A 92,359-nucleotide genomic window follows, 5' to 3' on the forward strand; every position below is an offset into this window, starting at 1 on the left:
GCTGATAGTCAAAGTGAAAGTTACAGTAATTCACTGAGTCAGAGCAACTCAGCAGCTGTTAGTCAAAGCAACAGTATTTCTAAGAGTTTGCAGGATTCATTTGCCTCAGCAATTAATGCTTCAGGAAACTCAAATGCTTCTGAAAGTATGAGCAATAGTCGTTCATTGAGCGACAGTAACTCGAAGATTAGCAGCGCCAGTCAAAGCTTCAGTACTTCGATCAGCGATAGTAACAGTACAGCTAGTCAAAGCACTTCCAAGAGCCAAAAGGACAGTAAGTCGATAGCTGATAGTCAAAGTGAAAGTTACAGTAATTCATTGAGTCAGAGCAACTCAGCAGCTGTTAGCCAAAGCAACAGTATTTCGAAGAGTTTGCAGGATTCATTTACCTCAGCAATTAACGCTTCGGGTAACTCGAATGCCTCTGAAAGTATGAGCAATAGTCGTTCATTAAGCGACAGTAACTCGAAGATTAGTAGCGCTAGTCAGAGCTTTAGTACTTCAATCAGCGACAGTAACAGTGTTGCTAGTCAAAGTAAATCTAAGGCTGATAGTGCTAGTGAAAGTTACAGCACCTCAATTAGTGATAGTAATTCATTAGCGTCCAGTCAAAGCAAGAGTTATAGTACCTCGTTAAGCAATAGTGATTCGACAGCAGCAAGTGCTAGTGCAAGCTATAGTGCCTCAGTTAGTGCCAGTGACTACATTGCAAGTATTAGTCGCTCAACAAGTGAAAGTCAAAGTAAATCTAAAGCAGAAAGTATTAGTAATAGTTATAGTATGTCAATTAGTACCAGTGATTACGTAGCAAGTATTAGTCGTTCAACAAGTGAAAGTCAAAGTAAATCTAAGGCTGATAGTGCTAGTGAAAGTTTTAGTACTTCAATTAGCGACAGTAACAGTGTTGCCAGTCAAAGTACTTCAACTAATCAAAAAGATAGTGAAAGTTACAGTAAATCCTTAAGTAACAGTAACTCAACCGTAACTAGCGAAAGTGACAGCACTTCAAAGAGTATGCAAAGTTCGTTTGCTTCAGCAAGCTTGAGTGCTAGCGTAAATAGCTCACAAGCTGCAAGTTTGAGTGAAAGTTTCAGTAATTCAATTAGTGTAAGTGATTATGTAGCAAGTATAAGTAGGTCAACAAGTGAGAGTCAGAGTAAGTCAAAGGCAGACAGTATGAGTGAAAGTTATAGTAACTCTGTCAATATGGCAAGTATTAGCGCTTCAGCAAGTATGAGAGATAGCCAATCGGCCGCTATTAGTGCCAGTGAAAGTTACAGTATTTCGTTAAGTAATAGTAATGGTTCAGGTAACTTGAGTAATAGTATTAGTAATTCACGAACCGCAAGTTTAAGTGAAAGCTTTAGTGCTTCAGTAAGCAATAGTGATTACCTCGCAAGTGCTAGTCGTTCAGCAAGTGAAAGTCAAAGCAAATCTAAAGCAGATAGTATGAGTGAAAGTTATAGTAACTCTGTCAACAATAGCTCATATATGGCAAGCATGAGTGCTTCAGCAAGTGTAAGAGATAGTCAGTCAGTTGCTATTAGTACAAGTGAAAGCTTTAGTATTTCATTAAGCAATAGCAATGCTTCAGCAAGTTTGAGTAATAGTGTAAGTAACTCACAAGTAGCTAGCCAAAGTGATAGTTTCAGTAGTTCTACTAATACTAGTGATTATCTTGCAAGTATGAGTAGATCAACAAGCGAGAGTCAAAGCAAATCTAAGGCAGACAGTGTAAGTGAAAGCTTCAGTATCTCAATTAGTACTAGTGATTATCTTGCAAGTATGAGCAGATCAACAAGCGAGAGTCAAAGTAAGTCACAAGCAGACAGTACAAGTGAAAGCTTCAGCGTCTCAATTAGTACTAGTGATTATCTTGCAAGTATGAGTAGATCAACAAGCGAGAGTCAAAGTAAATCTAAGATAGACAGTGCTAGCGAGAGTTACAGTAATTCTGTTAATAATAGTTCGTATGAAGCAAGTATGAGTACGTCGATTAGTCAAAGAGACAGTCAATCATTAATCGACAGTAGAAGTGAAAGTTACAGTAGATCAATTAGTGCTAGTGATTCAATTGTAAGTAGTGCAAGTGAAAGCTTTAGTATTTCAATTAGTCAAAGTGACAGCTTAACTAAAGAAAGTTTGTCGACTAGTCGAAGTAAGAGTGCATCACTATCTGCAAGCAGCAGCTCGGCTAGTGTAAGCATGTCAACTAGTCAAAGTGAAAGTGCATCACTATCTGCAAGCACATCTATTAGTACTAGTGATTCGATTGCTGCAAGCAGCAGTTCAGCTAGTGTAAGTATGTCAACTAGTCAAAGCGAGAGCGATTCACTAGTAACAAGTACATCGATTAGCGCTAGTGCTTCACTAAGTCAAAGTAGCAGTAAGTCGGTATCAGATAGTGCTAGTCAAAGCTTAAGTGTTTCAGTCAGTCAGAGTAATTCACTTAATAGTGAGTGGGCAGGCAATGGTGGAAATTATGTTCCAGCAATGTCGTCATCTACTGCAACTTCAGCTGCAACTGATAATGCTGTAATCAGAGAACTTCATCATAATGCATATATTTATGATAAATCAGGTCAACGTGTCGGTAACTTGATTTTGGCTAGAAAGTCACAGGTTAAGACTTACGGCGAGCAACAACTGATTAATGGTCGGTATTTCTACTATATTGGCGATGGTCATTATGTTTCTGCTCAAAACTTCGTTGGTTTTGAAAGTAAGCTTCGTCACAATGCCTATATTTATAACCAAAAAGGTAAGCGAGTTGGCAAGACAGTCTTAAAGAAGGGTAAAGAACTTAAGGCATACGATGCAATCCATGCCCAGGGTCGAAAATTCTACAATGTTTTGCAAGGTAAGTTTATTGCTGCTGGTAACTTTAAGGGTAAAGAACTGCACTTGAAGCACAATGCCTATGTTTATAATGATAAGGGTCATCGTGTAGGTAATGAGAAGATAAGAAAAGGCAAAAAGATGAAGATCTATGGTACCAAAGTAATCAATGGTCGCAAGTATTACCATTGTCGGTACGGTAAGTACATCTTAGTTGCTAATTTCAAAAAATAGTAAGTTAAACAGAGGTTGAAAAGCCTCAATTTTAAAAAGACTAATGCAGATTTTATAATCTGGGTTAGTCTTTTTTGTATAAAAATCTTAGTAAGTTAGGTGGTTTGACCTAAGGCGTATATATTAAGCTGTAAATGATTTTAATTGCGGCTAGCTACAATTGACTTTTAATAGTATTAAAGCAGCTCACGTAATGATTTAAAGGCTGTAGAGAATTAAAAGTAAGATATTAAATAAAAAAGGAACGTTAGAATAAAAGCTAACGTTCCTTTTTAAATTAAATATTTTGTTACTTATGATTTTGCTTACCTTTATTGCGGTTACGCAAATTTTCGTGCATTTCTTTGACCTGTTTGTTAACTGCTGGTGCAGCAGAATTTTGGTCTAACAATTCAGCAATTTTAGCTGGTGTAACAATTTCTTTGAATGGTTCACGTTTGAGTTCTTCATCAACATTCTTCTTAACGCGCGGCATAATGATGAAGGTTACGATTACCTGTTGAATAATGGTAAAGAAGTTACCTGCAGCCCAGTATAATGCGACTGAACCGGAAACAGACATTGAAATAAACAGGGTCATGATTGGGTTCAGCAGCATCATTGACTGCATTTGCTTCTTCTGTTCTTTAGGAATACCAATTAACGAAATGTAACCCTGGATCAGGGCAAATACTGTACCAATAATTGCCATCAGCATTGATTTCTCACTAAGTGAAATCGTAAAGAAAGTTGAATTGGCTAAGGTTTTGGAATACATTACAGCTTGGTAAATCCCAATCATGATTGGGAACTGGATAATGAGTGGCAGACAGCCCATGCCGCCGGTTAACGATAGGTTATTTTGCGAATATAATTGCCGCTGCCAGTTGGCCAAGGTCATCTGCTGGTCTTGAGTTAAATCCTTCTTTTTCATTGCGTCTTGGATTAACTTCATTTGCGGCTGCAACCGAGCCATTTTCTCCTGCTGAGTCGTTGATTTCTTTTGCTGGTTTAGCATTAATGGCAACAAAATCATCCGAACCACTAGCGTCATTAAGATAATGGCCCAGCCAGCACCATTTGCCCCGCCAATCAGGGTGTAGCAGCGCAACATGATATTCTGCAGAGGTCTACCGATAAAGCTGTAAATCCAGCCGTAAATGCCGCTTGACGGCGGCGTATTGAGTGCGGTGCCGCGCTGGGCACAACCCGTTACAATTAACATGACCACCAAGGTTAAGGCAGCTAAACCAAGATATTTACGATATTTTTTCATTCAATTCACCACATTATTATTTTAGTCAATATCTAATATAATACATGAAAACCATGCATTTTGCTTACATTTATTCGTTTTTCTTTTCTTATTTTAGTTATTTTGGCAAACTGCGAAATGTTGTGGGGTAATTCTTGGCAAAATTGGTTAATTTGATTGAGGTCAGCTTGTAACATAATGGTTACAGTTCGGTCTGAGTTGTTATGAACAGAACCCGTGAGTTGCATTTTATCAGCCAAAACTTGGACGCTCCAGCGGAAACCAACGCCCTGGACAATACCAGAAACAGTGATTTCCCAGGTTTCCGTAGTTGAATTAGCGGAAGTTTGTCGATGAGAGTGGTTATTTCGATTAAAAAAGCCCATAATTAATCCTTTCTATAAGTTACATACTTGATTTTACCATTTTTAAATTTAATAGTTTACATTAGAATAGAAGTAAGAGGAAGAGGTTTTAACAATGGAACAAATTAGTTCGGTAAACAATAAGTTAATTAAGGATTTAGCCAAATTAAAGCAGAAAAAATACCGTGAGGAAACGGGATTATATTTAATTGAAGGTTTTCATCTAGTTGAAGAAGCAATTAAAGCAAACCGCAAGTACGTTTACTTATTAGGGACGCAGGAAGCACTAGATACTATTGCCGCAGAAAACGAAGTCGATATCTCTAGTCGAAAGGTTATTTTAATTAATTCCGCAATTGTCCGTCATTTATCGAGTACTAAAAATTCTCAAAATGTTTTTATGGTTTTGAAAATTGCCCAGCCTAAGGATTACCCCTTCAATTATGGCAAGTGGGTTCTGCTTGACCAATTAGCTGATCCGGGTAATGTCGGTACAATTATTAGAACAGCTGATGCTGCAGGCTTTGATGGGGTTGTCTTGTCGCCAAATAGTGTTGACTTATACAATCCTAAGACGCAACGAGCAATGCAGGGCAGTCAATTCCATATTAATTTAATTGTGGCAGAATTGCCGACGACAATTGCTTCTTTAAGGGGCAGCGGCATTCCAGTTTATGCTAGTATGCTGGATCGGGCAGCAAAACAACTGCCCGACTTTGCCCCAGTAGCACAGTTGGGCTTAGTTATTGGTAATGAGGCTCATGGCGTTAGTTTGCCAGTAGCACAAGCCAGCGATGAAAAGTTGTATATTCCAATTAAAGGTCAAGCTGAATCATTAAACGCGGCAGTGGCGGCAGGAATTATGATTTATCATTTTGCTTAGTGTTGAAGAATTGAATACTTGTTTTTAGTAAGTAAATTAATTATAATAGTTGTCAGAATTAGATATCAATAACGGAGGAACTGCCATGAGTCAAAAAGGAAAATATCAACAAACTAATGGGTGTCGGGCTTTAACTTATGAAACCTGCCCTCACTTTGTTAACGCCTTCCAAATCATCGGCAAGAAGTGGAATGGCTTGATTATTAGTTCCTTGTGCGAGACCAATTATATGCGTTTCAAAGACTTAGCTAATTGTGTTTCTGCTTGTTCTGATCGGGTTTTAGTTGAACGTTTAAAAGAATTAGAAAAAGAAAAAATTGTTAAACGTTCAGTTGATGCTAAAACTAAAATTATTTCTTATGGCTTAACTAAAAAAGGTGCCGAATTGCAGCCGGTTTTTGACCAAATTCATGAATGGGCCGATAATTGGGTTTAAAAGCAAAATTTCACTTGCAACTTGTGGGCAAAAGAATTATTCTAGTAATTAATTACTAATGAGCAAGACTAGTAACAGCAATTGTTTAATCAGAGAGACTTTTTTATTGAGCTGAAAGAAAGGTCTAAATGGAACTGCGAATTTCATCTTGCCAGTAGAATCTAATCAATTCCGGTATTCACCGTTATCGAAGACTTGAGTGTGGACTTTTGATGGAGTCCAAACTAGGGTGGTACCGCGTAGCTTCGTCCCTGTTAGGGATGGAGCTTTTTTTATTTGAAAGGAAAAATTATGGACTTATTTGATCGACTGAAAGAACTTCGTGATAAAGGCCTTGCTGAAATTGATAAGGCAGAAAACGAAGAAAAGTTAAATGATGTTCGGGTAAAATTGGTTGGCCGTAAGGGTGAATTGACTGAAATTTTACACTCGATGAAGGATGTTGCTCCTGAACATAGACGTGAAATTGGTCAGCGGGTGAACAAGCTGCGTGATTTGTTCAATGACAAATTGGATGATGCTAAGACAGAGATTGTTAAGGCACTTGTTGAAGAGCGTCTTGAAAAAGAAAAGATTGATGTGACTTTGCCAGGTCGGGAAAACCACATTGGTTCTGAGCACCCAATTAATATTATTTTGGATGATCTTGAAAAATACTTTATTGGGATGGGTTACCAAGTAGTGCAGGGACCAGAAATTGAAACTGACCACTATTGTTTTGAAATGATGAACCTGCCTAAGGACCACCCAGCTCGTGATATGCAGGCTACTTTCTATGTTGATCCTGAAGACTTGCTGCGTTCACAGACTTCCGGTGACCAGGCTCGGGTTTTAGAAAAGCATGACTTTTCTCAAGGACCATTAAAGATGGTCGGGCCTGGTAAAGTTTACCGCCGTGATGATGATGATGCGACGCACTCCCACCAATTCATGCAAATGGAAGGGTTAGTTATCGATAAGAATGTCACGATGGGTGACTTAAAAGGTACTCTGGAATTGCTCACTAAGCACATCTTCGGTGAAGACCGTGAAACCCGTCTGCGCCCAAGTTACTTCCCGTTTACGGAACCCTCAGTTGAAATGGATGTTTCTTGCTTTAATTGTAATGGTAAGGGTTGTGCAATTTGTAAATATACTGGCTGGATTGAAGTCTTAGGTGCCGGAATGGTTCACCCTAATGTTTTAGAAAATGCCGGCGTTGACGCAAATGTCTATGGTGGTTTTGCCTTTGGTGTCGGCTTAGATCGGTTCGCGATTTTGAAATATGGTATTGATGATATTCGCGATTTTTATACAAACGATGTCCGTTTCTTAGAGCAATTCCGTAAGGAGGAAAGATAATGCTAGTTTCATACAATTGGCTACAAGATTTTCTAAAATTAAATCAAGATCCCAAACAATTAGGCGAAAAAATCACCCGGACAGGTGTTGAAGTTGCTGAAGTTAAGCACCCACAAGAAGGTTTGAAAAAATTAGTAATCGGTCATATTATTGACTGCACGCCAATTGAGGGAACCCACCTTAACATAACTCACGTTGATGTTGGCGAGGATGAACCTCACCAAATCGTTTGCGGCGCGCCAAATGTTGCTGCTGGTGAGAACGTTGTTGTTGCTCTGCCAGGTGCAAGAATTGCTGATAACGTTAAGATTAAAAAGGGCAAGCTGCGCGGCTATGAATCTAACGGTATGATCTGTGGTTTACAGGAAATCGGCTTTGCCGACAATTTAGTTCCTGAAAAATACACTGATGGCATTTATGTTTTCCCCGAAGATGCAGAGATTAAACCAGGTCAAGATGCTTATGAACCATTGGGAATGGACGATTATATCTTTGATTTTGATATTACGCCCAACCGTGCTGATACCTTGTCAATGGAAGGTTCCGCATACGAAGTCGGTGCTATTGTTGATGAACCTGTTAAGGTTGAAGATGTAACTTTGAAGGCTGATGGTCCCGATTGGACAAATGATTTTGATGTCCAAGTTGATCCCAAGTTAGCTCCTAAATTTTACCTGCGTAAAGTAACTGGCGTTAAAATTGCTGATAGTCCTTTGTGGATGCAAAAACGCTTGTGGAATGCCGGAATTCGTCCAATTAACAACGTCGTTGATGTAACTAACTATATTATGCTGTTGACAGGACAACCAATGCACACTTATGATGCACGCGCCTTTAAGAGTGGTAAATTGGTCGTACGTCAAGCCAATAAGGGTGAAAAATTAGTTTTATTGAACAACAAAGACGTTGATCTTGATCCTAATGACATTGTAATTACCGATGGCAACCGTGTTGTCATGATGGCTGGAGTAATGGGTGGTCTTAATTCTGAGATTGAAGATGATACCACTGACGTTATCTTGGAATCTGCTATCTTTGACCCAACTTTAATTAGAAAAGCTGCCTTGCGTCATGCGAACAGAACTGAAGCTTCAAGTCGCTACGAAAAGGGTGTTAATTGGGATGCTACCATGCGCGCGCTTGACATGGCAGCATTACTGCTTAGAAATAACGCTCAGGGTACAGTTGCTGAAGGCGTAATTAAGGCTACTGATGAACCTCGTAAGCCAGTTACAATTAAAACTACGGCTTCATATATTAATAAAGTCTTAGGTACGACCATTTCTGGTGCTGAAATGCTGCATATTTTTGACCGGTTGAATTTTAAGGCTGAACTTGATGGTGATGACTTAACGGTTAATGTACCAGCAAGACGCTGGGATATCGCTATTCCTGCTGATTTAGTTGAAGAAGTCGGTCGGTTATATGGCTATGATAATATTGAATCAACTCAACCTGTTTTAGCAGAAACTCACGGTGGCTATTCTAAGGAAGAAACAGTTTTAAGAAGAATTAAAAAGGTTGTTCAAGGTCAAGGTCTACTGGAAGCAATCTCTTATTCATTAACTTCACCAGATAAGGCATTGGCTTTTACCAAGGATCCTAAAGAAGTTGTTGCAGTTCAAATGCCGCTTAACTCGAGTCGTTCAACTTTAAGACAAAATCTGTTAACGGGATTAGTTGATGCTGCCAGCTACAATATGGCACGTAAGCAAAATCAATTAGCTCTTTACGAACAAGGTCGCGTTTATGACCATGAAGGTGGTACTTATAACGAGCATGAACATTTAGCTGCACTTTACTCTGGCAATACCTACTTTGCTAATTGGCAACATGAAGATGAAAAGATCGATTTCTACTATGTTAAGGGACAATTGACTAACTTATTATTAGCAATTGGAATTGACCTAAATGAGGTTGAATATAAGGCAGAAATGGTTGCCGGGTTGCACCCAACTAGAACTGCTGGAATTTACATCAAGGGCAAGTATGTTGGCTTAATTGGCATGATTGCCCATACTGTTACGATGGCTGAAAAATCCCTTAATGGTGCGGAAATTTATGGTTATGAATTAAATCTCGATGAAATTATTCCAATGATTATTGCACCAAAGACTGTTTCAACTCCAGCACCAAAATTCCCTGCAATTGAACGTGATTTGTCAATTTTGGTTAAAGAAGACGTTACTAACCAAGAAATTGAAGATGTCATTAAAGCCAATGGCGGCAAGTACCTGCGTAATTTACGCGTAATTGACGTTTACCAAGGGACACATATTGATGATGACAAGAAGAGTTTGGCTTACAACCTGACCTTCTTGAATGAAAAAGATACTTTGACTGATGAAGTTGTCACTAAGGCAATGAATGCCATTATGGCAGATTTGGAAGATAAACTTAGCGCTAAAATTCGTTAGAGGTTGACTTTGTGCTGGGAAATTAATATCATAGACCATTGCAAAGAAAATTTAACTTTAAGGAGTATATTTTATGCCTGAAAAATCATATCCAATGACTGCTGAAGGAAAAGAAAAACTTGAAGCAGAACTTAAAAATTTAAAAGTTGTTAAGCGTCCAGAAGTAATTGAACGAATTAAGGTTGCCCGCTCATACGGTGACCTGTCCGAAAACTCCGAGTATGATGCTGCTAAGGATGAGCAGAGTCACCTTGAAGATCGGATTAGTGTCGTTGAAGAAATGCTGAAGTATGCGCACGTTGTTGATGCTGACGCCAGCAATCCTGACGAAGTAGCTGTTGGTAAGACAGTTACTTATACTGAAGTCGGTGAGGATGATCCGGAAACCTACACAATTGTTGGTAGTGACGAATCTGATCCATTAAGTGGCAAGATTTCTAACGATTCACCAATTGCCCAAGCCATTTTAGGTAAAAAGAAGGGTGAAACGGTAACTATTTCGACCCCCGGTGGCAAGTTTGAAGTTGTCATCAACAAGGTAGAGGAATAATTCAAATTAAAAAAGCAGTTCTAATGAACTGCTTTTTTATTATCGCTTGGTTAACTTGTAAAGTGGCGGTAGTCCTTGCTCTTATCAAAGACAACCCCACGGGCATTTTCACCGTTAGAGATTGAGAATTCTGCTTGCGGATACTTAGCATGAACTTTAGCTTCTAAAAAGCCCCGCAGCATTGAGTTATTGGCGAGAACCGAACCAGTCAATGCCACCTTCATTGGCTTAGGGTTGTCATAACGATCCATACCAATAATAATATCACGGGCAAGTAATTCGGCCTGCTCCTTAATAATCGCTGTCGCGTCCATATCACCTTGGTCGGCAAGTTTAGCGACTTCGATTGCCATTGAAGCAACTTCTGGATTAGTCATTTGATAAAACTTGGCGGTGCCGTCAACAAGATTATCAACTGCAAAAATCTGGTTAAACATTGCGATTAAGGCGTTATCCTCGCGTTTATCCCAACTGAGTAAGGCGGCTTTTAAGGCAGATAGAGCAATTGCGTAACCAGACCCTTCATCACCTAGTAAGGAACCATAACCACCAGTAGTAATGATATGACCATTTTGCAGACCGTTGAAAACCGAACCAGTCCCTGCAATTACTAAACCGCCGTCAGCACCTTCAAGGCCATTATATAGCGCAAGGAGTGAGTCGGTAATTGCCCGCGTTGGCAAGTTGCCAACTTTACTAGAAATTGCCGCAGCAACCTGCGGGGCATTACCGATAACGGATAATCCCGCGATGCCACACAAAATACGCTGGCAGTCGCCGTCAATTTGATTAAGCAATTGGTTAATTGCACCGCTGATATTAATAATTGCATGGTCGTAGTCAGTATTAACCTGTCCAGCACCAGCTTCAGCACGTTCAAGCTCTTGTCCGTGCATGTCGTATGCAATTGCTGTGGTATGGGTTCCGCCAGCATCAACGCCAATTTGATAGATAAGTGTCATAATATCTCTCCTTTTTTAGATTAGTTGATAATCTTAATTTTATTACAAACGCTAATAAGACAGAAGTGAATTATGAAATTATGTTAGCGGTAACTAAATTGTTGTAAATGGCTAAGAAACAATTTTTGACGTAATCTTTTAAAATTTTGCCAAAGCTGTGGTCAAGTGATAGAATTGGCGTCTGCTTTTTGTTAAAATAACTCTAGTTTAGAGAGGTTTGAATTAAGTGAAATATTCTAAAAAACATCGCGGAGCTGCTAATGCAAAAAGTCAATCGTCGACACCGCTCAGAATGAAAATTATTTTAGGAATTATCTTCGTTCTGTTTGCGACGCTGATTGGTCAACTAGCATATTTGCAGCTAGGTTATGGCTCACGCTTTAAGGCTGAAGTGCAGAAGTCTAATTCTGCCGTGGTATCAAGTCAGGTGCCGCGCGGCGTTATGTATGATAATAAAGGTCGCGTTTTGGTGGGTAATAAGGCGCAGAATGCCATTACTTATACCAAAAGTGCTTCAACTACATCTGACCAAGTATATTCGATTGCTAATGCTTTAAGTTATTACATTAGGCTTAATGATGAAAAACCAACCGAGCAGCAGGTAATTGATTATTATCTTGGCAATAAGGCTAATAGCACTAAGGAAACAGCTAAAGTACCTAAGTCGGTGCGCAATACCGAGGATGAAGAACTCATTAATAATGCAATCGATAATCAAGTGCGCAAGGAGCACATTAAGCTGACGCCCCGTGAAAAGACAGCGGCTTTAATTTATAACAAAATATCAGGTGCATATACCCTATCAACGATTTATATTAAAAATCAGGGCTTAACTGATAAGGAAATTGCTGAAGTGGGTGAACACTTGTCTAGCTTGCCAGGAGTCGGTATCGGGACTGATTGGCAGCGTTCATATCCTAATGGTTCGTCTATCAAGAGTATTATTGGTTCGGTTTCAACTGAAAAAGCTGGTTTGCCAAGCGATAATTTACAATATTACTTGACCAATGGTTATTCACGTAATGACCGCGTTGGTACATCGTACTTAGAAGAAGAATATGAGCCGCTTTTAAAGGGAACAAAGTCAACTAGCAAGGTCTGGACTAAGTCCGATGGCAATATTGAACAGACCAAGTCGGTTTATTCTGGTCAGGCTGGGGCTAGTTTGGTTCTAACTCTTGATGCGAAGTATCAAAAAGAGGTTCAGAATGCACTCAAGCAGACTTATGCTTCAGCTATTGCTTCAGGAGCAGCTCATTATTCTAATGGGGCTTATGCCGTGGCAATGAACCCGCAGACCGGTGCTTTATTGGCCGTTGCTGGGATTAACCGCGACCCGAACAAGAATAAGACAGTTGATAATGCCTTAGGTGTCATTAACCAAACTTACGTTATGGGGTCAGTTGTTAAAGGGGCAATGGTCGGCGGCGGTCTAATTAATAAGGTGATTACCCCAACTAACAATACTTTGCCTGATACCCCAATCTACTTGCCAGGCTCGCCAATTAAGAAGTCTGTTTATCCCGTTGGGACTTTTGGGGCTTTGGACGCGCCAACAGCTCTTGAAGTTTCAAGTAACATTTATATGATGCACTTAGCAATGAATTGGATTCATGCTAAATATGTGCCTAAGCAATTTATCAGTATGCCTGATACTGCTTTTGACACACTACGGCGTAATTTTAATATGTTTGGCTTGGGACAAAAGACAGGCGTTGACTTGCCGGGTGAATCCGCTGGTATTCAGGGTAAATCATTTAATGCCCAAGGACAAATTCTGTCTGGGTCGGTTCTTGACCTGGCTTATGGTAACTATGACGCCTATACGCCAATTCAATTAGCGCAATATGTGTCCACGATTGCTAATGGCGGATATCGTTTGCAGCCATACGTTGTGCAGTCAGTTGGTCACACGGCTACTAATGGTAAGAAAGTTTACATTGACTATAACAAAAAGCCTAATGTGCAATTACGGATTCCGTGGACTAGCGATGAGCTAGATGTTATCCATCAAGGATTCTGGCGCGTTGTTCATGGGACTAATTCATGGGGAACGGCTCATAAGTTAAAGGATGTTAAGCCGTCAATTTCGGGTAAATCTGGAACGGCCCAAACATTCTACTATGATCCTGATCATCCAAACCAGAAGAATCCGCCAGAGTTGATTAATGCGACCTTCGTTGGTTATGCGCCATCGAATAATCCTAAGTTAGCAGTGGCGGTTGTTTTCCCAGGGTTAGATCCTGATTTGGAAGGTTCATATACCTTGCAAATGGCTAAGGCAATGGTCCAAGATTACTTTAAATTGCATAAAAATTAGAAATTTGAGGATAACTCTGGTAAAACTTTCTAAAAAATGCTATCATAATTCAGTCAGAATAATAAATTGTAGGTGGTGAAAGAAATGGCAGATAACATCATTTTGGAATGCACCGAATGTGGCGACAGAAGTTACTTATCTAAGAAAAACAAGCGTAAGCATCCGGAACGTTTAAGTTTGAAGAAGTATTGCCCTGTTGAAAGACACGCAACTCTTCATCGTGAAACTAAGTAATAAACCAATATGGCAGGGGCATTTTGTTCCTGCTATTTTTTGTAGTGAAAGAAATCGATGAATAAAAAAGATTTACGGCAAAAACAAATTAGTCGATTACAAGATTTTGCAAAAACTGAACAAAAAGAGCTCGAGGATCAGCAACTGTTAGACAAAATATTGTCTTGGGATGAACTCAAAAATAGTCAAACAGTTGGCGTAACTTCTTCGCTTGCTTATGAGGTTGATACTTCACGGTTAATTGCTTTATTATGGGATCAAGGCAAGGATGTTTATTTAGCTAAGGCCTATAACAATTCAGAACATTCACAAGATTTTCTGTATTATAGTTATATGACTAAGTTGACGACTTCTAAGTTTGGTGTTGTAGAAGTTGATGATCCAGATGCGAAAGTTAATAATGACTTGGACTTAATTATTGTACCGGGACTTGCTTTTGCAAAAGATACACACCAGCGGCTTGGCTTTGGCGGCGGTTACTATGATCGCTTTTTAGTTAAACATCAGCAGACTAAGACGGTTGCTCTAGTAAATTCACAGATGATTTTTAATAAGACTGCATGGGACGTTGAACAAACAGATGTACCAATGCAAACGATTATTACGCCCGATGCAGTTTTGTAAGTTAGCGAGGCTATAATGCAAAAACAAAGTTTTAAAGATAGTTACATGACATGGACCATTTTAATTGTTTTGTTTGTGGTCTTTTTAATGGAAACCGCTCTGGGTGGTTCACAAAATTCCGCAACTCTTGTTATGATGGGCGGTATGGTAAAGAGCCTAGTTCTTGTTTACGGACAATGGTGGCGGTTATTTACAGCACAATTTTTACATATTGGTATTATGCATTTAATTACTAATGCAGTAATGGTTTATTATTTGGGAATTTATTTAGAACAAATTTTAGGACACTGGCGTTTTTTAGCAATATATTTGGCATCAGGAGTTGGTGGCAGTTTGCTTAGTTTGGCTTGGAGCAACTATTCAGTTAGTGTTGGAGCCTCGACAGCCCTGTTCGGTTTAATGGGAGCAATGGCAGCGGTTAGTGTCCGAAATCGTGATAATTCCGCAATTGTCTACTTAGGCAAGCAGGCATTTTGGTTAGCAGTAATCAATATTATATTTGATATGTTTTCAAATTCTAATGTACTGTTTGGTATTGGCAATGGTTCAAAAATTGATATTGCCGGACATCTAGGCGGCTTAATTACGGGTTTATTGTTAGCTATTATTTTAGGTAATAAGCAATTTCGTGAATATTCAAATAAAATCCGTGTTATTGCAGTCTGTTGCCTGGTGATTTATTTCGTTTATGCGGTTCATACCAGCATAGGATTAATTGGCGTAGGTTTCTAATGAAGAACTTATATGATGTTCAGCAGCTCCTTGAAAAATATGGTGTCCTCGTGCACGTTGGCAAACGCATCTGGGACATTGAGCTGATGGCGCTTGAACTTGACAATATTAATCACTCACGCTTAATCGACAAGCATGATTACCTAATTGCGAAGATGATTTTGCGGCGTGAGCATGAGCACGAGGAACGCAAAGAGAAAGAAAAGCATAGAAGCTAGGATAATTTAGTAGTAAAATTATTCTTATAAGTTTATTTAGAAAAGAGTTTAATCAATGTCAACTTTTTTAATTATTTTGGATGTTGTCTTAGTAGTTGTCATTCTGGCTTTTGTTGCAGTTTGGCTATGGAATAAGTTCCAGACTAAGCGTCTTGGCAGAGGCGACTTAACCAATGAGGAATTTAATAAGGGAATGAGAAAGGCGCAAATCGTTGATTTACGTGAAAAGGCTCCATTTAAGAGAAAGCATATTGATGGTGCACGCAACTTGCCTTATACAACACTTAAATACCAATATAGCGAACTTAGAGCCGATTTGCCGGTTTATTTATACTCTGATTCATTAACCGTAACTTTACGGGCTGCCAGATTTTTGCAAAAGAAGAAATTTTCTTCAATTAAATGGTTGAAAAATGGTTTTGATGAGTGGAACGGTCGCACAAAAACATCTAAATATTAATTAGAAGAACATGTTTCGGGCACTCGCGCAAACATGTTTTTTGCTTTTATTAGGAAAAAGGATATTCGAGATGCAAAAAGTACTAGCAATTGTAGGGCCGACAGCGATTGGCAAGACCAGTTTGGCTATCAAATTAGCGCAGCAGCTGAATGGTGAAATTGTTTCTGGCGATTCAATGCAGGTGTATCAGGAAGTAGCAATTGGTACGGCGAAGGCAACACCTGAAGAACAAGCTCAGGTTAAGCATTATTTGGTTGACAGCCAATCAGTATTTGAACCATATTCGGTTAAGGATTTTACTGAGCAGGCTCAATCGGCAATTAAGACAATTGCGACTGCTGGTAAATTGCCAATATTAGTCGGCGGTACTGGCTTTTATGTTAATGCCCTGCTTAATCAAATGCAGCTGGGGGAAAAGGATGAACACGAAACGGCAATTGCTGCTAAGTGGCAAGAATTTTTAGATGAGCAGGGACCAGAAGCTTTGTGGCAAGAATTAAATAAGCGTGATCCTGCTGCCGCCAGCAAAATCCCCGTGGCTAACTCTCGGCGCAGTTTACGGGCATTGACCGTAATTGAGCGAACAGGGCAGAAATTTTCGCAGCAGCAAACAGAAATTAAGCCGCGCTATGATTATTTAATTATTGGCTTAAATTCTGAACGGCAGGAAATTTACCGGCGGATTAATTTGCGAGTTGACCAAATGATGACTCAAGGAATGCTGCAGGAAGCTGAATTTATTTACCAAAATCGCGACCGGGAATACCAAATCTTGCAGGCAATTGGCTATAAAGAATTTTTCCCGTATTTAAAAAAGGAAAAAAGCCTAGCAGATTGTGTAGATCAGCTAAAGACCAGTTCAAGGCGATATGCTAAACGGCAATTGACATATTTCAGGCACCAACTGCCTTGTCACTGGTTTGACCCGTTAAAAGATCAAAATTGTATTACAAAAATAGAAGAGAAAGTTGAGGAATGGCTCCATGAATAATTGGCCAGAAGAATTACAACAAATCGTTAAGGAAGTTGATGCACAAATCGCACCACAGCTTGCTAAGATTGACGACAATATTTTGTATAATCAGAACAAAGTTTTGCAGGCTTTTAAGGATAAAGCAGTTGCAGAAGCTGATTTGCAGGGAACCACTGGTTATGGTTCAGATGATACTGGACGTGATAAGTTAGACCGGATTTATGCGCAGATTTTTCATACCGAGGATGCTCTTGTCCGCTCACAATTTGTATCGGGTACGCATACGATTGCCACGGCAATGGCTGGGAATTTGCTGCCGGGAGATGAATTAACTTACTTAACAGGGATGCCGTATGACACGCTGCAGCAAGTAATTGGCGTTGCTGGTGATGGTCGCGGCAGTTTGCAAGCATACGGCGTCAAATTCTCGCATGTTGAGTTGAAAGATGGTGAAGTTGATTATGATGCTGCGCGCAAATTGCTAGGTGAGCATCAACCGAAGATGGTTGTTATTCAACGTTCACGAGGTTATAATACCCGCCAGAGTTTTACTGTCGCCAAAATTAAGCCGATGATTGCAATGATTCGTGAAGTTAGCCCTAAGAGTATCATTATGATTGACAATTGCTACGGTGAATTTTCCGAAAAGCATGAACCAACTGAGTATGGCGCTGACTTAATGGCTGGCTCATTAATTAAAAATGCCGGCGGCGGCTTAGCCAAAATTGGTGGTTACGTTGTCGGCAAGCACGAACTGATTGAAAATACCGCGGCACGTTTGACTGCTGGCGGCATTGGTCGTGAGGAAGGTGCCAGTTTAAATAACAATCTCGATTACTTCCAAGGTTTGTTCATTGCCCCGAATACAACCGGTAATGCAATTAAGGGTGCTATTTATTCGGCCGCAATTTTGGAACGAATGGGTGAAGAAGTAACACCTAAGTGGAATGAAGATCGGACTGACTTGATTCAAACGGTGATTTTCCATGATCAGGACAAAATGGTTCGGTTTGCTAAAGTTTTGCAAGAGAACTCACCGGTTAATTCCTTTGTCGATCCAATTCCAAGTAATGACACAGGTTATGAGGATAAGGTTATCATGGCTGACGGCTCCTTTGTCGAAGGTGCAAGTATTGAATTTTCTGGTGATGGTCCAATTCGCCCGCCGTACGCAATTTACATGCAAGGTGGATTAACTTATGCGCATGTGAAGATTGCCATCACGAATGCAGTAAATGAATTATTTTTTGCAAGTAATTCTTGAATTAATTAAAAAACGGTAAAGGTTGGAAAAACATACTAGACCACTTTGACTTTTGGACTAGGGTTTGTTATTGTATTAAACAGGTTTTATGCAGAACAAGGAAGTTTTGATAGGACCAGACCAATTACTGTATGATTTTTTATTAGGTGAAAAAAATGGCAAAGACAATTACAGCAGATGATATTAGACAGAGCGTTGCTGATAATGACGTGCGCTTTTTACGATTGGCATTTACGGACATCAACGGTACTTCAAAGGCCGTTGAGGTGCCAAATAGCCAACTTGAAAAAGTTTTAAGTAATGACATTCGTTTTGACGGTTCTTCAATCGACGGTTTTGTTCGTTTGGAAGAAAGCGACATGGTTTTGTATCCAGATTTCTCAACTTGGGCAGTATTGCCATGGACTGATAGTCAAGGTGGCAAGATTGGTCGACTGATTTGTTCAGTTCATACAACTGACGGTAAGCCGTTTGATGGCGACCCACGTAACAACTTGAAGCGAGTTGTTGAACAAATGAAGACAATGGGTTTTTCTGCTTTCGATATTGGTTTTGAAGCAGAATTCCACTTGTTGAAGTTAGATGAAAATGATAATTGGACTACTCAAGTGCCGGATCACGCTTCATACTTTGACATGACCTCAAATGATGAAAGTGCAAGTTGTCGTCGGGAAATTGTTGAAACACTTGAGAGCATTGGCTTTGAAGTTGAGGCTGCTCACCATGAAGTTGGTGACGGTCAACAAGAAATTGACTTTAAATTCGATGATGCATTAACAACTGCTGACCGTGTGCAAACCTTTAAGATGGTTGTTCGCGAAGTTGCCAGAAAGCATAACTTGTTTGCGACATTTATGGCTAAGCCGCTTCAAGGTCAAGCTGGTAATGGGATGCACACTAACATGTCCTTGTTCAAAGATGGTAAGAATGTTTTTTATGACAAGAATAATGAATACCACCTATCAAATACCGCACTTTACTTCCTAAACGGAATTTTGACCCATGCGCGGGCAATTACAGCAATTGGTAACCCAACTGTTAACTCATACAAGCGGTTGATTCCCGGCTTTGAAGCACCAGTTTATATTTCTTGGGCTTCAAAGAACCGTTCACCAATGATCCGGATTCCATCAGCTGAAGAGATTAATACTCGCTTGGAGATGCGTTCTGCTGACCCAACTGCTAACCCATACTTGCTACTTGCTGCATGTTTAACTGCTGGACTTGACGGTATTAAGAGAGCGGAAATGCCAATGGATCCAATTACTTCTAACTTATTTGAAATGAGTGAAGAAAAACGTGAAGAATTGGGAATCAAACCATTGCCAGCAACTTTGCACAGTGCCTTAAAAGCATTCAAGGCTGATAAGTTAATCCAAGATGCTTTGGGTAAACACCTATCGTCCAGTTTTATTTCTTCTAAGGAATTAGAATGGTCACAATATACCCAAACTGTTTCTGACTGGGAAAGAAATAAGTACATGGGTTATTAATTAATAAATTGATTTATTCAAAAGAACTGCTTGATTATTTTCGGGCAGTTCTTTTTTGTTAATTATAAAATAAACAATAGAACCATTAATTAAACTTTTATTAAGTGGTAGAATTATCATGTTAATGAATTTTGTGAGGATAAAAAGTGGCACAGCATAAATCGATTTATACTAAAGATGTAATATTAGTAATGGCGGCATCGTTTTTCTTTATGTTTAGTACGATGTTTGTTAATCCATTGATTAATGGTTACGCCAAGAGTCTTGGTGCCAGCAGTGCATTTGCGGGGATTATCGTGGGAATTATGAGTATTGCCGCGATGTTTTTGCGACCAATTGCCGGTAACTTAACGGATAAGTTTTCTAAGTATCGCTTATCACTAATTGGTGGCATTTTAATTTTTATTGGTGTAACTGGCTATGTCTTTGCTCCTAAAAGTGGTTGGCTGCTGTTGTTTAGGCTGATTAATGGTGCTGGGTATGTCTTAGACACGGTTTGTATGACAACTTGGCTGGCATTCTTGGTACCACGTGAGCATGTTGGTGAAGCGATGGGCTTTTACGGTTTAATGAATGCTTTAGCAATGGCTGTGGCACCAGCACTGGCAATTAATGTTTATCAAAAAACAGGTTATCGCATAGCGATTATTGCTTCTGCGGTATCTTCTTTTTTGATGATTATTACAATTAATTTTGTTGGTAACCATGCTAAGCCCCAGAAAAAGGCAGTGGGGGGTAATGCACCTAAGCACTTCAAGATTATTGAAGTCAAAGACTTGCCGATTGCCTTACTCACGACCTTGTTTGCCTTTCCGTATTTTGCGACTCAAGCAGACCTTGTAACTTATGCGCAAGAGCGTCACTTGAATGTTGCGGTGGGGTCATACTTTCTAATTTATGCAGTTGTGTTATTAATAATTAGAATAGGACTTAAGAATTTATTTGATACAGTTCGTTTTGGTGTGTGGTTCTGGCTTAGTACCATCGCTACGGCTATTTATTTGGTATTATTAGCCGTCATGAAAAGTAACTGGGAAATGGGACTTGCTGCTTGCGGGATGGCAATTGGCTATGGCGTTATTTATTCGGTTTTGCAGTCGACGGCGCTCTTACTTGCGCCAATCAATGAGCAGGGCTTAGCTAGCAGCACCTTTTATTTAGGACTAGACATTGGGATGTCCTTTGGACCGATCATTATGGGGTTTGTGAATGATCTGCTGCCGATTAGGTACTTCTATCTAGTTCAGTTGTTACTAATCCCATTAATGATTATTGTTTATCTGTGTTATCGCAAACGATTAAATAGCGCGATTAGTAACCATTAATTTACAAAGATAGGGCTGATCTGCTCTGCCTTTTTTCTGTATCCACTTTATTAAAATTAAATTACATAAAGATAAGAGCTTTTGAATAAATGCTGAAAAAGGTTCATAATAGTAAGGTCTATTTTAAAAAGGAGCTACTATTTATGGATAAAAAACAGCCGAACAAAATTACCCTCGGCACGTTAATTTTAATGATCTTCTCGTCCATCTTTGGATTCAGTAATTCACTGACCGCGTATTATCAAATGGGTTATGCAAGTATCATTTGGTATGTGATCGCGGCAATTCTGTTCTTTTTGCCATCTGCATTAATCTTTGCGGAGTATGGCGCATCTTTTAAGGGCGTCAAGGGTGGTATTTTTTCTTGGCTTGAAGAATCAGCTAATGAAAAGGTGGCATTTGTAGGGACCTTTATTTGGTTGGCTGCTTGGGTCGTGTGGCTGGTTTCTTCCACGCAATTTTTCCTTGTTGCGCTATCGACCTTAATTTCGGGTAAAGACATGACGCAAACCTGGCATTTGGGCTTTTTGTCATCAACTCAACTATTAGGTGTTCTTGAAGTTGCCTTCATGGTGATTGTCACGTTCTTTGCTGCTAAAGGAATTGACAAGATTACAGCTGTTGATAAAGTCGGCGGGGCTTTTGCAATTATTATTGCACTAGGCTTCATGTTGGCATCACTGGTCGTATTTGCCTTTAGTCATGGGCATTTCGCTGAACCAGTTACGGCAATGAACTTTACCAAGTCACCTAATCCAGCCTTTCAGACACCGGTAGCAGTATTATCATTTATTGTTTATGCACTATTTGCTTATGGTGGTCTTGAAACTTCGGCTGGGGTCATTGATTCAGTTGACAAACCTGAGAAGACTTTCCCTAAGGCCATGATGGCAGCAATGGCTTTGATGACTGGACTTTATGTAATTAATATTTTGATGTGTGGTATTTCAACTAATTGGACTGCGATTCTGGGTGCAAAGAATGTTAACATTGCCAATATGGAATATGTCTTAGTCAACAATTTGGGAATTGTGATGGGGCACAGCATGGGCTTATCGCAATCTGCTACACTGGCATTAGGAACGATTTTTTCCCGGCTTGCCGGCTTAGCTGATGTTTTGTCCGGAATTTCCGCAGCCTTCTTAATGGTTTATTCACCAATCAAATCCTTTATTGAAGGTTGTGATGCGCGGCTGTTACCTAAAAAATTAGTGAAATTAAATAAGCACAATATGCCTGAACGGGCAATGTGGGTCCAGGCAGCACTAATTAGTGTCATTATCTTGTTTATATCCTTTGGTGGTAATGCTGCGGGACAATTTTACACGATTTTAATGGATATGATGAACGTTTCTTCAAGCGTGCCGTACCTGTTCTTGATTGGGGTATTTCCATTCTTTAAGATGAAAAAGGATATTGATCGCCCATTTGTCTTTATCAAAGGTAAGGGCAAGGTCTGGGCAGTAACGATTCTTGTCTGGCTGGTTGTTGCCATGGGAATTATCTTTACGTGTGTTGAACCAATGTTATCTGGAGACTATATGACGTCGTTCTGGACGGCAATTGGACCAGTTGCCTTTGGTGTCATTGCTTATGTTTATTACACTTATCGTGAGCACCATGATGCAAAATTTTAAATTATAAAAAAATCACCTGTTACTATGAAGTGCAACAGGTGATTTTTTAGTTTTTAGCTATTATTCTTGGTTAAACTTTTTGCCCCATTGCCAAGGGTCTTCATGCCAAGTTTTAAGTGTATAATATTCAGCTTCCGTGATGTAATTCAATTCTTTTTCTTTTGCCAGCAGTTCTGGATAAGAAAGCAGAGGATTGAAGGCAATATTGGCTGCCGCAAAATTTTGCTTGGCGTCTGGCAAATAATAAGTGAAAATCGAACTAACACCAATGACGTTGCCGCCTTCGTTTTGGGTCGCCTTAACTGCATTTAAGACAGAACCGCCGGTGGTAATTAAATCGTCAATCAAAACAATTTTGTCTTGGTCAGTAAAGCGACCTTCAATTTGCCGGCCTTTGCCGTGATCTTTAGGCTTTGGTCGGACATAAATCATTGGCAATCCCAGCTTGGCTGCGACCAATGCAGCGTGGGGAATACCAGCAGTTGCAACACCGCCAATAATCGTGACATCAGGAAATTTAGTCTTAATTAAGGCGGCTAAATCACTGGCAATCCAATCGCGCAAGTCGGGATAAGAAACTGTCAGCCGTAAATCAGTATAGATGGGTGAGAGCATACCGCTGGCGTAAGTGAATGGCTTGTTAGGTGATACCGTAATGATTTTTTCGGCGATTAATTTGGCAATGATTTGTTCTTGATGCATGTTAGTTAAACTCCTTCTTAATTGCTTGATAGGCTATTTGGGGATTAGCAGCTTGCGTAATCGGTCGACCAACAACAATTGCGCTGGCACCGTATTCTTTTGCCTGTTTTGGCGTAGCGACACGTTTTTGATCGCCATTGCTAGTTTGAGCAGGTCTAATTCCCGGTGTAATATAGAGAAAGTCAGGACCAATTTGTGACCGGAGATTTTCAACTTCTAGCGGCGAGCAAATAACGCCATCGGCACCGGCTTTTTGTGCTGTTTGGGCAAGACTAACGACCTGTTCAGTCATTGGCAGTTGACAATTTTGCTCATCTTGCAAAATTGCATCAGAAATTGATGTTAATTCCGTCACTGCTAAGAGTTTAGGTACACTTTGACCAGCTGGCGTACCAGCAATTAAGCCGTCTTTAGCAGCTTTAATCATCTCACTGCCGCCTAATGCGTGGATAGTAATGCAAAAGACGTTTAGCGCGGCTAGTTGCTTGGCAGCATGATAGACAGTGTTAGGAATATCATGCAATTTTAAGTCTAAGAAAATATGGTATCCCTGTTTGCTTAATTTTTTAACTAGGGTACTTCCAGAATGATAAAAAAGCTCCATACCAATTTTTAAGTAAGTTTCTTGCGCTGCACCAAGCTTTGGCAAAAGTCGTGCAACTTCCTGCTCATTAGCATAATCTAGGGCGACGAAAACTGCTTTTTCCATTGCAAACCTCCAAAAAAAGTCTATTCTGGCACAGAGCGCGTCAAAATAGACTTTTTGAGTAATTTAGTCATGTTTAACTTGCGGTCTCTCTGTACCGTTTAAAGTTCATTGTTAGTAAGTCTAGCATCATCTTACCCAAAAGACAACTAATTCTTGCTAGTAATTTTGATAAATGTTAATGCTGATAGTTTATTTTGGTATAATTATCATAAATTTAGGTGGATTTTTTATTAAGAAAAGGAATAAAAAATGAGTAAGAAGCGAAAGAAACATATTATTACTTGGTCAATTATTATTTTAGTTTTGCTGGTTGCCGGCTGGTTTAGCTTCGGTCCAGGAATTTCTAATAATACACCAAAGCAGCGGGTAGTGACGATCGGCGTTGTCGGCGAAAGTAATTCTGAACATGTAATTTGGCAGCATGTTGCCCAAAAGGCCAAGCGTGATTATGGCATTATCGTCAAGACCAAGGTCTTTACGGATTACAATCAGCCGAATAAGGCCTTGCGTGATGGCGAAATCGATCTAAATGCAATTCAAACAACAACCTTTATGCATACTTGGTCCAAGGCTAACCATGCCAATATTGTTTCAATTGGTAAAACTTATATTGCGCCCATTCGGCTATATTCCAAAAAGTATCACAAGTTAAGTCAGTTGCCGCAAGGTGCCACGATTGCGATCCCTAATGATGCCGCAACCGAATCGCGGGCACTTCATGTTTTAAAAAATGCTAAGTTAATCCGGCTGACTGCGGGTAAAAAGTTGAAGACGATCGCGGATATTACAAGCAATCCGCGGCATATCAAGATTAAAGAAGTCAGTGATGAGCAGTGCGCGCGGATTATTAATTCCGTTGATGCCGTAATTGTTAATAATGATTTTGCCGTACCAGCAGGTCTTGGCCCTAAAGAAACGATTTACGTTGAGCCAATCAATAAGGAGTCGGCAGGTGCAATTAATAATATCTGTACTACGGCAGCTAAGAAGAACGATCCCGACTATCAACATGTTGTAAAATGTTATCAAACTGCAGAAACCAAGAAGCTTTATCGTAAATTTTATGGTTCAATGCAGCAGGCTGTATGGGACGTCGAGTTGAAATAAAAATTAAATCTTGGCAAATAATTAAAAACGTGTAAAATAAACTGCGAAAATAATTGTAATGTCTGTGAGCATACATTTTTGGAGGTAAAGATGACTAATCTTAGTGTAAAATTACCCGGTCTATACTTGAAAAACCCGGTGATGCCAGCAAGTGGCACCTTTGGCTTCGGCGATGTTCCCGCTGCTAACAAGTTTGACTTAAATGAGTTAGGAGCGTTGGTACTGAAAACAACAACGCCGCAAGCGCGACTTGGTAACCCGCAGCCGCAAATTGCGGTTTTAGAATCTGGAGTGTTAAATTCGGTAGGATTAACTAATCCCGGAGTTAGCAAGGTTGTCAGTGAAAAAATCCCAGCTGTGCGTCAAAAATATCCCAACTTACCAATTATTGCTAGTGTTGGCGGCAGCAGTAAATCTGACTATGTGCAGGTAGCAAAAGAATTGTCTGAATCTGGTTTGGTAGATGCACTAGAACTTAATTTTTCCTGTCCTAATGTGGCTCGCGGTGGCATGACCTTTGGCGTTCATCCGGAATTGGTCGAACAGCTGACAACTGCCATTAAACAAGTAGTTATGGTGCCAATTTATGTCAAGTTAACGCCCAACGTCACCTCAATTACTGAGATTGCTCGTGCTGCAGAGGGTGGCGGCGCCGATGGTCTGTCGCTAATTAATACAGTGATGGGTTTGCGGATAAATCTTGAAACGCGTAAACCATTTTTGGGTAATAATGTTGGTGGTCTTTCAGGCAGTGGTATTAAGCCGCTTGCTCTATATCAAGTTCATCAGGTCTATCAGGCAACTAAGCTGCCAATTATTGGCATGGGCGGCATTGCAAGTGCTGAAGACGTAGTTGAATTTATGTTGGCAGGAGCTAGTGCTGTGGCAATTGGCAGTGCGCATTTTTACGATGATTTAGCCTGTCCGCATATTATTCAAAAATTGCCGGCATTGTTAAATAAGTTAGGTGTTAGCGATGTCAATGATCTTGTCGGACAAGCTCAATTTAATTAAAAATTTAATTTGACAATTATTATAATTGTCCGTATATTTAACTTAATATTCCTTTAATTAGTCCAGAGAGGCTAGCAAGGCAAGCGAGTTAGCGCCTGGTCTCATCGACTAGGTGCTTTTGTTTTAGGGATATGAGAGGAGAAATAAGATGGCAAAAGAAATTTGGGATGCGCTCGCAATGAAGCGGGCACTAACAAGAATTACTTATGAAATTATTGAACGTAATAAGGGCACCGAGAATTTGGTGCTTGTTGGCATTAAGACGCGTGGTGTGTATTTGGCTAAACGGATTCATGATCGGATTCAAAAGTTGGAAGGTGTCGATGTTCCCCTAGGGCAGCTGGACATTACCCTCTACCGTGATGATCGTCATGATGCAACTCTTAAACAGGATCCAGTTGTTAATTCCAATAGAGTTGGTGTTGCGATTGCCGATCAACATGTTGTCTTAGTTGATGATGTTATTTATACAGGGCGAACAATTCGGGCGGCAATGGACGCCCTGATGGACATTGGTCGACCAAGTTCAATTGCTGTTGCGGTTCTAGTTGACCGCGGTCACCGTGAATTGCCGATTCGAGCAGATTTTGTTGGAAAAAATATCCCGACATCTTCACAAGAACAAGTTGCTGTTAATGTTGAAGAAGTTGATGGGCAGGACAGTGTAGAATTAAAACCATTACCGGAAGAATAACATAATATAATTAATTTAATCATTCAACCATTTAATTGACTCCAGAGAGGGTCAGAAGGGTTTGAGTTCTTTTGGAGTATCTTAAAATAGGTCCAAAATCCCTTTTGATTAACCTGGAGCAATCTAAATGCTTCAGGTTTTTTGTATCTTAAAGAAAGGGTTTTGACCATGAAAAATTATAATCTTGTTAGTTTACCGCATTTTGTGAGTGTCGCCGGCTTACAGGCAGCTGAAGTACGCGCCTTGATTGACCGTGCAGAGTATTTTAAGCGTGGTGGGGCTAGACTCAAATTATCTAGACCAGTTTATGTGACCAACATGTTTTTTGAAAATTCAAGTCGAACCCATACCAGCTTTGAAATTGCGGAGCGTAAATTGGGCTTGACAGTTATTCCCTTTGATCCGGCTCATAGTTCAGTTAAAAAGGGTGAGACCCTATATGATACCTCGCTAACTATGGCGGCCTTGGGGGTCGACCTTGAAGTTATTCGCCATCCGCAAAATGAATATTACAATGAGTTAATTTCCCTAGAACCCGGGCAGCACTTAAATATTGGGGTCATTAATGCCGGTGATGGCAGTGGTCAGCACCCATCGCAATGTCTGCTTGACATGATGACAATTCACGAGCACTTTGGTCATTTTGAGAATTTGAAAGTAGCAATCGTTGGTGACATTACTAATTCTCGAGTAGCTAAAAGTAATATGGAATTATTAACTCAGCTTGGTGCGCAAGTTTACTTTTCTGGACCGGAATATTGGTATGACAAGCAGTTTGACCAATATGGGCAGTTTGCCCCGCTTGACGATCTGATTGGTCAAGTTGATGTGCTGATGTTACTGCGCGTTCAGCATGAGCGTCATGCAGGTGACCTGAATGAAAGTAAGTTTGATCCAGTGCAATATCACGAGCAATTTGGGGTTAATGAACGCCGCTATCATGCACTAAAGAAGGATGCAATTATCATGCATCCAGGTCCGATTAATCGTGATGTTGAACTGGCTGGTAAACTGGTCGAAGCACCCAAGAGCATGTTCACTTGCCAGATGCAAAATGGGGTCTTTATGCGGATGGCAATGATTGAGGCTGTAATGCGCGGTCGCCAGTTGGGAGGACTAGAATAATGGCTACAGTCATTAAAAATGGTCAAGTCTATTTGGATAACCGACTTACCCAGTGCGATATTTTAATTGAAAATGGCTGCATCAGTGCTATTGGTCAAGATTTGGCTGCTGAACAAGTCATTGACGCGCAAGATAAGCTGGTCAGTCCAGGGTTAATCGACATGCATGTTCATTATCGTGATCCTGGTCAAACGGCAAAGGAAAATGTTCATTCGGGGACGCTGGCTGCAGCTCATGGCGGTTTTACAACTACCGCGGCAATGCCAAATGTAGTGCCGGTTCCCAATACTGCTGAATTACTGCAAAAGATGATAACTAATAATGAACAGAATGGCGTCGTGCATGTTTTACAATACGGGCCAATTACAGTTGATGAAGTTGGCGATACTCTGCCTGACTATGCTGGTTTAAAAAAAGCTGGCGCCATTGCTCTAAGTAATGACGGCAAAGGCGTACAGAGTGCACAGACAATGTACAAGGCAATGCAGCAGGCAAAAGACAATCATTTAATTATTGCCGAACATGCTCAGGATGATGCTCTTTTTAATCTTGGGGTAATTAATAGTGGTTCAAAAGCAAAAAAATTTAATTTGCGACCAATTACGGAACTAGCGGAAACTACGCAAATCGCGCGTGATCTTTTACTAGCGGCTAAGACTGGTGTGCATTATCATGTTTGTCATGTTTCAACTAAAATCAGCGTTGACTTAATTAGAATTGCTAAAAAGCGTGGCGTACCTGTCACTTGTGAAGTAGCACCACATCATTTGTTATTAACAGAAAATGATATTGCGCAAAACGATAGTAACTTTAAAATGAATCCGCCGTTAAGGTCAAAGCAGGACCAGCAAGCGTTAATTAGAGGACTGCTTGATGGGACGATTGACATGATTGCCACCGATCATGCCCCACATACCCAGCAAGATAAGGCTGGGAGCTTTAATGAAGCAGCTTTTGGCATTACCGGCAGTGAAACTGCTTTTAGTGAGCTTTATACGCAGCTGGTCAAGAAGGGGCATTGCAGCCTAACGCAATTACTAGCTTGGTTAACAATTAAGCCGGCTAAAGTTTTCAACTTACAACATGCAGGTAGGATTGCAATTGGCGAACCAGCCGATATTGCCATTTTTGACTTACAGACTAAGAAAAAATTACATCAGCAGGACTACTTTTCAAAAAGTTGTAACACCCCGTTTACCGGTGACACTGTCTACGGTTCAACAATGATGACAATGGTTGCTGGGCGTGTAGTTTATCAAGCAAAGGAGCAATAATGAAGTATCTGATTTTGGAAGACGGCAGTATCTATCAGGGCGAAGGCTTTGGTGCTGCAGGTGAAGCAAAAGGAGAAGTTGTCTTCACAACAGGGATGACGGGTTATCAGGAAGCTATTACGGATCAATCTTATGCTGATCAGATTTTAGTGTTTACTAACCCCTTGATTGGTAATTATGGCATTACACTAGCAGATTATGAATCGCTTGAACCGGGGATTAAGGGCGTGATCTGTCATCAGGTGGCGCATTATCCTGATAATTGGCGCATGCAGACAACTTTGCCAGACTTTCTTAAAAAATTAAATATTCCCGGTATTCAAGGAATTGATACGCGTGCTTTAGTTAAAAAATTGCGACTGCACGGCACCATACGCGGTCAGATTGCTAATTCTGCTCGTAATGCAGCCCAAATTGCTCAAACTTTGCAAAAAGAAAATTTAACTAGGGGCGCAGTTAGCCGAGTTTCAACAACCCGCTCGTATCCGGTACCTGGCTTTAAACGCAATATTGTAGTCGTTGACTTTGGCATCAAAAATAGTATCTTGCGTGAACTGGCACAACGTGATTGTAACTGTATTGTCGTGCCGTATAATATCACAGCCGAGCGCATTCTAAGTTTGCATCCAGACGGTGTATTACTTTCTAATGGTCCCGGTAATCCTGCGGAAATGTCGCGTGCTGCGGCGATGGTACGAGAAGTTGAGCAGCAGTTGCCGTTAATGGGGATCTGTATGGGGCATCAAGTTTTTGCTTTGGCGAATGGTGCTGAGACATTCAAAATGAAATTTGGTCACCGAGGACTTAATCATCCAGTTCGCGAAATCGCGACAGGTAATATTGGTTTTAGTTCACAAAATCATGGGTACGCGGTTAAGGCAGAATCAATTGCGGCAACTGACTTAATGGTAACTCACGTTGAAGTTAATGACGGTACGATTGAAGGTCTGCGCCATAAGAATTATCCGGCATTTTCGGTGCAGTTTCATCCGGATGCAACTCCTGGACCACACGATCAGCAAGGAATTTTTGATTATTTTATGCAGATGATTGATCAACGAAAGGAAGCTAATTAACATGCCTAAAAGAACAGATATTCATAAAATTATGGTTATTGGCTCCGGACCGATAATTATTGGGCAAGCAGCAGAATTTGACTATTCGGGAACGCAGGCATGTTTGGCTTTGCGTGAAGAAGGCTACGAAGTCGTGCTGGTTAATTCTAATCCAGCAACGATTATGACGGATACTGAAATTGCTGACAAGGTTTATCTTGAACCGTTGACAGTTGATGCAATTTCGCGAATTATTCGTCAAGAATATCCCGATGCAATTCTGCCGACACTAGGCGGTCAAGTTGGCTTGAACATGGCTTTGTCTTTAGCCAAAAGCGGCATCTTACAGGAATTAGGGATTGAACTTTTAGGAACAAAACTGGCATCAATTGAGCAGGCAGAAGATCGTGAAGAATTTAAGCAATTATGCCAGCAACTGGGCGAGCCGGTCCCACCATCCAAAAGTGTTAAAACAGTCGCTGAGGCATTGGCATTTGGAGATGAAATTGGCTATCCAATAATTGTTCGTCCGGCCTTTACTATGGGTGGTACAGGCGGCGGAATTTGCAACGACCATGATGAACTTGCACGTATTGCCAAGAACGGTCTGGAATTATCGCCAGTTACTGAATGTTTAGTAGAAAAGTCAATTGCTGGCTATAAGGAAATTGAATTTGAGGTCATGCGCGATCATGCCGATAATACAATGATTGTTTGCTGCATGGAAAATTTTGATCCTGTTGGTATTCATACTGGTGATTCGATTGTCTTTTCACCATCACAGACACTGTCAGACAAGGAATATCAATTATTGCGCGATTGTTCATTGCGCTTGATCCGGGCATTGAAGATTGAGGGTGGCTGTAATGTGCAGCTAGCGCTTGACCCAAAGAGCTTTAATTATGACGTGATTGAGGTTAATCCAAGAGTATCGCGATCATCTGCTCTAGCTTCAAAGGCAACAGGTTATCCGATTGCCAAGATGGCTGCGAAAATCGCGATTGGTTTGACTTTGGATGAAATCAAAAATCCGGTAACGGGGACAACTTTTGCGGAGTTTGAGCCGTCACTTGATTATGTTGTTTGCAAAATTCCCCGCTGGCCGTTCGATAAATTTCCTAAGGCTAACCGTGAGCTCAGTACCCAGATGAAGGCAACAGGTGAGGTGATGGCGATTGGGCGTACAGCTGAGGAAGCCTTTCAAAAAGCTGTCCGGTCGCTGGAAATTGATCAAAAAGACTGCTATTCAGTTGAGGCTCATAGGGCAAGTGATGAATATTTGGAGCAAAAGCTAGTCAAAGCACAAGACGATCGCCTCTTTTATCTTGCCGAAGCCTTTCGCCGGGGCTATGCGATGACGGATATTCATGAATTGACTAAAATTAATTTTTATTTTTTGGATATCGTGCGCCACATCGTTGATATGGAGAAGACCATTGGAGCACATCCAGATGATATTACTGTACTTAAGACAGCTAAGAAATATGGCTTTAGCGACCAGACAATTGGTAAGTTATGGCATCAAACACCTGAACGAGTAAGGCAGATGCGTAAACAGCATGGCATTGTTCCTGTTTATAAAATGGTTGATACCTGTGCGGCAGAATTTGCTTCGCAAACGCCATACTTTTATTCAACTTATGATTTAGAAAATGAAAGTCAACGTGACCGTAAAAAATCAGTCTTGGTTATTGGCTCTGGTCCAATTAGAATTGGTCAAGGGGTTGAGTTCGATTATGCAACCGTACATTGTGTTAAGGCGCTGCAAAAGATGGGCTATGAAGCAATTGTTATTAATTCTAATCCAGAAACAGTTTCGACTGACTTTTCAATTTCCGATAAATTGTATTTTGAGCCTTTGACACTGGAGGATGTACTTAATGTTTGTGATTTGGAACGACCAGAAGGTGTTATTATTCAGTTTGGCGGGCAGACATCGATTAACCTGGCTGCGGGATTAGAGCAACATGGCATTAAAATATTAGGAACAAGTGTTGAAGATTTAAATCGCGCTGAAGACCGTGAATTATTCGATCAGGCAGTTAAAGAATTGCATTTAAAGCAGCCGCAGGGAATCACGGCGACAACCCACGATGGCGTTATTCGGGCAGCGACAAAACTGGGTTATCCAGTTTTGGTGCGACCAAGTTATGTCCTTGGTGGTAAAGCAATGGCAATTGTATACAGTCAAGGTGAATTAGAAGATTATTTACAGGACCATGTTGACATTGCTAGCAGTCACCCGATTTTAGTAGATGATTATTTAGATGGTCGAGAGTGCGACGTTGATGCCATTTGTGATGGCGAGCAGGTGCTGATTCCCGGAATTATGGAACATATCGAGCACGCCGGCGTGCATTCAGGAGATTCAATGGCTGTTTATCCGGCGCAAACTTTTTCGAGTGAAATTAAGCAAAAAATTGCCAAACTTACGAAGGAGTTAGCATTAAAGTTAAATTGCCGCGGAATTATGAACTTGCAGCTAATTGAGCGTAATAATGAAATTTACATCATTGAAGTTAATCCCCGAGCTAGTCGAACAGTGCCGTTTTTAAGTAAAATTACTGGTATTGAGATGGCCCAGGTTGCAACGCGAGTGATTATGGGGCAAAGTCTACGCAGTCAAGGTTATGCCGCTGGTTTGGCACCAGAACCAAAATTGGTTAGTGTAAAAGCACCTGTTTTTTCATTCAGTAAATTAGCTGATGTTGATAGTTATTTGGGACCAGAAATGAAGTCAACTGGTGAAGTAATGGGAAGTGATGTGAGTTTTCCTAAGGCTCTTTATAAGGCTTTTGCTGGTGCGGGGATGCAGATTCCTGATAGTGGCAATGTATTGTTAACCATTGAGGATCGTGATAAGGAGGCGATTTTGTCTTTAGTGCAAAAGTTCGCCCAGATTGGCTATCGGATATTTGCAACCAGTGGAACGGCGGTATTTTTGCAAAAGCATAATTTACAAGTAACCTTGCTTAGCAAAATTCATCAGCAGGAAGGTAATAATTTATTAACAGAATTGCGCAGCGGTGAGATTGATCTGGTAATTAATACAATGGGTCATGACTTAACGAAGAATTCTGATGGGTTTATTATTAGACAGACGGCAATTCAACAGAATGTACCGCTAATTACGAGCTTAGATACAGCACGCGCATTATTAACGGCACTTACAAATCGGACATGTTTAACAACTAGTTTGAAGTAAAATAGTTTAAAAATCAAAAATACAGATGTATTGGTTTACATCTGTATTTTTGTATTATTTTTGACTAAATTTAATTGCAGTTTTTGCTAAATCAACTGTATAAGTTACTTCTTCAAGTGGACGCTTAGTCATGCCTTGGTCAGTCGAATAGATGATCAGGCAAAGCCGCCCGCCAACGGGGATGCGATAATATGTCGGCTGCAATTTAAAGGTTAGGTCATAAAATTGCCCCGATTCAATCGCGGTTGGCTTCTTCATGTCGACGTAATTTTGCAGGTTCATGTGTGCCTTAGTAATTAATTTGGCATGAGTCAGCTTGTCCGGCATAAATTCTTGCAAAGTATCGGTACCAAAATGATAGCCAAGTTCTTGACCACTAGGCATAATGAATTTAGGTGTAGCAGTTAGGCGCTGACGGTCACCTAATTCAACTAAAGCGACTGAGAGTTGACCTTTGTTCATACTAGAAGAAACATGAACTGTAACTTCAGGACGACCGACAATCGTTACGGGATGAATAAATTCATCTGTTGTGAAGCGTAAGCTTGATGAAGCCCACGGCTCTTGACCACAGATAAATTGGTTTTGCCATTCACTTTCAGAAATATGGGCTTGCTTAAATTTTTGTCCGCCCACATCAACAAATGATAATTGTTTTTTACCATTGCCATCTTTTTGCAATTCACCATCATCAGTTGGGTAATAGATCACTTCTTGACCTAGATCATCGCTCCAGTCAGCTTCTTGATGCCAAATGTCAGCTTCTAGGTTGTCTTGAATCATGACAGTTGACCACTGCCTGTCAGCACCATTGTCAACTTCGAGCAATTCATGAACAAACCAAAGGTTCATAAGGTCAGTAAAGTCAATTGAAACCAAATTATTCATGTTGTAATGTGGTCCTTGATGCAGAAATAGGTGCGGCTTAATTGGCAGCGGCAGCTGTTTTACTTTTTGCCAAATTTTGTAGACATTCTTAGGTTTAACATTCCAGTCGTTCAACCCGTGAACGCTGATCCATGAGCACTTAATATTATCTGTATGATGGCGATAGTTGCGTGCTTCCCAAAAGTCTGAATATTGTCCGGTTTTGCGGTCTTCTTTAGTTAAAAGCTGCTCTTGCATGGCATCATATTTAGGCTTGATCTTCAAATAGGAACCTGCGTCCCATAAGTTAGACTGACAAGTCTCGGCAAGCAAGTCCATGTCTTCACCTTGGCAGTCTTCGGGGGCAATGACCAGACCATGCTCGCGGTAATAATCATACCAAGAGGAGATTGCGGCTTCAGATACCACAGTCTTCAGGCCCTTAACGCCAGTTGTGGCAACAGCGATTTGCAAAGTTCCGAGGTAAGAGCGACCAGTCATACCGATATTACCATTACACCATGAAGCCTTAACTTGATAAGTGCGGTTGCGGTCAGTATAGGCAACTCGATCGCCGTGCAGCCACTCGATAATTTCTTTGGCACTTTCTGTTTCTTCAGGAGAACCAGTAATTCGTAAGCCATCAGAACCGCGCGTGCCAATGCCGCCAGCAAAGACACTGGCGAAGCCGCGTGCGAGCATGTATTCGTTTAGTGGGTAAGAGGATTTGCCGACAGCTTCTTCGGTTGCCGCATGATTTTCAGAACTAGGCTGCTTAGCTTTCACGCGTGCAGCAGGTTCATATTGCGGATTAGTCCAGTCAGTGGCATCACTCAAGTTCTCATCGACATTGTGATTACGTTTAACATTATCAATAATACCGCCAAAATATGGACTAGCAGTATAGAGTGCTGGTACCTGCATCATTTCGCTTTCCACTGGGCGAAAAATGGTCGTTTGCAATAAGTCAGATTGACCATCGCCATCAGTATCAAGGTCACTTTCCACATAGACAACCTCGCGAATTACGTTGCTGGTATCAAATATGGGTAAGCTTTTGCCGTTAAATAAGATGAATTTACTATCAGGGATACCAAGAAGTTTCTCGTGAAAGTAACCTTTGCCAGCCATGACGTCAATTAAGAGCTGACCATTTTTAGTCCGGGTATTTAACAAGCGGTAAAAGGCATGAATTAATTCATCCTGATTATTAAGGCTAGAAACAGCTGGCAGGGCTTGCTTAGTCATGAAGCCCAGTGGGTCAGACAGTTGATAGTCATAGTGAACATGATAACCCAAAAGCTGTAGGGCAATATTGTAAAATTGGTCTGGTGTAATGGCTTTTGGATTAGTCGCTAAAAAGTCTGCTAGGGTTTGGGTATCAGAAACGGCAAATTCGGCTAGCTTGGCTTGTCTAGCAAAATCCGCGGTAGGATTAACTTCTGCAAGTGTGTTCTCAACTAATTCAGCGAGCAACTCGCTAAAAGTCAGCTCTTGGTAATTTTCTGGTAAAAATTTGATAGTAAGTAATTCTTGTACCTGCGTTTGAAAATCAGTTTCAACATAGGCATATTGATTGTATTTCATACTGTGCTCCTTTTTTATTTCCTATTATAAAGGTTATTGCAGGCATAGAAAATAGACAAAATAAAAACGAGCATTAAGCTCGCCCTTATAGCCAAGTATCTTTGTAAACATCTTCATTAAAGCCACAAGTTAATTTGTCGCCATCAACAACTAATGGACGTTTGATTAACTTGCCGTTCTTGGACATCATCTCAGCTGCTTCATCAATGGTCATACTTGGTAATTGATCCTTTAAATGCAATTTGCGGTAGTCCATGCCGTGGGTGTTGAAGAAGTAGCGCAAACCGCGGTCTTGGTGGTCAGTCATCCACTTAACTAGGTCTTCTTTTTTAGGTGGCTGTTCTACCAAGTCTTGAAAGTCGACGTCAACATCATGTTCGTGGAGCCACTTTTCAGCACTGCGCGAGGTTGAGCAACGTTTATAACCATAAAATTTAATCATTTTTGTACCTTCTTTTTATAGTAATTATTATCAATTATAACAATTAATTAGATTAAAGGAGAATTTTTAAAATTGAAGGATTCAAGTTTTGTCATTCTTTTTACTAAAATCTTATTAATTAATTGTATAATACATATATACTTAAGAAAAATACTACTTTTAAAGTTAAAACAAGGGAATTTTATGACATTTGAGCATAGCGAATTAAAATTTGAAGATGAACTAATTGATTATTTAACTAAAATTGGCGGTGATAAGCAATGGACTTATATGTCAGAAATAAAAGCTACTGACCAATTATGGGCGAATTTTAAGCAAATTTTAGAGCAAAATAATCAGGATAAATTAGATCAACCATTAACAAATAATGAATTTAACCAAGTTAAGGTACAAATCAAGAATTTATCTACACCTTATGAAGCAGGGCAATTTTTATACGGAATTAATGGAATTTCCCAGGTTGAAGTAGATTTGGATAATGGCAATCATGTTTTCCTTACTGTTTTTGATCAAAGTCACATTGGTGCAGGTAATACTGTTTATCAAGTTGCTAATCAAATTTGGCGTGAACCTGTAATAGTAGGCCGCAAAAAACGAAGATTTGATACAACCCTATTAATTAATGGTTTGCCGATTATTCAAATTGAAGAAAAAGCTGATGCTCACGATGCCAAAGAAGCACTTAACCAGATGCAACAATATATTTCGGAAAATCAGTACAGTGATATTTTTTCAACAGTACAGATTTTAGTTGCATTAACGCCGCATGATGCACGTTATATGGCTAATACTACTTTGGATAAGTTTAATACAGACTTTGCTTTTCGTTGGCAAAGAGAAAAAGACAACCATCCAGTATATGAATGGCGTGAGTTTGCTAGACAAATGCTCTCAATTCCGATGGCCCATGAAATGGCGACTAACTTTATGATTTTAGACGGTACAAAAAATCATGAAAATGTTAAAGTAATGCGTCCTTATCAGGTATATGCAACTAAACGAATTTTAGAAAAATTACGGCATCATTCTTTTGGCTTTGACCCTAAAGAGGTTGGCTATATTTGGCATACAACAGGTTCTGGTAAAACCATTAGTTCATTTAAAGCTGCTTGGTTAGCTGCCAGATTACCTAATGTTGATAAAGTTGTTTTTGCGGTTGATCGAAAAGCATTAACTAAACAAACTTTTGAACAGTATTTAGCCTATGATCCAACAGCAGATACTGCTGCTGGTGGGTCAATTTCTAAAACCAAAAATCATTATGATTTGGGCCGGCAATTACGGTCTAAGAGCAATAATATTATCGTGACTTCAATTCAAAAATTATCTAGTCTTGCAAGTCATAAGGAGGTTTATGGTTCTGATAAAAATATTGTCTTTATCATGGATGAAGCACATCGTTCTACTGCTGGTGACATGATGCAAAAGATTAAAGCAGCATTTCCAAAATCAGCATTTGTTGGTTATACAGGAACGCCAAATTTTGATGCTAAAAAAGGTCCAACTACGCAAGAAATATTCGGCGACCCGCTGCATATCTACACCATCAAGGACGCAATTTCTGATAAAAATGTTTTAGGCTTTAAAGTTGATTTTGAAACGACTTTATCAGAAGAAGTGATGAAGAACCAATATTTACCAAGATACTTTAAATGTAGATACCCTAAATTCTCCTCAGCCCAAATTGAAGAACGAATTACTAATTTAACACCCGATGATATGGACGAGATGGTGGAGCCAAGTGTTTATGACCGAAATTCTAGGCATGTTGAAAAAGTAGTTGCGGATATTTTGGAAAAGTGGGATAAGCGTTCCAATAAGGGGCAATATAATGCATTACTGACTACACATGTTGGACAAGGTTCTTCATCAGAAATGGCAATGATGTATCTTGATGAATTTAATAAGCAGATGGCAACTATGGCTAAACCATTAAAGGTTGCTGTAACTTTTAGTCAAAGTACAAGTAATGATGATACTCAATTAGTTAATAATACTAGTTTAAGAAGAGCAATGGATAATTATAATTCACTGTTCAATACCAACTTTACAGATGATCAAGTAGATGATTATGAACAAGACCTAATGTCTAGGCTCAATCGCAGTGCAGATGATCGAAACTACCTAGATTTAGTAATCGTAGTTGATCAATTATTGACGGGTTTTGATGCTCCTGAATTAAATACTCTTTATGTTGACCGAACGCTGAAAGGATCAGCGTTGATTCAAGCTTATTCAAGAACAAATAGGGTTCATGATATGCAGAAAAAGCCGTTTGGTCGCATTGTTAATTATCGCTGGCCTAAGAATGCTGAAAAACTAATGAAGCAAGCTTTAGCAACCTATGCTGATAGGCAATCTGCTTTTGTACAAGAAGAATTACCTGAAGTTGCAGCAACATCAATTTTAGCCAAGTCATACGATGAAGAAATTGAGTCATTAAAGAAGACAGTAGATGAATTAGCTACATTAACTAATAACTTTGATGATATTCCTCATAGTGAAGTTAAACAAAAGCAAATGTATAACACTCTGAACAATTACAGTCACTCAATGGCTAGAATTAAGCAGGACGAAAAGTATGATGAGGAGCATCCAGAAAAATTATTGCAAGAATTAGGAATGTCTGAAGATGATGAGGCAAAACTAACGGGCGCCTTCACTAGTCAAATAAAGGAATGTGTAGCTAAAAGCCGACATTTAGACGTTAGTGATTTAACCTTAGAAATGGAACACATCAAAGATATTGATGTTGACTATGACTACCTCGATGAGTTAATTGCACAATTGGCAAATCAAGTTAATGATGAACAAATGACTGAAGCAGCCAAAACCAAACTACAAATTGAAAACTTGAGTGCACAGTTAGATGATGAAAAATATGCTAAAGATGTTCAAATTGTAGCTAATGATCTGATGGCTCATAAAGTGGATATTCAAAAGTATCCGGTTTTATCAGAAGAAGTAAAACAGTTAATTAAAAATCATACAGAGAAGAACCATCGAACAGAAATTTTAGACTTTAAGAAAAAATGGGGTTTAGTTGATATTACTGATTCACAAAGAATCAATGAGTTATTGGAAAAACACGTTGTTGGCCAAGATGACTTAGATGTTGAAGGTGGTCTATCTAAGATAGTGCAGGAAGGCCAACAGAATTATCAAAATGACGCAGAAGATGCAATGGTTAGAGAGCTTAGTAAAATTAAATATCATACTAAATTACGTCAATCATTTAAAAAATTTGCAGATCAGTTAAATAAGTAAGGGAGAAACTAATGAGTGAAAATCGTGCTCAAGAAATTACAAGCAAATTATGGGCTATGGCCAATGAATTGCGAGGAAATATGGCAGCTGATGAATACCGTAATTATATTCTGGGTTTCATGTTTTATCGGTATTTGTCTGAAAATCAATTAGATCATTTACGTAAAAGTGACTTATTGACTGGAAATAATTTTGAAGAATTAAATAAAGACTATCTCAAGCAAGCAGTAGGCGATGAGCTGCAAGACTTCCTGACGGCAATTGCGGAAGACTTAGGTTATGCAATTGAACCAGAATATACTTGGCAGTCGATTACTGATAAAGTCAATAATAATACGTTGAAGCCTGAAGATTTTCAAGAGATGTTTAATCGCTTTAACGATAACACTAAGATTAATACTAATGCCGAACAAGATTTTAGTGGGGTCTTTGCCGATATTAACCTAGGTAACAGTCGTTTAGGAAATAATACTAATCAACGTGCTAAGTCATTAATGAAAATTGTTAATTTGGTTGATCAGTTTGAATATAACGATGAATCTGGTCATGATATTCTAGGGGATGTTTATGAATATCTGATTGCTAAGTTTGCCGGTAATTCTGGTAAAAAAGCCGGGGAGTTTTATACACCACACGAAGTTTCACAAGTTTTAGCTAGATTAGCAACTGCATCTGCCAAGAATAATGGTGAGCCGTTTAGTGTCTATGATGCTGCGATGGGCTCAGGGTCATTGTTATTAACAGTTCAAGGTGAATTAAGTAAACAATTTGGCAAAAAGATTTCAGTTCGCTTCTATGGACAAGAATTAAATACGACAACATACAACTTGGCACGGATGAACTTAATGATGCACCATGTACCATATCAGAATATGACTTTATCTAATGCTGATACTTTGGAAGAAGATTGGCCTGAGCGTAAAAATGTTGATGGTAGTGAAGGTCCACAAACTTTTGATGCAGTCGTGATGAATCCTCCATATTCGCAAAAGTGGGATAATGACGACCGAAAATTAAAGGATCCGCGCTTTGGGGAATATGGCGCATTACCACCTAAGAGTAAAGCAGATTACTCCTTTGTTTTGCATGGTTTATACCACTTAAAAGATAGCGGTACAATGGCGATTGTTTTACCTCACGGTGTTTTGTTTAGAGGTGCTAAAGAAGGAAAAATTCGTCAGGCCTTAATTGATAAAAATCGTCTTGATGCTGTAATTGGATTGCCAGCAGGGTTATTCTATTCAACTAGTATTCCAACCGTTATTTTGGTATTAAAGAAAAAGCGTGAGTGCAAAGATATCTTCTTTATTGATGCCAGCAAGGATTTTGAAAAAGGTAAAAATCAAAATCTATTGCGTGAAAAGGATATTGATAAGATTGTTTCCACTTATCTTAAGCGTGAAGATGTTGATAAGTATGCTCATGACGCTAGTTTAGACGAAATTAAGGAAAACGAATATAATCTTAATATTCCACGTTATGTAGATACATTTGAAGAAGAACCACCAGTTGACATTAAAAAAGTCGTGGCTGAAATTCAAGAAACTGATAAAAAGATTAGGGAGCTAAATAGCTCTATATTAGAAGATTTGAATGACTTAGTAGGTTCTGATGAACAATCAAATCAAGAAATAGAATTGCTGAAGGAGTTGTTCAAGAATGAGTAAAGATACTAATGTACCGCGAATTAGATTCAAAGGATTCACTAACGCTTGGGAACGGGATAAACTAAAAAATATATTGTCTGAATTCAATAAAAAATCAAAAATAGAAAATCAATATAAAATTCTTTCTAGTACTAATAGTGGTATGGAGTTTCGAAATGGTCGTGTTTCTGGCAATTCAAATACTGGATACAAGATTGTTAAAAATGGTGATTTAATACTTTCCCCACAAAATTTATGGTTAGGAAATATAAACGTTAATAATATTGGTGTTGGATTGGTTTCTCCTAGTTATAAAACATTTAACTTTACTAATATTGATTCAAGCTTCATTGAGCCACAACTTAAAACAAAAAAAATGTTGGAAAAATATAAAAATGTATCAGTCCAAGGAGCAAGTGTAGTTAGACGAAATCTTGATTTAGAAGCTTTTTATCAAATTGATTTAAATAAGCCTAATATTGATGAGCAGCTTATTATTGGCAACTTTTTTAAAAAAATCATTCTTTTTATTACTCTCCAAGAACGTAAGCTAGAACTGTATAAACAACTTAAGAAATATTTGCTTCAAAAGATGTTTGCCAATGAACAGGAAAAAGTCCCTCAAATTAGATTTAAAGGATTTAATGAAGATTGGGAACAACATAAGCTTGAAAAACTAGCTAAATTTTCAAAAGGCATTGGTTATACAAAAAATGATTTAAAAGATAGTGGCGAACCAATTATTCTTTATGGTCGCCTTTATACACAGTACGAAACGGTAATTAAAAAAGTTGATACTTTTGTAAATAAAAAAGTCAATTCTGTAGTTAGTACAGGTGGTGAAGTCATTGTACCAGCTTCTGGAGAAACTGCAAAAGATATATCAAGGGCTTCAGCTATTGGAACATCAGGAATTATTTTAGCTGGAGATTTAAATATTATTGATACAGGAAAAGATATTAGTTCTGTATTCCTTGCCTTAAATATTTCTAATGGTACACAGCAAAAAGAATTGTCCAAACATGCACAAGGAAAGTCTGTAGTTCATTTACATAATTCTGATTTAAAAAAAGTTATGTTAAATCATCCATCATTAAACGAACAACAAAAAATCAGCTCACTTTTCTTGAATTTAGATAGTCTCATTACTGGCAAAAATCACAAACTAAAGTTATATAAACAACTTAAACAATATCTTCTCCAAAATTTATTCTGTTAATCACAATATAATACATACAAAAAAGGACATATTTTTCAATTAATTCAGAAAAAGTATGTCCTTTTTATTTGATTTGAAGAAAATTATCGTCTATTTTCAATAGCTTTAACAAAAAATATATAAACTATTTTACCTATTATTGGCAATGCCAATGATACGCTATAAATTATAGCAATCTATGTCATCTACGTTAGTAAAGCGTGTCTTATCTGTTTATCATTCACGCACTTTTTTAGTACATCAGCATTTTTAAGATCTAAAGTTTCATTGACAAAATTACAATGATCTGACTTTTTTCGTACTTAATATAATCTTTTGTGAACTTTCACGTTTTGACTCCATTAACTATTTCAACGTTGAAATATAATTAATAATTTTATTGTTATCTTGATTATCTAGTTCGCGAATCACATGAAGATATGTTTCTTGAGTTGTTGTAATACTGGAATGGCCCAGTCTCCTAGCAACTGAAGCAATTGAAACACCAGCGTAGAGTAGCACACTAGCGTGAGTATGTCTTAAACCATGAACACTGATTATTGGAATATTAGCACGTTTACATAAAATTTCCAAGCGATTATTAATTGTGGAATTAAATATGCGTTGTTGCTTCTGAACGAATATTGGCTTACTTACATTCATTTTTTTAGTTAAATGTTTAAATTGTGTATTTAACTTGCGATCAATTGGTATTTTGCGAATTGATGAATCATTTTTAGTTGGGATAAAATTGCCAATTTTTGATTTATAATCCCAAGTCTTATTAACATTAAGAGTTCTAGCTTCAAAATCAAAATCTTTAGCAGTTAATCCCAATACTTCACTAAACCTTAAACCCGTTTTAGCTACAAGCAAAATAAAATAGTCCCAAGAAATTCTTGGGCCTATTTCCAATTCTCGCATTAATTTAATGAGCTCTTTTTGACTAAGATATTTCTTCTTGTGATTACGAATTATTGTTCCTTTAATAACGACTTTTCGGGTTGGATCACGCTTAATTAACTCATCGTCAAGAGCATCAATTAGCGAAGACTTAAGATGACGATTAAAATCAATTACCGTTTGATGCTCATGATTTTTCGCATATTCATTAATAATTTTTTGATATAATTTACGATCTAATTGATCTAAAGTAACATTAGGTGCTAATTTCTTCAACGTTCTAAGAGTAATCTGATACTTTGCAAAGGTAACAGGTCTAACTGCACCATTTTTATATAATTCTATCCATTCTTCAAAATACTCCCAAAATAACTGCTTGTTCATAAAAATAATACCTCCAAATAATTTTACTCATAGGGCTTAATTAGCTTAAACTATGTTGGATAATGGTCAAAAAGTAATGCATTTGTAGCCACAAATTATTGCTAAATACAAATAATAATAAAATTGATTTGAGGCGATATTATTAATAAAACTTTGCAGGTACAAATGGATAGCAAACTTGTGGATGAAGCAGAAAGAATCTTAAAAGATTTAGAACGGCATTGTTCAACTGCCTTGAAAATTTTTTATCAACAAATTACATGAAATAATGGCTTACTTTTTGTAGTTAAAAAATCTAAAATACTAAATGAAGAAACTCTAGATACTACGAATGAAGACGTATCTAAGGCCAATACATACGATGATTTAGATGAATAGTGGCATGATTTAGGTATTTAAACTAAGTTAAAATATTAAAGTTACAGCTAAGTTAAATAAAGATGTCAAATGATATAACAAGCAAGTATTACCAATAACTCAACTTAAGCTGATTATTCATGAATTTGAGCAAAATTACAGCTTGTCTTAAAATCATAAAAATAATGCTTGGGATGGGAATTATTCTAATTATCTTTAATACCATATAAAGCTAGATCGATTATTAATCTATCAAATTAATAAAACAACTTTGGCACTTATTAGAATATGCAGTCATGCAGAACTATTTAAAAAATAAAGCCATATTCTTTAGTTGAAGAATATGGCTTTTTAATGTATGTTAACAAAATAAATTTTGAAGAAAGTATTGTTTAATAGAATGAAATATATTTGTTGTTTCTATAGATTTAATTTGTAAATCTATTTTTTCAAAAAATCCCCCTATATCAAATTGTTCTTTCAAAAGTGGAAACTTTAGCTTTATTTTACCTATTTCTTCCTTATTTATTTTTTTAGGAAAAGCCACTTGTAAAGTCCTTTTCCAAATTTCTTTTTGAACTTGTGGGGTATTAATAGAACTAAATAGAAATAATGAATTGATACTTTTAGGTTTTATTAAAGCAAGACTAACATAATATGCCACAGATTCTCGTCTTTTATAAATATTTGCAACACCTACACTTCCAATTCTTGTCATAAATATATCACCCTTTTGAGGCGGATTTTTAAAATCTTTTTTGAAATCCTTTTTTGAAATATATTTAGTTGAATTAAGTGTTTTAATGTTTTCTACGCTTAAAAACTTTATACCATAATCAGTATAATTTGGAGTTTGGTGAACGCCATCAAAAATATTTACCATTTTGTGTAATGAGTTTACTTTCCAATCTTCATAAAACCCTTTAAATCTAATTTGAGGGACTTTTTCCTGTTCATTGGCAAACATCTTTTGAAGCAAATATTTCTTAAGTTGTTTATACAGTTCTAGCTTACGTTCTTGGAGAGTTATTAGGTAATCAATATTTTTAAGGAATTGTCCTATCTGTTTTTGTTCTTCATAAATAGGAAACATAACTTTTTGTTTTAAAAAATCAGAAGTTACTAAATTATTCATCATAGTAGCTTTAATCGTTGATTTTCTAAGGATATTACGCATAAAAATCTCATTATTGATAAAGTGCTTCCAATAATATAAATCATATTTTTTTATAGGTCTGAATACATTGAAAACATGTGATACTATACCATCTCCAATATCGTTTTCGACAAATCTTCCAAATGCATAATTTTTACTTTTATTACCTTCAAAAGCAATATCACCTAAGCGAAAAACATTATATGTTTTCATATAATTTATATCTGATTGTTTAATTTCTTTTTTGAAATACATATTTGCTACTGAAATAATCGAAGATTGTTTAAATGATAAATCGTTCTTTTCAGATACTTTTTTATATAAACTTGAAAAAGTATCCCGTTCCCAAGTAAATGTATCATGTGATAGAAACTAACTAATACTAAATTATCCAAATAATTATTGACAATATTCTAACTATCTGAGTAATACATTAAAAATAGGCGATAGAATAATAATTGTGATATGACTTAAGTATTCAGTCGTTGCTTAAACGAAAAGAAGAATTGATGATGCGACTCAAGAGTATAAGTTTTATTCTCAAAATTCATGCGCTATAATGACAAAAGAAAAGAAGTTCTAATGGGAATAGAACTCCTTACAGAAGCCACTAGCTAAAGTGGTGGCAAATAATAATTATCTAGTAATCATCAGCTCTGCCAAGCTAAAGTGATTACTTTTTGTTTCTCGTAAAAAATAGATATAAATGAATATAATTATAGTTTTATTGTTTTAAAATAATCTGCTGTAATAACAAATTTAAAGCTGGGTTTATCGCAATATTTTAGTTAGCTAAGTGATGCGTTAAAAATAAGCAATAGAGCGATAATTAATCTAATTAATTGCTATAATAAGATTGATTAAAATTCTTTGATGATAGAAACGAGGAAACAGCGTGAAAATTGTAAATTTGGATAGTTATGCCTTGAACCCAGGTGATTTAGATTGGACACCACTAAAAGAATTTGGCGAATACAGATTATATGATCGGACACCAGTTGATGATAACGCAGAAATTTTGCGCCGGATTGATGATGCTGAGATTGTCTTAACCAATAAAACACCCCTTGATGAACAGGTGATTAATGCAGCGCCGAACTTAAAGTATATAGGGGTGACGGCAACAGGCTACAATGTGATTGATGTTGATGCAGCTAAGAAAGCTGGCGTTACTGTTACAAACGTTCCAACTTATGGTTCAGATGCCGTAGCGCAATTTACTTTTGCCTTATTATTAGAAATTTATAATCAAGTTGGTTTACATAACAAGTTAGTTCATGAGGGCAAGTGGACGAGCAATCCTGACTTTACATTTTGGGCTAAGCCATTATTTGAATTGCAAGGCAAGACCATTGGCTTAATCGGTTTTGGTGCAATTGCTAAGCGCGTTGCCGAAATTGCGCATGCGTTTAACATGAATGTCATTTTCTACAATCATCGTCCTAAAGAAGTTCCTGGTGATTGGGTTAAGCAGGTTAGTCTTGATGAGTTGTACAAAGAGGCAGATATTATCTCGCTGCACGTGCCACAAACTCCTGAAACAACCAATATGATTTGTGCTGGTTCAATTAAGCAAATGAAGTCCGGTGTCGTCATTATTAATACGGCTCGCGGTGGCCTCATTAATGAGGCGGACTTAGCTGCTTCTTTAAATGACGGCAAAGTTGCTGCTGCCGGTGTTGATGTTGCGCAAACAGAGCCGATAGCTGCAGACAGTCCATTATTGACAGCAAAGAATTGTTACATTACACCGCATATTGCATGGGCTCCTCATGAAACACGTGATCGCTTATTACAGATTGTTTTTGATAATTTACGAGCTTACTTAAATGGCAAAAAATTAAACGTTATTGAATAATTATCATTAACGACTAAATAAAAGGTATTAATTCAAGTTCCTCACTAAAAATAAGGATTGAATTAATGCCTTTTTAGTTTTTACTAAGCAATATTATTAAAGTTTGCCAAATTAATGTAAGCGATTGTGTTAAACTCAAGATAGATAGTTACAAAGTTGGCATGATTGGGGATAGGAGCTTTAATTTTGCAGGAGATATTTGTTTATATTTATAATATTGCATTCATTATATTATATTTGTGGGTAATTAATGTTTCTAGTTATGCTTATAAAGCAACTAATAACAGTATTTTTTATTATGTCGAATTACTTTATGTGGTTTTAATTATTGATAGTACATTTGCATTTTCGTTTGATTTATTACGAACTGCTAACAGCGGGTTGAATGTTTATGGACGTACTTATTATTTTGCTAGAATTTTATTCTTTTTAATTGGCGGTGATTTGTATGTCAAAATTGTAGCTAAAATGCTGATGCAAAAGCAAAAGTTGCTTTTCTATATACCGATTATTGTCGTAGCAGTGTTAGATATTGGTCATGTCTTATTTTTTTATGGTGATATTCACACAGTTGTTTGGCAAAGAAGTATTCAGGATGCAGGAATTTTAATGCTATGTCTATTATATGCTTGTAAGTTGCATAAAAATCAACAGTTAGCCAATCAAGAATATTATAGCCGTGCAGTGTTAATTACCGGAATCTTTATGTTTTTGTCTTGTATAGAAGGTATTATCTATTTTAGTTTGTCTAGTTTGAATAATCTTAGCTTTAATAAATTGCTTAGTTATATGAAAATTATTGGTTTTAATGAGGATTTATTTTCACTTGTCATGTCTTTTTTAGTTATTTGGTTTGCTAAACATGAAGAATTAAGAGCAGATAAAATGCATTTAGAAGTATTAGTTCAACACAAGATGAATCAGTATCAGGCAATGATCCATGAAAAAGAAGTTGCTAATGAAGAAGATCAAGTGGTTGCGTTTTGTGACTATTATAAAATGACTAAGCGTGAATCAGAAATTTTACGATTAGTATTAAAGGGTAAAAAGAATCAAGAAATTGCTGATGAATTATATATTTCAGTTGGTACAGTTAAGTCGCATATTTATAGTATTTTTAAAAAGTTAGCAATTGATCGGCGCAGTCAATTGATGCATGTTTTTATGGAATATAAAGAAAAATAAAATTAAGCCTGCTAAATGCTAGTTTAGCAGGCTTTTTAAATATTCTAATACTAAAGTTTAGGTATGCTTAATTTGCCAAATTAGCAAAAATATTACCAAAGTTGATTGAAAATGTTTATATGTTTTATTAATTTGAATCTGTAATTAGTCTTCATAATTAAGGGGGAAGAAATAAAATGGAAAAACAAAAGTTACCCAGCTATCGCTGGGTAATTCTGACAATTGTTAGTTTGCTTTGCTTAATTGCTAACTATATTCAATTTCAGATTTCAGCATTAGCAACTGCCATTATGCCGCAACTGCATATTACAACTGCAGAATTTTCAAGTTTATTGATGGCACCAATGTTAGTTGCTGTTGTACTTAGTATTCCAGCAGGATCATTAGGCGATAAGTTCGGTTCTAAACGAGTTATTACTGTTGGCTGTATTTTATCGGTAATTGGTGCTTTTGGGCGCTTTGTTGCTACTAATTTTGCAATGATGATGATTATGCTTCTATTATGTGGTATTTTCATCGCGCTACTTAATGCTAATTTAATTAAAGTTTTAGGTACTTGGTTTAAACAGGATACTGATTCAGCTATGGGAATTTTTTATGCTGCATCATGTTTAGGCATCACGCTGTCACAGATTACTGGTTCTTGGTTTGCAACTGTTAACTCAGCATATATGTTTTCATCCGTTATTTTATTAATCTTGACGGTATGCTGGATAGTTTTTGTGCGTGATACACCTAAGGGTGAATCTTTGCCGCCTGCAGAGCCAACCATGAAATATTTAAAAGTCGCTATTAAAAGTAAGAATACTTGGATTGTTTCAATTTGTGCGGGCTTAGGTATTGCTTCAACTACTGCATATGCGGGGTTTTTGCCACAAGCTTTGACGTTAGGTCAACATATTAGTAACGCAACAGCGGGCGTTATGGCCGCAATTGTTACTGTTGGTAGTTTCTTTGGTTCATTAATTGGACCGGCAATGTGCAATAAAATTGGTCGTTATAAGCTATTTTTAACAGTGACAACGTTAATTGGTGCAATTGTAATGTACTTTACTTGGTATACACCAGCTGGCTTCTTTTTATGGGTAATGCTAGTAATTAATGGTTTCTTTACTGCTATTAGTGGTCCAATTGTGCAAGCAATGCCAATTCAATTCTCAGAGATTGGAGAGAAATATGCTGGTAGTGCCGGCGGAATTGTCGGCACTGTATCTATGCTCATTTCTTATATTATTCCAATTATTGTTTCGAAGATTGCGGGTAATGATTATGCAATTAATTTAGGAATTGAATCATTGATTTTTGGTCTATCAATCATTTGTATTTTAGCTTTACCTGAATTGGGTAGTAAGGCTAAAAGTAATTGAGGGAGATAATGATGACAGAAAAAGCAGATTATATCTTAAAAGGGAATGCAATTTTTACTGGTAATGATAGCAAGCCGCAAGCTGGATGTGTCTTGATTAAAGGAAACCGAATTTTAAAGTTAGTTCCATTGGCACGGTTAACGGGTTACATTGATGAGAATACCACAGTAATTAATTGTGGTGATCATTTGATTATGCCTGGATTCAATGATTCTCACATGCATATTTCGTTAGGTTCAGTACAAAATGATCCGGACTTTTGTATTCAAATGATGGATTGCAAGAGCGAAGAGGAATGTGTACAAATGGTTAAAGATTTTGCTGATTCTCATCCAGATAATCCATGGATTTATGGTACTGGGTGGTATTCAGAAGTCTGGGATCAGCCACATACGCCATCAAAGAAGTCACTAGATGCACTGAATTTGGATCGACCAGTTTGTTTAAATTCGTTTGACCTGCATTCAGTCTGGTGCAATGAAGTCGCTTTAGAAAAAATTGGTATTACAAAAGATACACCTAATCCCCAAGGAGGCATTTATGGTCATGATGAAGATGGTGAATTAAACGGTATTTTATATGAGCCACCAGCAACTAAGGCAATGATGGATGAGGTCTTAAATGTTCCGACTTTGAAACAATCATTATTAAAATGTTTGAAACATTTTCGTGAATTGGGCTTAACTTCAGTAGCAGATGTTTATCCGTCAGGCTTAACTAATGATAACATTCCAGAGATTTTCGATGAGCTAGAAAAAAGTGGTGAATTAACAACTAGAATAACTTCATTTCCATCTTTAACTGATGTTAAGGGTGCTAAGGAATTACAATCAAAATACCATACTGAAAAACATCGTGTTGCTGGAGTTAAGCAGGTATTAGATGGGGTTGTTGAAGCTCATACAGCATTGCTTAGTAAGCCGTATGATAATGATCCGAGTGTTTCAGGGGATGCATCATTAACTCAAGATGAATTAAATAAGTATGTTTTAGAAGCACAAAAAGCTGATTTACCAGTAAAAATTCATGCAATTGGTGATCAGGCAAGTACGATGGCTCTTGATGCTTACCAATATGCTAAAGATAGGCTAGGTAAGTTGACATTGCATAATTCAATTGAGCATATTGATATGATAAGACAAGATGATATCAACCGTCTGAAGAAGTTAAATATTATGTGTTGTGTCCAGCCGCAACATTGTACTGGTGACTACATGAGCGGTGGGTACTTACCATGTATTGGACAAGAGAGGCTGTCTCATACTTGGCCATACCGTGAAATTCTTGATTCTGGTAGTCATTTAGGCTTTGGTTCGGACTTTCCAGCTGTTTATTCAGTTAATCCAATGTGGTCGATTTATGCAGCTGTTACACGCTGCGAACCTAATGATGGTCAGCCTAGTGGTGGCTATTTCCATGAGCATGTTGTTACTTTATCGGAAGCTTTACAGGCTCATACTAAGTGGTCCGCTTACGCTGAAACTTTTGAAGAGGATTTAGGAACAATTGAAGCTGGTAAGTTAGCTGATATTATTGTTTTAGATCGTAATTTATTTAAGATTGATCCAATGGATATTCGTTTTGCTAAAGTAGACATGACAATTTCTGATGGTAAAATCGTTTATAAACGTTAATTAAAATACAAGTCAAATGCCTTAGTAAATGGCAAGTGCTGAGTTAAAAATAAGGAATAACATAAAAAATCTGTACAATTAAATTTTTGTACAGATTTTTTGCATGTATCTTTAAATCTTAATTATTTAACAAATCCAACTTTATACCATAATGGATGGTTATTATTTGATTGTGCCGGTTCTTTTGAATAGCCCGTAATATCAGAGTTAACAGCAGTAATTGTATAAGCGTTATCGATTGGGATTGCCCATGCTTCATCAGTCATGTATTTTTGCCACTCGTGGAATTTCTGAACGCGATACTTGTGGTTAAATGCCTTAGGCGAGTCGATTTCTCGTAATAATTTATTGTTTTCCGGTGTTACATAACGCATGTAATTCAAAATCGAAGTTTCACTATAATACGATTGCGGTGATGGTTCACTTGGCAGTCCCCAACCAGCCATATACATGTCAATTGATGGGTCATCATTTTGAATCTTATCATAGAATGAATTAAATTCAGTTAGGCGTCCACCAGCCAACTTAACGTTCAAGCCAATTTTGTGCCATTGCTGCAAATAGTTTTGAACAATTGGTTCTTGGTTGGTATCACCACTCATTGCCGCAAATGTAATCGTCAGCGGCTTACCATTTGGCTGAACACGCCACTTGCCCTTCTTTTTGAAGCCAGCCTTATCTAAAATATTATTGGCCTTTTTCAAATCATAATTAAAGCCAGGATTGGTTTTGTCTGAGTAATCACCATATTGTGCTGGGATTAGGGTTGGTACACGGAACTTGATGCCATGAGTGTAGTGTTTATCTACTTGATCAACATTCATTGCGTAGCCAATAGCTTCACGTAAAGCTTTATTGTTCATTTTAGAATTTTTGTTCATGACATTTTTATTCTCTTTGGCATTCCATTTACCGACTTTGAAGCCAATATAATGGTAAGACAGGGGAATTTGCGCAACAAAGTTGACGTTTTTGGTATCTTTAACCTGCATCCATTGTGTAGGAATAATATCAGCGACATCGAATTTATGGCTTTTAATTGCTTGGGTGGCGGAGTTAGGAGCAACAACTTGTAGAATAATTTTGTTTAACTTTGGTTTTCCGCGCCAGTAGTACTTATTAGGTGTCCAGGTAACTGATTGCCCACGAGTGACTTTGGCAGCCTTGAACGGACCGAAAAAGAGTGGCTTTTTCCTAATTTGATCAGAAGATACCAACTTGTTAAACGGGATATTCTTTAAGTAATGGTATGGCTCGGCAGATTCCCAAAAATAGCGGTTGCCGCTGTTGTACATGCCAGGTTTTAATTCGTAAAAATGAATGATAATTGTTCGGCCGTTATCGCCATCAGGCATTTCGATTCCGGAAATACTGCGGGCTTTGCCATTATGATATTCCTTTAAGCCCTTAATGTTCTCCAAGTTCTTGTTATAGCGTTCAGATTTAGAATCCTTGTTGGCAATGATTTCATAAGGATATTCTAGATCTTTAGCAGTTACTTGTTTGCCGTCTGACCACTTAACGCCTTTTTTAACAGTAATAGTTACTGTATTATCTTTGCGATTAAGTTTTAAAGTCGCGGGACCCTTGTCTGTAATTTTGTAATGATTATCGGTATCAAAGAGAGTCTCGGCGCCGGGACTGGCAACGGCAGAATCAATGTCACTGGTTGACAATTCATTGGAAAAAATACCGGAAAATGGGGTATCAGTTTCCAAAGCTAGCTTCAAAGTGCCACCTTGTTTGGCAGGCTTAACTGGTGTCGATTCTGGCAATTTACTTACAGACTTGCTTTCGTTTGCAGTATCACTGCTCTTGCCACAAGCAGTCAAAGCGAGTGCAGCTGCGGTTACAATTCCTAAAGAACTTAATATTTTAGTTTTGCGCATGGTTTTACTCCTTTACATTTAATTTTTATTTAATAAATTTGTTATAAATTTTAGCATATTAAATTAATAATTGCTAAACATTTTTAATATTTATGGATTATTAATAATTTTAAATAGTTCAGTATACTTATTGTTTTAATAAAAATACTAGCTTAAATATATCAAAATATTAATAGTTTTAAATTTAAGTAGGTAATAAAGCCTTTTTTCGGGAGATAATAAAGTTTAAAATTAATGTCGTAATTGAAAGAAGATGATTGTTTGCGCGCATTATGGCTATTTTCAGGACAAGGTAATCAGTTTGCTGGGATGCTGGCTAACGTTACGCCAGAATTGAAAGAACATGTTGAGCAATTATTAGATTTAAAGTTATTGGACACAATCGAGGGCTACCAGGATTCTGTTCAATTGCAAGTCAGTATTGCCTTATTGCAGGTTTACCAGATTAACCAACTAATGGCTGCTGGAATTAAGCCAGATTTAGTGGCAGGTCATAGTTTGGGCGCTTTTGCGGCAGCTTATGCAGCTGGTGCAATCAAGCAGGATGATTTGTTTCATGTTGTCAAACACCGTGCTGGTTTAATGCAGGATGCTTATCCAAGTGGATATGGCATGGGTGTAGTAGTTGGTTTGACTAGGGAGCAACTGGCACTAATAGTCAAGAAAGTAAATACTCGCAAAGGGCCAGTTTTTCTGTCAAATCAAAACGCTGCTAACCAAACTTGCCTCTCAGGAAAATTGACAGGAATTGATCAAGTGTTGCGGTTAGCCAAACAAAATGGCGCAGTGCTCGCCCAACGCTTGCAGGTGCCAGTCCCATCGCATTCACCGCTAATGAAGAAAGTGGCAGGACAATTGCAGCAGGAAATCAGTCAAATTACGATTAGTAAACCCCACTGCCGCTATTTGGCTAATTATTCGGGTCGCAGTGTGCGGCAGGAAAAGTTCATTGCTGCAGATTTAAGTAGTAATTTAATTCATCCAGTTTATTTTGAAGAAATGATTAATGTTGCCAGTGACTATCAGCCAGAAGTAATTATCAACTTTGCCCCAGGAGCGCCATTTAAGACGATTTTGCGGGAAAAATTTGGTGATTTATATCAAATTAACCTTAATCAGACAAGTATTGCGGATGCAGTTTACTTATTAAATAAATGGAACAAGAGGTAGTAAAAATGAGTGTAAAACAAAATTGGGCCACACACCGTGCGGCTAAACTTCAAAAGTTAACTAATGCGAGCAGGTTATTGAATGGTAAGTTTGCTAAAACTGAAGATGCCACGGCAGTTTTGGAAACCCTGATTAATTCCGGCGATAGGGTTGTTTTGGAAGGCGATAATCAAAAGCAGGCTAGTTTTTTATCAAAAACCTTGGCTAGTGTTGATCCTGAAAAAGTTAATCATCTGCACATGATTATGAGCAGTATTTCGCGACCTGAACACTTGGACATATTTGAGGATGGCATTGCCAGCAAAATCGACTTTTCCTATGCGGGTCCGCAGAGTACGCGTGTGTCACAGATGGTTGCTGACGGCAGTTTGCAAGTTGGTGACATTCATACATATTTGGAATTGTATGCAAGATTGTACATTGACTTGATACCTAATGTTGTCTTAGTTGCTGCCGACCAAGTGGATCATTCAGGTAACTTATATACGGGTTACAATACTGAAGAAACACCGGTAATTGTGGAAGCTGCTGCGTTTCATGATGGGATTGTGATTGTTCAGGCAAATGAAATTGTTGATCGAGTTCCGCGAGTTGATATTCCTGGAGATTGGGTCGACGTAATTATTCCAGCTGATGAACCGTATCAATTAGAGCCGCTATTCACGCGTGATCCGCAAAACATTACTGAGCTGCAAATTTTGATGGCAATGATGGCCATTCGTGGTATTTATGAAAAGCACAACGTGCAGTCAGTTAATCATGGCGTTGGCTTTAATACTGCAGCAATTGAATTATTACTGCCGACTTATGGTGAGCAATTGGGACTAAAAGGGAAGATTGTACCTAACTGGGAGGTCAATCCAACACCAACACTGATTCCAGCAATTGAATCAGGTTGGATTGAGTCGATTCACTCGTTTGGCGGCGAAGTTGGCATGGAAAAATACATCGCGGCTCGGCCTGATGTTTTCTTTGTTGGCGCTGATGGCACCATGCGCTCAAACCGGGCTTATGGTCAAATGGCGGGACAATATGCCCTTGATATGTTTGTGGGTTCAACCTTACAAATTGACCAATATGGTAATTCATCGACAGTAACTCATGGACGGTTATCTGGCTTTGGTGGGGCGCCTAATATGGGCTCGAACCCAACAGGACGGCGGCATTCTACACCAGCTTGGCAAAGTTTGCGTCCTGATGATGATCCGTTAGCTAAGGGACAAAAGTTAGTAGTTCAAATGGTAGAAACCTTTGGTGCCAACAAGAAGCCCGTGTTTGTTAATCAACTAGATGCGGTTGCGGTTCAAAAGGAAGCCAAACTGAAAAACGTGCCAATAATGATTTATTCTGAAGATACAACTCATATTGTTACCGAGGAAGGAATTGCCTACCTTTACAAAACTGACAGTATGGCTGAACGTCAGGCTGCAATTGAAGCAATCGCGGGCGTCACTCCAGTTGGCTTACGCTCGAAACCGGCAGTAGTTGAAGATTTACGTCAACGTGGTATTGTTGCCTTTCCAGAGGACTTAGGCGTGAAAAGAAATCAGGCAACGCGTTCACTTCTAGCAGCACAAAATATGGAAGATCTTGTTCAGTGGTCTAAGGGATTATACACGCCGCCAGCTAAATTCCGCAGTTGGAGTTAAGTTTAGTAGAGGAGAATTAGAATCATGGAAAAGTTACATTTTACTTTTACAGCTAGTGAACCAATCACGCACCCCGTTCATGTTGGCGTTGTTGCATCTGGCGATTTGGAAATAATTATGCGTCCTACTGCAGAAAAGCAAGCAGATCTTAAAATTATTACTGGCAGTGATGGCTTCCAAAAAGTCTGGCGAAACGTTTTGGAACGCTTCTTTGCGCGTTATCCGCTACTAGCAAATTTTGAAATTAATGATTACGGCGCAACACCGGGTGTTGTAAATTTGCGCTTGACGCAGGCAATGGAGGCGTTAAAAGATGAACAATAGTTTTGTGGAATTGCATGCCCGCCAAAGAGCAGAGGCATTACTCGATCAAGGTACTGAACGTGAACTAGTTGGACCGTTTGCCGGCATGATTTCACCACATTTAGAGCCGCAAAATATCGTGCCCGAATCAGATGACGGTGTCGTAATTATGAGGGGAACCATGAATGATCAGCAAGTGGTGATTATCTCAATTGAAGGTTCATTTCAGGGCGGGGGCATTGGTGAAGTTTCTGGTGCGAAAATTGTGGCGGCATTAGAGCACGCGCTAGCTGATAATCAAGCAGGTAAAACAATCTACCCCATTCTAATTTTGGATACGGGCGGTGTCCGGCTGCAAGAAGCCAATTATGGGCTGCTGGCAATTTCTGAAATCCAAAATATGGTAATTGCCTTGAAGAAATATGTTCCGGTAATTGGTCTAATACCTGGGCGTGTTGGCTCTTTTGGCGGGATGTCAATTACCAGTGCGTTATTGTCCTACTTAATCGGTACGGACAAGGCAAGAATCGGCTTAAATGGTCCTGAGGTAATTGAACAGGAAGCTGGCGTGCGTGAGTGGGATGCTTCTGATAAGAATTTGATTTGGGATACTTTAGGTACCAAGCAGCGGCAAAAGACCGGTATTATTGATGAGGTTACCGCAGACGATATTACTTCAATCAAGCTGGCAATTAATGAAGCAATTTCTAAGAAAAAGGATACCCATCGCGATCAACGCAGTGACTTTTATCTGTCATTACTCGATCAATTGGACTTGCAGCAGCCACTAACTATTGCTACTTATAATGAGCTATATCAAGAAGTTGCAGTTAAGCCGCACCACTTGGCAACCGCAATTGCCGGTACTGAAGCTAAAACTAAGTCTCGTGGTCGCAATTGGTTCGAGTTGTTAACCGGCATAAAAAATGCTACAAGTCAGGTGGCTACTGTCTTACACGCGCAGAAAGATAATCGTGAGTACATTGCGATTGTGCCGGATGAGCAAAATCGTTTTCCACGAGTTCGCCGAGGTGAAGTGGGTCTTGAAGAAGGATTCACGGTTGCTAGTGTGGTTAATGATTTAGTTGAACAGGATAAAGAAAAAGCTGAAAAGACCCCGATTGTCTTACTAGTTGATGTGCCTAGTCAAGCTTACGGTTATAAAGAAGAATTGATCGGCATCCATTTGGCATTAGCAGCAAGTGCCAGTGCCTACGCGAGAGCCCGGCAAAGTGGTCACAAAATCGTGGCTTTAATTGTTGGGGATGCCGTTTCTGGCGGCTTTTTGGCACATGGTTTGCAGTCTAACCGGTTAGTGGCATTAGATGATCTGGCAATAACAGTTCAGGCAATGAGTAAGGCTTCCAGCGCACGAATTACCCAGCGGACAATTGCCGAAGTTGAAGCAGCGACTAAACATGTGCCAGCCATGGCGTATGATATTGAAAATTATCAAAAATTAGGTGCCCTGTACAATTTGCTTCCCCAAGTTAAGGGCTATGACCATGACGAACAAGCTGTAAGAGCAGTTAAACAAGCTTTAGATGATGCTTTTGCCAGTTTGGAAGGTGCTCCAACTGATCTGTCTTTTCGTTATACCAATGAGATTGCGGTGAATGGCGCGGCTAGCGGTCGCAAAGCTACTAATCAAGTTAGAAAATTGCTGGCTGAAGAATGGAACTAATTCCACCGCATACTCTAATTAAGGTATCTAATCTTGCCGCACTAGTGCCACATGAATTACCGCTTTGGGCACAAAAAATGCTTGCTCAGGCACCTTATGTGATTGTGCGGCGTGGTGATCAAGGCGCGCAAATTCCAGTGGGCATTCGCGGCTTTAATAGAAGTCAACGTTTTGCGACCTTTTTACCATCAGGGCAGTGGCAGAAGCTAATTAGTCCGCAGCAAGCACTAAGGTACTTACCCAATTTGGCAAAAGAACGGGCAAAGCTTGCGGCATTTATAAAGTTGCGGGAAATCATGCCGCTGCTTAATGGCTATAATTGGGGTATCAGCGGCAGTTTGCAATTTGAGCTGGTTACAGGAATTCCAGTTGTTAATGCGGCTTCAGACGTTGATATTATTCTGCCGAATCTTCCTCGAATGCCCCGTCGTGAAGCAAGTGGCTTAATTGATCGACTGCAGGCAGTTTATCCAGAAATTCATACCGATATTCAGGTTACAAAAGGACAAAACGGCTTCTCTCTAGAAGAATTTGCCCAGCAGCGAGCAGATACGATTTTATTAAAAACGATGACGGGACCAAAATTAGTGACCGACCCGTGGCAAGAATAAAAATAAAAACCTCGTTTCATAAATTGAAACGGGGTTTTTATCATTAACTGAAATCTAATTCAAAGTCTTTACTAGTGAAGTAATGTAATTGATGGTTGAAAATGTAATTCATTAATAATCCCAGACTAACAGGCACGACTACGAAAAGGATGGTTATCAAGATAATATTAGCTGCATTTGCTGGGCGAGAAGCCATTGCAGCCAGTGGTCCGATTAAACCAGAAAAGCCGAAGCCGGCACTCATTGGTGTGCCGCCAATTTTAAAAATTGCTCCCAGACCACCGGCTATTCCGGCATTAATTAGTACAGGTACCAGCAGCTTAGGTTTAGTCATTAGGTTTGCCATTTGCATTTTAGGTGAGCCTAGGAAATGAGCAATTGAAGTACCAATAGAATTGGCTTGCCAACCAAAGATTGCTAGACTAAAGCTGGCAGCTGTAATGCCTAGATTAGCTGAACCGGAAGCAATGCCAGCAAGACTAATGGCTGTGGCAATCCCAACTGAAGAAATTGGCGAGACAATTAGTAAGGCAAAGATAATCCCCATGATAATCCCCATTAATATCGGCTGCAGGTTAGTTAAGTGCTCAATGCCGATACCGATCAAGGCAGTTAATTGACCAACTGGAATTTTAGTCAGGCTGCCAAGACCACCAGCAATTATCAATACTAATAGCGGAACTAATAAAATCGTGTAGGCCTTGAGTTTTTTACCTAAAAATAAAACCACGGCATAACCAATCATGATAGTAATGGCTGTATTAATGACGTCTCCGCTGCCGTTGACGGTGATTTTACCATTCTTCATTACGAAATTACCGGCGCCAGCAGTTGCAGCTAAAGCTAGAGAAGATGTTTGAATGGGAGTTAATTTCCCAGTCATACCTACACACACCGCGCTGATTGCGGGCAAAAGTCCCGCCGCGAATGCAGTTAAGGTTAGAATAAAACTCAGCCCCGACCAAGTCGGCACCAGTGCCTTGACTAGCTGGTTGACTAAGGCTCCGGGAATTAACGCAACGACAATTCCCGTGGATAAGCCGTTTAAAGTATTTAAAACAATTTCTTTAACAGTTTTCATTGACATCATTCTCCTAAATAAAAAACTCACACAGGACGACAACTGTGTGAGCTTTTAGAAGAAAGTACTTAAGGACGCGCAGTTGTCAGATATACTAGACCTGCGTGTCCTAATGTAATGGCAAATACGGCACTCAGATCAAATTGCTAAAGTACCGAAAATAATATTTAACTTGTAGTTGATTTAATTGTTTACTCGTCGTCATCATTGGCTACCTCTCATAAATATTTAATCAGTATCATACTAAAGTATTTATAAAAAGGCAAGTAAAATTGCAAAAAAGTTAAACTCGTTGAAGATAGCATGAGTTTACTAGCTAAGCTTCAATAGTTATCAAAAAGAAAATTTTTATGAAAATTTTAATTTAAAGTAGATAATAAATGCTATAATTTGAACATAATATAAGGAGGAATTAGTTAATGAAAACCCAAGAAATCGATAATTATGCTGAAAAAATCCGTCAGAATTTCCGTTTGCCAAGTTTGGGTCTGGGAATTTATTACAAAGGGGAAACTTACAGTCACGTCTATGGCGATGCTGAGCAAGATACGTTGTATCCTCTTGCTTCAATTTCGAAGACTTTTTTGGCAACAGCGATTTGCAAGTTGGCTGATGAAGGCAAGATTGATTTGGATGAGCCACTTAAGAAGTATTGGTCTGGATTTAACATGGTTGATCCGTATGTTGCCGAGCATTTGACATGGCGGGATGCCTTGAGTCACCAGAGTGGTTTGCCAGCTCATGATTGGATGCGGTTCACTAATTGGAATAAGCAGGACTTAACATTAGCGCAAAAGGCTGAAGCGGTTGGTCACTTAGAGCCTAACCATGAATTACGTGTTGAAATGCAGTACAGCAACTTGATTTTTGCGGTGGCAACTTATGTAATGGAGCAGGTAATTAACAAAGACTATGGTTCATACATTCGTGAGAACTTATTAAAGCCTCTGCACTTGGAGAATACGTTTATTAATCACCATGAATGTGAGCGCAATAGGATTGCCAAGCCATATTTATTAGAACATGGCAACTTGCGTGAAGTACCGTTTATTGCGCCGGGCAAGGTTGGCGGCGCTAGCAGCATGCTTGCAAGTATTTCCGATTTGCTCGAATGGGGTAAATTCCAGTTGAAGACTGCACAATCTGGTAAAGGCGTTACCATGCAGCGCTATGAACCACAATCAATTATGCCAGTTGATCGTTCTTATGGTGGCGCGCACTTCTCTAATTATGGCTTGGGCATGATGATGGAAGACTACCACGGCTATAAGTATTTGTTCCATAGTGGTTCATATGTTGGCTACTGTTCATTCTTAGGTTTTGTTCCAGAGCTTGATTTGGCCTTTGTTTCCACAATGAACTTGGATTCTACTGATGCGATTTTTGCCTTGGCATATCAAACGATTGATACCTTTGCCGGGCTTTCGCAGCATGACTGGATTAAAGCTTCTTCGGACTTTATGGCGCAAAGATTGGCAACTAAACAGCGTAAGTTTAGTGAAGCAGAAGGCGATAAGCCGCAGCCTGTTGAGGCTAAGCAGGAGCTATTGGGCGATTACCGTAATCCTGGTTATGGCATTGTCACAATTAGTGAGCAGAATGGCAAACTGATGGCAGCAATTGGTCCATGGCCATTCCCAATTATCGCTAATGAGCAAGGCGAGATGTTTGTCGAAATTAAAATTTATGATACTTTATTGCCGCTCAAGTTTACCGAGAATGGGTTGGAAATGATGACTGAACCAGCATTGGGTAAGCCAACAATTTTTAAAAAATAGTAAATAAATAGGAACCTCCTACATCAGGAGGTTCCTATTTATTTTTCTTGAAGTGCTTAATTTCTGCGGCATAAGTTTTAACTAAGTCAGACGTAAATCTTTTAGGTTTAGCTGAATTTTTAACGTGGTGCCATAAGATAGCCGCAACCTTTAGCTTATTATTGAACTGTTGACTAACTGGATCTTGGCAGAAGTCACGGACAAAGCTATTCCATTGATAAGTCTGTTCTTCAGCAGTGCGGTTAACAATCTGTTGGTGCTGCTTAACTGAAGCTAATTCTTGATATTGGGTAATTAGGTCGGCAACGGTCATGTCTGTATCCTGGCGTGCCTCGGCTGCACGCTTAATAATCGCCATTTCCTTTTTGAAGGAAAAATGCTCAATATGAAAGTATTGAGCAAAAAATTGCCGACTGGCATCATTAAAGGAAAAGCCGGAGTCAACAATTGGCGTTGTCAAAGTAATTTCACTTACTGTTAATTGCCGCACCTGCTGCTTTTTTCTGGCTGGCTTAATCTGCTCTTTAGGTATGCCAGATAAAAAAGCTTCTAGATAGGAATTAAGTTCAGCTTTGGTTCCAGAAGTTGGCAGTCCATATTGTCTGCATAAGTCTTGAAGTTCGGTCTTATAAAAATATTTTTGCTTAAATTCGTTCAAGGTCAGTTGTTTCATGGCAAATTTTTAGTTGTGAAGGTATTGAAATATGGTAATGACTACATCGACTTCGTTAATTGAATACAGCAGAAACAGAATGCCAAATAAGCTACTGAGCCAAATTCTTAAAGTTTTGTATTTAGGAGGCTGATGTTGCCGCCGCTTTTTGAAAAAATCATAGAAAGGATATAAGAGGTATAAGCCAAGAGCTAAAGTTATGATTAATAGTAGCAAATTCAATAGTAGATTTGCTGGGCTAGTGGTAATTTCCATAAAATTTTCCTCCTAATCTGGGTAGTAATTGTAGTATACGCTTTTTAGTCAATAGGTACTTAATAATTTTAAAAACAAAAAAGCAGTTAAGATTCTTGCATCGTAATCTTAACTGCTTTTTCTATTTAATGATCCGGGTGAGATTCGAACCCACGACCCACGGTTTAGAAGACCGTTGCTCTATCCAGCTGAGCTACCAGACCATTGTATGTTTGTTTGTTCCTCAACAGAACATTAACTATTATAGAGTAAAAAATTCCTAATTGCAACAAAAATTTTTAATTATTTTTGCCTTCAGTAGTAATCTGTGAATTAATGCTAATAATTAGTTCGAAAATCTACCTAGTTTTTAAATCATATTGATTTGATTTTGTTTGGCAGTTTTAGTAATTGCCTAGGCTATACAATAATTAAAACTGTATATTTTATTCTTTTAAAAATATAATTATTATTTTATAAATATAATTATATATTATATTGGAATTAGTTATATTAAAGTGAAATTATCACGTATTAACTGCTTATATTGCTTAAAAGTAAGGGAAAAGATGTTATTACAATTGTTTTACATTCTTTAAACAATAATATCCTCTTTGAATTTCGGATAAATAAAGTGTACAACCTACAAACCTCGTTATAAAATAACTTTTTGTTAATGTAACTATTAAATTTTATATGCTTTTTTATAAAGAGGGGTAGAATGTTAGGAAAAAACAATTTCTCTGAAAGAATTAATAAAATGGACATGCAAGCTAAGCAGGACCGTTTTTCGATTCGAAAATTAAGTGTTGGGGCAACTTCAGTGCTGCTGGGCTTCACTTTCTTCACTATGGGTGGACAAAATGTTCAAGCTGATACAGTCGATCCTAGCACTCAGGCTAAGGAAGTTGGACAAAATTCTCAGGCAAATAGTGCGGCTTCAGATGCTGAACAAAATATTACTGGGTCGCAAACACCTGCTGCTCAGTCTAAGCCTGCAGCAAAACTTGATACTTATGATAAATTAAGTAAATTCTTGCGCGATGATGATCATGATACTGCATCAGACAAAGTTAATGATTCCAAGCCTGCTGGTAATGTGCCAATTGCTGCAGCTAATGGTACTGCAGATCAAACACCTACGGCAAATAAACCGGTTAATCAACCAATTGCTAATGAAAGTAGCACAGCAAATGGAGATACAGCTGCTACTAGTGATAATTCTAAGTCAAGTACAACAGATAATATTACTTCAGACAATCCGGTTAAGCCAAATACAGCAGCCAGTGTAGGTAATTCGACTGCAGCAACGGATAATAAGAATAAAGTTACTAATCAGCAAGATAAATTGACCTTTAATACCGAGTCTCAACAACCCAAAGATGGCAAGTCATTTGCGGATACTACTGATGCGACTGTTTATGTTGCCAACTGGACAGACTTTCAAGCTGCATTGACTAATAAGAATATTCATGACATTGAAGTCATTAATAATCTTCAGGCACCAGGTATTCCCGGAATGACTTTCGAAAATCGAATCACTATGCCAGCACGTAAAATTATTATTAGGTCTGGTGGCAGTAAGGTTCCTGATGGTGGTTATATTATTGATTTTCGAATGTATGATCCTGAAGATCAAGACAACAGCCAGCAAGGTGAGATGGATATTACTTACCAAAACTTGCGTCTGTATTCTCAGACTTATCTGAGTGTTATGAACACAATTGATCAGACTAACAGTCCATCAAGAGTCACTTTTGACAATGTCCAATATACTGGCAGTCAGGTACTATATTCTGGACAATATACAGATGTCCATATTAAAAACAACTTTATCGCTGATGTAGTTGCTTCATATAAAAATCCCTTGGACAGTACGGATACGGCTAATTGGTTAACTGAAGGCGGCAATGGTCAACAGGCCTTTCAATTAATTGAAAACGGTGAAAAGATCACTTTTGAAGCAAATGCGAATGCTGTTCTATCAACTAGTGATGGTAATGTTATTCAAATGAATAACAATGTTGGCAATGCTAATGCCGTTGACAATTATTACTTAGATGCTAATGGTAATCCAATTAGTATGATTAGCCAGGTTATCATTAAAGAAGGGGCACATGTTACTTTAAATCCGCGTAAAAATCCGGGTCAATGGGATGAAAATGCCGAAGGTACAACTAAAGCCAGCGGAATTGTTTTTCGTAATGGCTACGGTAATATTATTGTTAACAAAGATGCTGTTTTAACAATTAATGTCGGTGCCGACGAAAATGGCTCGTTTACTTCTTTTAATGGTAACCTTGATCGTCATCGTGCTACCGCGATTGATCTTAGTGTTATTGGGGGGACAATTAGCGTTGATGGTACGGTCAATATTAATACGAATGGCGACATTAGCTCTTACGGCAATTTAATCAATGATCGTGGTAATTTAGTAATTAATCCCCACGCTGAATTGAATATCACTGGTACCAATATGCAAAGTTACTCGGGAACTTTGGTTTCAATTGGGGGTAAAGCCGATTTAGAAAACGGTGCTTTTAACATTAGACTCACGGATCCTAGTGGTACAGATAATAAAGGTGCCGCAACAGGTGGTACTGGTAAAATTACGTTAATTGATTCTTCTGCAGCAGGACTCACGGTCAACAACCCATCTTCACTGATTTTAGACGCGCACCTAAATACCAATCCAGATACAGCGATTGTTGGCAGTAACAAGATTATTATTCAAAATGTACGCCAAAACTTAAATCTTGGTGGCATGAACCTGTCATTGCCACCATTTCATAAGTTAGTAGTTCATCATTATGATAATTATGGCATGAACCAAATTTTGGTTGACCAGCTTGAATTACTTAATGGTAAGAAAAAATTAACCGGTGATATTATTAATGCTTTAAAGAAGGATCCGCAATTAGGTGCAATGCTTAGTAAGATTCCCGGCTTTGGTGACAAATTAGACAGTTTTAAAGATGAGACTTTTGATGAAATTTTTGCGGAGATTATTGAAGCAGCCTTTCTGAATTCGGCTAACCCTGGTTATAACAACATTGCCTTTGGTCCAGCTAATCCTGATGGCTTTTTGAATATTATCAATGCTCATGTATCTAAACCCGAAATTGATGATGGTTCAAGAACAGTTAGTGGTCAAGTCGTTAATTATACTGAAACAAAGGATGGCCCGACAAGTGACGGTATATTCCAAGGAATTTTACCGGGTGGAACTTATGTTTACATTACCGCGGAAATTTTAAATAATGCTCAGTCTAAGAGCAAGGGAATTTGGGCTGATTCAAAACTTAGCGATGATCCTTACGGTAATACTGATCTTGCGGATATGCATAACGGCTTTTCAACCGATAAGATCAATGTAACTTATCCATCAAGAGACAGCGATCCTGATTTACCTAAGAAGATGACTTTTGCAGCTAAGGTTAATCCAGATGGTAGCTTTAGTTTTACTTTACCAGCCAAGTTTACTGCTGGCTTGGAAAAAGGCGATGTTATCAAGTTAACACCAACTGCTAATTTCATTAGTTATGGTCCCCAAGATGCACCAGCCGTGCTTGACTTAGATATTCTTACAATTCAAGATGCTCAAAGTGCGGCTCAAGGAGCAATTAATCAAGCGACTAAAGATGCCCTTAATAAGGTTGATGCGGCGGCTAAAGCAGATCCAGACCAAACACCAGCACACCAGCAAAAATATCAAGATTATAAAGATGCAATTAATAATGCATATGGGGATGCGTTAAAAACACCAGCAGAGGCTGCTGATCCCGCTTCAATTTATAATCCTAACAATGATATTAGTGAGATTAACCATCGTAAGCAAGCAGCTCTAGACAAGATTAATCTCACTGCCGCTAAGTCTCAAGCATACGGTGATGTCCAACAATATTTGGCAGCTGCTAAGAACGACTTGCATAATGCCCAAGTAACTGATGACACAACACTATCTACTGCTACTCAAAACGCAATTGCGGCAATTGATAATGCGACCGATCAAGAAGCAGTTAACGCGGCAGAAACAACTGCTAAAAAAGGTATTTTGGCAGATTACCAACAGGCGGTTCAAAATGCCCTTAAGAATTATCATTCTCCTGCAAATACAGATTTTACCAAGTTAAATTTGTCAGATTCACAAAAGTCAACTTATCAAGATGCCATTGATAGTGCCAGTAGCTTTGAAGGCTTAGCTTATAAGGGTGACGGAACTGAGTTTAATAATAGCGCGGCAATTTTAGCTGCTTATAAGCGAATTGATACGACCTATCGTAAAGCTAGAGCAACTTCTGCTTTACGTAATTATCGTGACAGCGTCACTAAGAGATATCCAAAATTAGCAACTGAAATTAATGCTGCTTCTGCCAAACAAGAAGCTGTTATTCAAACTGAAACTAATGACAGCAACTTGCAAGATAGTATTACTGATCCTGCTCATCCTGTTGAAGCAACTGATGCTAACCGCGCTAATGTTCCTGATGACCAAATTGGAATTGCTGGTATTGACAATGCTGTGAAAACTTATAAGCAAGGTCTGCAAAATAACATCAACCAGCAACGTGATGATTTAAATAAAGAACTTGCTGATGTTCAAAATTTATTAAATAATCATAACGCAGGTAATAATTCTGATATTGCCAATGGTTTTAACGACTTAGCTAATGAACTAGCTGAAGCAGCAGCAATTGCTAAAGGTCAAGACCAAGTAACTGCTGATGATCCAGCAGATGCTGGGACAATTGATAAGGGTAAAGATGGTGCTGCAACTGATGCTGCCCACCAAAAAGCGCAAGCCTTGCTTGATGATGTTAATCATCGGCTTGTTGCATTAAAAGAATTAGAAAAATATGCTGCAGATGCTGCTAATAATAATCAACAGAATAAATCTGAAGTTGATCACGCTTTAATTGCTGCTGCTAAAGATATTTTCAAGGCTCCTAAGAATGAAGCAGGAAAAACGCCAATTACTGATGCTCTTAACAAGGGTAAAACGGCAGTTGACAACGTTATTAAATATAATAGTGCTAAAGAAGAAATTGAAAATGCAGCTGCAGCTGCGCATGATCGTGTTAACAAGTCACATGCTACTCAGAAGCAAAAAGATAAGTACAATCAAGAAATTGATGCCGCTAAGAATGCTGCATTAAATGAGCAAGCTGACAATAACGACAAATCATCAATTTATGACCCTAATATTGATAATAATCCAGATGAGATTAATCATCGCAAACAGAGTGCAATTAATAAGATCAATGGTGCAGCTGGTAAGTCAGATCTTGACGGGTATGCAGAAGATGTTAAGCATGATTTAGGTATTAGTTCTGATGCTGATATTGCTGCGGCAACAATAGCTGGTGATAATGCTATTGATCAGATTAATTCTGATGCAAACGTTCCTACTGATAACGACATTGCTAATGCTGAAGAAACAGCTAAGAACAATATTTTAGCTGCTGCTAAGAAAAATGCTGCTCAGCAACTGGCTGATAAAGAACAAGCGGTTGAAGACGCGCTTGATAAGTTACCAACTTTAACTGGTGATGATCTAGCTGCTGCTAAACAACAAGCAAAAGATCTGCTTCATAATGCTACGGATAATGGCTCGCAAGATCATGTGAATGCAGCTAATGATAAAGACGGCGTTAAGAATGCACTGCAAGATGGCTTAGCCGATCTTAATCATTTATTATTGACTGCAACTAATAACGATCAAAAGCAGCAAGCAGTAAATGAAGTTAATCAAAAACGCGATCAGCTAATTAACGACATTAATGATCACCAGAAGTACCCTCATCTAGGTGAGCAGGAACGGCAAGATTTGATTGGACAAGCTAATGATGCTGCTAAACAAGGTACAGACAGTATTTTAAATGGTAAAGACACTGATGTTGATACTAATAAAAATACGGCTGAAAAGAATCTTGATAATATTCTAAATAATGCTAGTTCAATTGATACTGGCCATGGTAAGGAACTTGAAGCAGCGCGCCAACAAGCTTTGCAAGACTTGGCTGCTGCTAAACAGCAGGCTCATGATCGCGTTAATAAGTATTCTGATGATCAAGTTAGTCAAGAAAAGAAAAATAGTATTCTTAATCAAATTGACCAAGATTACGAAGCAGCTAAGAATGCAATCAATACTGCCACCAATAATACAGACATTACTAATGCTGGGCAAAATGGTGCAGTTACAATGGGTAGTGATGCAGGAAAGGCTGATCTTGAAGCGGATAAGTCGGCTGCACTTAATGCCTTAGGCAAGCAGCGCGATCAGGATAAAAATGCAATCGATCAAGCTGCTAAAGACGGCAAGATAACACCGCAGCAGCAAAAGACCATGAAAGATAAGATTGATGGCTTTTACAATGATGGTGTTGCAGATATTAATAATGCTGAGGATTCTAATGACATTTCATTGGCTCAAGATACAGCAATTAACAAGATGGATAATGTTGTCAATGGAATTGATGATACAGCTTTAGCTAATGCCCATGATCAGGCAAATAATGCTTTAGATAATCTTGCGACTGATATTAAGAATCATATTGATGGTCTGCCTAACCTTGGTATTGATGAGAAGAATAAGCTTAAGCAGGATGTTGATGATGCATTAGATGCTGCTCATGATGCTGTTAATAGTACCAAGACGCCAGCTGATGCCAATACAGCTTCGCAAGTTGGACAAAATAACCTTGCAACTATTGCTAATAATGCCGATTTACAAAATGCCCAGAATGCTGCTAAGCAAAAGCTTGACGCTGAAAAATCTCGTGTTGATCAAGCATTAGATGGTTTAGAAAATCTTGATCAAGCTAGCTTAGACGCATTAAAGCAGGATGTTAATGATGCTTATAATGCCGCTCTTAATCATGTTAAAAATCCTACTCCTGCAACTACAGCTCAGGTTAATAAGGATACTCAAGACGGCGTTGATGCTATGGATAATATCCTTAATCAAGCTCAGGGTTTAGATCAAGTTAAGACTAATGACAAACAGGATATTGCTAATGCTGCCCAAGCTGCTAATGATCGCGTTGATCAGTCCGACTTAAGTGACCAGCAGAAGCAGACTGCTTATCAAGCTATTAATCAAGCTGCTAATGCTGCTAAAGAAAAAATTAATAGCGCAAATAATCTCGATGCTGCTAACAATGAAAAGAAAACAGGTTTAGATGCAATTGCAGCTGCCGAAGCCGCCGCAAATAAAGATTATCTCGATGGCTTAAAGCAGCAAGCAAATAATAAGATTGATAAAAACAGTGATGCCGCGAATAGTGCTCTTGATGATGAATGGAATAGTTTGAATGAAGCAGAGCAGGCAGTAGCTAAGCCAGCATTCGACCAAGCTCATAAAGACATTGAAGCGGCTAGAACCCAAGGGCATAATGATGTTACTGCTGCTAAAACCCCAGATGAGATTAACCAAGCAACTAATCAAACCAGACTTACCGTGATTGAAGCTAAAAAATCAGCCTTCTTAGCTTCAACTAAAGAGAAGGGCAAGCAAGCACTCCATGATTATGGTGAGCAAATTAAAAACCAATTGCCAGCAGAAGGTAAGTATCGCGATCAGGTAGATAAGTTGGTAGCTAATGGCTGCGATGAAGTTGCTGATGATCAGACACCAGAAGCAGTTGCAGCTAGCGTTGCTAAATATCACAAGCTTGTTGATGGGATTAAGAATACTGCTGATTCAGATCACCAAGAAGAAATCAATAATGCTAAACAAGAAGCTATTAAAAATGTAAATCAAGCTTTGAATGGTGATAGTACAACTGATGGCGCCATTAATGAAATTGACAAATTACCTAATTTAAGCAGTACTGAAAAAGCTAAGTATGAACAGCAAGCTCAAGATGCTCATGATGATTACGTTGATAATGTTAATGGGGATGATAATGTCGATAAAATTCATACAGATCGGGATGCTGGCATCAATAAGATTAATGAAGCATTGCAAGCAGCTAAATTGCAGGATCATAAAAATGATGCTAAGAAGCAGATTGAACAAGCCCGTCAAGAAGCTGTTGACAAGATTAATCATGATGCCAATCTAACAAATAAGCAAAAGCAAGCAGCTATTGATCAAATTAACAATGCTGCTTCTGAAGATTTTAATGGTGGGAAGTACCAAGTTGATAATTCTAAGGATCAAACTGCCATTGATGCGATTGTTGATAGTACTAAGAATAATTTTAATAATATTATTAATAGCGCCAAAGACGCTTCCTTGCAAGAAGCAAAAACTGATGCCAAAAATCGGCTAAAAGCAATTGCTGATCAGCTTAATAAGCAGATTAACAATGATCGAAATGCTGGTAAATTAAGTTCTACCCAAGCTGATGAGTTGCTTACAGCTATTGATCATGATTTAACGGCTGCTAATAATCAGATTGATAGCGCTACTGATCAAGATGCTGTACAAAGCGCTGAAGGTAATGGCGAATTGGCATTAGATAATGATGGTAGCAATATTAATAAAGACGAAGCCCAAAAGGCTGACCTTGATGCGATTGCCGCTGCCGCTAATGCTGCTAATGACAAGATTGCCCAATATGTAAAAGATCATCCGGGGATGACTCCCGAGCAAATTAAGCATCTTAAAGATGAAGTAGCCAACATTTTAAATAGTACAAACAATGCAATTAATTCTCACCGCGGCGATGCAACTAATGCCATTAATAATATGAATGATGCATTGGTCAGTGGTAAGAAGAAGATGGCTCAGCTTACTAATCGGTGGAATTCGAAGAATGATGCTGTTAATCGGCTTACTGAACATGCTAAAGATGTTGAAAATGGATTAACTCATGATAAGTATCCTAACTTAAGTGATAGCGACCTAGCCGATGCCTTGCAGGAAGTTGAAGCAGCCTTTCATCAAGGCAAAGAAGATATTTTTGGTGCAGGCAAGACTGATGACCTTGATACAGTCGAACATAATGCTGAAAACAATATTGACAAAGCACTTTGGAAATATGATTTGGCTAATGAAAAGAGCAAAGAAATTGCTAAATTAAATCAACATGCCAAGGATCAGGCTGGAGCAATTAATGATTTACCAGGATTAACTGCTGCTGAAAAGCAAGACTATCAAGATAAGATTGAAGCTGCTCGTAAGAAGGCTGCTGATAAGATTACCGATACCAACTTACCGCAGAATCCAAGTGCGGCAGACCGTGATAATGCTCTTAATAACATTACAAATGCTGAACAAGGTAAACCAACTAATAATGAGGTGGCTGATTATGGTGAAGTTGAAATTGACCGGCTTTTAAATGAAGCAAAATTGAATAGTCGCAAACAACATGCCATTAACGATCTTGATGATTATGGCTCAAGTGTTAAGGACAAGAATCCAGCAGTAGATCAAGCTGCAATTGATAAAATTGTTCATGATGCTAAACAAGATATTAGTAATGCTCCTTCAACAGATCCGGCAACTGCTAACTCGCCAGAAGCAATTACTGCAGCTGCCAAACAAAAAATTGACAAACTGGTTAGTGATTCTAAAAAGGATCAAGACAGGGATGCAGCACAAAAACAATTAGCAAGTGAAAAAGCTGACGCTGATGAAATTATTGATCGTTCTCAATTAACTAGTCAGCAAAAGACTGCAGCTCATAAGAAGCTGCAAGATCTGTATGATGAAATGGTTAGCCGCTTAAATAGCGCTACTAAAGATGAAAATGGTCAGGAATTATCGGCCAATGCCTATAATGAAGCAGTTAAACAAATTAATCATGACTATCAAACTTTGATTAATCGCGTTTTGAGTGAAAACCCAGATACAGCTCATTATCCTTGGTTTGATAATGAAGCTGACAATGCTCACAAGGACTTGAGTGATAAGTGGCATGGTCTTGAAAACGGCTTATCTGATAAGCAGAAAGATAAGTACCAGGACTTAATTGATACAGTAAATAACAGTATTGCTCAACTTGATAAATCCCAAACGGGTCATAAGACTACAATTGCCGCTGCAACAGATGCCTATGATGATGGGTTAACAGCTTTGAATAAGTTAAAAGCAATCAAGGATGTTGAGGATGCAGAAGCTGCAGCCAATAGAGCAATTGACAAGACTAATTTGACAGATAAGCAGAAGCAAACTTATAAAGACCAAGTTAAGCAAAATGCGGATAAGACTATTGCCGATATCAATGGGGTTGTTCCAACTGCCAGTGACCAGCCAGGTAATCAAGATAAGATTGATACTGCCAAGCAAAATGACATTGATAAAATTGTTAACGCCGCCGGTACGGCAAATGCTGGAGCCTTAGCTGATGCCCGCCAAAAAGCTAAACAAGCAATTGATGACGCCTATAATGCCGCTAAGCAAAAGCTAGGCAACGCTTATCAACCAGGTGGTGCTCTTGATCAAGCTCATGAACATGAATTAGCTAAATTACCAGGCTTGTCATATGATGCGCTTCAAGATCAAACTGCAGCTATTAAGAATGTTGATCAGGGTGCAGTAGATGATGCCGCTAGTTACGCAAATAGCCAAATTGACAACTTAAAACACCAAGATGGAACTAGTTATACTGCTGATGAAAAGCAGGCTTTAAAACATCAAGTAGCTAAGAATCAAGCAGCTGGTAAAGATGCAATTGATCAGGCAACTGTTACACCAGATACGGCGTCAACTGCACGTGATCACGCAATTGACCAGCTTAAGGATGATTATACAAATCAGGACAGCATTGAAGATATTTTAGCTAAAGATCAAGCAGTTAGTCTTGATCGTGTTAAAGAACAAGCTGAAAAAGATTTACAAACTGTCTATCAAGCTGCTAAAAACAATTTGCCTAATGGCGCAGATACTACTAATCTTGATAATGCGTTCAATCATCATGCACCGATTACTGGTGATAGTGCTGCAGCTATTAAAGAAGCTGCTAAAAAGGTCGAGCAGGAAATTGCCAAGGGTGCCATCAAAGATGCTGCTAATGCTGCTAAAAATAATATTAAGCATTTGAAACACAAAGATGGCTCAGCTTACACTGCTGATGAGCAGGCTGCTTTGAATAATTTGATTGATCAAAACGCTGCTAGTGCAAACGGGACTGCTGAAAAGCCAGGGACAATTGCTGCTGCTAATGCCAATCCAAGCGATTTATCAGAACTAGGGGCATCTAAGTCTAAAGATAATACCATTGTTAGTGGCGCTTTAAATAACGCTTTGGATACGATTGCCGCAAATAGTTCTGGTAACTCTGATACTGACCAAACTGCACTAAATACTGATAAGAATCTTGTGGTTGATGCCAAAGACAAGGCTAAGCAAGATGTTATCCAGGCTGGTCAAGATGCCGCTGCTGCAGTTGACAAGCTAACTAATCACAAAGATGGCACTCCTTATACTGATACTGAAAAGCAAGCGATAAAGGATGCCATCCAACATGAAGTTGATCAGGCAAATAATGCTGATACTGGTTCAATTAATCAAGCCAATACAGCTGCTGACGTTGATACTGCTAAAAACAATGCCATCAATGCAATTAATAAGTTCAAAGATGACAGTGATAGCAATAATGAAAATTCACTGGCACCAATTGTTAACGGCAATTCAGCCGTTCAAAAGGAACGAAAAGACAAGCAGACCGCGCGTGATGATATTTCTGCCGCCGCTGATAAAGCTCGTCAAGATTTAGGCGCCAAAAAGGGGAGTAAGGAAGCAGCTGCCATTGACAAGGCAGAACAAGATGCATTGAATGCAATTAATCAGGTAACTGATGGCAAGTACACAGCTGCTGAAAATTCAGGTTTAGCTAATGTTGTTGAAGCTGAGAAGAATACTGTTAAAGAAGAACTCGGCAGTAATTCAGCAGGGCTTGATGCGATTTCAAGTAGCGATACCAACCGTGATAATGTTACTGGCAAGCAAGATGCGATTAAGGAAGCCTATCATGCAGCTAAGGTTGCTGGCGCAAAGAAGCAGGCTGCAGACAAGTTAACGGCAGTATATAAGGCAGCTAAAGAAAAACTAGGTGCTAATGCTGATACTTCAGCCTTAGATAGAAGTTATCAAGCAGCACTGAATAACTTAGCGGGCGATACAGATGATGATCTTAACAAGTCAGAACTAGCTGGTGAACGTTCGATTGGTAAAGGTGCTGTTCAAAGTGCCTACGATACGGCAGCTAAGAAGATTGATCAAATGTGGCCCAATGATAATTCACAAACTGCTAAGGATAAGAAAAACGCCTTATTAGTTGCTGCCCAAGGCTTGCTTGATGAAGCCAACGAAGCTGATAATGGGACAATTGACCAAGCTCAGCGTTCGACTGGGGTTAGTGCTGCTCGAAACGATGCTATTGATAAGATCAAGGGACTTCATTCTGATAAAGATACAATCAATAACATTGTTGATAATGATCAAGTAGTCCAGATTGACAAGGCTCATGATACAGCTGTTGCCAGCGGTGCCGATCAAGACAAGGTTCAGCAGGTTCGTGATGATACAGCTAAGCAAATTAAGCATGATTTGCAAACTGGTGATAAAGAAGCAGCCAAAGAACATGAATTGGCTGGTGAAAAAGAAATTGCCAAATTAACTGTTCAAGGGGCTGCTGATAAAGCCAAGGACAAGATTAACCACTTAGACTGCAGTGAAGCAGCTAAACAACACTTGCAAGATGAAGTTGATAATTTAGTCGCTGCTACTAATGGCAACCAAGGTACGATAGATCACGCGGCTGACGAGCCTGGTGTTGATAAGGCTAAAGATGATGCTTTGAATGAATTAGCACAAATTACTAGTTCTAAGCACGTTGCCCAAGTAGCTGCTGCTTATCCGTTTGCAAGTCCTGCTCCAGCACCGACACCTGCTAAAGACAAAGCAACTAATGTAACCTTGAAACACAATGCTTATCTTTATAATGCTGAAGGTAAACAGGTAAGCAAGGCGATTTTAAGAGCAGATTCAGTAGTTGCAACTTACGGAACTACTACAATCAATGGTCGCAAATATTACATTGTTCAAAAAGGTAAATATTACTTGGCAGTTGGCAATGTAATTAGTACTCAAAGACAAGTTAAGCATAATGCTTATGTTTATGATAAGTATGGTATACGGACTAATAAGCGTGTGCTTAGAGCAGGTCGAATGATTCGTACTTACGGCAGCAGTGTTTCACTTCATGGTAAGTCGTATTACATTATTGGCAAGGATCAATATGTCAGAGCTGCTAACTTAACTGGTGACCACCAAGCAGTTGCTAACTCATCTGCAGTAACCCTTCCTGCAGGTGCTACTGCCAAGAAGGTGATGCATGATGCCTATCTGTATAATGCCCAAGGTCAACGGGCTAATGGTGTAATCTTGAAGGCTGGTTCAATTGTTAATACCTTTGGTACGAAGATAATTGGCGGCCGGCAATACTTTGCCGTTGCTAATGACTACTATATTGCTTCAGGTAATATTATTGGTAAAAAAGTTAGATTGAAGTACAAGGCATATACTTATAATCAGTATGGACAACGAGTTGAAAAGAAGGTTATGAAGAAGAACCACAAGATAACAATTTACGGGAAGCAAATTTCGCTTCATGGTAAAAAGTTCTATCTAATTGGTCAAAATAGAGAAGTTAAGAAAAGTAATATTAAGTAATTAATTTGAAAAAGTATTCTAATCAAGTTTGATTGGAATGCTTTTTTATTTAAAATGGAACGAATAATCAAGTTTTAGCAGCTGCCAGGGCGTTTTGATTTGGTATATACTAGAATAATTAGATTAGAAAAGTTGAGAAAAAAGATGTTTGATTATCGTAATAATTTAAAAAGAATTTTAAATAATACCGCTGGCGATGACAAAAGTCTGCGTAATAGCTTGGCTGCAATTAAAATGATACTGGGCATGGCAGATGGCGATAATAAGGCTGCACCTGCGCGTGAAGTGCAAGTTGATGCTAAACAAGTTGAGCTGCTTTTAACTGGATTAGCTGACTTAATTACTACACCAGGTGATCCAGCAGCTAAGAATACGGCTCTGTCGGCAATTCACCAGTTGACTTTTACATCTCAAATTGGCAGTAAGTATGGTAAGAATTTAGGTCAATTGGAAAAGGCAATCCAAGCTTCGAACACTACGAAAGATGTCATTAATCAGAAGATTTTTGAACAAGCAATGCAACCTAAAGAAAAGCCTAAGCGTGACTATCGCAAGGGCAAACGGTATACGGTAATTAGATTGCTTAGCGGCTGCGATTTGATTAATGACAGTAATCAGCGTGTTTATACCTTGAAGGAATCGCAAATTCACTCGTTAAATTTAAAGAGCGGTGATATTGTTGAAGCAGTGCCTGAAGACAGTAACTCCAATTATGAAGCAACCATTTTGCGTGTTGTCGGTTTTAAAAAGCTGCCAACAACAGAAATAGATAAAATTTCCACCTTTAAATATGCCGTTGTCCAAGGTAGGACGGGGCATTTATCAGTTAGTCGTAATATTAAGGGACAAAAATTGCGCATTCGGGGCAAGTCCGTACTATTGCCAGTTGATTCAAGTCAATATCAAGAAAATAATGTCCAGTTAGTTGACGGCTCAATTGTGGATTTGGCTTGGTATGACGGGGATGTCCGCTTAAAAAAGAATCCAGCCGATGCCATTCAATTGCGCTGGATTTATCAGGTTGACCAGCCAAAATCTAAGCCTGCCGCTAAAAAGAAAAAGGTTAAGGTGGTTCAAGACGAAACTGCCATTACCAAATTAGCGCTTGACTTACATTATCAGCGTGTGGGGATTGCTGTTGGTGATAATCAAAATGAGGCGATGCTGGAAAGTATCGTCAATCGCTATCATGGAATTCCAATTCCAATAGATGCTTTTCAGGGTAAGAAAAAAGTGATGGAGAATCAAATTAAGGATTTAGACATTGTGATTCTGGTGACTGCATTTGCGGCCCATGATAGCACCTGGAACATTCGTGAATTTGCCAGCAAGTACAATGTTAAATTTGCCGTCAGCTCAAGTAAAGGCTATCAAGCATTTGAGCGGGCATTGTATCGCGCCGCAAAGGGCTTGCCGGCATACGAGGGCAATCAAACTATTAAATATGAAACAGAATAATAATCATCGTTTCTTATTTCTTGAAGCTAATTGTTACTTCTTACTATAATAGGAAGTAACAATTTTATTTTGGAAGGAAGATGAGATGACAATTAAGAAACAAACACATACTTGGCAATACTGGCTATTTTTCTTGGGTGGCTTAGAAATAATTACGCTGGCAATTAACTTCTTTTATGCGCCAATTAATATTGCGGCTGGCGGTTCGACAGGAATTGCAATATTGGTTGATGCCGTTTGGGGGATTAATCGCTCAGTAACGGTTCTGATTGTCAACTCACTGCTGCTGGTTTTAGCAACAATCTTCTTAGGTAAAGAAACGCTAAAAAAGGCAGCTTTAGGTAGCCTACTGTTGCCAGTTCTAATGGAAATAACGCCGAGCTTTAAGTTAACAACCAATAATATGCTGGCTGTTATTTATGGCGGTATTTTAATGGGAATCGGCGTATCGATGCTTTACAGAATTGATGCTTCGGCTGGCGGAACCACGATTCCACCGCTGATATTTAAAAAGTATTTTTATCTTGACCCGACGATAACATTGCTGGCACTTGATATGACAATTATTATTTTAAATATCTTTGTTGACGGCATTGAGGCAGTTTTATTAGCGGCATTTTCACAAATTATTACAACAATTACCATGCGTTACACCGAAACGGGTCTGGATAAAAAATATCAGGTGCGAATTATGAGCAATAATTGCCTAACCCAAATTAAGCAAATGCTGCAGCAGGATTATGATGGCTTAACCGTCTATAACGTTGTCGGCGGTTATAGTGCTGAGGACAAGCAGCAATTAGTAATTGTCGTTGACCCAAATGAATATGGTCAGTTGGTAGCTCAAGTGCGCAAAATTGATGGCGAGGCATTTATTGTTACCGAAAACGTTGCTAAGGTGCATGGCGGTAAATGGCAAATATAAGATAGTAATTTCTTAAAGTAAGAACTCCTAATCAAGAATTTTTTATTGCCAACTTGTCCTAAGGGGAGTATCATAAAGTAGTTGTATTTGTGGAGACCTCCACATCTGCAACCGCACATTTCGGGGTAAGAAGCCTTTTATAAAAAGCACCCCGATTGGCGAGTCTAAGTATTTTTTGGAGGTGCAGTAATGTACGCAATTATTAAAACCGGTGGTAAGCAATACAAAGTTGCTGAAGGCGACGCTATTTTTGTAGAAAAGCTTGATGTAGAAGAAGGCAAAGAAGTTACCTTTGATGAAGTTGTTCTTGTTTCTGATGGCAAAGATGTTAAAATCGGCAGTCCATTAGTTAAGGGTGCTAAAGTAACTGCTAAAGTTGAAAAGCAAGGTAAGGAAAAGAAAGTTGTTACTTTCAAGTACAAGCCTAAGAAGCACTCACATTCAAAATATGGTCACCGTCAACCTTATACTAAGGTTACAGTTGAAAAAATTGAAGCTTAATTCAGAGGTGAAATGATATGAATATTTTAGGTCTTAAATTATTTGCCCACCACAAGGGTGGAGGTTCTACTGCTAACGGTCGTGACTCAGCTGGTCGTCGTTTAGGCGCTAAGGCTGCTGATGGTCAAACTATCCACGCAGGTACTATTATTTACCGTCAACGTGGTACGCACATTCACCCAGGTCAAAATGTTGGTAAGGGTGGCGACGACACTTTATTTGCATTAGTAAACGGTGTTGTTAAGTTTGAACGGTTGGACAAGTACAGAAAGCAAGTTTCTGTTATCCCAGTCGAAGAAGAAGCTAAGTAATTTAGTTCTTAAGAAAAAGACGAAAAGCACGTGCTTCTCGTCTTTTTTATGCGTTTTTAATTTTATATAATTTAATATTTAAATAGATAGTCAAATATGAATCTTTAGCGGTAAAATAAAAGCAAGTATTTTTTCGTAAAAGAGGCAAGCAATGGACGAACAAAATCAATTATTAACACTTTTAAATAGACGAATTGTGAAAGTTGCCAAGCTAGTTAAGGAGCAGAATGCTGACGGCTTATTAATTTTTAATCAGGCTAATTACCGCTACTTAACTAACTTCACCGGAGAAGAAGCGCAGCTAATTTTAACAGCTGAAGGGGACCGGATTTTATTGTCGGATTCGAGATTTGCTGGTCAAATTAAGTCGCAGGCTCCCGGTGAATTAACCGTGATTATGAAGCACGCCAGTCAAGATGCTGAGATTAGTAAGCAATTAAAGCAGGCTAATCTAAAAAGAGTCTTGGTTGAAGGCGAATTTGTTTCGGCGGTTGAATTTGCTAACTTACAAAAATTGAATCCAGAAATTGAATTTGTTATTTGTGAGGAATTAGTTGAACGTGTCCGCAATGTTAAAGATGACTTAGAACTTGTGGCTTTGCGGCAGGCAATCAATATTTCAATGGATAGTTTTAACGGGATTTTGCCGTTAATTCAACCTGGCGCAATTGAACGTAACATTGGTGCTAAACTTGATTATTTGTTTAAGGTTAATGGCGGTGATGGTCCGAGTTTTGATACCATCATTGCTTCTGGTGTACGTTCAGCTTGGGCACATGGTGTTGCTAGTGACAAGATAATTGAAAATGGCGACATGGTGGTTGTTGACTTTGGTGCCTTTTATCATGGCTATGCTGCCGATATTACTCGGACCGTGTCAGTAGGCAAGGTTGACCGCGAAATGCATCAAATTTATGATATTGTACATGAAGCTCAAAGACGTGGAATTGCGGCAGCCGTTGCTGGCAATTGTGGTCGCGATGTTGATCGCGCTGCTCGTGATTATATTACAGAGCAAGGTTATGGTGAATACTTTGGTCATGGGATTGGTCACGGCATCGGTCTAGAAATTCATGAATTGTGTCAGCCAGCCTTGCCATTTGGTAAGCAAGAGCTAGTTAACAACATGGTTCATACTGTTGAACCCGGAATTTATTTACCAAATAAAGGTGGCGTTAGAATTGAGGACGACATCTTAGTTCACGATCAAACACCAGAAACCTTATCTACATTGCCTAAAGACGAATTAATTTCTTTGTAAATTTAAATATTATTAATAGTAAAATTATGCGCAAATTGGTAAGATATATTATGGAGATGAGGTACTTAATATGACAATGATTTCAGTTAACGAATTTAAGAATGGCCTAACCATTCAATTTAATAATGACTTATGGCGCATTGTTGAATTCCAACACGTAAAGCCAGGTAAGGGTAGTGCTTTTGTTCGTTCAAAGCTTAAGAGCTTGACTACAGGTGCAGTTCAAGAAAACACTTTCCGTTCAACTGCTAAGGTAGAAACTGCAGAGATTGAAACCAAGGGTATGCAATACTTGTACAATGATGGTTCAAGTTATGTTTTCATGGATACGACAACTTATGACCAATTAGCTATTCCAAATGAACAAGTTAAGGATGAAGCTAATTATCTAAAGGAAAACATGGATGTTAGTGTTATCATGCACGATGGTAAGACTTTGGGAATTCAACTTCCTAACACTGTTGATTTAGCAGTTGCTAAAACAGAGCCTAACATTAAAGGTGATACTTCTTCCGGTGGTGGTAAGCCAGCAACTATGGAAACTGGATTAGTAGTTAACGTACCGTTCTTCATTAATGAAGGCGATGTTTTAACTATTAATACAGCCGATGGTACATACGTATCTCGCGCAAATAAGTAGTTTTTTCGAGGTAAACAAAATGGCAGATAGTTCAAAAATTGTCTTAGACGATAAAAATAACGGTGAAGAAATCGAAATTGATCCTAGTGTTCTTGAAGTTATCATGGGCATTGCTGCCGAAAAAGTTGACGGTGTTGCCGGAATGCGTGGCAGTGTCAGATCTGGGATTAACCGGGTTTTAGGACGTGAGGATCGCAGTAAGGGTGTAACAGTCGGTCTTGATGAAGATCATAATCTAATTGCTGACGTTTATATTAACGTTGAAGCAGGTAGTTATGTGCCTAAAGTTGCATTGGCGTTGCAGACAACTTTGCAGCAGCAAGTTAAGCAAATGACTGACTTAGACTTTACAGAAATTAACGTTCATGTAACTGGATTAGTCTTCCCAGAGGACGAATACCCGGATGACAGTGAAACTTCAGAGCTGTTTTCCGATATTGATGAAAAGAGTAAAAATGAATCAACACGAGAGTCGTAGAGTTGCGATGCAGGCGGTTTATTTGGCTAACCAAGATGCCAAAATGCTGCCGGCAGATGTTGAAGCTAAAACTGTTACAGCACTTGATTTGAAGGAACTTTCTGCTTATTCGAAAACTCTAATTGAGGGGATAATTACTAAGCGTGATGAGCTGAAAGGTGAACTTGCCAGTCACTTAAAAAAGAACTGGCGGATTAACCGGGTTAACCAAATTACCCTTGCTATTCTGGAAGTTGCCTTATACGAAATCAAGTATAGTGATGAAATTGAGCCTAAGGCAGCAGTAAATGAAGCTTTAAATTTATGTGATGAATTTGCTGATCCTAAGACTAAACCATTTATTAATGGCGTTTTGGCAAATTTTGTTGAAAAATAACTGATAGTCGGCTGTGAGGCCGGCTATTTTGATAGAAAAGGAATTATTAATGGGGCAAATTCTGGATGGTAAAGGATTAGCTAACTTATTAGCAGGTAAGCTGCAAGAGCAGGTTACCCAGTTAAAGGAACAGGGAATTAAGCCTTTATTTTGCGTAATTAATATTGGTGATGATCCAAGCAGTAAGATTTATTTACGGACCAAAAAAAAGCGCGCGCAAGAAATTGGAATTGCGCAAAGAATTTACCAATTGCCAGCTAATGAAAGTCAGGCTAACTTATTAACCTTAATTGACCAGTTAAATAAGGATTCAAAAATTAATGGTATTATGATCCAATTGCCAGTCCCTAAGCAAATTAATTTAAATGAAGCATTAGAACATATTAATCCTGAAAAAGACGTTGATTGTTTAACCCCAAGTAATGTGGGAAGGCTATGGCGCGGTGATCATTTTGTTGAGCCGGCAACTGCTCACGGTATTTTAGCATTATTAAAGCATTATCAAATTAATTTACGGGGTAAAAATGTTGTCATTATCGGTCGCAGCAGTATTGTTGGTAAGCCTTTAGCTGCCTTAATGCTAGAACAAGATGCAACAGTTTCCATTTTGCACTTGAAGACTAAGAACCTTTCCGAATATACTAAGAGAGCAGATATTTTAGTATCGGCAGCTGGACAGGCAAATCTAGTGACTTCGGAGATGATTAAGCCGAATGCTGTTGTCATTGATGTTGGCATTAACCAGGTCAATGGTCACATTGCCGGTGATGTCGATTTTGAAGCAGTCGCGCCTAAGACCAGCTATATTACACCGGTTCCCGGCGGTATTGGTCCACTAACAGTTGAATCACTGATGGAACAGGTGGTTAAGCTAACAAGGAGAAATTATGGCAGATAATCAATATCTTACTGTTACGGATTTAAATTTTTATATCACGCAAAAGTTTAAAAATGATCCGTATTTGCATAAAGTTTTTCTGCAAGGTGAATTATCAAATTTTCGCTTTCGGCGTAATTCGCACCAGTACTTTTCATTAAAAGATGAAAAGTCGAAAATCAATGTGGTCATGTTCCGGTCGTATTTTGATAAGGTTAAATTTCGACCGGAAGAAGGCATGAAGGTCTTTGTGACTGGCTATGTTAGTGTCTACGGACCACAAGGTTCTTATCAATTTTACGCTGAATCAATGGAACCTGCTGGCTTAGGGGCACTGTATGAACAATTACAGCAGCTGCAATCTAAGCTTGCTCAGGAAGGCTTGTTTGCTCAAGACCATAAACGACCTTTGCCGCACTTTCCGGATCATATTGCTGTAATTACGAGTGCATCAGGTGCTGTAATCCATGATATTTTAGTAACTGCCAATCGGCGCTTTCCACACGCGGAAGTTGATTTGTTTCCGGCGCAAGTTCAAGGTGATCGCGCAGCAGCTTCTCTGGTTGCGGCAATGAAGCAGATTGAGTCATATGGTGATAAGTATGATGTGCTGATTATTGGTCGTGGTGGTGGCTCGCTTGAAGACTTATGGCCCTTCAATGAAGAAGCGGTGGTTAGACAGGTTTATGCCATGTCAATGCCCGTGATTTCTTCGGTTGGGCATGAAACTGACACAACATTGTGTGACTTAGTGGCTGATAGTCGGGCGGCAACCCCAACAGCTGCGGCGGAATATGCGACCCCCAATTTAGCTGATGAATTAGCCAACGTTCACCAGCTGCAAAGCAGTCTGTTATCAAGTATGCAAAACGTGATTCGAGTTCGGCGTGATGCTCTAAATCGTATTAATAATTCAGTTATCATGCGTGAACCGACTCGGCTTTATGATGAACAAGCGCAAACATTGGATATCTTGAAGCAGCGTTTAAACAGTAATATGCTGCACCAACTAGAACGGGCACGGCAGAAATACCAACTTACTACCCAAAAGTTGTCGGCAGTAACACCCACTAGTCGAATTAAGCAGCTGCAGCAGCAGGAAGATTTTTATTATCAAAAATTACAGGCTAATATGATCAGCATGTTGCGTGAAAAACGCCACCAATTAGGACAAATTGGTCAGCAACTAAGTGATTATAGTCCCTTAAAAACATTAGATCGCGGCTTTGTGTATGCCACTAATATTCAAAAAGAGACGGTTAGCTCGGTTACACAGCTAAAGACAAATGATGAAATCAAATTACACTTTAAAGATGGTAACGCGAAGGCAATTGTAAAGTCAGTCAGGAGAACAAATAATGGCAACCAAGAAAAATAATTTTGAAGAACAGTTAACGGAATTACAAAAAATCGTGGCAAATTTAGAAAACGGCAATGTCCCACTAGAAGATGCCCTAAAGGAGTTCCAAGCAGGCGTTAAGTTGAGCCGTGATCTGAACCAAAAATTGACGGCAGCCGAAGAAACAGTTGCCAAGTTAATTGATAGTGACGGAACAGAACATAAGTTAGATCCGAATAACGCAGCAGCACCAGAGGAATAACATGAATTTTAAAGAATTTAGAACTAAATGGACGCCAATTGTTGATGAATATTTAACTGAACATTTGGCAAGCGAAGTTGACGACCAAAAGATTAGCCAAATTATGACTTATTCAGTAATGGCTGGTGGTAAAAGATTGCGACCGCTGCTTTTTTTAGCAACGTTAGACGCTTTGAATAAGGAAATTAGTGAACAAGAAATTCGTATTGCCTGCGGGATTGAATTAATCCATACCTATTCATTAATTCATGATGATTTGCCAGCAATGGACAATGATGACTATCGCCGCGGCAAGTTGACTAGTCATAAAAAGTGGGGCGAGGCAGAAGCGATTCTAGCTGGGGATGCATTATTGCCAATGGGAATTGAATGGATTGCATCAGGCAGCCAGTCTGCTGAACTGGTTAAAATTATTACGCAGGCAGTTGGTCCTAACGGCATGGTTGGCGGGCAATATCTCGATATTGATTCAACTAATAATGCCAGTGTAGCTGATGATTCCCAATTCATTAACCGGATGGAATGGCTGAAGACAGGCTGCCTGATTTTGGCTTGTGTTGAAATGGCTGCGACATACGCCGAAGCTGATTCTGTTAAAAAAGACCAGCTACTAACGTTTGCACATGATTTTGGTCGTTCATACCAAATTTATGATGATTTAGTTGATGTTGTAGAAACAAGCGAGGAAGCTGGCAAGGCAACACATAAGGATCAAGAAGAAGGCAAAAACAACACTTTGACCTTGCTTGGAATTAAGCAAAGCCGGCAAGAATTAATCGACTTGATTGCGCATGCACAAGCTAGCTTAACGGGTCTAAATGGTGATGTTTTAACTGGCTTTCTTGATTTATACCAAAAGGTGCTGTAGATGACAAAAAAAAGAGCAGATATTTTATTGGCCGAGCAGGGCCTTTTTCATTCAAGAACGCAGGCGCAGCGGGCAATTATGGCGGGACTAGTGTCAGACCATAATCACCAACGAATTGATAAGAGTGGGACCAGCTTTCCCGAAGACGAACAGTTTTACATTAAGGATGATGGCAAAAAGTACGTCTCACGCGGCGGCTTTAAATTAGAAAAAGCCTTGAAGTCTTTTCAGATTGATTTAACAGATAAAATTTGTTTGGATATTGGCGCGTCAACTGGCGGCTTTACCGATGTGGCATTGCAAAATGGTGCCAAAATGGTGTACGCACTTGATGTGGGTTATAACCAATTGGCGTGGCAGTTGCGGGACGATAATCGTGTTGTCGTTATGGAGAAGCAAAATTTCCGTTACAGTAAGCCAGAAGATTTTACCCAAGGGTTACCTGACTTCGCGATGACTGACGTTTCCTTTATTTCGCTAGATTTAATTATGCCGCCAATGTTTGCCATTTTAAAAGATGGTTGTGATGCAGTCTGCTTAATTAAGCCTCAATTTGAAGCTGGTCCCGAAAATGTCGGTAAACATGGTATCGTGCATGACCACGCGGTTCATTGTGCTGTTATTGAGCATACGATTGAACAAGCGCTGAAAGTTGGCTTTAACGTTCTTGATGTTGATTATTCGCCAATTAAGGGCGGTAAGGGTAATATTGAATTTTTGATTCATTTGCAAAAAGAAGAACATGGCGGTCAAAGATTATGGTCAGGTACGCCAGAAGAGGTTGTAGAACGCGCGGTTCATGAGCTTTAGGAGTAAATAATGTTAGTTGAGCTGGATATTAAGAACTTCGCCATTATTAAGGCGTTGAAGGTTCGCTTTCAAGAAAATATGACGGTGCTGATTGGTGAAACTGGTGCCGGTAAATCAATCATTATTGATGCTGTATCGCTGCTGATGGGTGGTCGCGGTCAAAAAGAAATGGTTCGCAGCGGTGAAAATAAGGCTGTTGTGACGGGCTTATTTGAGGTTAATCAGGGCGCCAATGAGATCACTAAGTTGTGTGAAAAGTATGGTCTGCCAGATTCTGATGGTCAATTGATTATTAGCCGTGAATTGGCCGTTAAAGGTCGCAATGTCGTGCGCATTAATGGTCAGTTGACAACGATTAATGTCTTGCGTGAATTGGGGAATTACCTAGTTGATATTCATGGTCAGAATGACCAGCAGATATTAATGGATCAGGATCGTCAAATTGACTTAGTTGATAATTACGCACCAGCAAGTTTTAAGACGGCTTTAGCAGCTTACCAGAAAGATTTTGCTATGTGGCAAAATCTAACTTCGCGCCTCAATCACTTGCGTAAAGATGCCCAAGAATTGGCGCAGAAACAAGATATTTTAAAATTTCAAAATGATGAATTGGCTGCGGCTGATTTGACCGATCCCCATGAAGATGAACAGCTTGAAGAAGAATTTAATGAGTTAAATAATTATCAAAAAATTGTGGATACAGCCAATTATTTAATGCAATTATATGATGACGATGAACACGGCATTGAAACGCTTATTGGTGATGCCCAAAACGCGGCTAATGAATTAAGTGAATATGGTTCTAAATTTAAGGATATTGCCAAGACAATTGATGATGGTGTTTATGCTTTAAGTGATGCCCGTGGTGAATTGTCAAATGTCTTGGACGAAATGGACTTTGATGAAGAACGTTACCAGTATGTCTCCAACCGTTTAGATACTTTGAACTCCCTGAAGAAGAAGTATGGTCCTGATCTTGAAGATGTTTTTGCTTTTTATAATAAAGTACAAAAAGAGTTGGGGCAATATGAAACCGGCGGTCTTGACGAAGAAGAACTGCAAAAGCAGGTTGCGAAAATTGAGGACAAGCTGACTCAAGAAGCTCGCGGCTTGCATGATACCCGTGAACAGGTTGCCCGCAGTCTTGAAGAAAAAATTAAGCAGGAATTAGCTGACCTGTATATGGCAAAGGCGCGCTTTGCCATTGACTTTTCGAGTACGACAACTTTTACCAGCAAGGGTACCGATGAAATTGTCTTCTTAATTGCGCCCAATCCGGGTGAAGATTTAATGCCGCTGGTCAAAATTGTTTCCGGTGGTGAGCAGTCACGGCTGATTTTGGCATTAAAAGCAATTTTTAGCCGAGTGGAACCAGTTGGGACGATGATTTTTGATGAAATTGACACCGGTGTTTCTGGTCGAGTATCGGCGGCAATTGGTGCTAAAATGCACTCAATTGGCGAGAATAAGCAGGTAATTGCGATTACGCACTCGCCGCAAGTGGCGGCTGCCGGCGATCAGAAGTACTTGGTGGCTAAACAGGTCAAAGATGGTGCTACCTACACGCAAATTGGGCCTTTGACTCAAGAAGAAACAATCACTGCAATTGCGGAAATGATGGCCGGCAGTGATGTCACAGAAGCAGCTAAGCAAAACGCTGAAGATTTGATGAAGAGTTTTAAAAAGAAACAATGATTGTTGAAAAAATAACCCTAACTGATCGTGAACTTAAAAGAGCGCATGAGTTAATTGCCGCAAGTCAGCAGTTTGACCATACGGCTAAAGAACCCTATTTGAGTAACAGGTATAATTATTTTTCACAAATGCCAGCCTTTGTGCTAGCATATTGTGACCAGAAGCTAGTTGGCTTAACCATGCTGTATGCTGATGAAGAACCAGGCAGCGAAGTTGAATTGAGCATGATTGTTGCCCCTGCTTTGCGCAGACAGGGCATTGCTACTGAAATGTTTGAGCATGCGGTTAGAATTTTACAAAAGTATGGTTATTCTCAATATAGTTTTGTTTCTGAAAAAGTCTTTTTGCAGCAGAATCCAGATTTTTTAAAGAAGACTGCTTTGACAATTACTGATTCTGAATATTTTATGAAGACAAGCAAGGCAATTGATGTTCTGCCCCTTCAAGGACTGACTGTGCGGCAAATGACAGAAGATGATGTTACTGAAGTTGCTAAAAGTTATAGTGCATCTTTTGAAGAGCCATTAACGACAACAATGAATTATTTAGTTCAGGGATTGCAAGACCCAACTGGCTTAAGTTTTGTGCTGCTTTATCAAGGTAAGATTGTCGGTTATTGCGGCGTCGATTGTGGTCAAAGCGATTATTTCTTTGGCTTATTCATTGCAGAAAATTTTCGCGGACGTGGCTTTGCGACCTTCTTCATTAAGCAAATGATGGCAATTTTGCAAAAGCAGGGGAGCCGGGATTTTTCTATCGAAGTTGATTGTAGTAATTCAGCAGCAATTCATGTCTATCAGAATGCCGGATTCAAAATCACGAGTGAAGTGGATTATTTGGTGAAAAAATGAATGAGCAAGTAGAGCAATATTGGCATGAATTTTGTGTAAAAAATAAAATTGCCCCCAGCGAATTGGATGAGGCTTTTGCCTTTGGTAATACCAAACAAATGGCTGACGAGCTGGCTGATTTAGTTAAAAGGGGAATAAAAACGGCAACGACTAGTCTTTATGATCCAAGCGATAGTCTGGCACAAGTTGGTAAATATTGCATTATTTTGAATGGGTCTGATGAACCAGTTTGTGTTATCCAAAATAAGGTTTGTGAAATAATGCCCTTTAAGCAAGTATCGCAAGAGCATGCTTATCATGAGGGCGAAGGTGACCGCACGTATGCATCTTGGCGTAAGGCTCATGTTGATTTCTTTACTAAGGAATGTGAGCAAGAAGGACTAGCTCCCTTTAGTGAATATACATTAGTGGTTTGCGAAGTCTTCAGTAAAGTAAATTAGTTTAAAATACTAAAAAAGCATCAGGAAAAAATCCTGATGCTTTTTAATGTTTATATTTATTATTAATTAAATAAACTTCAAAATGGTCATTAAGATTGGTACAACAATCACAAATAAGACACTACTTAATGCAACTGCGTTAGTTGCAAACTTAACATCACCATGAGCTTCATTAGCCAAAATTGGTAATACGGCTGGCATTGGTGTTGCTGATTGAACAACTAATGTTTGCCGCATTAAGTCTGGCATGTGATAGCCTGCACCCATACCGATTTTAATTAAAATAATTAAAACAAGTGGTGAAATAATGAAACGACCAACTAAAGCCATAACTGTGTCGCGGTCTAAACGAATATTCTTAAGACCTGCATCGTGAAGAATGATACCGATATAGATTAATGACAATGGTGTTACCAAGTTACCTACGTAAGACAAAGTTTGTCCTGCAAAGGTAGGTACTGGAATACCTAGAATCATCCAGACAATCGCAACAATGAATCCGATTAAAGCTGGTGGTAAAATCTTCTTCAAGCTAAGCTTAACCTTTTTACTCTTGGCAGTTGGGTCATCATTTTGAATGAAGAAAGCACCAAAAGTCCAAGTGGAAAAAGTGTTAACGATATAGTAAATCAGAAGATATGACATAGCCTTTTCACCAAACAGGGCGAGGTTAAGAGGCATACCGATAAAAACAGTATTGGCGTTAACAGAGGCAGCCATGAAGATACCACGGCGACCCGGCTTAATTTTTAAAACCTTAACAATAACAGCTGCAATAATGTAACCAATCAAAATTCCTAAAACAGGAAAAAGTGATTCTTTTACTAACTGGAAGAGACTACCACGGTTCAAGTGTTCCATTACTGAAGTAAAAATTGAAGCTGGTAAAGCGATCTTAGTAATAATTTCAGAAATTTCTTTACTGAAACTATCACCAATCCAGTTATACTGCTTTAGAAGAAATCCGAGCGCCATAATTAGGATAATTACGACAACACTAGATACAGATGTTAAAAAAACTTGCATTTACAAAAAATCCTTTCTGTGCGTGACTTATTAAATAATTTATTAGCAAGCCCGATATTATAGTACTTAATGAAAATAATGGGATGGATAAGAATAATATTATCTATCCGAATTAAAAATCATTAAATTACTTTACTATAATACAATGGGTATAGACCCTTATCAACCAAAAAATTTAATTTTTATAAAAAAGTTCAAATTATTTTAAAAATGAAAATATGTTTTAAAAAGATAAAATTATAACTGAAATTTTAAAAATAAAAATATTTCATAACTTTCAGTAAACTTATAATTAAAAAATAAACTATTATGTTTTTAATAATTTCAAAAAATAAAATAGTAATTTTAAATATTGCAAAGGATATACTATGTGAGTATAATTATTCATAGTTTTATTTAGTGAAAGGGGTATTTATTATGCAAGTAGGAAAGAGAATCTTTTTAAAACGTAAATTGCCAGATGAAAAAATTGTAAAGGGCTTTTCGACTATTCCGACCACTAATGTTGCTGATTGCATGGCTAGAACTCAATCAATGCACCAACGGATTAAGTTAATGTCTAATCCTAAAAAGGAATTATGTGGGCCTGCATTCACTGTTAGCAGTAGATCAGGTGATAATCTAGCCAGCTATGCTGCACTAAAGTATTGTCATGAAGGGGATGTCATTGTTATCAGTTGTGAAAGTGATGACTCACGTGCAATGATCGGTGAAGTAATGATGACTTGGCTACGTGATCAACGTCATGTTGCTGGTGTTGTCATTGATGGACCGATTCGTGATATTGATGCACTAGCTGATTGGGACTTGCCAATTTATGCAACTGGAACTACCCCAGCAGGACCGTACACAGAGGGACCTGGTGAAGTTAATGTTCCAGTTGCATGTGGCAATGTAACTGTTAATCCTGGGGATATTATCCTAGGAGATAAAGATGGAGTTATTTCAATTCCATGTTCTGAAGCAGCTGATCTGTTGCCTCAAGCCCAAAAGTACAATATAGAAGATGATGCTAAGGCAGCAGCTTTTAGAGATGGTACTAAGGACATTGCTTGGGTGGATAAGGCACTTGAAGACAGAGGCTTTACTGTTATTGATGATGTTTATCGTTCTTAAATTTTTTAGAAAAGGAATGAATATTAATGGAAATTAAGACAATCGGCGTTGCCGGAACTCTTGAATCTTCTGATATTCAAGTTATGGTTATGCCTAATACTGATGGCATTGAAATCGATTTGAATTCAGAAGTAATCAAGGCATATGGCGATCAAATTAAAAAGGTAATCACAGATACCTTGAACAACTTTGGCATTAACGATGCCAAAGTCAAAGCAACTGATAAGGGTGCACTTGACTGTGTTATTGCTGCACGTACTTTAGCAGCAGCACAAAGAGCAACTGAAACTACTGATAAACCGGAATTGGAGGTATTGCAATAAATGACTTACGTAAAGAATCGTTTACGTCGGACGATGATGTTTGTACCTGGCAATAACCCAGCAATGCTTAAGGATGCTGGGATTTACGGTGCCGACTCAATTATGCTTGACTTGGAAGATGCAGTTTCTTTAACTGAAAAAGATGCTGCTAGAATGCTTGTTTATAACGCAATTAAGCACATTGATTTTGGCGGTGCGGAAATTGTTGTGCGAATTAATGGTCAAGATACACCATTTTACGACGAAGACGTTAAAGCAATGGTTAAAGCCGGCGTTGATGTTATCCGTTTGCCAAAGACAGAATCAGCTGAAATGATCCAAAAGTTAGTTAAGGATATGGAAAAAGCTGAAGAAGAATATGGAGTTGAAAAAGGTTCAATTGGTGTTATGGCAGCGATTGAAAGCGCCAAAGGTGTTCTTAATGCTCCAGAAATTGCGCAAGCAGATCCATTAATGATGGGCTTGGCTATGTCTGGGGAGGACTATACTGCTGACATGCATACTAAGCGTTATCCAGACGGCCGCGAATTAGAGTTTGCTCGTAATTTGATTTTACAAAGTGCTCGTAGTGCCGAGGTTTATGCTTTTGATACTGTTTTCTCAAATATTAATGATACTGAAGGCTTCAATCGTGAGACTTTGTATATTCACGAATTAGGTTATGACGGAAAGTCAGTTATTAATCCTCGTCAAGTACCAATGGTTAATGCTATTTTCGATCCAACACAAGCTGAAATAGAAGAAGCTAAGGCTGTTCAGAATGCGATTAAAGAAGCTAAAGCCAAAGGTTCAGGTGTTATTTCAATGAACGGTAAAATGGTTGATAAACC

General features: G+C 38.7%; 70 protein-coding genes, 1 tRNA gene, 1 pseudogene and 1 other annotated feature. Of the genes and pseudogenes, 57 read left to right on the forward strand and 15 right to left on the reverse strand.

Annotated features, from left to right (window positions below; all coding sequences use genetic code 11):
* A partial coding sequence (locus tag PT281_RS06350) for an SLAP domain-containing protein (RefSeq protein WP_277153026.1) occupies positions 1–3,072 on the forward strand: 3,072 nt, incomplete at its 5' end.
* Between the two features lie 289 nt (positions 3,073–3,361).
* On the opposite strand, the gene yidC is transcribed toward PT281_RS06350, so the two are convergent.
* Both yidC and PT281_RS06360 read right to left on the reverse strand, forming a co-directional pair.
* Positions 3,362–4,327 carry a membrane protein insertase YidC gene (yidC, locus tag PT281_RS06355; protein ID WP_277153028.1) on the reverse strand — a complete coding sequence of 322 codons (966 nt, stop codon included), beginning with the start codon at positions 4,325–4,327 and terminating at the stop codon, positions 3,362–3,364.
* Between the two features lie 32 nt (positions 4,328–4,359).
* Positions 4,360–4,692 (reverse strand): acylphosphatase, encoded by a 333-nt coding sequence (locus tag PT281_RS06360; RefSeq protein ID WP_277153030.1) that lies wholly within the window; start codon positions 4,690–4,692, stop codon positions 4,360–4,362.
* Positions 4,693–4,786: 94 nt separating this feature from the next.
* Between PT281_RS06360 and PT281_RS06365 the strand changes: the two genes are divergently transcribed.
* From PT281_RS06365 to greA, 5 genes are all read left to right on the forward strand, one after another.
* Entirely contained in the window at positions 4,787–5,554 is a 768-nt protein-coding gene (locus PT281_RS06365) for an RNA methyltransferase (protein ID WP_277153032.1), read from the forward strand.
* Between the two features lie 85 nt (positions 5,555–5,639).
* The gene (locus tag PT281_RS06370; RefSeq protein WP_277153034.1) at positions 5,640–5,990 is read left to right on the forward strand and encodes a helix-turn-helix domain-containing protein; all 351 of its coding nucleotides are present in this window, start codon (positions 5,640–5,642) and stop codon (positions 5,988–5,990) included.
* Between the two features lie 291 nt (positions 5,991–6,281).
* Entirely contained in the window at positions 6,282–7,331 is a 1,050-nt protein-coding gene (pheS, locus tag PT281_RS06375) for a phenylalanine--tRNA ligase subunit alpha (protein ID WP_277153036.1), read from the forward strand.
* Positions 7,331–9,748: a phenylalanine--tRNA ligase subunit beta gene (gene pheT, locus PT281_RS06380; protein WP_277153038.1), complete on the forward strand. Its 2,418-nt coding sequence runs from the start codon at positions 7,331–7,333 to the stop codon at positions 9,746–9,748. Before pheS ends, pheT begins: the two co-directional genes overlap by 1 nt.
* Before the next feature lie 73 nt (positions 9,749–9,821).
* Entirely contained in the window at positions 9,822–10,298 is a 477-nt protein-coding gene (gene greA / locus PT281_RS06385; protein WP_277129403.1) for a transcription elongation factor GreA, read from the forward strand.
* A 50-nt stretch (positions 10,299–10,348) separates the two neighbouring features.
* On the opposite strand, the gene PT281_RS06390 is transcribed toward greA, so the two are convergent.
* Positions 10,349–11,260, reverse strand: a complete 912-nt coding sequence (locus tag PT281_RS06390; protein WP_277153040.1) for a BadF/BadG/BcrA/BcrD ATPase family protein — start codon at positions 11,258–11,260, stop codon at positions 10,349–10,351.
* A 226-nt stretch (positions 11,261–11,486) separates the two neighbouring features.
* Between PT281_RS06390 and PT281_RS06395 the strand changes: the two genes are divergently transcribed.
* The 11 genes from PT281_RS06395 (at position 11,487) to yjeM (ending at position 22,540) form a co-directional block, all read left to right on the forward strand.
* Positions 11,487–13,580 carry a penicillin-binding protein 2 gene (locus PT281_RS06395; protein WP_277153042.1) on the forward strand — a complete coding sequence of 698 codons (2,094 nt, stop codon included), beginning with the start codon at positions 11,487–11,489 and terminating at the stop codon, positions 13,578–13,580.
* Between the two features lie 84 nt (positions 13,581–13,664).
* On the forward strand, positions 13,665–13,814 hold the full coding sequence (gene rpmG / locus PT281_RS06400) for a 50S ribosomal protein L33 (protein ID WP_172999151.1): 150 nt from the start codon (positions 13,665–13,667) through the stop codon (positions 13,812–13,814).
* A gap of 57 nt (positions 13,815–13,871) precedes the next feature.
* The gene (locus PT281_RS06405) at positions 13,872–14,438 is read left to right on the forward strand and encodes a 5-formyltetrahydrofolate cyclo-ligase (RefSeq protein ID WP_277153044.1); all 567 of its coding nucleotides are present in this window, start codon (positions 13,872–13,874) and stop codon (positions 14,436–14,438) included.
* A gap of 15 nt (positions 14,439–14,453) precedes the next feature.
* The gene (locus PT281_RS06410; RefSeq protein ID WP_277153046.1) at positions 14,454–15,170 is read left to right on the forward strand and encodes a rhomboid family intramembrane serine protease; all 717 of its coding nucleotides are present in this window, start codon (positions 14,454–14,456) and stop codon (positions 15,168–15,170) included.
* On the forward strand, positions 15,170–15,388 hold the full coding sequence (locus tag PT281_RS06415; protein WP_277153048.1) for a YqgQ family protein: 219 nt from the start codon (positions 15,170–15,172) through the stop codon (positions 15,386–15,388). The genes PT281_RS06410 and PT281_RS06415 overlap by 1 nt, the downstream gene beginning before the upstream one ends.
* A gap of 55 nt (positions 15,389–15,443) precedes the next feature.
* Positions 15,444–15,848 carry a rhodanese-like domain-containing protein gene (locus PT281_RS06420; protein WP_277153050.1) on the forward strand — a complete coding sequence of 135 codons (405 nt, stop codon included), beginning with the start codon at positions 15,444–15,446 and terminating at the stop codon, positions 15,846–15,848.
* A gap of 70 nt (positions 15,849–15,918) precedes the next feature.
* Positions 15,919–16,839 (forward strand): tRNA (adenosine(37)-N6)-dimethylallyltransferase MiaA, encoded by a 921-nt coding sequence (gene miaA / locus PT281_RS06425; protein ID WP_277153052.1) that lies wholly within the window; start codon positions 15,919–15,921, stop codon positions 16,837–16,839.
* On the forward strand, positions 16,832–18,085 hold the full coding sequence (locus tag PT281_RS06430) for a methionine gamma-lyase family protein (RefSeq protein ID WP_277153054.1): 1,254 nt from the start codon (positions 16,832–16,834) through the stop codon (positions 18,083–18,085). Before miaA ends, PT281_RS06430 begins: the two co-directional genes overlap by 8 nt.
* A 155-nt stretch (positions 18,086–18,240) precedes the next feature.
* Positions 18,241–19,578, forward strand: coding sequence for a glutamine synthetase family protein (locus PT281_RS06435; protein WP_277153056.1), 1,338 nt, complete (start codon positions 18,241–18,243; stop codon positions 19,576–19,578).
* A 146-nt stretch (positions 19,579–19,724) separates the two neighbouring features.
* Positions 19,725–20,903, forward strand: coding sequence for an MFS transporter (locus PT281_RS06440; RefSeq protein WP_277153058.1), 1,179 nt, complete (start codon positions 19,725–19,727; stop codon positions 20,901–20,903).
* 143 nt (positions 20,904–21,046) lie between these two features.
* On the forward strand, positions 21,047–22,540 hold the full coding sequence (yjeM, locus tag PT281_RS06445) for a glutamate/gamma-aminobutyrate family transporter YjeM (RefSeq protein WP_277153060.1): 1,494 nt from the start codon (positions 21,047–21,049) through the stop codon (positions 22,538–22,540).
* 60 nt (positions 22,541–22,600) lie between these two features.
* On the opposite strand, the gene pyrE is transcribed toward yjeM, so the two are convergent.
* Together pyrE and pyrF are read right to left on the reverse strand one after the other, a co-directional pair.
* Entirely contained in the window at positions 22,601–23,242 is a 642-nt protein-coding gene (gene pyrE, locus PT281_RS06450; protein WP_277153062.1) for an orotate phosphoribosyltransferase, read from the reverse strand.
* Between the two features lies 1 nt (position 23,243).
* Positions 23,244–23,951 (reverse strand): orotidine-5'-phosphate decarboxylase, encoded by a 708-nt coding sequence (gene pyrF, locus PT281_RS06455; RefSeq protein ID WP_277153064.1) that lies wholly within the window; start codon positions 23,949–23,951, stop codon positions 23,244–23,246.
* Positions 23,952–24,200: 249 nt separating this feature from the next.
* Between pyrF and PT281_RS06460 the strand changes: the two genes are divergently transcribed.
* The 7 genes from PT281_RS06460 to carB all read left to right on the forward strand — a co-directional run bounded on the left by PT281_RS06460 (position 24,201) and on the right by carB (position 33,425).
* Positions 24,201–25,058: a MetQ/NlpA family ABC transporter substrate-binding protein gene (locus PT281_RS06460; protein WP_277153066.1), complete on the forward strand. Its 858-nt coding sequence runs from the start codon at positions 24,201–24,203 to the stop codon at positions 25,056–25,058.
* Between the two features lie 90 nt (positions 25,059–25,148).
* Positions 25,149–26,072 carry a dihydroorotate dehydrogenase gene (locus tag PT281_RS06465; protein ID WP_277153068.1) on the forward strand — a complete coding sequence of 308 codons (924 nt, stop codon included), beginning with the start codon at positions 25,149–25,151 and terminating at the stop codon, positions 26,070–26,072.
* 148 nt (positions 26,073–26,220) lie between these two features.
* Positions 26,221–26,766: a bifunctional pyr operon transcriptional regulator/uracil phosphoribosyltransferase PyrR gene (gene pyrR, locus PT281_RS06470; RefSeq protein WP_277153070.1), complete on the forward strand. Its 546-nt coding sequence runs from the start codon at positions 26,221–26,223 to the stop codon at positions 26,764–26,766.
* Between the two features lie 168 nt (positions 26,767–26,934).
* Entirely contained in the window at positions 26,935–27,891 is a 957-nt protein-coding gene (locus tag PT281_RS06475) for an aspartate carbamoyltransferase catalytic subunit (protein WP_277153072.1), read from the forward strand.
* Entirely contained in the window at positions 27,891–29,165 is a 1,275-nt protein-coding gene (locus PT281_RS06480) for a dihydroorotase (protein WP_277153074.1), read from the forward strand. Before PT281_RS06475 ends, PT281_RS06480 begins: the two co-directional genes overlap by 1 nt.
* On the forward strand, positions 29,165–30,241 hold the full coding sequence (locus PT281_RS06485) for a carbamoyl phosphate synthase small subunit (protein WP_277153075.1): 1,077 nt from the start codon (positions 29,165–29,167) through the stop codon (positions 30,239–30,241). The genes PT281_RS06480 and PT281_RS06485 overlap by 1 nt, the downstream gene beginning before the upstream one ends.
* A gap of 1 nt (position 30,242) precedes the next feature.
* The gene (carB, locus tag PT281_RS06490) at positions 30,243–33,425 is read left to right on the forward strand and encodes a carbamoyl-phosphate synthase large subunit (RefSeq protein WP_277153077.1); all 3,183 of its coding nucleotides are present in this window, start codon (positions 30,243–30,245) and stop codon (positions 33,423–33,425) included.
* A gap of 54 nt (positions 33,426–33,479) precedes the next feature.
* Here carB and PT281_RS06495 read toward each other — a convergent pair whose 3' ends face one another.
* Together PT281_RS06495 and PT281_RS06500 are read right to left on the reverse strand one after the other, a co-directional pair.
* Positions 33,480–35,879, reverse strand: a complete 2,400-nt coding sequence (locus PT281_RS06495) for a Xaa-Pro dipeptidyl-peptidase (protein ID WP_277153079.1) — start codon at positions 35,877–35,879, stop codon at positions 33,480–33,482.
* 85 nt (positions 35,880–35,964) lie between these two features.
* Entirely contained in the window at positions 35,965–36,321 is a 357-nt protein-coding gene (locus tag PT281_RS06500; RefSeq protein ID WP_277153081.1) for an arsenate reductase family protein, read from the reverse strand.
* Positions 36,322–36,504: 183 nt separating this feature from the next.
* Between PT281_RS06500 and PT281_RS06505 the strand changes: the two genes are divergently transcribed.
* The 3 genes from PT281_RS06505 to PT281_RS06515 are packed head-to-tail and all read left to right on the forward strand — an operon-like array spanning position 36,505 to position 42,453.
* A complete protein-coding gene (locus tag PT281_RS06505; protein WP_277153083.1) occupies positions 36,505–39,588 on the forward strand; it encodes an HsdR family type I site-specific deoxyribonuclease in 3,084 nt (1,027 codons plus the stop codon).
* A gap of 11 nt (positions 39,589–39,599) precedes the next feature.
* Positions 39,600–41,255, forward strand: a complete 1,656-nt coding sequence (locus PT281_RS06510) for a type I restriction-modification system subunit M (RefSeq protein ID WP_277153085.1) — start codon at positions 39,600–39,602, stop codon at positions 41,253–41,255.
* Positions 41,248–42,453 (forward strand): restriction endonuclease subunit S, encoded by a 1,206-nt coding sequence (locus tag PT281_RS06515; RefSeq protein ID WP_277153086.1) that lies wholly within the window; start codon positions 41,248–41,250, stop codon positions 42,451–42,453. Before PT281_RS06510 ends, PT281_RS06515 begins: the two co-directional genes overlap by 8 nt.
* 345 nt (positions 42,454–42,798) lie before the next feature.
* On the opposite strand, the gene PT281_RS06520 is transcribed toward PT281_RS06515, so the two are convergent.
* From PT281_RS06520 to PT281_RS06530, 3 genes and pseudogenes are all read right to left on the reverse strand, one after another.
* Positions 42,799–43,719, reverse strand: coding sequence for a site-specific integrase (locus tag PT281_RS06520; protein ID WP_277153088.1), 921 nt, complete (start codon positions 43,717–43,719; stop codon positions 42,799–42,801).
* Positions 43,720–44,437: 718 nt separating this feature from the next.
* Positions 44,438–45,043 (reverse strand): restriction endonuclease subunit S, encoded by a 606-nt coding sequence (locus PT281_RS06525; RefSeq protein ID WP_277153152.1) that lies wholly within the window; start codon positions 45,041–45,043, stop codon positions 44,438–44,440.
* A 48-nt stretch (positions 45,044–45,091) separates the two neighbouring features.
* Positions 45,092–45,526 (reverse strand): annotated as a pseudogene (locus tag PT281_RS06530) (restriction endonuclease subunit S); the annotation flags it as partial.
* Between the two features lie 601 nt (positions 45,527–46,127).
* Between PT281_RS06530 and PT281_RS06535 the strand changes: the two are divergent.
* From PT281_RS06535 to PT281_RS06550, 4 genes are all read left to right on the forward strand, one after another.
* Positions 46,128–47,090 carry a D-2-hydroxyacid dehydrogenase gene (locus tag PT281_RS06535; RefSeq protein ID WP_277153090.1) on the forward strand — a complete coding sequence of 321 codons (963 nt, stop codon included), beginning with the start codon at positions 46,128–46,130 and terminating at the stop codon, positions 47,088–47,090.
* Positions 47,091–47,276: 186 nt separating this feature from the next.
* Complete coding sequence (locus PT281_RS06540) at positions 47,277–48,275, forward strand: helix-turn-helix transcriptional regulator (RefSeq protein ID WP_277153091.1); 999 nt, start codon at positions 47,277–47,279, stop codon at positions 48,273–48,275.
* Positions 48,276–48,451: 176 nt separating this feature from the next.
* Positions 48,452–49,642 carry an MFS transporter gene (locus PT281_RS06545; protein WP_277153093.1) on the forward strand — a complete coding sequence of 397 codons (1,191 nt, stop codon included), beginning with the start codon at positions 48,452–48,454 and terminating at the stop codon, positions 49,640–49,642.
* Positions 49,643–49,653: 11 nt separating this feature from the next.
* Positions 49,654–51,276, forward strand: a complete 1,623-nt coding sequence (locus PT281_RS06550) for an amidohydrolase (protein WP_277153095.1) — start codon at positions 49,654–49,656, stop codon at positions 51,274–51,276.
* 122 nt (positions 51,277–51,398) lie between these two features.
* Here the strand turns inward: PT281_RS06550 and PT281_RS06555 are convergent, their stop codons facing one another.
* Entirely contained in the window at positions 51,399–53,165 is a 1,767-nt protein-coding gene (locus tag PT281_RS06555) for an oligopeptide ABC transporter substrate-binding protein (RefSeq protein WP_277153097.1), read from the reverse strand.
* Positions 53,166–53,408: 243 nt separating this feature from the next.
* Here PT281_RS06555 and PT281_RS06560 point away from each other — a divergent pair, with 243 nt between their 5' ends.
* From PT281_RS06560 to PT281_RS06580, 5 genes are read left to right on the forward strand one after another with little or no spacing between them, the layout of a single operon-like run.
* The gene (locus PT281_RS06560; protein ID WP_277153099.1) at positions 53,409–54,335 is read left to right on the forward strand and encodes an acyltransferase domain-containing protein; all 927 of its coding nucleotides are present in this window, start codon (positions 53,409–53,411) and stop codon (positions 54,333–54,335) included.
* Positions 54,320–55,984 (forward strand): malonate decarboxylase subunit alpha, encoded by a 1,665-nt coding sequence (gene mdcA, locus PT281_RS06565; protein ID WP_277153101.1) that lies wholly within the window; start codon positions 54,320–54,322, stop codon positions 55,982–55,984. Before PT281_RS06560 ends, mdcA begins: the two co-directional genes overlap by 16 nt.
* Positions 55,985–56,008: 24 nt before the next feature.
* Positions 56,009–56,308 carry a malonate decarboxylase subunit delta gene (locus PT281_RS06570; protein WP_277153103.1) on the forward strand — a complete coding sequence of 100 codons (300 nt, stop codon included), beginning with the start codon at positions 56,009–56,011 and terminating at the stop codon, positions 56,306–56,308.
* Positions 56,298–57,971: a biotin-independent malonate decarboxylase subunit beta gene (gene mdcD / locus PT281_RS06575; RefSeq protein ID WP_277153105.1), complete on the forward strand. Its 1,674-nt coding sequence runs from the start codon at positions 56,298–56,300 to the stop codon at positions 57,969–57,971. The genes PT281_RS06570 and mdcD overlap by 11 nt, the downstream gene beginning before the upstream one ends.
* Positions 57,962–58,582: a malonate decarboxylase holo-ACP synthase gene (locus PT281_RS06580; RefSeq protein ID WP_277153107.1), complete on the forward strand. Its 621-nt coding sequence runs from the start codon at positions 57,962–57,964 to the stop codon at positions 58,580–58,582. Before mdcD ends, PT281_RS06580 begins: the two co-directional genes overlap by 10 nt.
* Positions 58,583–58,625: 43 nt before the next feature.
* Here the strand turns inward: PT281_RS06580 and PT281_RS06585 are convergent, their stop codons facing one another.
* Positions 58,626–59,663, reverse strand: coding sequence for a PTS sugar transporter subunit IIC (locus tag PT281_RS06585; RefSeq protein ID WP_277153109.1), 1,038 nt, complete (start codon positions 59,661–59,663; stop codon positions 58,626–58,628).
* Positions 59,664–60,082: 419 nt separating this feature from the next.
* On the opposite strand from PT281_RS06585, the gene PT281_RS06590 reads away from it, so the two are divergent.
* Entirely contained in the window at positions 60,083–61,441 is a 1,359-nt protein-coding gene (locus PT281_RS06590) for a serine hydrolase domain-containing protein (RefSeq protein WP_277153111.1), read from the forward strand.
* A 34-nt stretch (positions 61,442–61,475) separates the two neighbouring features.
* Here PT281_RS06590 and PT281_RS06595 read toward each other — a convergent pair whose 3' ends face one another.
* Together PT281_RS06595 and PT281_RS06600 are read right to left on the reverse strand one after the other, a co-directional pair.
* Positions 61,476–62,114, reverse strand: a complete 639-nt coding sequence (locus tag PT281_RS06595) for an SAP domain-containing protein (protein WP_277153113.1) — start codon at positions 62,112–62,114, stop codon at positions 61,476–61,478.
* 384 nt (positions 62,115–62,498) lie between these two features.
* Positions 62,499–62,572 (reverse strand) — tRNA-Arg (locus tag PT281_RS06600).
* A 497-nt stretch (positions 62,573–63,069) separates the two neighbouring features.
* Between PT281_RS06600 and PT281_RS06605 the strand changes: the two genes are divergently transcribed.
* From PT281_RS06605 to PT281_RS06685, 17 genes are all read left to right on the forward strand, one after another.
* Positions 63,070–75,972: an SLAP domain-containing protein gene (locus PT281_RS06605; protein WP_277153115.1), complete on the forward strand. Its 12,903-nt coding sequence runs from the start codon at positions 63,070–63,072 to the stop codon at positions 75,970–75,972.
* 144 nt (positions 75,973–76,116) lie between these two features.
* Entirely contained in the window at positions 76,117–77,430 is a 1,314-nt protein-coding gene (locus PT281_RS06610; RefSeq protein WP_277153117.1) for a DUF2325 domain-containing protein, read from the forward strand.
* A gap of 85 nt (positions 77,431–77,515) precedes the next feature.
* Positions 77,516–78,355 carry a YitT family protein gene (locus PT281_RS06615; RefSeq protein WP_277153119.1) on the forward strand — a complete coding sequence of 280 codons (840 nt, stop codon included), beginning with the start codon at positions 77,516–77,518 and terminating at the stop codon, positions 78,353–78,355.
* Positions 78,356–78,454: 99 nt separating this feature from the next.
* Positions 78,455–78,531: a sequence feature (ribosomal protein L21 leader region), on the forward strand.
* 13 nt (positions 78,532–78,544) lie between these two features.
* A complete protein-coding gene (gene rplU, locus PT281_RS06620) occupies positions 78,545–78,856 on the forward strand; it encodes a 50S ribosomal protein L21 (RefSeq protein ID WP_277129452.1) in 312 nt (103 codons plus the stop codon).
* A gap of 17 nt (positions 78,857–78,873) precedes the next feature.
* Positions 78,874–79,167 (forward strand): 50S ribosomal protein L27, encoded by a 294-nt coding sequence (rpmA, locus tag PT281_RS06625; protein ID WP_277129453.1) that lies wholly within the window; start codon positions 78,874–78,876, stop codon positions 79,165–79,167.
* Positions 79,168–79,318: 151 nt separating this feature from the next.
* Positions 79,319–80,428, forward strand: coding sequence for a Xaa-Pro peptidase family protein (locus PT281_RS06630; RefSeq protein WP_277153121.1), 1,110 nt, complete (start codon positions 79,319–79,321; stop codon positions 80,426–80,428).
* 70 nt (positions 80,429–80,498) lie between these two features.
* Positions 80,499–81,068, forward strand: a complete 570-nt coding sequence (gene efp, locus PT281_RS06635) for an elongation factor P (RefSeq protein ID WP_277153123.1) — start codon at positions 80,499–80,501, stop codon at positions 81,066–81,068.
* Between the two features lie 19 nt (positions 81,069–81,087).
* Positions 81,088–81,546: an Asp23/Gls24 family envelope stress response protein gene (locus PT281_RS06640; RefSeq protein WP_277153125.1), complete on the forward strand. Its 459-nt coding sequence runs from the start codon at positions 81,088–81,090 to the stop codon at positions 81,544–81,546.
* Entirely contained in the window at positions 81,524–81,922 is a 399-nt protein-coding gene (gene nusB, locus PT281_RS06645) for a transcription antitermination factor NusB (RefSeq protein ID WP_277153128.1), read from the forward strand. The genes PT281_RS06640 and nusB overlap by 23 nt, the downstream gene beginning before the upstream one ends.
* A 49-nt stretch (positions 81,923–81,971) precedes the next feature.
* On the forward strand, positions 81,972–82,820 hold the full coding sequence (locus PT281_RS06650; RefSeq protein ID WP_277153130.1) for a tetrahydrofolate dehydrogenase/cyclohydrolase catalytic domain-containing protein: 849 nt from the start codon (positions 81,972–81,974) through the stop codon (positions 82,818–82,820).
* Complete coding sequence (gene xseA / locus PT281_RS06655) at positions 82,810–84,177, forward strand: exodeoxyribonuclease VII large subunit (RefSeq protein ID WP_277153132.1); 1,368 nt, start codon at positions 82,810–82,812, stop codon at positions 84,175–84,177. The genes PT281_RS06650 and xseA overlap by 11 nt, the downstream gene beginning before the upstream one ends.
* Complete coding sequence (locus PT281_RS06660) at positions 84,158–84,400, forward strand: exodeoxyribonuclease VII small subunit (protein ID WP_277129460.1); 243 nt, start codon at positions 84,158–84,160, stop codon at positions 84,398–84,400. Before xseA ends, PT281_RS06660 begins: the two co-directional genes overlap by 20 nt.
* Position 84,401: 1 nt before the next feature.
* On the forward strand, positions 84,402–85,268 hold the full coding sequence (locus tag PT281_RS06665) for a polyprenyl synthetase family protein (RefSeq protein WP_277153134.1): 867 nt from the start codon (positions 84,402–84,404) through the stop codon (positions 85,266–85,268).
* Positions 85,269–86,078, forward strand: coding sequence for a TlyA family RNA methyltransferase (locus tag PT281_RS06670; RefSeq protein WP_277153136.1), 810 nt, complete (start codon positions 85,269–85,271; stop codon positions 86,076–86,078). It abuts the gene before it with no gap.
* 9 nt (positions 86,079–86,087) lie between these two features.
* Positions 86,088–87,773, forward strand: coding sequence for a DNA repair protein RecN (recN, locus tag PT281_RS06675; RefSeq protein WP_277153138.1), 1,686 nt, complete (start codon positions 86,088–86,090; stop codon positions 87,771–87,773).
* Positions 87,770–88,624 (forward strand): GNAT family N-acetyltransferase, encoded by an 855-nt coding sequence (locus tag PT281_RS06680; RefSeq protein ID WP_277153140.1) that lies wholly within the window; start codon positions 87,770–87,772, stop codon positions 88,622–88,624. Before recN ends, PT281_RS06680 begins: the two co-directional genes overlap by 4 nt.
* On the forward strand, positions 88,621–89,064 hold the full coding sequence (locus PT281_RS06685; protein ID WP_277153142.1) for an ASCH domain-containing protein: 444 nt from the start codon (positions 88,621–88,623) through the stop codon (positions 89,062–89,064). The genes PT281_RS06680 and PT281_RS06685 overlap by 4 nt, the downstream gene beginning before the upstream one ends.
* A 66-nt stretch (positions 89,065–89,130) precedes the next feature.
* Here PT281_RS06685 and PT281_RS06690 read toward each other — a convergent pair whose 3' ends face one another.
* Positions 89,131–90,090 (reverse strand): AEC family transporter, encoded by a 960-nt coding sequence (locus PT281_RS06690; protein ID WP_277153144.1) that lies wholly within the window; start codon positions 90,088–90,090, stop codon positions 89,131–89,133.
* 417 nt (positions 90,091–90,507) lie between these two features.
* Between PT281_RS06690 and PT281_RS06695 the strand changes: the two genes are divergently transcribed.
* The 3 genes from PT281_RS06695 to PT281_RS06705 all read left to right on the forward strand — a co-directional run.
* Complete coding sequence (locus tag PT281_RS06695) at positions 90,508–91,206, forward strand: RraA family protein (protein WP_277153146.1); 699 nt, start codon at positions 90,508–90,510, stop codon at positions 91,204–91,206.
* A 26-nt stretch (positions 91,207–91,232) separates the two neighbouring features.
* Positions 91,233–91,529, forward strand: coding sequence for a citrate lyase acyl carrier protein (gene citD / locus PT281_RS06700; RefSeq protein ID WP_277153148.1), 297 nt, complete (start codon positions 91,233–91,235; stop codon positions 91,527–91,529).
* A partial coding sequence (locus PT281_RS06705; RefSeq protein WP_277153150.1) for an aldolase/citrate lyase family protein occupies positions 91,530–92,359 on the forward strand: 830 nt, incomplete at its 3' end.

It is taken from the genome of Lactobacillus sp. ESL0701 (genome assembly GCF_029433445.1).
Lineage (GTDB): Bacteria > Bacillota > Bacilli > Lactobacillales > Lactobacillaceae > Lactobacillus.

Excerpts from the sequence above, each read along its gene's own strand:
- yidC (WP_277153028.1), bottom strand. The coding sequence starts at position 4,327 with ATGAAAAAATATCGTAAATATCTTGGTTTAGCTGCCTTAACCTTGGTG.
- PT281_RS06360 (WP_277153030.1), bottom strand. The coding sequence starts at position 4,692 with ATGGGCTTTTTTAATCGAAATAACCACTCTCATCGACAAACTTCCGCT.
- PT281_RS06365 (WP_277153032.1), top strand. The coding sequence starts at position 4,787 with ATGGAACAAATTAGTTCGGTAAACAATAAGTTAATTAAGGATTTAGCC.
- PT281_RS06370 (WP_277153034.1), top strand. The coding sequence starts at position 5,640 with ATGAGTCAAAAAGGAAAATATCAACAAACTAATGGGTGTCGGGCTTTA.
- pheS (WP_277153036.1), top strand. The coding sequence starts at position 6,282 with ATGGACTTATTTGATCGACTGAAAGAACTTCGTGATAAAGGCCTTGCT.
- pheT (WP_277153038.1), top strand. The coding sequence starts at position 7,331 with ATGCTAGTTTCATACAATTGGCTACAAGATTTTCTAAAATTAAATCAA.
- greA (WP_277129403.1), top strand. The coding sequence starts at position 9,822 with ATGCCTGAAAAATCATATCCAATGACTGCTGAAGGAAAAGAAAAACTT.
- PT281_RS06390 (WP_277153040.1), bottom strand. The coding sequence starts at position 11,260 with ATGACACTTATCTATCAAATTGGCGTTGATGCTGGCGGAACCCATACC.
- rpmG (WP_172999151.1), top strand. The coding sequence starts at position 13,665 with ATGGCAGATAACATCATTTTGGAATGCACCGAATGTGGCGACAGAAGT.
- PT281_RS06405 (WP_277153044.1), top strand. The coding sequence starts at position 13,872 with ATGAATAAAAAAGATTTACGGCAAAAACAAATTAGTCGATTACAAGAT.
- PT281_RS06410 (WP_277153046.1), top strand. The coding sequence starts at position 14,454 with ATGCAAAAACAAAGTTTTAAAGATAGTTACATGACATGGACCATTTTA.
- PT281_RS06415 (WP_277153048.1), top strand. The coding sequence starts at position 15,170 with ATGAAGAACTTATATGATGTTCAGCAGCTCCTTGAAAAATATGGTGTC.
- PT281_RS06420 (WP_277153050.1), top strand. The coding sequence starts at position 15,444 with ATGTCAACTTTTTTAATTATTTTGGATGTTGTCTTAGTAGTTGTCATT.
- miaA (WP_277153052.1), top strand. The coding sequence starts at position 15,919 with ATGCAAAAAGTACTAGCAATTGTAGGGCCGACAGCGATTGGCAAGACC.
- PT281_RS06430 (WP_277153054.1), top strand. The coding sequence starts at position 16,832 with ATGAATAATTGGCCAGAAGAATTACAACAAATCGTTAAGGAAGTTGAT.
- PT281_RS06435 (WP_277153056.1), top strand. The coding sequence starts at position 18,241 with ATGGCAAAGACAATTACAGCAGATGATATTAGACAGAGCGTTGCTGAT.
- yjeM (WP_277153060.1), top strand. The coding sequence starts at position 21,047 with ATGGATAAAAAACAGCCGAACAAAATTACCCTCGGCACGTTAATTTTA.
- pyrE (WP_277153062.1), bottom strand. The coding sequence starts at position 23,242 with ATGCATCAAGAACAAATCATTGCCAAATTAATCGCCGAAAAAATCATT.
- pyrF (WP_277153064.1), bottom strand. The coding sequence starts at position 23,951 with ATGGAAAAAGCAGTTTTCGTCGCCCTAGATTATGCTAATGAGCAGGAA.
- PT281_RS06460 (WP_277153066.1), top strand. The coding sequence starts at position 24,201 with ATGAGTAAGAAGCGAAAGAAACATATTATTACTTGGTCAATTATTATT.
- PT281_RS06465 (WP_277153068.1), top strand. The coding sequence starts at position 25,149 with ATGACTAATCTTAGTGTAAAATTACCCGGTCTATACTTGAAAAACCCG.
- pyrR (WP_277153070.1), top strand. The coding sequence starts at position 26,221 with ATGGCAAAAGAAATTTGGGATGCGCTCGCAATGAAGCGGGCACTAACA.
- PT281_RS06475 (WP_277153072.1), top strand. The coding sequence starts at position 26,935 with ATGAAAAATTATAATCTTGTTAGTTTACCGCATTTTGTGAGTGTCGCC.
- PT281_RS06480 (WP_277153074.1), top strand. The coding sequence starts at position 27,891 with ATGGCTACAGTCATTAAAAATGGTCAAGTCTATTTGGATAACCGACTT.
- PT281_RS06485 (WP_277153075.1), top strand. The coding sequence starts at position 29,165 with ATGAAGTATCTGATTTTGGAAGACGGCAGTATCTATCAGGGCGAAGGC.
- carB (WP_277153077.1), top strand. The coding sequence starts at position 30,243 with ATGCCTAAAAGAACAGATATTCATAAAATTATGGTTATTGGCTCCGGA.
- PT281_RS06495 (WP_277153079.1), bottom strand. The coding sequence starts at position 35,879 with ATGAAATACAATCAATATGCCTATGTTGAAACTGATTTTCAAACGCAG.
- PT281_RS06500 (WP_277153081.1), bottom strand. The coding sequence starts at position 36,321 with ATGATTAAATTTTATGGTTATAAACGTTGCTCAACCTCGCGCAGTGCT.
- PT281_RS06505 (WP_277153083.1), top strand. The coding sequence starts at position 36,505 with ATGACATTTGAGCATAGCGAATTAAAATTTGAAGATGAACTAATTGAT.
- PT281_RS06510 (WP_277153085.1), top strand. The coding sequence starts at position 39,600 with ATGAGTGAAAATCGTGCTCAAGAAATTACAAGCAAATTATGGGCTATG.
- PT281_RS06515 (WP_277153086.1), top strand. The coding sequence starts at position 41,248 with ATGAGTAAAGATACTAATGTACCGCGAATTAGATTCAAAGGATTCACT.
- PT281_RS06520 (WP_277153088.1), bottom strand. The coding sequence starts at position 43,719 with ATGAACAAGCAGTTATTTTGGGAGTATTTTGAAGAATGGATAGAATTA.
- PT281_RS06525 (WP_277153152.1), bottom strand. The coding sequence starts at position 45,043 with ATGTTTGCCAATGAACAGGAAAAAGTCCCTCAAATTAGATTTAAAGGG.
- PT281_RS06545 (WP_277153093.1), top strand. The coding sequence starts at position 48,452 with ATGGAAAAACAAAAGTTACCCAGCTATCGCTGGGTAATTCTGACAATT.
- PT281_RS06550 (WP_277153095.1), top strand. The coding sequence starts at position 49,654 with ATGACAGAAAAAGCAGATTATATCTTAAAAGGGAATGCAATTTTTACT.
- PT281_RS06555 (WP_277153097.1), bottom strand. The coding sequence starts at position 53,165 with ATGCGCAAAACTAAAATATTAAGTTCTTTAGGAATTGTAACCGCAGCT.
- mdcA (WP_277153101.1), top strand. The coding sequence starts at position 54,320 with ATGGAACAAGAGGTAGTAAAAATGAGTGTAAAACAAAATTGGGCCACA.
- PT281_RS06570 (WP_277153103.1), top strand. The coding sequence starts at position 56,009 with ATGGAAAAGTTACATTTTACTTTTACAGCTAGTGAACCAATCACGCAC.
- mdcD (WP_277153105.1), top strand. The coding sequence starts at position 56,298 with ATGAACAATAGTTTTGTGGAATTGCATGCCCGCCAAAGAGCAGAGGCA.
- PT281_RS06580 (WP_277153107.1), top strand. The coding sequence starts at position 57,962 with ATGGAACTAATTCCACCGCATACTCTAATTAAGGTATCTAATCTTGCC.
- PT281_RS06585 (WP_277153109.1), bottom strand. The coding sequence starts at position 59,663 with ATGAAAACTGTTAAAGAAATTGTTTTAAATACTTTAAACGGCTTATCC.
- PT281_RS06590 (WP_277153111.1), top strand. The coding sequence starts at position 60,083 with ATGAAAACCCAAGAAATCGATAATTATGCTGAAAAAATCCGTCAGAAT.
- PT281_RS06595 (WP_277153113.1), bottom strand. The coding sequence starts at position 62,114 with ATGAAACAACTGACCTTGAACGAATTTAAGCAAAAATATTTTTATAAG.
- PT281_RS06605 (WP_277153115.1), top strand. The coding sequence starts at position 63,070 with ATGTTAGGAAAAAACAATTTCTCTGAAAGAATTAATAAAATGGACATG.
- PT281_RS06610 (WP_277153117.1), top strand. The coding sequence starts at position 76,117 with ATGTTTGATTATCGTAATAATTTAAAAAGAATTTTAAATAATACCGCT.
- PT281_RS06615 (WP_277153119.1), top strand. The coding sequence starts at position 77,516 with ATGACAATTAAGAAACAAACACATACTTGGCAATACTGGCTATTTTTC.
- rplU (WP_277129452.1), top strand. The coding sequence starts at position 78,545 with ATGTACGCAATTATTAAAACCGGTGGTAAGCAATACAAAGTTGCTGAA.
- rpmA (WP_277129453.1), top strand. The coding sequence starts at position 78,874 with ATGAATATTTTAGGTCTTAAATTATTTGCCCACCACAAGGGTGGAGGT.
- PT281_RS06630 (WP_277153121.1), top strand. The coding sequence starts at position 79,319 with ATGGACGAACAAAATCAATTATTAACACTTTTAAATAGACGAATTGTG.
- efp (WP_277153123.1), top strand. The coding sequence starts at position 80,499 with ATGACAATGATTTCAGTTAACGAATTTAAGAATGGCCTAACCATTCAA.
- PT281_RS06640 (WP_277153125.1), top strand. The coding sequence starts at position 81,088 with ATGGCAGATAGTTCAAAAATTGTCTTAGACGATAAAAATAACGGTGAA.
- nusB (WP_277153128.1), top strand. The coding sequence starts at position 81,524 with ATGAATCAACACGAGAGTCGTAGAGTTGCGATGCAGGCGGTTTATTTG.
- PT281_RS06650 (WP_277153130.1), top strand. The coding sequence starts at position 81,972 with ATGGGGCAAATTCTGGATGGTAAAGGATTAGCTAACTTATTAGCAGGT.
- xseA (WP_277153132.1), top strand. The coding sequence starts at position 82,810 with ATGGCAGATAATCAATATCTTACTGTTACGGATTTAAATTTTTATATC.
- PT281_RS06660 (WP_277129460.1), top strand. The coding sequence starts at position 84,158 with ATGGCAACCAAGAAAAATAATTTTGAAGAACAGTTAACGGAATTACAA.
- PT281_RS06665 (WP_277153134.1), top strand. The coding sequence starts at position 84,402 with ATGAATTTTAAAGAATTTAGAACTAAATGGACGCCAATTGTTGATGAA.
- PT281_RS06670 (WP_277153136.1), top strand. The coding sequence starts at position 85,269 with ATGACAAAAAAAAGAGCAGATATTTTATTGGCCGAGCAGGGCCTTTTT.
- recN (WP_277153138.1), top strand. The coding sequence starts at position 86,088 with ATGTTAGTTGAGCTGGATATTAAGAACTTCGCCATTATTAAGGCGTTG.
- PT281_RS06680 (WP_277153140.1), top strand. The coding sequence starts at position 87,770 with ATGATTGTTGAAAAAATAACCCTAACTGATCGTGAACTTAAAAGAGCG.
- PT281_RS06685 (WP_277153142.1), top strand. The coding sequence starts at position 88,621 with ATGAATGAGCAAGTAGAGCAATATTGGCATGAATTTTGTGTAAAAAAT.
- PT281_RS06690 (WP_277153144.1), bottom strand. The coding sequence starts at position 90,090 with ATGCAAGTTTTTTTAACATCTGTATCTAGTGTTGTCGTAATTATCCTA.
- PT281_RS06695 (WP_277153146.1), top strand. The coding sequence starts at position 90,508 with ATGCAAGTAGGAAAGAGAATCTTTTTAAAACGTAAATTGCCAGATGAA.
- citD (WP_277153148.1), top strand. The coding sequence starts at position 91,233 with ATGGAAATTAAGACAATCGGCGTTGCCGGAACTCTTGAATCTTCTGAT.